Below are 110,862 nucleotides of genomic sequence, written 5' to 3'. Positions count from 1 at the left end.
CGTCGGCAGGCTGCTGCCCTCCACCGAGATGCGGATCCTGTCCCTCGACGACCCGGCGAAGGACGCGGCGCCGGGCGAGGAGGGCGAGGTCGCCATCCGGGGGCCGCAGGTCATGAAGGGGTATCTGGGCCGGCCCGACGCCACCGCCGCCATGATCGACGCCGACGGCTGGGTGCACACCGGCGACATCGGGCGGGTCGACGCCGACGGCTGGCTGTTCGTCGTCGACCGCGTCAAGGAACTCATCAAGTACAAGGGTTTCCAGGTCGCCCCCGCCGAACTGGAGGCGCTCCTCCTCACCCACGAGGGCGTCGCGGACGCCGCCGTCATCGGTGTCACCGACGCGGAGGGCACGGAGATCCCCAAGGCCTTCGTCGTACGCCAGGCCGCCGCGCCGGGCCTCACTGCCGAGGACGTGATGGCGCACGTCGCCGCCCGTGTCGCCCCGTACAAGAAGGTCCGCAGCGTCGAGTTCGTCGACACCGTGCCCCGGGCGGCCTCCGGGAAGATCCTCCGAAGGGAACTGAGGGACCGCGCATGACCACCACACTCGTGACATCGGCCGAGGACCAGGGCATCACCACCCTCACCCTGGACTCCCCCGCCACCCGCAACGCCCTCTCCGGGCCGCTCGTCGCCGAGCTCGCCGACGCGCTCACCGCCTGCGGCAAGGATCCGGCCGTCCGGGCGGTGGTGCTCACCCACACCGGCGGCACGTTCAGCGCGGGCGCCGACCTGAAGAGCCCGCCCAGCCCGTACGCCTTCGTCGACCTGCTCCGGCAGATCGTCGAACTGCCGAAGCCGGTCGTCGGCCACGTCGCCGGACGGGTGCGGGCCGGTGGCCTCGGGCTGCTCGGCGCCTGCGACATCGTCGTGGCGGCGGAGGCGTCGGACTTCGCCCTCACCGAGGTGCGGATCGGGGTCGCGCCCGCCGTCGTGTCCCTCACCCTGCTGCCGAAGCTGGAACCCCGGGCGGCGGCCCGCCACTATCTGACGGGCGAGCGGTTCGGGGTGCCGGAGGCGGTCGCCATGGGTCTCGTGACCGCCGGGGACGACGCCCTCCCGGGCATCCTCGACTCCTTCCGGGCGGCCTCCCCGCAGGGCCTGCGGGAGGCGAAGAGGCTGGTCACCGCTAGAGTCCTGGAGACCTTCGAACGAGACGCGGAGGACCTGGTGCAGAGGTCGGCCACGCTCTTCGCCTCCCCCGAGGCGCGCGAGGGGATGACGGCCTTCCTCGAACGACGGGACCCCGCATGGCGGCTGTGACCGCACCCAAGCAGGACAGGAGCCGCGCCACCCGGCAGCGGCTCCTGGAGGCGGCCGTGTCCTGCCTGGCCGAACACGGCTGGGCGGGTTCCACCGTCGCCGCCGTCGCGGAACGGGCCGGTGTCTCCCGGGGTGCCGCCCAGCACCACTTCCCCACCCGCGAGGACCTGTTCACGGCCGCCGTCGAGTACGTCGCCGAGGAGCGCTCCCAGGCGCTGCGGAACCTCCCGTCCCGCGACCGTCACGAGGCCGTCGCCGCGCTCGTCGACCTCTTCACCGGTCCTCTCTTCCGGGCCGCCCTCCACCTGTGGGTCGCCGCCTCCGGCGAGGACCAGCTCCGGGCGCGCGTGACCGAACTGGAGGCCCGGGTCGGCCGCGAGTCCCACCGGATCGCCGTCGAGGTCCTCGGTGCCGACGAGTCCCGCCCCGGAGTCCGCGAGACCGTCCAGGGCCTTCTGGACATGGCCCGCGGCCTGGGCCTCGCGACGCTCCTGACGGACGACCGCGCCCGCCGGGACCGAGTGGTCGCCCAGTGGGCGCGGCTGCTCGACGGGGCGCTGGCCTGAGCAGCGGGCCTCGGTCCTAGACCCCCGGGATCTCCCGGGCCCGGAAGGCGTCGCGTACGGCGTTCGCCGCCGACGTGCCGTACATCTTCTGCGCCGTCTCGACGGTCTTCCGGGCGGCGTCGCCGAAGCCGGTGCCGGGCGCGAAGCCGAACTGGGCGTTCACGATGATCCGGTCGGCCGTCCGCGCGCCGAGCGAGGTGCGGATGTCGAGGAGCGCGCGGGACCAGATCTCGCCGTCGGCGTGGACCTCGCCCTCAAGGTCGGCGTACGTCTTGGTGCCGTCGATCCGGCGGAGGCAGTGCGGGGCCGCGCTGTAGCCGGTGGAGTCCCAGTCGGCGACGCAGGCCGTGTCCGCCTTCATGGGCCAGCCGTACTTCTGGACGGCGTGGGTGCCGACCTGCACGGCCAGGTAGTCGCCGAAGGCCTCGCCGATCGCGCCGGCCTCGGGGCTCGTGCCGAAGCCGGGGACCTGTGCGTCGTGCACGGCGTGGCCGTACTCGTGCAGGATCACCTCGGCGTCCTCGGCGTCGTCCACCCCGCCCTTGCCGAAGCGGATCTCGTCCTTCTTGTCGGTGAAGAAGGAGTTGTCGGCGCCCCACTGGTTGAGCCGGACCGGCTGCACCCGGTCGTTGGCCCCGGGCAGCTCGGTGCCGAAGCCGAGTCCCTGCAGGTACTCCTGTGCCTCGTTGACCCAGAAGTACGCCATGACCTGCTCGAACTGGTCGTCGGAGCGGTTGTACGCGGCGGCGCCCGCGACGGTGGCGGGCTTGCCCGTCTCGGACCGGACCGCGGCCCAGCGGCCGGACAGGCCGCCGCTCGTGTCGAGGTTGCGCAGCGAGACGGTGGTGTACGCGGTGGCGGGGACGTCGCTCGCCGCGTCCTTGTGGTCGGTGAGGGACTGGTCGCCGGTGGCCTGGACCGGGTTCACCATGAAGACGCGGGCCTGGGGGAGCGGGGAGGCGGCCCGGGGGAGGGCGGAGGCGCCGGCGGCGGGCAGCAGCGCGACGGTGGCCGCCGTGGCGGCGGTGGCGACGGCTGCGGCGAGCAGGCCGCGGGACGGGCGGCGGGTCATGGACATCCTCCTGCGTAGGGATGCTGCGACGAGAAACTTGACGTGCGCGTGACACGCGTGGCGGCGATCTTCGCGTACCGCCGCCCTTTTGAACACCCCTGGGTCCCGGGCGCCGGGACGTGACCCGGACCACAGTCGATCCCTCGCTCCCGCAGTACTCTGGTCGCATGCCTACGCTCGTACGCCGTCGCCACGTGGACTTCGTCCGCGTCACGAGCATGAGCTGTCGCCGCTCCGCCTGACCCTCCCGGGCACCACCACCGCCCCCTCGGGTCCCTCGTTCAGAGCCCAAGCCGACCGGCACCCGTGGCCCCCGCCCCACCCCTGGCGGCCGCCCCGGGCACCCGTAGACCCCGCGGACGCACACATGACTCGCAGCTCGTACCCCTCGCAGCTCCCCATCGTCGACCTCTCCGCCGCAGACCGTGACCCCCAGGCCCGTCGTCTGCTCCACGCGCAGCTCCACTCGGCCGCCCACGACGTCGGCTTCTTCCAGCTCGTCGGGCACGGGGTGACCGAGGCCGAGACCCGGGCCCTGACGTCCGCGATGCACGCCTTCTTCGCCCTGCCCGAGGCCGACCGGCTCGCCCTCGACAACATCAACTCGCCGCACTTCCGCGGCTACACCCGCATCGGCGACGAGCGCACCGCCGGCGCCCGCGACTGGCGCGACCAGCTCGACATCGGCGCCGAGCGCGCCGCGCGGACGCCCGCGCCCTGGGAAGCCCCGTACTGGTGGCTCGAAGGCCCCAACCAGTGGCCGGCCGGGCTCCCCGAGCTGCGGACCGCGGCCCTGCACTGGATCGAGCGGCTCAGCGGGGTCGCCGAGCGCCTGCTGCGCGAGCTGCTCACCTCGATCGGCGCGCCCGCGGACTTCTACGACGACATCTTCGGCCCGCGTGCCCATCCGCACCTCAAGCTGGTGCGCTACCCGGGGAGCAGCGGCGAGGGCGACGACCAGGGTGTCGGCGCGCACAAGGACTACGGCTTCCTGACGCTGCTGCTCCAGGACCAGGTGGGCGGGCTCCAGGTGCAGCGTGAGGACGGGGACTTCCACGACGTGCCGCCGCTGCCGGGCGCGTTCGTGGTGAACCTCGGCGAGCTGCTCGAAGTGGCGACCGACGGCTATCTGCTCGCCACCAACCACCGGGTCGTGTCGCCGCCCGGGGCGACGGAGCGGTACTCCGTGCCGTTCTTCTACAACCCGCGGCTCGACGCCCGGATCAGTCCGCTGGTCTTCCCGTACGCGGAGACGGCGCCCGGCGTCACGGCCGACCCGGCGAACCCGCTGTTCGCCGAGTACGGCCGCAATGAGCTGAAGGGCAAGATGCGGGCGCACCCGCTGGTGGCGGCCCGCCACCACGCGGACCTGCTGCTGCACCCGGAGGCGCAGCCGGCCCTGTCGGCGTAGCCGCCACGACGCCGCGCGCGCGTGCGCCGGTGCGGCTTCCGCGCGCGCGGCGACGGCCCTGACTGTGCGGGTCGGGCCGTCGCCGTGGCGGGTCGTGGCGGGTCGCGGCGGGCGGGATCAGCCCGCGATGTCGGCGAAGCCCTCGATCTCGCGCGGGTTCCGCTGGCCGGGGCCCGTGTAGCGGGCGGACGGCCGGACCAGGCGACCGGTGCGCTTCTGCTCCAGGATGTGCGCCGACCAGCCGGCGGTACGGGCGCAGGTGAACATCGAGGTGAACATGTGCGCCGGGACCTCGGCGAAGTCCAGGACGATGGCCGCCCAGAACTCGACGTTGGTCGCCAGGACGCGGTCGGGGCGCCGGTTGTGCAGCTCCTCCAGCGCGGCCTTCTCCAGCGCGGCGGCCACCTCGTAACGCGGGGCGTCCAGCTCCTTGGCCGTCCGCCGCAGCACGCGGGCGCGGGGGTCCTCGGCACGGTAGACGCGGTGGCCGAAGCCCATGAGGCGCTCGCCCTTGTCGAGGGCCTGCTTCACGTACGCGGTGGCGTCGCCGGTCCGCTCGATCTCCTCGATCATGCCGAGGACGCGGGAGGGCGCGCCGCCGTGCAGGGGGCCCGACATGGCGCCGACGGCGCCGGAGAGGGAGGCGGCCACGTCGGCGCCGGTGGAGGCGATGACGCGCGCGGTGAACGTGGACGCGTTCATGCCGTGCTCGGCGGCCGAGGTCCAGTAGGCGTCGACGGCCTTGACGTGCTTCGGGTCGGGCTCGCCGCGCCAGCGGATCATGAAGCGCTCGACGACGGACTCGGCCTTGTCGATCTCGCTCTGCGGGACCATGGGGAGGCCCTGGCCGCGCGCGGACTGGGCGACGTAGGAGAGCGCCATGACGGCGGCGCGCGCGAGGTCGTCGCGGGCCTGCTCGGCGGAGATGTCGAGGAGCGGTTTGAGGCCCCAGACGGGTGCGAGCATCGCGAGCGCGGACTGGACGTCGACGCGGATGTCGCCGGAGTGCACCGGGATCGGGAAGGGTTCGGCGGCCGGCAGGCCGGGGTTGAAGGCGCCGTCGACCAGCAGCCCCCAGACGTTGCCGAACGAGACGTGACCGACCAGGTCCTCGATGTCGACGCCGCGGTACCGGAGGGCGCCGCCTTCCTTGTCGGGTTCGGCGATCTCCGTCTCGAACGCGACGACTCCCTCGAGCCCGGGTACGAAGTCGGACATCAGGCGGCTCCTCTATCGATGATCGATCAACGAGTGCTGGTCGATGGTGGGGATTCAACAGTCGTCCAGCCCCAGAGTCTGTACGGTTCCGATGATGCGGGGAAGCGTGACATCCGGCACACCGCGCCGATCCGGCGAGTCAGGATTGGCGGCACGCGGTGCCGGGCAAACTGAGGCGCTGCGGCAGGATGGCCCCGTGACCGATCCTGTGAACGACGCCCTGGATCCCGCCGACATGCGCGAGCAGTACCGCACCACGGAGCTCTCGGCGGCCGACCTCGCGCCCGAACCGATCGCGCAGTTCACCCGCTGGTTCAAGGAGACCGCCGAGAATCCGGCGATCCACGAGCCGAACGCGATGATCGTCTCCACGGCCGGGGCCGACGGCCGCCCGTCCTCCCGCACGGTGCTCCTGAAGCACTACGACCGGGCCGGCTTCGTCTTCTTCACCAACTACGACTCGCGCAAGGGCACGGACCTGGCGGACAACCCGTACGCCTCGCTGCTCTTCCCCTGGCATCCGCTGGCCCGCCAGGTCATCGTCAGCGGCCGCGCCGAGCGCGTCGGCCGCGACGAGACCGTCGCCTACTTCCGTACCCGCCCGCACGGCTCCCAGCTCGGCGCCTGGGCCAGCCGCCAGTCCTCGGTGATCGCCTCCCGCGCGGAGCTCCTCGCCCGTTACGCGGAGCTGGCCGCCCGCTATCCCGAGGACGCCCAGGTCCCGGTCCCGCCGGAGTGGGGCGGCATCCGGGTCGTCCCGGACGCGGTCGAGTTCTGGCAGGGCCACGAGAACCGCCTCCACGACCGTCTCCGCTATGTCCGCGGGGGCGTCGAGGGCGAGACGTGGCGGGTGGAGCGCCTGGCGCCCTGACCGGCCGGTCCCGCCCCTTCCCGCCCCGCCCCTGCCCCGCCTCGCACCCGTCCGCCCCCGTCCTGCTCGCGCGCGCCCCCCGCGCGCCGTACTGCGCCCCTCTCCGTCACCGAATGCGTTCCCGCGGTGCAACGATTTCGGTGAAGGTGATGTGCGCTGCGTCACGTTCCAGTTGAATGGCGACAGCATGGGGGGTGCCGGGATGAGTGCTTTCACGGGGTCCGCGAGCGAGACCGCCTCCGTTCCCGGGGCGGGGGCCGATCTACTGGCCGCGCTGCTCGACGGGATGGACGCGGCGCTCTGCGCCTTCGACGCCGACGGGACGATCACGCACTGGAACCGCGAGGCCGAGCGGATCCTCGGCTGGTCCGCGGTCGAGGCCGTCGGGAGACGCGGGTTCGAGGGATGGGCCGCGCGCAGCGCGGACGCCGAGGACACCCTGCAGCGCCTCATGGGGGCCATGAGGGGCCCGGGGCGGCAGGTCCACGAGCTGGCGCTGCTCCGCAAGGACGGCGGCCGGGTGCTCGTGCGGAGCCAGGCCGCCGGGGTGCGCGGGGCGGACGGCGCCCCCGCCGGGGTGTACTGCGCGTTCAGCGAGGTCCACGTCCAGCTGGATCTGGAGCGGTCGGTGGCCCTCAGCGAGGCCCTGTTCGAGGACGCCTCCTGGGGTGTCGTCCTCGTCGACGCCGATCTGCGCCCCGCCATGGTCAACGGCCACGCCGCCCGCGCCTTCGGAACCGGGCGTACGGCCCTGCTCGGGCGCCCGCTGGGAGACGTCGTCGTCCACGGCGCGGAGGAACTGGAGGGCGCGCTCCAGCACGTCCTCGCGGAGGGCACGCCGCCCGCGCCCGCGGAGGTGTGGGTGACGCTGCGGACCTCCACCGGGGAGCGCCGCCGGTGCTGGCGCAGCGGCTTCCTGCGGCTGTCCTCGCCGATGGCGGAGGAACCGGTGCCGCTGGGGGTCGCCTGGCTGTTCCAGGACGTCACGGAGGAGCGGCTCGCCGCGCGGGACGCGGACCGGCTGCGGTTCCGGTGGAGTCAGCTGCACCGGGCGGGCGCGGCGGCGGCGGAGTGCGAGGACCCGGCGGAGGCGGCGGCGGTCCTGCTCGACTTCGCGCTGGCGGGCTTCGCGGACCACGCCCTGGTCGACCGGGGCGTGGGCGAGCGGCGGCTGACGCGGACGCTGGCCACCCCTGCGGGTGCCCCGGGCCCCGCGTCGCCGGTCGTGGGCGGCGGCATCCCGCTGCGGTACGGGCCGAGGCATCCGGCGCTGCAGGCCCTGGACCGGGTGGGCACGGTGCGGGCGAGCGCGGGCCGGACGGCCGAGGTGTGGGCGGAGGCCCACCAGTGGCCGGGGGACGCGGCGCACGCGGTGTGCGTGGTGCTGCGCTCCCGGGGCCGGACGCTGGGCGTCCTGACCTTCCTGCGGGCCGCGTGCCGCAATCCGTTCGAGCGCGAGGACGTGGTGTTCGCGGAGGCGGTGGCGTCGCGGGTGGCGGCGGTGCTGGACCTCGGGACGGGCTGAGTCCGGCCGGTCGCGGAGGCGTGTACGGGCCGGTGGGCCGGGCGGCCCGCGAGCTGCTGGACCGGGGTGCCGCGAAGGAACGGAGGGCGGCGCCGACCGCACCGCCCCCGGCGCTCTGCCCCCGGCCGTCGCCGACGAGGACTAGTGGCGGTAGAAGATCCGGTCGCCGTACTCGGTCATCACGCGGCCGTTCCACTCGTGGCCGCCGTCGACGTTCCCGGAGCGGAGCAGCGGCGGCTCGATGCCGCGGCGGACGAGGTCCTCGGCGGCGGCGGCCAGGGTGGCCTGCATGAGGGCGCTGGTGACGACGGTGGAGGCGGGGGCGAAGGGGGCCTCGATGCCCTCGTGGGTGAGCTCGGCGTCGCCGACGGCGATCCGTGAGTCGAGGACGATGTCGCAGTGGTCCTTGAGGTACGTCCCCGAGACGTGCCGGGACTTCGTCTCGGTCGCGTACGCCACGGACGTGACGCCGATGACGGTGAGGCCGAGCGCGCGGGCGTTCATGGCCATCTCCACGGGCAGGGCGTTGCGCCCGGAGAGGGAGATGATGATCAGGACGTCCCCGGCCTTGGCGGGGGAGGAGTCGAGGACCGCCCCGGCGAGGCCGTCGACCCGTTCGAGGGCGGAGCCGAGCGTCGCCGGCATGACGTCGACGCCGACGACGCCGGGGACGACCAGCAGGTTCATCAGGGCGAGGCCGCCGGCGCGGTAGACGACGTCCTGGGCGGCGAGGGAGGAGTGGCCCGCGCCGAAGGCGAAGAGCCGGTTGCCGTTGGCGACGGCTTCGGCGATCGCGGCGCCGGCCTGGGCGATCTCGGCCGAGTCGCCGTCGCGGACCTGCTGGAGCAGGCCGATCGCGGCGTCGAAGAACTGTCCGGCCAGCTTGCTCTCGCCCGCGCTGTCGCCCATGTCCGGAAGCTCCTTCTCGTCGCCGTCGTGCCGTGGTCGTGCCCTGGTCGCCGATCACGGTGCGGTCTGGACCATTGCTCTGTCAATACCGCCTTCGGTCGGTGCGGCCCGGTTGTCGGCCTGATGCGTCAGAATTGGGGCAGGGCCAGCGCACGACTCATCGAGGGGCACGTATGTCCGGACTGATCGACACAACGGAGATGTATCTCCGCACCATCCTCGAGCTTGAGGAGGAAGGTGTGGTCCCCATGCGTGCCCGGATCGCCGAGCGGCTCGACCAGAGCGGCCCAACGGTGAGCCAGACGGTGGCCCGGATGGAGCGCGACGGTCTGGTGGCCGTCGCCAGCGACCGGCACCTGGAGCTCACGGACGAGGGCCGCCGCCTCGCCACCCGCGTGATGCGCAAGCACCGCCTGGCGGAGTGTCTGCTCGTCGACGTGATCGGCCTGGAGTGGGAGCAGGTGCACGCCGAGGCCTGCCGCTGGGAGCACGTGATGAGCGAGGCGGTGGAGCGGCGGGTCCTGGAGCTGCTGCGTCACCCGACGGAGTCGCCGTACGGAAACCCGATCCCGGGGCTGGAGGAGCTGGGGGAGAAGGCGGAGGCCGAGGCCTTCCTCGACGACTCGATGGTGTCGCTCGCCGAGCTGGACGCGAGCGAGGGCAAGACGGTGGTCGTCCGCCGGATCGGCGAGCCGATCCAGACGGACGCCCAGCTGATGTACACGCTGCGGCGTGCGGGCGTGCAGCCCGGTTCCGTGGTGTCGGTGACGGAGTCCGCGGGCGGCGTTCTGGTGGGCAGCAGCGGCGAGGCGGCCGAGCTGAACGCGGAGGTCGCGGCGCACGTGTTCGTCGCGAAGCGCTGACACCCGTCTTCTCGTGCGAGGGGCGCCCCGCGCGACCGGTTCTCGGTCGTGCGGGGCGCCCCTCGGCGTTCGGGGGCGCCGGGAGGCGCCCTCGGTGAGGACGGGGGAGGCGATGACCGGTCGGCCGGCGAGCAGGGGCTTCGGTTGTGCGGGAGTCGGACAGGGATGCGTGTCCCTTCCGGGCCAACGGCCTTTGTGCGCCCCGGTTTACGCCGGAATGGCCCCGCCCGCGCCCTCGGCGTGCCACGCTGGGGCGAGTGGTGCGATACCGGGGAGGGGTGGGGCCGTGCGGCGAGCGCTTGCGGTACGCCTGAAAGTGCCCGTCCCGGAGCCGGTGGGGGCGGTGCCGGGGGATCCGGTGGCGCCCGTCCCGGAGGCCGTACGAAGGTCTCCGCCCGCCGCGTCGCCCCACGTGTCCCGGATGACAGAGGACCCCGGCGCCCTGAGGCGCCGGGGCCTGTCCTCCCCTGTGCTGACCTGGAGCCCCGAGCTCTCAAGGTCAGTCCCTACGGACCGTCATCCCCGAGCGGTCCGCCTCCCGTTCAAGATCTCCCCTCGGCAGCGGCGGTCAATCCTTGAGCCCTGTCACTCGAACGAGGGGTGTTGCGCGGCAGGAGCGCATTTTCGAATGCGAGTTCGATAGTCTGGCGTGGTTCGACGGCAAGAAGAGGGGGTGCCAGGGATGGCGCGACGACTCGACGTCACCGGGGCCGACGGCGTACGGCTGGCGGCCTGGGACTTCACGCCCGGGTCCGCCCCGCAGACCGGTCCCGGGGTCTTACTTCTTCACGGCCTGATGGGTCACGCGGCCCACTGGGCCCCGGCGATCAGCCGTCTCACGGCGACGGCCGCCCGCCCCGGTGCCGATGCCCCCGGCGTCGGACCGTCCGGCCCCGGTGTCCCCGGCATCGGAGCCTTCGGCACCGGCGCCCTCGACACCGCGGTGCCCCGGCCCGGCCCGGTCGCCCCCGGCATCACCCTTCCCGCCCCCGAAGCCTTCTCCGCTCCCCGGCCCCACCCCCGCACCGTCGCCCTCGACCAGCGCGGCCACGGGCGCAGCGACAAGCCCGCCGCCGGCCTCTTCACCCGCGAGGCGTACGTGGCGGACGCGGCCGCCGTCGTCGAGCAGCTGGGCCTCGGCCCGGTCACCCTGATCGGGCATTCGATGGGCGCCCTCACCGCCTGGCAGCTCGCCGCAGAGCGCCCCGACCTCGTCCACGCCCTCGTCATCTGCGACATGCGCGCCTCGGCGCTCGGGGCGGCCTCGCAGCGCGAGTGGCGGGACTGGTTCCGCCGCTGGCCCGTCCCGTTCCCCTCGCTCGACGCCGCCCGCCGCTGGTTCGGGGACGAGGACCCGTGGGTCGAGCGGCCCAACCCCGCCCGGGGCGCCTTCTTCGCCGAGGTCATGGCCGAGCACCCCGACGGCTGGCGACCGGTCTTCGACCCGGAGCAGATGCTCACCTCCCGGGAGACCTGGGTCCACGACGCCCACTGGGAGTCGCTCGCCCAGGTCCGCTGCCCGACCCTGGTCGTCCGCGGCCTGGACGGCGAGCTGGGCCGGGCCGAGGCACAGGAGATGGTCCGGGTGCTGCCCCACGGGGCGTACGCGGAGATCCCCGACGCGGGTCACCTCCTCCACTACGAGCACCCGGACGCCTGGCGCGAGGCGGTCGGGCCCTTCCTGAACGGCGTCCTGACCTCGTAGGCGGCGGCCCGCGCGTGAGGCGGCGGCCCCCGGCCCACGGGCGAGGGGGCCCCGCCTGTCGGCGTGGGACGTGTGGCGAGATACGGTCCCTCTCGCGGCGCGTCCGAGGCCCACTCCGCGCCGCCTCAGGGAGGGAATGCATGCGCACTTCTATGCTGCGGCGCCTGGCCACGGTGGCCACGGCGCTGGGGCTCAGCTCCGCCGGGCTCCTCGGCGCGGGCGCGGCGCCGGCACAGGCCGTCGTCCAGGACTGCCCGCGGGGCTACTTCTGTGCCTGGAAGACGGACAACGCCACCGGCACCATGTTCAAGACGAAGGCGGACACGCCGACGCTGGGCGCCTGGGACAACGCGTTCCGCACGGTGGCCAACCGCACGGACAAGTTCCTCTGCACCTATGACGGCCCGAACTACGTGGACACCGCCGGAGCCGGCGTCCGCGAACCGGACCCGGAGCTCAGGTACTGGGGCGGACCGGGCAGCGACTCCGTCAGCTCGCTGAAGTTCGTCCCCACCGCGCGCGAGTGCGACCGGCCGGCGTACCCGGAGTGGCACGCCTACACCGCGCCCAAGGCCGCCGGCTTCGGCGACCTGAACGCCGACCGGAAGTCCGACGTCGTCGTCCGCGACAGGGCGGGCCGCCTCTGGTACCTGCCCGGCGACAAGACGGGCAAGCTGATCGGCACCGGCGGCTGGAACGCCATGAACGCCCTCACCCGCCACGGCGACTTCAGCCGCGACGGCCGCGAGGACGTCATCGCCCGCGAGGCGTCCACCGGCAAGCTGTGGCTCTACCCGGGCACGGGCACCGGCGCCCTCGGCACCCGCAAGCTCATCGGCTCCGGCGGCTGGAACAGCATGGACCGGATCACCGCCTTCGGTGACCTGTCCGGCGACGGCCGCGCGGACCTGATCGCCGTCGAGAAGGCCACCGGCAAGCTGTGGCTCTACCCCGGCACCACGACGGGCACCCTCGGCGCGCGCAAGCTCATCGGCAGCGGCGGCTGGAACACGATGAACACCCTGGTCGCACCCGGCGACACGAACGGCGACGGCCGGGCGGACCTCATCGCCCGCGAGGCCTCCACCGGCAAGCTGTGGCTGTACCCGGGCAAGACCGGGGCCGTCGGGTCGCGGGTCCTCATCGGCAGCGGCGGCTGGAACGTGATGGCGTCGTTCCTGGCCGTCGGCGACTTCGGCGCCGACGGCATCAACGACATCGCGACGGTCACCACCAGCGGTTACGTCGGTGAGGGCTGCCGTGGCGTGGGCTGCCTCGTCCTCTACAGCGGCACCGGCACGGGCACGCTCCGCGCGGGCATGCCGGAGATGTACGACTGGTCCGGCCTGAACGGCGCCTTCTGACGACCGAAGTCGCCGCCCGGTGAGTGAAGGTCTCCGTCCCACGTCCGGGGCGGAGACCTTCGTCATGACGCCGTCAGACGAGGGTGAGGAAGACGTCCCAGGCGGCGGGGGAGAGGGTGAGGGAGGGGAGGTCGGTGTCCTTGGAGTCCCGGACGTGGACGGCGTCGACGTGGGTAGCGACCTCGATGCAGTTGCCGCCTTGTTCGCTGCTGTAGCTGCTTTTGAACCAGATGAGGTCGGTGCTCATAGCGTTCGTGCCACCTGTTCGATGAGTTCGAAGGACTCTTCCGGGCTGAAGGCCTGCGCACGCAGGGTTCCGTAGCGGGCGAATGCGTCCCCCAGTTCGGGCTGTTCGGTCAGAAAATACCGGCCGCTCAGCCCTTCCACGTAGACGAGTTGACTGCTCCGCTCCGCTGTCTCCAGCAGGATGAACGGGCCGCTGAGCCCGGCGTGGATCTCGCGGTCCTCCGGCATGACCTGGATCTCGACGTTGCGCAGACGGCCGATGTCGAGGATGTGCAGCAGGTTCTTCCTCAGTACTTCGCGTCCACCGATGGGCCGGGTGAGCGCGACCTTCTCCAGGACGAACCTGACGAGCGGCAGGGGTCTGCGGTGGAACAGCTCGTGCCTGGCCATGCGGGCCGCGATCATCGCCTCCATCTCGTCGTCCTCCCACGGCGGGCTCGCGCAACCGAAGACCGCGCGCGCGTACTCCGGGGTCTGGAGCAACCCGGGAATGAGGTGGTTCTCGTACGAGTAGACGCCAGCGGCCTTGGCTTCCTCTTCCAGGTAGTCCTCGAACCAAGCGGCTACCGCGCTCGCGGTCACTTCCTGAGCCACCGCCAGAAGTGCACCTTGTGCACCGAGCATCGCGTCCGCGATCTCGACGAAGTTCCCCTTCGCCCGACGCTCGCCGCGCTCGATCATGGCCACCTGGGACTTGGAATATCCGGTCTCCCGGCCCAGCGCCTCCTGTGAGACGCTCGCCCGCTCGCGATAGAAGCGCAGCAGCGCACCGAAGGCCTTCGCGGCCCCAGGGCGTCTGTTCTTCTCGTTGTTCACACCCGACCTCCCCGAGTGCACAGTCCTGCACAAACGGACTGTGTCGCTGGTCACAGGACAGCACACCCTCCAAGCTGACCGCATGAATCTGCGCAAGTCGCTTGACGTCGTACCTTCTTGGGTTCCCGCCGCCGGTCACGCCCTCCGTCACGCGGGGGTGCACTTCGACGCCGTACGGCTCGGGGGCTTCCTTGGTGAGGACGTGGCGTACCACCTGATGGCGTTCACGGACTTCCAGGCGGGCCCGATCGTCAGGGAGGCCACGGGGGAGCGGAACTACTACTTCCTGCTGCCGCCGCAGACGGTCGGGGAGTACGCGTGGCCGGCGCCCGCGAGGGCGCTGAGCAGGAGCGGGAGGAGCGAGGCGTTCGTGGGGATTCCGGCGCTGCACGGGATGACGTGGCCGCTGGACTGGAGGTCGAGGCCGACGCTCGAAGATCCGTTCGTGGAGCCGGAGTTGTTGCATATGACGGTGAGCTGTGCGGTACGGTAACCGCGAAGTCACTCTCCGTAAAAGTGGAGCGGCCCCCGGTGGTGCGACAACACCAGTAACCCGGGGACCTTCACTCCTAGTGGTCTAGAGGCCCACCAGAAATGCTTACGCATGTTATCCCGCCGGTTCGTTGCTACGCCAAAGTCTCGAACAGTGTCGTGCGGCATCCGCGTCTGAACAGTGACGCGAAGATCCTCCTCATCCATGTCCAGGGCCTCCCCGAGGGCCAGCGGAACAAGCCGCTCGGGGAGCACGCCGGCGACTTGGGGATGAAGCCCCGCGCGTACAGCCGGGCGAGGGAGGCCCTGGCGGCCTGCGGGTTCCTTCACGAGTGGAAGGGCCAGGACGCGCGCGGGCATTGGGTCACCGATCAGCTCATGTCGAACGTCACCCTCACGCGTGAAGAGGCGGGGGCGGTCCGGGAGAGGGTTCCGGCCGTGTCTCCGAGTGCCGTCCGACCGACTCCCGGTTTTCCGAGGGGTCGGCGAGTCGGTGGCCAACTACCCAAGGAAGAAGACTGGGAGAAGACGTACTCCCACCCACCCACCAAAGCGCAGGAGCCGGAATCGGAGCCGGTCCCGGCGTCGGAGCCGGAGCCGGAGCCGACCCCGACGCCTGAGCCGGATCCCGCTCCCGAGACCGAAGCCGAGGCCCCGCCTCCGACCCCCGAAGCCGTCGCAGCCGAAAGCGTGTTGCTCTCCCTGCGGCACCACGACCGGGACCTGCTGCTCGGCGTCCGGGAGGCCCGGGGGCTGGCCGAGGTGGCGGCGGAGTGGCTCCGGAGAGGCGTGTCGGCGGCGGACCTGCGGCATGCGCTGACGGCCCATCTGCCGCGTAACGGCGTCCGTTCGGCGGTGGGGTTCCTCAGGCACCGCCTGACGGAGAAACTCCCGGTGGAGGAGGCCTTCCACCCGCCGGCCAGGGCCGGGAGCGGCGCCACGGGCGCAGTCGCCGCCCCGGCGGAGCTGGTCACCTGCGAGGGCCCGGGGAACACCCACGTGTTCCGGCCCACCGCCGACGAGACCCTCTGCGGCACCTGCCGCACGGACGAGGCCTGGAAGGCCCACGCCCGCCACTACGACGCCCGCCCCGAAAAACCCTCCGTCACCTGGCGGCAGCGCGTCGACGAGATCGCCCGGGACGAGGCCGCCGTCACCTGAGGGGGCGGTCGCCGGACCTGCTCGACGCGACCCTGCGCTTCCGCGCGGAGGGCGAGGTGCGCGCCTCCGCCGGCCCGCCCAAAGGGTTTGCCGCCGGTGGGTCCGGTCGGATAGACAGCTCGCATGCTGAGGGGTAGCAAGGTCGGGCTCAGGGCCCGCCACGACGAAGACATCCCGGTTCTGCGGACCGAGCTCTACGACGACGTGGTCGGCTCCGCACGGGCCGAAGGCAGGCCGTGGCGGCCGATCACGCCCGGGTCGAAGGACTCGCGGCTCGTGGTGGAGAACGAGGCGGAGGGGCACGTCCAGTTCTCCGTGGTCGAGCTGGAGGGCGGCACCCTGATCGGCACCGCGAACCTGTGGGGCATCGACACCCACAACCGGTGCGCGCACATCGGCCTCGGACTGCTGCCGGCGGCTCGCGGCAAGGGCTACGGCACCGACGTGGTGGCGACGCTGTGCCACTACGGCTTCGTCGTGCGCGGTCTGCACCGTCTGCAGATCGAGACGCTGGCGGACAACCACGCGATGCTGCGCTCCGCCGAGCGCAACGGCTTCACCCGCGAGGGCGTGCTGCGCTCCTCGGCCTGGGTGATGGGCGAGTTCCTGGACGAGGTCCTCCTCGGCCTCCTCGTCCAGGAGTGGAAGGGCGCCTGACCGGGTCAACCCGCCGAGCTGGTCAGGACGCAGTTCGGATAGTCGTTGTCCGGATCACCGACGGGGGCCCAGAGCTTCAGGGTCTTGCCCTGCCTCAAGGCGGCGTAGGGCTCGGTGGTCCGCCCCTTCACCTCGGGGTGATCGGCGTCGAAGGTCACACCGACGAAGCTCTGCTTCTTGCCGGAGCCCTTCTTCCAGGTGCCTGTTCCGGACCAGGCCAGACTGTCGTACCAGGCGACGGCGAGGCAGACCTTGTCGGCGAGGAACGTCCCGTCCTCCTTCAGCGTGAGGGTGCCGCCGTCGGCGTCGGTCCACGTGGTCGTGAGTTCGGCGGGCTTCAGGACGACCGGTTCGCCCTCGGGCGGCGGCATGACGGTGAGTCTGCCGCAGGCGGTCAGGGCGAGGGCCAGCGCCGGCAGGACCAGCGCGGTACGACGGGAACGCGACACACTTCACCCCTGGCGAGTTCCGCAGGCGCGTGCGCGACCGAGGGGATCAGGAACTCACGCCGTACCCTGGCACGGAGTTTGAACACGTTCAAGTCCTGGTCTTCGGCGGCCGCCCTTCACGGGGCGGTACGGCCGCCCCGCTGCCCCGCGTGACCCCGGACCGACGCCCGGCCCCCGGCCCGAGGAAGCTCAGGAAGCGTCGCCCCGGCCCCCCGCGTACTCCAGCGGCGGTGCGATCGCCTGGGCGTCCACACCCTCGCCCACCCACAGGCCGATCAGGAGCGCCGCCGTCGCCTCCAGCAGGGCCGCCCGGTCGAGCCCCCCACCGTCCACCGGTACACAGCCGAGGTCCCGGACCAGGAGCCGTACCGTCTCCAGCGCCTGCGCGTCGTCCCCGCAGAGCGGCACCGCGAGAGGACGCCCGCCGAAGACCGGCGGAGTCAGACGCCACACACTCTCGTGGCAGAGATTGAACGCCTTCACCACGGAAGCGCCGGGCGCCGCGGCCGCGATGCGCTCGGCCGCCGACGGCCCGCCCCGCGTCTCCAGGACGAAGCCCGGCGCCACCGGATTCGTGCAGTCGATCAGCGTCCGGCCCCGCACCGTGCCCGCCAGCTCCGACACCACACCCACCGCCGCCGCGTACGGCACGGCCAGCAGCACCGCGTCCCGGCCGTGCCGGGCCGCGTCCCGCGGAGTCCCCGCCCGTGCGCCGATCCGCTCGGCCAGCGCCGCCGCGCGTCCGGCGTCCCGCCCGCCCACCAGCACGTCATGGCCGGCCCTCGACCACTGCGCACCCAGCGCCCCCGCCATGTTCCCCGTACCGGCGATCCCGATCCTCATCGGCCCAGCCCCCTCGTCGTCGTCCCGTCCATCGGATTCGGCACGACACTAGGAGCCCGCTCGGGCACCATCTGGTAAGTGACCACTGATCAGGGCTTCGTCGCCGACTGCCGTGCCCGGCTCGCTTTCGATCTGCTCGCCAACACCTGGAACGCCGTCGTCCTGTGGACCCTGCGCGGGGGCCCCGCACGCCCCGGCGAACTCCGCGAACGCATCGGCGGGATCAGCCCCAAAGTCCTGACGGAGACGCTGCGCCGGCTCCGGTTCGACGGCCTGGTGGAGCGCCACGCTTACGCCGGATCGCCGCCACGCGTGGAGTACACCCTCACCGAGCTGGGACGGACACTGCTGGATCCGATCGAGGCCTTCGGTATCTGGGCCGACGAGCACAGCGACGACGTCATGGCCGCCCGGGACCGCGCCGAGGAATCCGGACACCGACGCGGGTGACGCCCGGGGCCCGCCCCCGTACCGGAAGAGGTGTTTTGATGACCCGCACCGCGCCGAGCGCGCCTCGCCGCATCGCGTAGCCGTCCCCGTCCGCCGTGGTGACACGGCGTACCGCCGGGACGGATCCCCGGTGCCTCATGTCTCCGCCCGTGACCCACTCCGGGCCTGGTGAGGCCGCTCGGCCTGCTCTTGCTGTCATCGCAGACCTCTCAGCAAGGAGCACCCGGGTGTCCAGCGACAACTCCCCCTCTTCCCGACGCACTCTCCCTCCGAGCACCTCCTTCGAGGCCCTCGACGCCGGCACGTTCACCTGCGTCGCCTGCGGGCTGGCCGTGTCCGGCCCCGCCGACGGCGAAGGCCGCAACCACTGCCCCTCCTGCCTGCACTCCCGGCACGTCCTCGACCGGAGCGAGGGCGGACCGTCCTCCTGCCGCGCCCGGATGAGCCCGATCTCCGTCGCGGTGCCGCGCACCGGCGAATGGATGCTCATCCACCGCTGCGTGCGCTGCGGCGAGCTCACCTCCGGCCCGGTGCGCACGGACGACAACCAGTTCGTCCTGATGCGCATGGCCGTGCGGCCACTGGCCGAACCTCCGTTCCCCCTTGAAGCGTTCGGCACGCTCTGAGCGCCGTCGGAAGAAGGAGAGGAGACAGCCATGCCCCGACGTACCCGGCCCGACAGCCCAGCCCGGCGCGGACGACGCCGACCGCAGCGCCTCAAGGACGTGCTGCACGGCAGCGGCGGCCACCGGTCCCACGACTTCAGATGCGTGGGCTGCCGGCTCGACGTGTCCCTCGTGGCGCCCGGGACCGCGCACCGCAACCACTGCCCGCACTGCCTGGTGAGCCTGCACGCCGACCGGCGCGTCCCGGGTGACCGCGACTCCGGCTGCCGGGGCCGGATGGAGGCACTGAGCCTGACCGTGCGGACGGACGGCGAGTGGATGATCATCCACCAGTGCCTGACCTGCGACGGGCTCAGCGCCAACCGCATCGCCGGCGACGACAATCCGCTCGCCCTGGTACGCCTGGCCCTGAGACCCCTCGGGGACCGCCGCTTCGTCGGCGGCGCGGTACGCGCGGCGGCGGCCCTGTGACGCGCCGGTCCTCGACGAAACCGGGCTCGCGGGAGAGGTGCATCCGTCCGTGGCCCGACCCGGGAAGTGAGGGTGGCGGGTGTCCCGAGCGGGGTGCCGGTCCGGTTCACGGGAAGTGGAGGTCGGTACGGTGATCACGGTGGAACGGAGCTTCGTCGTCGGGCTGTCGCTGGACGACCTCGTCACGTACCTGGAGGACTTCGGTCGCGCCGAGGAGTGGGACCCCGGGACCGTGCGCTGCGTACGTCTGGACGAGGGGCCCGTACGGCCCGGCACCCGGTGGCACAACACCTCGCGCTTTCGTGGCCGCACCACGGAACTCGAGTACCGGCTCGTGACGCGCGAGCCCGACCGGCTGGTGTTCGTCGGGGAGAACAAGACGGTGACGTCCACGGACGACCTCAGCTTCCGGGCCGAGTCCGCCACCCTCACCCGGCTGACCTACCGGGGGTCGCTGCGATTCAAGGGGCTGGCGCGGCTCGCCTCACCGTTCCTGAGGGCCGAGTTCGAGCGACTCGGCGACGAGGTCGCCGAACGCCTCCCGGTCGCCGCCACCCAGCACCGTCCCTGACCTACTGCGTGCGGAAGTCCACCACCGGGGGAATGACGTACCGGCTCGGGTCCGGGCGGGTGACGGTCGCGCGTACGGCGGAGATCGGCGCGGCGACGACCGCGACCCCGGCGACCAGGCCGAGCAGGGCGCTCACCCGGCCCGACACGACATCCAGGAGGACCGGGACCAGCGCGGCCAGGGCGATCCCCAGCCACAGCAGCATCCGGCCGTGGACGGCGGCCCGGAAGTACGGGCGGGGGCGCACCGGACGGGCCTTCACGCCGGGCGTGGTGACACGGAGGTGCACGGGGTTGGTCAGATAGCGGTCGGTGTAGTCGAGCGCCGCGTAGCCCCACATCATCTCGCCGTCGTCGGCGATGACCGCCACCGGATAGGCCGGGTGGCCACGCCGCCGCGCCACCGAGAGGACGGGCTCCCAGCGCTCCGGCCAGTAGACCCAGACGTGCTCGCCCCTGACCCGGGGACCGAAGACGGCGAGCTGCTTGCGGGCGTAGTCCGGCCCGAACACCGAGGGCAACAGCCCGTGAGTGCCGTACCAGTCGCCCTCGGCGTCCCGGAGCTTCAGATGCTGGGCGTGCTCCAGGGGCGGGTCGATGAGCTTGGTGCTGTTCTCGGGGACCAGCCGGATCCATTCGGCGCCCGTGGACTCGAAGCGCACGGCGAAGACCCGGCCCGCCAGGGCGTCCTGGGCGAGGAGCCGCTGCGGCTCGGGCAGCCGGCGGACGAGCAGGTTCTTGACCGTCAGGACGAGGACGATCGCCGCCCAGGGGATCAGCACCAGATGGCCCAGGACGACCATGGGGAGCATGATCTCCAGATAGGCGGCATGGCGGAACACGGCCCAGGGCGCGAACGCGACCAGCAGCATCCCGGTCGTCAGATACCAGTCCACCGGGTTGCGCGGCAGGACGGACGGCAGGTCCCGCATCGGCGGGGGAGAAGGCACCGGCGGGCCGGCCGGCGCCTCCTCCCGGGTGAGCAGGGCCCACGCGCCGATGCATATCGCGCCCACGAAGAGCGCGGCCAGAACGTCCCAACGGGCGCCGTCGGGACGGTCGTAGACGAAGCAGAGGACGACGGCGACGGCGGCACAGCCGAGCGAGACCGCGCGCAGGGATTCGGTGACGGTGTGTCTCACGTGAGTCCTGGGGTTCGGCCCGAGGGGACGGGCGGGAGAGCGGGGAGCGAGGGCCGGGCAGCGAGGACCCGTGGATCCACGGGTCCGCGGTATGCGGGTCTTCGAGGTCTCCGGGTCCGCGGAATGCGGGTCTGCGGGGTCTACGGGTCCGCGGTTCGCCGATCCGGGAGGCTGCGGATCCGCAGCCCCCACATCAGCTCAACGTACCCAGCCCGTCCCGGCGGCAGAAGCCCCCGGCAGGCCGCGTGCCGGTGACGGAAGCCCGTCGAACCCGGCCGGAGTCACCCCTCCCATCGGCTCCTCGGCAGGCACCACACCTGGTTCTCCCCGGTCTCGGCCGGAGCCAGCGCCTCGGCCGGGCGGCGCCCCTCCTTCGTGAAGCCGAGACGCGCGGGGACGGCGCCGCTGGCGGCGTTGGCCCGATCGTGGAGGATCTCGACGCGGTCGACACCGGGGAGACGGAACGCCTCGGCGACGAGGGCCCCGGCGGCCCGGGTGGCGATGCCGCGGCCGGTGACGGCAGGGTGCAGCCAGTAGCCGATCTCGCGGGTGCCCTCGGGGGAGTCCTCGAACCGGAGCAGCGTGCAGGAGCCGACGAGGGCGCCGTCCAGCACGATCGCGTAGCTGCACTGCTCGCCGCTCGCCCAGCACTCCGCGCGGCCGGCCAGGAAGTCGCCGGTGCGGGCGAGGCTGTGCTCGGCGACCCACGGCATCCACGGACGCAGATGCTCCAGCGACTCCTCGATGACCCGGAAGAGCTCCGGCAGGTCCTTCTCGGCGTCGAACGCGCGCAGCGTGAGGCCGTCGTCGAGGGTGATCCGGGGCGCGGGCGAGGGAAGGTCCATGCGGGGAGGATCGTACGCGGAGTCCCGCCGGAGCAAGGGGATTCGGCGTGGGCGGGGCCGGGAGACGCAGGTCACATCCGGCCGTGTCACATCCGGCAGGGGCCGCTCCGTCCTGTGGGTGTAGTCGACACCACCACGGAGGAACCCGCCATGAACGCTCGCCTGAACATGTTCGCCAGCCCCCTCGCCCTCAAGGCCTGGAAGCACGTCATCGCGGCCGGCAAGGTCGTCGAGGACGGTTCGACGGTGCCGGGCGCCACGCTGGAACTGGTCAAGATCCGCGCCAGCCAGATCAACGGGTGCGGCTACTGCCTCGACATGCACACCAAGGACGCCACCGCCGCCGGGGAGACACCGCTCCGCCTCCACCTCGTCGCCGCCTGGCGGGAGGCCACGGTCTTCACCGACGCCGAACGCGCGGCCCTCGAACTGGCCGAGCAGGGCACCCGCATCGCCGACGGGGCCGGCGGGGTCACCGACGAGGTCTGGGACAACGCCGCCAAGCACTACGACGACGACCAGCTCGCGGACCTGGTGTCCGTGATCTCGCTCATCAACGCCTTCAACCGCGGCAACGTCATCCTCCAGCAGCCCGCCGGCTCCTACCGGCCCGGCCAGCACGCCTGACAGCCGCAGCCCCTGGCAGTCCCCGCTCGCCCAGCCCAGCCCAGCCCCGCCCGCCGCCGCAGGCCTCGCCCCGCCCCGCCCCGCCCCCGAAAAGGAGACCCCGATGAACCTCGCGCTGTGGATCGTCACCGGACTGCTCGCCCTCGCCTACCTGGCCGGCGGGGCCTACAAGGTGGTCACCCCGAAGGAGAAGATCGCCGCCGCGGGCCCGAGCGGGCAGTGGGTCGAGGACTTCGGCGCGGGAGGCGTGAAGACCATCGGGGCACTGGAGGCCCTGGCGGCCGTCGGTCTGGTGCTGCCCGCCGTGCTCGACATCGCGCCGGCCCTGGTGCCACTGGCCGCCGTGGGACTGCTGATCATCATGGTGGGGGCGGCGATCGTCCGGATCCGGCGGAACGAGCTGAAGCTCGTCGGGGTGGACCTGGCCTACATCGTCCTGATCGCCTTCGTCGTGTGGGGCCGCTTCGGCCCGGAGTCCTTCACCGCCTGACCCGGCGCACACAGACCGATGGCCCGCTCGGACGATCCGAGCGGGCCATCGGCGTACGGCACACCGTCCGCCGAGCTACCCCTTGCTGACCGCGGCCAGGATCTCCGGCAGCCGCTTCGCCGTCCGCGGCGCCGCCACCTTCAGCCCCGCCCACACGAGGAACGCGCCGTAGAGCGTGCCGGCCGGGAGCAGGATCCAGAGCAGCGACTCCTGGTCCGAGACATGCAGGTAGATCGTCGTGCCGATCAGCGGGGCGCACAGCAGCGGGGCCGTGAGCATGCCGCCGAGGATCGAGATCCACGCCAGGGCGCCCTGCCCCGGAGCCACGTTCTTGTAGCCGCTGTCCTGCGGGATCGAGTACGGGAAGACGGCCGAGGCCACCGAACCCGTCGCCAGCATCGCGCCGAGCAGGCCGAGCGCCAGGCCGAGGGCGTCCGCGAGCCGCGACCATTCGCCGAGGACGGCGACGGTCAGGACCGTCACGAAGACGGCGTACGGGAGGGTGATCGCGAGCAGCGCCAGGGTCCGCGCCCGGAGCTCGGCGTACGCGTCGGCCGTCGTCGAGATGGTCTGGGCGACCATCCAGAACGCCGACGTGTCCTGCCCGAACTGGTTGTACATCAGCATGCCGAGCATGCCGGAGGCGAAGCACGCCCAGTAGATCGAGCCGGTGCCCTGGAGCGCGTTGACGAGCGGGACGATCAGACCGAGGGCCAGCGAGGTCACGGCCCCCGCCTTCGTCTTCGGGTCGCGCCACATGTAGCGCAGACTGCGCTCCATGACCGCACCCGTGCGCCCGTCCGGCAGAAGGCGGCCGAGCAGCCCCTTGCCGTCGGAGTCGTCACGCACGCCCGCGTCGGAGGCCGCGCCGATCGTGGAGCCGTCCGGCTCGACCATCAGCCGGACCAGGCTCCGCTGCCACCAGTACAGGAGCGCCGCCAGCGTCGCCGCGGTGAGCAGCAGCCGGACCGCCGCCACCACGTGGTCGCCCCGGCCGGCGGAGTCGACCGCGCCGATCGCGGCGGCCGGCGGCAGCCAGCCGACGACGGCCGTCGCCGGTTCGAGCGACTCCAGACCACCGGCCTGGCCCAGGCGCTGGGCGCCGAAGTTCACCACCTGGATGCCGACCGCGATGATCAGACCGCTGAGCAGCGCCAGGTCCCGGCCCTTGCGGGAGGTGAGCAGCCGGATGTTGGCGGCGGCCACCGCCCGGGACAGCGCCACGCACGTCACGGCGACCAGGGGGACGGCGAGGACGGCGACGACGATGCCGGCCGCGCCGTGTGCGACGGACAGGGCCGCGCCCAGGGCCAGGACGAGGGTGAGGACGGGGCCGACCCCCACGAGGGAGGCCACGAGCAGCGCCCGGACCAGCGGCCGCGGCCGCAGCGGAAGCATGACGAGCCGCGACGGGTCGAGGGTCTCGTCCCCGCTCGGGATGAACAGCGGCATCACCGCCCAGGAGAGCGCGAGCGCCCCCGTGAGGAGGATCGCGACACTGGCGGCGTCGGCGTTGCCCCGCATGAGGACGAAGGCCAGCAGCAGGCCCGCGGCGAGGAACGCGCCGAAGACGATGGACAGGATGTACGCGGCAGTCCGCCCGCCCGACTGCCGCAGCCCGTTGCGCAGCAGGCTCAGCTTGAGCCGCACGAAGACGGAGGTGAGGGAGGCGGCGGGGGCGGTCGGGCCCGTGGTGGTGGTCGTGGTCGTGAAGGCACTCATCGCTGTGCCCCGCCGCCCAGCCAGTCCAGCGAGTCCCCCGCCGCCTCGCGCCCGTTCGCGCCGACCAGTTCCAGGAACGCGGCCTGGAGCGAGGGCGCGTCGCCCCGCACCTCGGCGAGCGTGCCCTGCGCCCGGATCCGGCCCGCCGCCATCACGGCGACCCAGTCGCAGAGCGACTCGACCAGCTCCATGACGTGGCTGGAGAAGACGACGGTGGCGCCGGAGGCCGTGTACCGCTCCAGGACCCCGCGGATGGTCTGCGCGGAGACCGGGTCGACGCCCTCGAAGGGCTCGTCGAGGAAGAGCACCTCGGGGTTGTGCAGCAGCGCCGCCGCGAGCCCGATCTTCTTCCGCATACCGGTCGAGTAGTCCACGACCAGCTTGTTCTGCGAGCCGGTCAGGTCGAGGACGTCGAGGAGCTGCGCCGCCCGCTTGTCGACCTCGGCACCCGGCAGCCCCCGCAGCCGGCCGCTGTACGCGAGGAGTTCACGGCCCGAGAGCCGCTCGAAGAGCCGCAGGCCCTCCGGGAGGATGCCGATCCGGGCCTTCACCCGGGCGACCGACTCGGGGTCGGCCCACACGTCGTGCCCGGCGACCAGGATGCGGCCCTGGTCGGGCCGGAGCAGGCCGGTGATCATCGAGAGGGTGGTGGTCTTGCCGGCGCCGTTGGGTCCCACGAGGCCGATGAACCTGCCGGCGGGCAGGACCAGATCGATCCCGTTCACCGCGATCTGCTGGCCGAATCGCTTCCACAGGCCCTCGACACGCACGGCGGGCACCGCACCCTCCCCCGGTGCGGCGCCCGCCTTGTCGAATGCTCCGTCAAATGCCTGGTCAGGCATGCTCCGTCAACCCCTCGGTCGTCCCCGTGTGTACGCGCCCCACCCTACGGGCGGGACCTACGGGGGCCCAGGGTCACTGCGTACGGCTTCTCGCCTCCGCCGCTTCCCGGCCACACGCGTACGCGAGGGCGCTGATCAGCTCCTCCGCGTCGGGCAGCCAGCGGTTCGCCGGGGTGGGGCGGCGGGCCCACTGCACCGCGCCGCTGCCGCCGATCCGGGTGGGCGGGGCCGCCACGTAATGGCCCTCGCCGCGCGTGGTGAGATCGATGGCTGCCGGGACCCAGCCCAGCTTGCGGACGAGGTCGGGCACCTTGGTGGCGGCGCCCGGCAGGACGAAGAAGTACATCCGGCGGTCCGGGGTGCAGGTCACCGGGCCGAGCGTCAGCTCCATCCGCTCCATCCGGGCCAGCGCCAGGAAACCGGCCGACTCGGGCACCTCGATCGCGTCGAACGTGCGGCCCGTCGGCAGCAGGATCGACGCCTTCGGCTGCTTCGACCACATCCGCCGGGCCCCGACGCCGCTGCCGGTCGCCTGTGTCGACCAGTCGGGCCTGACCGCGTGGGCGCCGGGCACGGCACACGCGTCCGCGCCGCAGGAGCAGCGCTCCCTGCCCTCGACGGCCTCCAGCCAGGTCCCGGGAAACACGTCCCAGTGCCGCTCTTCCGCGTACCGCACGGCGCTGTCCAGCAGCTGCTCACCTCGCTGCTTGGGGATCTGTGCGGCTTCCGTGACTCCGATGGTCTCTTCCACGGTGAACACAACTTCCCCCGTCACCTGGGGTTACGGCCACGGCGCACAGCGGTGTGACGCATCGATCCTGCACGCGGGGCGCATCGGAGCACGGGCGGGGGCGCGCGGGGGCCCGGGGAGCGGGGGTGGGTACGCACAGATGGGGGCGCCGGTGGCGAAGCCGCGGCCGACGTGTCCGGTTTCGCGTGTTCACATCGGCATTGACCGGATATTCACCGGGCAGTGATCACTCCTCCAGTGATCACCGCACGGCCTCAGGGGGTACTCATGGCAGCCAGGCCACTCGTTCCGCGTCAGCTCAACGAACGGCTCCAGGCGCTCATCCAGGAGGCCGGCTGCTCCAACGCCGGCCTCGCCCGCAGGGTCAACATGGTCGGCGCGGAGCGCGGACTCGACCTGCGGTACGACAAGACGTCGGTGGCGCGCTGGCTGCGCGGGCAGCAGCCGCGCGGACGTGCGCCGGGAATCATCGCCGAGGCGCTGGGCCGCAAGCTCGCGCGTACGGTCACGATCGACGAGGTCGGCATGGCCAACGGCCGGAATCTCGCCGCCGGTGTCGGGCTCCAGTTCGCGCCGACCGTCCCCGGCGCGATCGAGCAGGTCTGCGAGCTGTGGCGCAGCGACGTGGGCCGCCGCGACTTCCTCTCCGGCTCCACGGTCGCGGCCTCCGCCCTCGTCGAGCCCAGCAGGGACTGGCTGATCACCGGTCCCGACCAGCACGTGGCCCGGACGGCCGGGGCCCGCGTCGGGGTCGCGGACGTGGCCGCCGTACGGGAGATGACGAGCGCGCTCGTCGACCTCGACCGGCGGTTCGGCAGCGGCCACGTCCGCCCGGTGGTCGTCCACTACCTCAACAGCGTGGTGTCGGGGATGCTGTCCGGCTCCTACCGGGAGGCGGTCGGCCGGCAGCTCTTCGCCGCGGTCGCCCGACTGACCGAACTCGCCGGGTACATGGCGGTGGACACCGGCGAACCGGGCCTCGCCCAGCGCTACTACATCCAGGCGCTGCGGCTCGCCCAGGCCGCCGGCGACCGGGGCTACGGCGGCTATGTGCTCGCCGCCTCCATGAGCCACCTCGCCGCCCAGCTCGGAAACCCCCGGGAGATCGCCCAGTTGGCGCGGGCCGCGCAGGAGGGGGCGCGCGGGAAGGTGCCGCCGCGGGCGGAGGCCATGTTCCTCGCGGCCGAGGCGCGCGGACACGCGCTCCTCGGGGACCTCAGCGCCTTCGAGACGGCCGCCGGCCGTGCCGTACGGGCCCTGGAACAGGCCGATCCGGAGGCGGGCGACGACCCGGCCTGGATCGCCCACTTCGACCACGCCTACCTCGCGGACGAACTGGCCCACTGCTACCGGGACCTGGGACAGGCGGAGGCGGCCGCGCGGGCCGCCGAGGAGTCGATCGCCGGTCACCCGGAGACACGGGCGCGGCGCCGCGCGATCGGCCTCGCGCTGCTCGCCACGGCTCAGGTCCAGCAGCGGGAGGTCGAGCAGGCCTGCCGGACGGGGACGCGCGCGCTCGAACTCCTCGGCACGCTGCGGTCGTCACGGGGCGCGGAGTACCTGGACGACCTGCGGGAGCGCCTGGAGCCGTACGCGGGGGAGGCGGTGGTGCGGGAGTTCGGGGCGCGGATGGAGCTGTACGCGGCGTAGTCCCCGGCCGGGACCGGGCCGTTCGAGAAGGTTGTGTAACCGGGCTCACACGTGTGTGCGGAGCCCCGCGCGCACCCGGTAGCGTGGGCCGACGATTCCGTAGGTCGGTCCATCAGTAGGAGTCCCGGTGACGCAGAACGGACAGGGTCCGGAGCCGCAGTACCCGGCGGTGCCCCCCGCGCAGGATGCCCAAGGGGGAGCACAGCCGTGGGGTGGCGCCTGGGGTCCCGCCGGTGGCCAGCCGGGCGGGCAGCCGCTGCCGCCCGCGCAGCCCCTGCCGCCGGAGGCCGCACCGGGCGCCGCCGCCGACACGCAGTCCACCCAGTACCTGGCGCCGATACCGGCCCAGGGCATGCCGCCGCAGCCCGGCTACGGCTACCCGGGCCCGGGCGCCCCGGGTCCCGGCGACATGCAGGCGACCCAGCACATCGCCCCGGTGCCGGGCGGGATGCCTCCCGTCTCCGGCCCGCAGCAGGGATACGGATACCCGCCGCCGGCCGCGGGCGGAATGCCGCCCGCCCAGGGCATGCAGGCCCAGGGGATGCAGCAGCAGGGGCAGGGCGGGATGCCGCAGGCGCCCGGTCCGCGGCCCGGCTACGGATACCCGCCGCCGGCCGCCGGTGACATGCAGGCCACCCAGCACATCGCGCCGGTGCCGCCGCAGCAGGGCGGGGGCCCGCAGACCCAGTTCCTGGGTACGGGACCGCTCCAGCAGCAGGGCCCCGGGCCCGCGGGAGCCTCGGACGCGACCCAGTACATCGCCCCCGTCCCGGCGCAGGAGCCCGGTGAGCGCCAGCCGCCCGCCGAGTTCGACAACCTCTTCCGTACGGAGGCGCCGCGGGCCCCGCAGGCCCCGCGGGCCCCTCAGCAGACGCAGGCGTACCAGCAGCCCGCCCCCGCCCCGTACCACCAGCAGCACCAGCCCCCGCCGCCCCCGCAGCAGTACGCCTACCAGGACGCCTACTACGACGACGGCGCCGAGCCCGCGCCCGCCCGCCGCAAGTCTCCGGTCGCCCTGATCGCCGCCGTCGTCGTCGGCTGCGCCGTCGTCGGCCTCGGCGCCGGCGCGCTCCTCAGCGGCGGTGACGAGGACAAGGACCCCAAGAAGGGCGGCCAGAACGTGGCGGCCAGCTCCGCCGCGCCGTCCGGCGAGGCGACGACGCCCGCGGAGAAGCCGGCCGACCCGGCGGAGCCGCAGGCGCAGGAGCTGAGCAAGCTGCTCGCGACCAGCAGCAGCAGCCGCGACACCGTGATCAGCTCGGTCGAGTCCATCAAGCAGTGCAAGAACCTGGACAAGGCGGCGACCGACCTGCGCGGCGCCGCCGAGCAGCGCCGGGGCCTGGTCACCAAGCTCCAGTCGCTGTCGGTCGACAAGATCCCGAACAGCCCCGCGCTGACCGCCGCGCTCACCAAGGCCTGGCAGGCCTCCGCCTCCGCGGACGACCACTACGCCGCCTGGGGCGACCAGATGAAGGCCAAGAAGGCCTGCAAGGGCGGCAAGGCCCGCTCGACCAGCCAGCTGGCCGAGGCGAACAAGAAGAGCGGCGAGGCCACCGCCGCCAAGAAGCAGGCGGCCTCGCTGTGGAACCCGACGGCCACGAAGTACGGCCTGGAGAAGCGCGCGTACAGCCAGCTGTAGCGGTCGCGCGGCCGCCCGGGGCGGCCCATGCCCCCGGCCCGGACGGGAAGGACGGCTCAGGGGGCGCTGAGGACGGTCTCGCCGACATCGACGAAGCCGGGCTTCTGCGCCACCAGCTGCCCCTTGCGGACCACCTGGAACGTCACCTCGTGGTTGACGATCCGGGGGAAGCCGGGGGCCCCGAGAAGGTCCTCGTACTTCCAGCGCAGGGTCGGGGTCAGACCGCCGGTGTCGATCCGCTCACCCTGGTCGAGGGCGTGGGCGATCGCGTCGGCCGTGATCGTGTCGTCGTCGAGGGCCTCGACGACGTCCTTGAGGACCGTGTACGCGATCCACGTCGTCTGCACGCCCGCGTCGGCCGGGTCGACCCGGTTGTCGGCGAAGGCGTGCTCCTTGATGACCTTGCGCATCGGCGCCCAGCTCTTGTCGGCCGCCTCCGGGTACCAGCCGGTGACGTACGCGCCCTCGAAGGGACTGTGGGCACCGCCGGTGCGGTCGATCACGGGCTGGCCGACACTGCCGAGGACGGACGAGATCCGCACGGAGTCCTTCTCCTCGCCGGAGCCGGACTTCCCGTCGGAGCCGGAGCCGCCGTCCGCACCACGGCCCGAGCCGCCGTCGCCGCCCTCCTGCCCCGGGAGCCGCCGGAACGAGTCGAAGAAGGTCTGGGTGCGCTCGCCGAGCACGGCGGTGACACAGCCCTCCTCCTCGCCGGCCTTCTCCCGGGCCCGGGAGGCCTGCGCGGTGTACTCGGCGGCGTCCTCCACCGCCGGAATGTCCACGGCGCTGCGGTGGCTCGCCTTGCGCAGGCCGGAGTTGAGGAGCTCGGGCAGCTTGTCTCCGGCGAGGGTGTCCGGCCGGACGAGGGAGACGGTGCGGCAGGAGCCGGCCAGCTGGATGCCGTGACCGGCGATGAGGGACGCCTGACCGCCGTTCACCGGGTAGGAGAGCGGGCTGGTGAACTCGTCCTCCGAGATGCCGTAGCCCCCGATGTACGGCACGCCCGCGGCCTCCAGCGGGGCCATGAAGGCGCGCCCGTTCTGGCTGTACGAACCCACGACCGCGACCGCGTTCTCGCGGACGGCCCGGCGCGCACAGGCGGCGGCGCCGGTGGTGCTGTTGTGCTCGTTGCAGGTGAGGACGCGCAGTTCGTGGCCGTCGATGCCGCCCTGGGAGTTCACCCACCGGGCGAACGCCTGCGCCATGGCGGGCATTCCGGGCATATTGGTCGCTCGGGTCTGGTCGGGAGCCCACGTCATCACCGTGACGGGCTCCCTGGAGCCCCCCGTGGCCCCAGGGAGCACACCACAACCGGTGAGCAATGAAGCTCCGGCCGCCGAGGTCGTGACGCATGCGAGGAGTGAGGTCAGTCGCCTACCGGTCATGGGCATGCACATTTCCGCCTCACGGGTAACGCGGGAGTGAGCACGGTTCAACGGTGGGTGACGTAAAGGTGAATTACGGGGGTGGCGAGGGGGCGACTCCGGTTACCGGACAAGGGAACGTACGATCGAAACGTGTCCAGTCCAGTCTCCGGTTCGGTTAACTCTTCCCGTCGCGGCCGTCGCTCCTCCACCATGGGCGGCATGCCGCTCAACGACATGCCCTGGTGGCGCTGGCGCATCAACGTGCGCTCCGCGCTGCACATGCTCTCCGACCCCGGGTTCCACGAGACGACCTGGCTGGCCGGCCAGGAGGGATACGGCGACGTCACCGACGCCGTCTACCGCCTGGTCGAGGACACCTGGCTCGACAACTGGTCCGCCGAGAAATACGTCGGCTCGATCTTCCGCGACACCGGCGAGGCCGCCCTCGTCGACCTCGCCGTCCTCCGGGTGCTCCGCATCATGCACCAGGTCGGACCCGACGCCCCCGTCTCCGCGTACCTCCAGCACCACGGCTGGCCCGAAGCCGTACGCGCCGCCCGCGAGGCCCACGTACGCCTCGCCCACGCCGACGGAGAAGACCCCGACACCCCTCCGCGCTCCCTCGACGTGCTCCACATCATGACGAGGTCCTGAAACGATCCCCCGCCGTTCCGCCTGCCGGACAGCGGGTCACCCGGCGTGCCCGGGTGTGGCAGGCTGACGGGATGACCGACCAGTACGTCCTCACCCTCTCCTGCCCCGACAAGCAGGGCATCGTGCACGCCGTGTCGAGCTACCTCTTCATCACCGGGTGCAACATCGAGGACAGCCAGCAGTTCGGAGACCGCGACAGCGGACTCTTCTTCATGCGGGTCCACTTCTCGGCGGAGACCCCCGTGAACGTCGACAAGCTGCGGGCCAGCTTCACCGCGGTCGGTGACTCCTACGAGATGGACTGGCAGATCAACCGCGCCGACCAGCGCATGCGGATCGTCCTCATGGTGTCCAAATTCGGCCACTGCCTGAACGACCTGCTGTTCCGCTCCCGGATCGGCGCGCTGCCCGTGGAGATCGTCGCCGTCGTCTCCAACCACACGGACTTCCAGGAACTCGTCGGCTCCTACGGGCTGCCCTTCCGGCACATCCCCGTCACCAAGGACACCAAGGCCGAAGCCGAGGCGGAACTCCTCGACCTCGTCCGCGAGCAGAACGTCGAGCTCGTCGTCCTCGCCCGCTACATGCAGGTCCTCTCCGACGACCTCTGCAAGCAGCTCTCCGGGCGGATCATCAACATCCACCACTCCTTCCTCCCCAGCTTCAAGGGCGCCAAGCCCTACCACCAGGCGCACACCCGCGGCGTCAAGCTCATCGGCGCGACCGCGCACTATGTGACGGCCGACCTCGACGAGGGCCCGATCATCGAGCAGGAAGTCGAACGCGTGGGGCACGAGGTGACCCCCGACCAGCTGGTGGCGGTCGGGCGGGACGTGGAGTGCCAGGCGCTGGCGCGTGCGGTGAAGTGGCACGCGGAGCACCGGATCCTCCTGAACGGCCGCCGCACGGTCGTCTTCGCGTAACCCCACGCCCCGCCACTGCCACCCCTCCGCCGCGGGCGTCGCCCTCCCCGTTGTGGGCAACTGTTCCGCTGGGGCGGAACGGGTGGGCACAACGGAACGGCGCCCTTGGCGGCGCCTCCGCCCCTTGCGCCCCCCGCACCCCTAGAGCGTCGCGCCCCACGGGGACGGCGCCCCCAGGTCCCTCCGGCGGGCCGGCAACGGGGTCCGGACGTCCTCGGGGTGCGGGTAGGTGCGGGGAGCCTGGGCCCGGCAAGGGGCGACGTCCGTTGTGCCCACCCGTCCCGCCCAGCGGGACGATTGCCCACAACGGGGGGGCGACGCCCGCAACGGGGGGCGACGCCCGCAGCGCGGGGGCGACGCCGACAACGCGGGCGATGCCGACAACGCGGGCGGCGCCCGCAGCGTGGGGGCGGCGCCCAACACGCGGGGCGGCGTTCGTGGTGGGGTGGTTACAGGCGGCTCAAGGACGCCGCTGCCGACAGGACGTCCTTGATCGCCTCGCGGTCGCCGTCCTGGCCCGCCGCCGCCTCCTCCGGGGAGATGTGGCCCGCCACCAGCTGGCAGAACTCGACGCCGTCCATCGCCACCTGCGCCACCGCCAGTTCCGGTGAGCCGACCGCCGCCGGTGAGTCCAGCGCGATGTACCAGTGGCCACCGCCCGCGCCCTCCACCTCCAGGTGCAGCGAGCGGCCCGGCGCGCCCGCGGCCACCAGCTGGCGGGCCGGGGCCGCGAGGCCGGTGCGGCGGCGGTTCGCGAGGGCCGCGGGGAGCAGACGGGCCGCCAGGTCGATCATGCCGTGGAGGTGCGCGCCGCTGGGCGGGGCGTACGGGTACGCCACCGCGTTCGCGATGTCGTCCGCGTGCACCCAGCATTCGAAGGCCCGCTCCAGGAGCGAGTCGCGGAGGGGGAGCGCGAAGTCCTTGTACGTGACGGTGAGGTCCGCCACGCCCCGGCCCGCGAACGAGACCGTGCGGATCAGGGTGTGGCTCTGCTCCCGCCAGGGGCCTCGGAGCATCCGGTTCGGCGGCCGGTCCAGGCCCGACCAGAACGCCTCCGTCCGCTCGGACGGCGACAGCTCCGGGGTCTGCGCGCCCAGCGGGTCGTCGAGGCCGAGCGCCGAGGACACCAGGCCGTCGACGGCGAGCAGATGGCCGATGACTCCCGCGACCGTCGCCTTGCGGCGGACGATCCGGTCGCCGTCGTACCACTTGAGCCGTACCGGCGCGTGCCATTCCGACTCGCCGATGTCCCGCAGCAGCGCGTCGAGCCGCGCGGTCTCCGCGTCGTAGGGCGTGACCCACTCGGGGACCGGGATGCGGGCCGGGCGCCGGCCGAGGCAGTTCTCCAGGACCCGGGACCGCAGCAGCGGGTCGAGGTCCAGGTCGCGGTCCTCGTGCAGCAGGGTCACCGCGTCCCGCAGCCGCAGGGCCTCGTCCGCGCACGGTGCGCAGGTCGTGAGGTGGTCCTCGACGGCCTTCGTCTCCCCGGCCGAGCAGGCCGACAGCGCCCATGCCCCGAGGAGGGACTTGAGCACGCCGTGGGTGAGGACCGGTACGTCCGGTTCGGGTTCCGCCCCGGGTGTCTCCTCCGCCTCGTCCCCGACCTCGGCCCTGTGCCCGTACGCCTCCGCCGTCAGGTCCGCGTGGTCGTCCGCCGCCCGGCGCGGCCCCGGTATCCACGGGGCGCGTGCGACATCGTCGCCGTCGTCGCCGTTCGCCCCGGTCACAGTGCGCGCCCGTAGCCGGGCGGGCCGCCGACGTCGGAGGGGCGGTTCGCCGAGGAGAGCAGTTGGAGGCCGAGGCGGAGGCGCCGTCGGGCCTCGTCCTCGGTGACGCCGAGGTCGGCGGCGGTCTGGCGGTAGTCCCGGCGCTGGAAGTACGCCAGTTCGAGTGCGGCCCGGAGCGGGGTCGGCATGGACGTGACGATGTAGTCGGCGCGGGCGGCGACGGAGGCGCGGCGCACCTTCTGCTCCAGCTCCTCCGCCGAGCCCCGGCCGGTCTCCGCGTACGCCGTCGCCTCGGCCTGCCGCAGCCGGTGCACGGCCTGCCGCTGGGTCAGCTTGGCGACCCACGAGCGCATGTTTCCCTGCTTGGGGTCGTACGCGTCGGGGTTCTCCCAGATGTAGCCGAAGACCTCGCGGGTGATCTGGTCGGCCGCGTCGTCGTCGTCGAGGACCCGGTGGGCGAGGCTGTGCACCAGCGCGGCGAACCGGTCGTACAGCTCGCCGAGCGCGGCGGCCTCGCCGCGCGCCAGCCGCTGCTGCATCCTGCGGTCCCAGCGCGGTGGTGTGTCCATCGCCATCCGACCCTCCGCCTTCCCGGCTCCCCGGTTCTCCTCCAAAGTAGTGCGCCGCCCCGACGACGTACGCCTGTTTGCCGCAAGTGCGCCCTTGACGCGGACGCGGATGGTAAGGAACGCGTCATCCCTGGGGGCGGGGGTTTCGCGCCGCTCCGGTGGGGCAGGCGCCGACCGTGACGACGATCGAGGTCGACGAGAACGAGTACGGCTCCTGGACGGTGTTCCGCGTCCGGGGGGAAATGGACTTGGTCACCTCCCCCCGGATACGCCGCCGCGTCCACGACGCCGTGGCGGGCGGCCGCCACGACGTGGTGATCGATCTGTCCTCCGTCCGCTTCTGCGACTCCAGCGGGGTGGGGGTGCTGATCGCGGCCCGTCGGCTGCTCCGTTCCTGCGGGGGTCGGCTGCGGCTGATCCTTCCCGAGGACAGGGAAGGTCATGTCGGCCGGGTGCTCGCCGCGCTGGGCGTCCGGCGGCTCTTCGAGGTGTACGTGGACGTGCCGACGGCGCTCACCGAGGCGGCGGCCGCCGTCGCCGTGGACGACGGCGCCCAGGGTGTCACCAGGGCGGATCTCACCGCGACGGACCGAATCGCTCCCTGAGCTGGTACTTCAGCACCTTCCGCAGCGTCTCGTTGCGGGGGAGCGCGTCCACCACCTCCAGCTGTTCGGGCAGCTTGTGGACCGACAGGCCCGCCTCCCGCAGGAAGGCCGTCACGGCCGGAAGGGTCAGCGGGGCGGCTCCCGCGGGCTGTTCGACGACGGCGCAGACGCGTTCGCCGCGCTCGGTGTCGGGGAGGCCTATGACGGCGGTGTCGCCGACGTCGGGGTGCCGGTGGAGGAGGTCCTCGATCTCCTTGGCGGAGATGTTCTCTCCCTTGCGGATGATGATGTCCTTGACGCGGCCGGTGAGGACGAGGTGCCCGCTCGGGGTCAGATGCCCGACGTCCCCGGTGATGAGGAAGCCGTCCTCGTCGAAGGCGGCCGCCGTCTGGGCCGGGTCCAGATAGCCCTGGCAGACGGCTTCGCCGCGCAGCAGGACCTCTCCGGAGCCGGTGATGCGGATCTCCATGCCGGCGGGCGGTCGGCCCTCGGTGGTCGCGAGGTTCTCGGGGGTGTCGTCGGGGTCGCCCATGGTGATCATGGGGACCTCCGTCATGCCGTATCCATGGGTGAGCCGGCAGCCCATCTCCTTGCGTACGGCGTGGTAGATCTCCGGCGGTTTCGGTGCCCCGCCGCCCGCGAGCAGCCGCAGGGTGGGGAGGACCGGCTCGTCCGGCTTCTTGCGCTGCTCGGTGAGGAACATCGCGTAGAAGGCGGTGGAGCCGCCGGCCACCGTGACGCCGTGCCGCCGGTACTCGTCCAGGGCTTCCGGCAGCGCGAACTGTTCGAACATCACGGCGGGGAATCCGTACATCAGCAGCATCACCGTGTAGTCGGGCCCGGCGATGTGGGCGTAGGGGAAGGCCATCGAGCCGATGTCCGCGTCGGTGAGCCGGAGTGCGTGGGCGAGGCAGGAGCCGCCCGCGAGGAGCGAGCGGTCGGTGTGCAGGACGCCCTTGGGGTCGGAGGTCGTGCCGGAGGTCCAGTAGATCCAGCGGACGTCGGTCCCCGACGCGGGCGGCGGGGGCAGCAGGGCCGGGTCGCCGTCGGGGAGGGATTCGGGGCCGTATGCCTCGAAGATGCCGTGGGCGCCGAGCCGGCGTGCCATCTCCGTATGGTCGAATCCGCGCCAGACTCCGGGGACGGCGAAGAACTCGGCCTTGGACTCGCGCAGGGCGAAGCCGACCTCCTTGTCCCGGTAGAAGGGGATCACGGGGGTCTGTACGGCTCCGAGGCGGGCGAGGGCGAAGGAGAGCACCGCGGTCTCGATGCGGGTGGGCAGCTGCCAGGCGACGACCGTGCCGGGGCGCACGCCCATGGCGTGGAGGCCGGCGGCGCAGCGTTCGGCGCGGGCGCGGAGGCCTTCGAAGGTGAGGACGCGGTCGCCCTGGAGGAGGACGGGCCGGTCGGGGGTGAGGGCGGCGCGGCGTTCGACGAGTTCCCAGAGCGTGCGGGACCCGCCCAGGGCGTGCGCGGTCTGATCCATGACCGTACTCCTCTCGGCCGTACTCCTCACGGCTGACGTTCCGTCAGATAGTGCGGTGAGCGTAGAGGCCGGGCGCTTGTCGGTCCAGGGGTGCGGGGCTAGCCTGATCCCGTCAGATCTGACGGTCCATCAGAAACATGGAGGGGTCATGACGGAACTGCCCCGCATCATCAGCGTCGACGACCACGTGATCGAACCCGCCCACCTCTTCGAGACCTGGCTCCCGAAGAAGTACCGCGACCGGGGACCGCAGCCCCTCACGGCCGGAATCGGCGAGCTCGCCTACGTCGCCGGCAAGTACCAGATCACGATGGACCCCGACGGCCCGCCCACCGACTGGTGGATCTACGAGGACCTCAAGTTCCCGTACAAGCGCAACATCGCCGCCGTCGGCTTCGACCGCGACGACATGACCCTCGAAGGCATCACCCGGGCCGAGATGCGACGCGGCTGCTGGGACCCCAAGGCCCGCCTCGCCGACATGGACCTCAACCACGTCGAGGCCTCCCTCTGCTTCCCCACCTTCCCCCGCTTCTGCGGCCAGACCTTCGCCGAGGCACACGACAAGGAGGTCGCCCTCGCCTGCGTCCGCGCCTACAACGACTGGATGGTCGAGGAGTGGTGCGGCGACAGCGGCGGCCGGCTGATCCCGCTCTGCGTCATCCCGCTCTGGGACATCGACCTCGCCGTCGCCGAGATCCGGCGCAACGCCGCCCGCGGCGTCAAGGCCGTCACCTTCTCCGAGATCCCCACCCACCTCGGACTGCCGTCGATCCACTCCGGCTACTGGGACCCCTTCTTCGCCGTCTGCCAGGACACGGGCACGGTGGTCAACATGCACATCGGCTCCAGCAGCCAGATGCCCGCCGCCTCCCCCGACGCCCCGCCCGCCGTCCAGGCCTCCCTCAGCTTCAACAACGCGATGGCCTCGATGATGGACTTCCTCTTCAGCGGGGTCCTGGTCAGGTTCCCGACCCTCAAGCTCGCCTACAGCGAGGGCCAGATGGGCTGGATCCCCTACGCCCTCGAACGCGCCGACGACGTCTGGGAGGAGCACCGCGCCTGGGGCGGCGTCCGCGACCTCGTCCCCGAGCCCCCGTCCACGTACTACTACCGGCAGATCTTCTGCTGCTTCTTCCGCGACAAGCACGGCATCGCCTCGCTCGACGTCGTCGGCCGCGACAACGCCACCTTCGAGACCGACTACCCGCACGTCGACTCGACCTTCCCGCACACCAAGGAGGTCGCCCTCGACCACGTGCGCGGCCTCGACGACGAGACGGTCTACAAGCTCATGCGGGGCAACGCCATCCGCATGCTCGACCTCGGCATCGTCTGATGGACCTCGGCTGCACCGCCGAGGAGGAGGAGTTCCGGGCCCGGCTCAGGGAATGGCTCACCGCCACCCTGCCCGGCCTCCCCGCGAAACCCGACCCGCTGGACTGGCCGGCCCGCCGCGCGTACGACTGCGGCTGGCAGCGCAGGCTGTACGAATCCGGATACGCCGACGTCCACTGGGACGCGTCCCCCACCCAGCGGCTGATCTTCCTGGAGGAGACCGAACTCGCCGGAGCGCCCTACGTCGGCGCCAACTTCGTCGGACTCCTCCACGCGGGCCCCACCATCGCCGCCGAGGGCACCACCGGGCAGCGCGCACGCTGGCTGCCGCCCGTCCTGCGCGGCGACGAGGTCTGGTGCCAGGGCTTCAGCGAACCCGGCGCCGGCTCCGACCTGGCCTCGCTCCGCACCCGAGCGGAACGGGACGGGGACGCGTACGTCGTCAGCGGCCAGAAGATCTGGACCTCGCACGCCGAGGTCGCCGACTGGTGCGAGCTGCTCGTACGGACGGACCCGGAGGCCCCGTCGAAGCACCGGGGCATCACCTGGCTCGCGATGCCCATGGACGCGCCCGGCGTCACCGTACGGCCGCTGCGCACCCTCGCGGGCTCCACGGAGTTCGCCGAGGTCTTCCTCGACGAGGTGCGGGTACCCGTCGAGAACCGGGTCGGCGAGGAGAACGACGGCTGGCGCGTCACCATGGTCACCCTCTCCTTCGAACGCGGCACCGCGTTCGTCGGCGAGGTCGTCGCCTGCCGCCGGCTCCTCGGCGAACTCGCCCGAACGGCCCGGAAGAACGGCACCTGGGACGACCCCGTCCTGCGCCGCCGTCTCGGCAGGCTCTCCGCCGAGTTCCGGGCGCTGTGGCGGATCGTCCAGGCCAACGTCAGCGAGGCCCAGGCGACCGGCGGAGTGCCCGGCGCGGGCGGCTCCGTCTTCAAACTGCACTACTCCCACGCCCGCCAGGAGCTCTACGAGGCCGCCGCCGCCGTCCTCGGCCCCGACGCGCTCGACCTCGGCCGCGACTGGACCCTGGACCGGCTGTCCTCCCTCTCGTACACGATCGCCGCCGGCACCTCCCAGATCCAGCGCAACATCGTCGCCGAGCGCATCCTCGGCCTGCCGAAGGGCCGGTGACCCCCGCCATGGACTTCCGACTCAGCGAGGACCAGCGGGCCCTGCGCCGGGGCGTACGGGACCTCCTCGACGGCCGCTTCGGCCGGGAGGCACTGCGGGCGGCCGTCGACTCCGGCGGCGCCCTGGACCGGGACCTGTGGCGGGAGCTCGGCGCGGCCGGGTTCTTCGCGCTGCGGGTCCCGGAGGAGGAGGGCGGTGTGGGGCTCGGCCTCCCGGAGGCGGTGCTCGTGTTCGAGGAGGCCGGGAGGGCGCTGCTGCCGGGGCCGTTGGTGGCCACCCACCTGGCCGCCGGGGCCGTCCCGGGGGCGGCGGAGGGGGATGTCGTCGTCACCGCCGCGGGCGAGGGGCTCGTGCCGTGGCTGGACGCGGCGGACGTGGTGCTGGGGGATGCCTCCGGCGCCGTACCCGTGCGGTCGGTCGACCCGTTGACACCCCTGCACCGGGTGCCCGGCGACGGGGGCGCGACCGGAGCCGACGAGGCCGTCCTCCTCATCGCCGCCGAGCAGGTCGGGAGCGCCGGGCGGACCACCGGGATGGCCGTCTCCTACGCCCGGGAGCGGGAGCAGTTCGGGCAGCCCGTCGGCGGGTTCCAGGCCGTCAAGCACCTCTGCGCCGGGATGCTCGTGCGGACCGAGCTCGCCCGCGCGGCCGTCCGCGCGGCCTCCCTCACCGTCGACCCCGTCGAGATCGCCGGGGCCAAGCTCCTCGCCGACGAGGCGGCGACCGCCAACGCCCGCGACTGTCTCCAGGTGTACGGAGGCATGGGCTTCACCTGGGAGGCGGACGTCCATCTGCATCTGAAGCGGGCCTGGGTGCGGGCCGAGCTGCGCCTGCCGGCCGCGCGCGCGGAGGAGGCGGTGGCCGCGGGGCTGTGAGCCGGCCGCCCTCCCGGGGAGCTGTCGCTCTGTGCGCCCGGCGGGTCACGGAATGTTGATATCCGGTTGTGTCCTTCGCCGGGGCCGTCACGGCCCGGAGTCGGCCTCCGGCTCCGGTACGCTCCGTGGGATGCGAGTGCTCGTTGGCCCGGATCGTCCCGGTGTCGCCCCTGCGGTGACTCCGGGCCCGGGAATGCGCGCCGCTCGCGCCCCAGGGAGGCGCCCCGCGCGCTCCTGTTCGACTCCCCGCAGCGCGCGTCGCACAGTATGGGCCACGCGTACTCCTTCGCGCTGGAATATGCCCGAAGCGCTTGTTGCGGTGACTGTACGTCAACCATGCTGTCTCGCAAGGAATTCACGTTCCGTAAGGGCGTCGATGGCTGTGAGGCGCGAGGCGATGTGTCCGCCGGTTCGGATGGTGTGAGCGGTGCAGGTGCTTCAGGTTCAGTTGAAGGTCGGGCCGGACCCGGCGGAGGTGGGGCGAGCCCGGAGGTGGGCCCGGTCACGGCTCGCCGGTTCGGGCATAGGGGACGACGAGCCGCTGGCCGAGACGCTGGTGCTGCTCATCTCCGAGCTCGTGACCAATGCCGTGGTGCACACCGGCTGTCCGGCCGTGCTGCGGATGCTGTTCGCGGCGGAGGGCGGGGTGCGGGTCGAGGTCGCCGACGCGAGCGACCGCCCGCCGGCTCCCCGGCACGCGGAGGGCGACGACACCAACGGGCGCGGCCTGGAGCTGGTGGACGGCCTCGCGGACCGGTGGGGCTGGCAGCCCGAGGGTGTCGGCAAGAGCATCTGGTGCGAGGTGGACCCGGCTCCCGCCGTGCGGCCGGGGCCGGTCGGCCCGGTGAATCCGGGGGCGTCGATGTCGCCCGGACGGGTGCGCTGTTGACGGTTCGTGGCGTTTTGCTCACCCTGGGGTGAGCGATTCGCGGCGAGGGGAGCCGAGGACCGTACGGCCCGGAGCCTGTCCGGGCCGATGGCCCTCGACGTGTGCGGGTCGCGGCCGGGTGGCGGCGGCCGTGCCGTGCTCGGGGCGCGCGCGAGCGCGCCGCCGCCCGTGAAGAGCCTGACGATCCGGCTCAGAGGACCGCGACCGGTGCCACCGGTGTGCCCGTGCCGCCCACGAAGGGTTCGGGCATCGCCGAGAGCAGGAACGCGTAGCGCCGCTCTTGTGCACAGGCTGTGGACAGAGATTCCAGATTCCAGTTCTGCCCCTGGAGCATCCCCATCTCGACCAGGTCGAGGGCGTGCACGGGCAGCCACAGGTCCTCGATCTCCGGCGGGAAGATCTCGAAGGTGAGGGTGTCGTTGGCGACGGCCGCGACGTCCCGGGCGTGGAACCACTCCGGCGTACGGACCGAGAGCCCGGGTGACGGGAAAGCGTATCCGTGCCGGTCGCCGGCCAGGTACGACCGCATCTGACCCGTCCGTACGAGCACGATGTCCCCGGACCGTACGGTCACCCCGCCGAAGTCGGCGGCCTCGTCGAGGTCCTCCGGGGTGACGGCGTGGTCGCCCGGCAGCCGGTCGAGGCCCTTGGCCGCCGCCACGTCGAGCAGGACCCCGCGGCTCACGAGGTGCCGGGCGGTGTGGATGCCGCTGAACTCGGAGCGGCCGTGCGGGGTGATGGTGGCGGCCGGACGGCCGTTGTAGATGCGGCCCGAGTGGGAGACGTGCGTCAGGGCGTCCCAGTGGGTGCCGGCCTGGAGGCCGAGGGTCACGGCGTCGTCGCTGGTGGCGACGGTGCCGGGGCCGAAGAGCTCCTGGTTGATCTGCACCATGACATGGAGCGGGTTGACCCGGCCGGGGATCATGCCGGTCTGGACGCCGTCCTGTCTGAGGTCGACGGCGAGGGGGACGCGGTGGCCGGTGCGGACGGTGGCGACGGCTTCCCGTACGACCTCGTCGGTGACGAGGTTGAGCGTGCCGATTTCGTCGTCCTGGCCCCAACGGCCCCAGTTGTTGACGCGCTTGGCGATCTCGTGGAATGCGGCGGGCAGAGACATCGGGGGCCTCCGGGGTCTTGTGGACCGGTATCTGACGGACCGTAGAATCCTGACGACGAACGAATCTAACGGACCGTCAGAAACTGTGGGAGGGGCCGGACGTGGGGAACTTCTTGGCTGGCAGGGTCGTCGCCGTCACGGGCGCGGGACGGGGCATCGGCCGCGCCGTCGCCCTCGCGTGCGCGGCGGAGGGCGCGAAGGTCGTCGTCAACGACTACGGCGTCTCGATCGAGGGCGGCGAACCGACCTCGGAGATCGCCCTCTCCGTCGTGAAGGAGATCGAGGCGGGCGGCGGCACGGCGGTCGCGGTCGCCGACGACATCTCGACGATGGCGGGCGGGCAGCGGGTCGTCGACGTCGCCCTCGCGGAGTACGGGCGCCTGGACGGGGTCGTGTGCGTGGCGGGCATCCTGCGCGAGCGGATGCTCTTCAACATGTCCGAGGAGGAGTGGGACCCGGTCGTCGCGACCCACCTGAAGGGCACGTTCACCGTCTTCCGGGCGGCGTCGGCGGTCATGCGACGCCAGGGCACCGGCACCCTGATCGGCTTCACCAGCGGCAACCACCAGGGATCCGTGGCACAGGCCAACTACTCCGCGGCCAAGGGCGGGATCATCTCGCTCGTACGGTCGGCGGCGCTCGGCCTCCACAAGTACGGGGTCACCGCGAACGCCGTGGCACCGGTCGCCCGGACGCGGATGTCGGCGAACGTCCCGATGGAACTCAAGGAGATCGGGGAGCCCGAGGACGTCGCGGCGCTCGTCGTCTACCTGCTGTCGGAACGGGCCCGCGAGGAGAAGATCACCGGCCAGGTCTACACGATCGCCGGTCCCAAGATCGCGGTCTGGGCCCAGCCCCGCGAACTCCGCGCCGGGTACGCGGAGGGCGGCGCGTGGACACCGGAACGCATCGCGGACTTCCTGCCGGGAACGGTGGGGACCGACCCGATGCCGATGCTCGCCCGGCTGGAGGAGATGGCACGGGCCGCGGCCGCGGGAGACCGTCCCAACACGAGCAAGGAGAACGGCTCATGAGGGGTGTGGTGTTCGACGGGAAGCAGGTCCGGGTCGTCGGCGACCTGGAAGTACGGGCGCCCGGGGCGGGGGAGGTGCAGGTGGGGATCGCGGCCGCCGGACTGTGCCACAGCGATCTGTCCGTCGTCGACGGGACGATCCCGTTCCCCACGCCGGTCGTCCTCGGCCACGAGGGCGCCGGCGTCGTCGAGGCCGTCGGGCCCGGCGTCACCCACGTCGCCCCCGGCGACCACGTCGCCCTGTCCACGCTCGCCAACTGCGGCGCCTGCCCCGACTGCGACCGCGGCCGGCCCACCATGTGCCGCAAGGCGATCGGCATGCCCGGGCAGCCGTTCTCCCAGGACGGCCGCCCCCTCTACCAGTTCGCCTCGAACTCGTCGTTCGCCGAGCGGACCGTCGTCAAGGCCGTCCAGGCCGTGAAGATCCCCCGGGACATCCCGCTCACCTCCGCCGCCCTCATGGGCTGCGGCGTCCTCACCGGCGTCGGCGCCGTCCTGAACCGGGCCGAGGTCGGGCGGGGAGAGACCGTCGTCGTCATCGGCACCGGCGGCATCGGGCTCAACGTCCTCCAGGGCGCCCGGATCGCGGGCGCGCTCACGATCGTGGCGGTGGACACCAACCCGGCCAAGGAGGAGGTCGCCCGGCGGTTCGGCGCGACCCACTTCCTCACCTCCGCCGACGGCGTGCGGGAGATCCTCCCCACCGGCGCCGACCACGTCTTCGAGTGCGTCGGCCACACCGGACTCGTCCGGACCGCCATCGACCTCCTCGACCGGCACGGCCAGGCGATCCTCCTCGGCATGACCGCCCCGAAGGCCGAGGCGGCCTTCCTGCCCGCCGCCATGTTCCTCGACAAATCGATCCTGGGCTGCCGCTACGGCTCGTCACGACCGCAGCGCGACATCCCGCTCTACGCCGAGCTCTACCGCTCGGGCCGCCTCCTCCTCGACGAACTCGTCACCACCACCTACCCGGTGGAGGAGTTCGCACGGGCGGTGGAGGACGCGGAGGCGGGCAAGGTAGCGCGGGGGGTGCTCACCTTCTGACCGCAGGGCGAAACCGGCTGGGCATCAGGGGCACACGGCCCCTACGGTCCTGAGCATGTCCTACCGCGAGCTCGCCACCCGCCCCGTCCTCGCCTGGTCGGCCGTCACCGTCGCCGGGCGGCTGCCCGTCGCCATGGCGCCGCTCGCGCTCGTGTTCCTCGTGCGGGAGCGGCCCGGCGGGTACTCCTTCGGGGCGGTGCTCGCCGCCGCGTACGTCATCGGGGAGATCGTCGCCGCGCCCGTCCTCGGCCTGCGGATGAACGCCCAGCGGGCCCGGCCCCAGCTCGTGGCCGGACTCGCCGTGGGGGCGGCCGGCTTCGCCGGACTCGGCCTGCTGCCCGGCGCCCCTCCGGCCGTCCTCGCCGCCCTGGCGCTCCTCGCGGGCGCCGGGCCCGCGGCCGTACCCGGCGGGCTGCGGGCCCTCCTCACCGGCATGGTCCCCGAGCGCGCGGTCACCCAGGCGATGAGCATGGAGTCGGTACTGACCTTCGCCATCTGGGCCGCCGCGCCCGCCCTCGCCACCGGTCTCGCACTCGGCGTCGACCCCGCCGTACCCCTGCTGCTCATGGGGACGCTGATGGCCGTGTCCGTCCCCGGCCTGTGGGCGCTGCCGCCCGGCTGGCGGCAGACGGCCGAGGAGGACGGCACCTCGCTGCGGCGGTCGCTGCTGCGGGCCTGGCCGGTGTACGTCCTGGGCGCCGCGAGCCTGACCCTGCTGGCGCTCGCCGAACTGATCCTGCCCGCACTCCTCGAACAGCGCGGGATCGGCATCGGCTGGGCCGGACCCCTGCTCGCCGGATTCTCGATCGGCTCGGCCGTCGGCGCGTTCGTGTACGGCCTGCGGGGGCACTGGCCGGGCCCGCTGGCCGTCCAGTCGCTCGTCCTCGTCCTCGCGGTGGCCTCGGGCGTCGCCCTGGTCGCCGTCCTGCCGTGGACGGCGGCGATCGCCGTGGCCCTGGTCGCCGCCGGGCTCCTCCAGGCCCCCGCCATGCTCACCAGGAACCTGGCCCTCAGAGAGCTGCTGCCGCCGTCCGCGCTCGCCGCCGGGTACTCCGTGATGTACGCGGCCGTCGGCGCCGGTTACGCGGCCAGCGGCACCCTCGCGGGCGGCCTCCTCAAGGTCGTGGCGCCGTCGACGGCCATCCTCTGCGGGGTCGGTCTGACCGTGCTGCTCACGGCCGTCGGCGCGGTGGGGGAGTGGCGGCTCCCCCGGGAGCGGCCGGAACCTCAGGAAGCGGCCTCCGCGGCCGCCGTCCGGAAGGTGCGCCGGTAGGCCGTCGGCGTCACGCCGATCGCGCTCATCAGATGAACCCGCAGCGACTGGGCCGTACCGAAGCCCGCCTCCTGGGCGATCCGGTCGACGGGCAGACCGGTGGACTCCAGGAGATGGCGGGCACGTTCGACACGCTGCTGGGTGAGCCACTGGCCGGGGCTGATGCCGACCTCGTCACGGAAGCGGCGGGTGAACGTCCGTACGCTCATCGCCTCCTTCTCGGCCAGGTCCCGCAGCTGGATCGGCTCGTGGAGACGGGCGAGCGCCCAGGCCCGCGCGGTCGTCGTGGTGTGGGTGCCGGCCTCCGGCAGGGGCCGCTCGATGTACTGGGCCTGGCCGCCGTCGCGGTGCGGCGGTACGACGGTCCTGCGGGCGACGTCGTTCGCGACGGCCGTGCCGTGGTCGCGGCGCACGATGTGCAGACACAGGTCGATCCCGGCGGCCACGCCCGCCGACGTGAGGACGTCGCCGTCGTCGACGAACAGGACGTCCGCGTCCACCCGTATCCGCGGGAAGAGACGCTGGAAGTGCTCCGCCGACGACCAGTGGGTGGTGGCCGGACGCCCGTCGAGGAACCCGGCGGCGGCGAGCACGTACCCGCCGGTGCAGATGGAGACGAGCCGGGTGCCGGGCCGGATGTGGGCGAGGGCGGCGGCCAGCTCCTCGGTGAGCCGGCCCTCGTCGTAGACCGGGCCGAGCTCGTACGAGGCGGGTACGACGACGGTGTCGGCGGTGGCGAGGGCCTCCGGACCGTGCTCGACGTGCACGGAGAAGTCGGCGTCGGTGCGGACGGGACCGGCGACCGGGGCGCACGTGACGATCTCGTACAGCAGCCGGCCCCCGGCGTCGCGGGCGCGGCCGAAGATGCGGTGCGGGATGCCCAGTTCGAAGGGGAGGAGACCGGGCAGCGCGAGCACGGCGACGCGGTGCGGGGACGGCACCGTCGGCGCGGGGGGCGCGGACGGCGACGGCACGGGCGGGTGCGGGCGCGGGCGCGACGGCCCGGCCGGCCGGGGTGACGCGGGTGTCGGCGGCACGGGCGGTGCTCCCTCCGGATCGGTCGAAAATCACTGGTGGTCCAGACCACGCGGGTGATAGGCCAGCTGTCCGTGACGGACAACACGTACAAGTCTGAGGCCGCCGAGCGGATTCCCGCCCCGGCCGAGCCGCCCGCACTGTGGAACCGTAACTTCCGGCTCTTCTTCGTCGCCCGGGGCGTCGCCGTCTTCGGCGAGGGCATGATGCCGGTCGCCTTCGCCGCCGGACTCCTCGGCGCCGGCCACTCCGGCGCCACCGTCGGCTACGCGCTCGGCGGCTGGACGGCCGCCTTCGCGCTCTTCGTCCTCTTCGGCGGCGTCCTCGCCGACCGGTTCACCGCCCGCCGCATGATGATCCTCGCCGATCTGCTGCGGCTGCCCGGAGCGGCCGTCCTCGCCGTCTCCTTCACCCTCGGCAGCCCGCCCCTGTGGGCGGTCTACTCCCTCTCCGTCCTCAGCGGCGTCGGCGCCGCCCTCTTCCAGCCGGGCGTCGCCTCCACCATCCCCCGCATAGCCCCCGACGTGCAGCGCGCCAACGCCGTCCTCCGGGTCGTCGAAGCCCTCATGATCATGGCCGGGCCGGCCGCGGCGGGTGTGCTCGTCGCGCTCTGGAACGCCGGGGCGGCCTTCGCCGTCAACGGCACGACCTTCGCCGTCAGCGCCCTCTGCCTCACCCTGATGCGGATCGCCCCGCTCCCCTCCGACTCCCTTCGGCGCGACTCTCTCGGCGCCGAACTCGCAGGCGGCTGGCGCGAGTTCAAGGCCCGCACCTGGCTCTGGGGAGTCATCTCCATCTGGACCGTGTACGGGCTGACCGTCGCCGGGCCCATGGTGCCGCTCACCGCGAGCCTGGTCACCGAGGACCACGGCTCGGCCACGTACGGCGTGCTCATGGCCGTCAACGGCGCGGGCAGCGCCGTCGGCGGCCTGCTCGCCCTCCGGCTCCGCCCCCGCCTGCCCCTCGCGGCGGGCGCGGTCGCCCTCCTCGGCCTCCCCGTCAACCTCACCCTCCTCGGCCTGGGCGCACCCGCGGCGCTGCTCGGCGCGGGCCAGTTCATCGGCGGCGCGGCCTTCGCCTTCTGGCTGGTGATGTGGTCCACGTCCGTCCAGACGCACGTACCGCAGGAGGCCCTGAACCGGATGCACGCCTACGACGTGGCCGGCTCGCTCCTGATGATGGGCGTCGGCCGCACCCTGTCGGGGCCGGTGGCGGCGGTGGTCGGCGCGCAGGAGGTACTGCTCACGGGGGCGGGCATCGCGGTGCTGGTGGTGGGCGCGTTGCTTGCGGTGCGCCCGATCAGGACGCTGCCGAGGCTGTAGCGACGGCGGACCGAGTTCCGGTCCGTGTCCCGGTCCGTGCCCTGGTCCGTGCCCTGGTCCGTGTCCCGGTCCGTTCCGTGTCCCGATCCGTTCGAAAGCTGTCGTTCGGGCCAATGGTCGGACCGGGGAGCGGACCGGGATGCTCAGTGGCATGGCCCAGACAACCGAGACGCCCGCCCGCACACCCGACGGACCGGCCCCCCACACCCCTCCCGCCCCCCGCTTCCACCGCGCCTGGTTCGTCGCGGCGGTCACCTTCGTCACGATCATCGGCGCGGCGGCCTTCGCCTCCCTCCCGGGCCTGCTGATCGAGCCGCTGCACGAGGAGTTCGACTGGTCGCGGGGCACGATCGGCTTCGCCGTCTCGGTGAACCTCGCGCTCTACGGCCTCACCGCCCCCTTCGCCGCCGCCCTCATGGACCGCTTCGGCATCCGCAGGGTCGTCGCCGTCGCCCTGACGATCATCTCCGTCGGCTCCCTCCTCACCGTGTGGATGACGGCCGCCTGGCAGCTCGTCCTCTTCTGGGGCGTCCTCGTCGGCCTCGGCAGCGGCTCCATGGCCCTCGCCTTCGCCGCGACCGTCACCAACCGCTGGTTCGTCGCCCGCCGGGGCCTGGTGACCGGCATCCTCACCGCCGCCGGCGCCTCCGGACAGCTCGTCTTCCTGCCCCTGCTCTCCTGGCTGGTGGAACACCACGGCTGGCGCCCGGCGGCCGTGACCGTGGCACTCGCCGCACTCGCGGTCGTCCCCTTCGTGTGGCTGCTGCTCCGCGACCACCCGGCGGACGTCGGAATCGCCCCGTACGGCGGTGTGTACGCGGAGAAGCCCGCCCCGGTCACGGGCGCGGCCCGCCGCGCGGTCACGGTCCTCTTCAAGGCCGCCCGCACCGGCCCCTTCTGGCTCCTCGCGGGCACCTTCGCGATCTGCGGCGCCTCCACTAACGGCCTGGTGAAGACCCACTTCGTACCGGCGGCCCACGACCACGGGATGCCGGTGACGGCGGCGGCCGGACTGCTCGCCGTCATCGGGGTCTTCGACGTGGTCGGCACGATCGCCTCGGGCTGGTTCACCGACCGCTTCGAGGCCCGCCGTCTCCTCGCGGTCTACTACGCGCTCCGCGGCGTCTCCCTGCTCTTCCTGCCGATGCTGCTCGCGCCGTCCGTGCACCCGCCGATGCTGTTCTTCATCGTCTTCTACGGCCTCGACTGGGTGGCCACGGTCCCGCCGACGATCGCCCTGTGCCGCGAGCACTACGGCGAGGACTCGGCGATCGTCTTCGGCTGGGTCCTGGCCTCCCACCAGGTCGGCGCGGCGGTCGTCGCCTTCGCGGGCGGTGTGGCCCGTGACGTCTTCGGCTCGTACGACGTCGTCTGGTACGCCTCGGGCGCGCTGTGCGCGGCGGCGGCCCTGATGGCGCTGGTGATCAGGAGGACCCGGACGGAGCCGCTGCCCCTCGCGGGAGCATGATGATCACCAGGGGGTGATCGTGATGAGCGGTCCTGCGGCAGGTCTCGCGGAGGTTCGCGGCGAGGGGCGCACGACCCTGCGGATGCTGTGGGCCTCGATGCTGGCGCTGACGCTGGAGGCGGCGCTGGCACTGCTCCTGCTCGCACTGTTCGGGGACCCGGGGCAGCCGGAGCCGGGGGAGGAGCGCGTCAGTGCGCTCACCCTCCTCGCGCTGCCGTTCCTCATGGCGTTGACACTGATCCCGGCCGCCGCGGTCTCCGCGTTCCTCGTGCTGCCGGTCGTGCTCCTCGGCGAGGGCCTGACCCGCCGGCTCGGAGGGCGGGCGACGGGCTGGCAGCTGCTCCTGTCGACCGCCGTCGGGGCCCTGGCGCGGCCGCTCTTCGGCGGCCCCGGCTGGCTCATGGGCACGGTGTGCCTGGCCGTGGCGGTCCTCGTCACCCGCCACGCGCGGCGGGGCTGCTCCGTGGGACTGCTGGTGTGGGGGACGGTCCTGCTGCTGACCGTGTACCTGCTCGGCCTGGCGGGCCTGTCCACGGGCGTCATCGCCCCCTGAGACACGCGCCTACCCGCTGAACCGCCCGAACCTCCCCCGGTGGAACAGCAGCGGATCCCCGTCCTCGGCCGCGCCGAGCGCCTCCACCCGGCCCACCACGATCAGATGGTCGCCCCCGGTGTGGACGGCGGTGATCGCGCAGTCCAGCCAGGCGGGTGCGGCGGGCAGCCGCGGGGAGCCCGTGGTCGGGGCCGGGACCCAGTCCACGCCCGCGAACTTGTCCGCGCCGCTCACCGCGAAGGACCGGCACAGCGGGCCCTGGTCGGCGCCGAGGATGTTGACGCAGAAGGAACCCGCGCCGGCGATCCGGGGCCAGGTCGTCGACGTACGGGCGACCATGAAGGCGACCAGGGGCGGGTCGAGGGAGAGCGAGGCGAAGGACTGGCAGGCGAACCCGGCCGGCCCTTCCGCGTCGAGGGCGGTCACGATCGTGACCCCGCTCGCGAAGTGGCCGAGGACGCGGCGGAATTCGGCCGGGTCGACGGGTGGTCGCTCGTCCTCCCCTACCGCGCGCAGCACCGGCCGGGGCAGTGGTTCCACGGCCGTCGGCGAACCGGCCGCTCTCAGGTGTCGGACGACGGTGGCCGCCATCCCCGCGTGTCCCATCACACCACCCATTGAAACTGACGATACGTCAGATAGGAAGCCCCCGGGACGACGGACCGGCCGCCGCCCTCCCCGCTTCCCCCGCTACCGCCCCTCGTACCGCGCCTCCCGCCGCTCCACGAAGCTCGCCACGCCCTCCCTCGCGTCCCGGGTCGTCATGTTGATCTCCTGGGCCGTCGCCTCCGCGGCGAACGCGGTCGCGCGGTCCGTGTCCAGGGACGCGTTCACCAGCTGCTTCGTCAGGGCCAGGGCGCGTGTCGGGCCCTGGGCGAGGCGTTCCGCCCACTCCCGGGCCGTCTTCTCCAGGTCCTCCGGCGGGACGACCCGGTTCACCAGACCCCACTCCCGCGCCTCCGCCGCCGACACCGCGTCCCCGAAGAACATCAGCTCCTTCGCCCGCTGCGGCCCGATCAGCCGGGGGAGGAGAAAGGCCCCGCCGCCGTCCGGGACGAGACCGCGCCGGACGAACACCTCGATGAACCGGGCCGATTCCGAGGCCAGGACCAGGTCGCACGCGAAGGCGAGGTGCGCGCCGATGCCCGCCGCCGTCCCGTTCACCGCCGCGATCACCGGCTTCTCGCAGTCCAGTACCGCTCCGACGAACCGCTGGGCCCCGCGCCGGATCGTGCGCGCCACGTCCCCGGGGATCCGCTCGCCCGGCGACGGCGCACCCCGCAGGTCCGCCCCCGCGCAGAAGCCCCGTCCGGTCGCCGTCACCACCACCGCCCGGACGTCCGGGTCGGCGGAGGCCTCGTCGAGGAGGGCGATGATCCGTTCCCGCTGGTCCCAGGTGACCGCGTTCATCGCCTCGGGCCGGTTGAGGGTGATCCACGAGACGCCGTTCTCGACGCTGTGCAGTACATCGGCCATGACCGGTCTCCTCGGGCGGATTCAGCGGCAGACCGCCAGCGCGTCCAGAGCCACCGCGCCCTGGCCGCGGGGCAGCACCATCAGGGGGTTGATGTCGAGTTCGGCGAGGTCGCCGTCGAGTTCGAGGGCCATCCGCTGCACCCGCAGCACGACCTCGACGAGCGCGTCCACGTCGGCCGGCGGGGCACCCCGTACGCCGTCGAGGAGGGCCCTGCCGCGCAGTTCGGCGAGCATCGAGCGGGCCTCGCGCTCCTCGAAGGGCGGGACGCGTACGGCCGTGTCGTTGAGAACCTCCACCAGGACCCCGCCGAGGCCGACCGTGACCGTCGGGCCGAACAGCTCGTCGCGGGTCACGCCCACCACCATCTCGACCCCCCGTCCGACCATCTGGCAGACCAGGATGCCGTCGAGGTCGACCGACTCGAAGCGGGCGATGTCGGTGAGTTCGCGGTACGCGTCCCGGACCTGGCTCGCGGAGGTCAGCCCGACCTTCACCAGGCCCAGTTCCGTCTTGTGGGCGAGCTGCGCGCCCGAGGCCTTCATCACCACCGGGTAGCCGACGAGCCCGGCGGCCCGGACGGCCGCCGCCGCGCTGGTGACGAGCTGCTCGCGCGGCACCCGTATCCCGTACGCCCGCAGGAGCTGCTTCGCCGCGTGCTCGCTGAGCCGCCGGCCGGGCCGCATGAGCGCCTGGGCCTTGCGGAAGGACGGGGAGGGGGTGCGGGGGGCCTCGTCGAAGGGGGAGCGGTAGCCGGTGGTGAAGCGGTGGTGGTCGAGGTAGGCCTTCACGGCCCCGATGCAGTTGGCGAAGGTGCGGAAGGTGGCGACGCGCGAGGAGCCGAGGAGGGTCGTGCGGTAGGCGTCCTCGGTGCCGAGCGGGGAGCCCCACACCACGCAGACCAGCTTGTCCGTCGCCTCGGCCGCCTCCACCAGGTCCTGGGCGAGCTTGTCGCTCATGGGAGGGAAGGGGCCGGTGATGGGACAGATGAGGACGCCGACGGAGGGGTCGGCGAGGATCGCGTCGATGATCTTCCGGCCGCGCCAGTCGCCGACCGGGTGCCCGCCGTTGTCGACGGGGTTGGAGACGCTCAGGTACTCGGGTATCCACTGGTGGAGTTCGTCCTGCTTGGCCCCCGGAAGGATGGGGAGGTCGAGTCCCGCGGCCGTGGCGAGGTCGGCGAAGTGGGCGCCCGTACCGCCGGAGATCGAGTAGACGACGACGCCGTCGGCGCGCGGGCGGCGGGCGCGGGCGAGCAGGGTCGCGGTGTCCTGGAGCTGGTCGAGCCCGTCGACCCGGATCACCCCGTACTGGCGCATGGCGGCGTCGACGACCTGGTCGGCGCCGGTGAGCTTGCCGGTGTGGGAGGCGGCGGTACGGGCCCCGGTCTCGGTGCGGCCGACCTTCACGGCGACGACGGGGACGCCGTGGCGGGCGGCCCGGTCGGCTGCCAGGAGGAAGGAGCGGCCGTCCTTGAGCCCTTCGACGTAACAGGCGATGGAGCCGACCTCGGGCCGTCCGGCGAAGTACGAGATGAAGTCGGAGGTCTCCAGGTCGGCCTCGTTGCCGGTGGGTGCCCAGTGGGAGAGGCGGACGCCGAGCTCCTGGAGGGTGAAGACGGGCCGTCCCTGGTGGCCGGACTGGGTGATGAGGGCGACGGCGGGTCCTTCGAGGTCCTCGCGGAAGCGCTCGAAGGCGTTGAGGTTGGTGTTGGGGCCGAGGAGGCGGATTCCGGAGCGGCGTACGGCGGCGGCGAGACGTTCCTGCGCGGCGGCACCGGCCTCGCCGGTCTCGGCGAATCCGGAGGCGAAGGCGACGGCGAACCTCACCTTGGTCTCGGCGAGCTCCTCGATGACGGGGAGCGGGTCGGCGACGAGGAGGACGGCGAGGTCGACGGGTTCGGTGAGCGCGCCGACGGAGGGCACGCAGTCGATCCCGAACACGCTGGTACGGGTGGGGTGGACGGGCACGAGCCGGGCGCCGACCCGCTCGGCCCAGGCGATCAGCTGCCGGGTGATCCCGGTGTTGGGCCGGCCCTCGGCGTCGGACGCACCGACGACGGCGACGGACTCGGGCCGGAAGAACCGGTCGAGGTCGGGGACGGGTGCGTGCAGCGGGCGCCCGCTGACGTCCAGGTCGCCGGGGGCGGCGGCGACGCCGTGCACGGCGGCCCGGGGCGACTCCCCGCAGGCGACCACGCGGGCGCGGAGATCGGTGGTGAAGGTGCCGTGAGTCGATCCAAGCATGTGTTCCGCCCGCCCTTCACCCATCCGTATACACCTGACGCTCAGTCAGATTACAGAACTGACGGCCAGTCAGGAATGGGTGTGCGCGGGGAAGCGGGATCGGGCCGTCCCGAGGGGTGCGGATCCGGCCGCCCCGGGGCCGGGGCCGGGGCGGGGCCGGGGCCGGGGCCGGGGTGGCCGGATCCCGGACCGAGTCGTCCTGGGGTCCGGACCGGGTTGCCTCGGGTCCGGACCGGGTTGCCCCGGACCCGGACCGAGTCGACCCGGGTCCGGACCGAGTCACCCCGGGTCCGGACCGAGTCCGGCGAGTCCGTACAACCATTCGGGTGCCCGCGCTGTCCCACTCCCTGGACGACACGAACGACCACGTCTGCCCGATCTGCCCAGGGGGCCCCTTGAACCGCACCACACACACCGCCCGCACCCTCGGCTCGCGCGGCCGCCGCCGCGCCCTCGGCACCGCCCTGGCCGTCCTCGCCTCCTCCGCCGCGCTCGCGGCGACCGGGGCGACCCCGGCCCAGGCCGCCGAGGCCGCGCCGAAGCCCCGTGTGGCCTTCACCGAGTACACGAACGTCGACGGCGTCCGCCACAGCGGTGTCGTCACGGTCAACGTCGACGGCAGCGACCGCCGCGTGCTGGTACCCACCGGCGAAGGCCTCCCCAAGGCCGAGATCACCGGCGTCTCGTACTCGCCCGACGGCCGGCGCGTGGCCTTCATCAGCAACGACGGCTACGCCGACATCTGGGTCGCGGACGCCGACGGCAGGAACGCCGTCCCGGTCCGCATGGATGTCGACGAGCCCGCCGGCTGGCTCAACGGCCTCGACTGGACGCCGGACGGCAAGCGGCTCTACCTGAGCTTCCGCGCCAGGCCGGGCCAGGACCACGTGCGCATCATGAAGATCAACGTCGACGGCACCGGCCTCGGCTTCCTCTTCGCCACCCCCGAGCAGACCTGGGACACCCAGGTCGACGTGGCCTGGGACGGGCGCATCACCTTCCTGCGCGGCAGCACCGTCCACATCTGGGACCCGCGCACCGGTGGCGCCCCCAAGCCCGTCACCCAGGGGCTGCACCCCACGTTCTCGCCGAACGGCGAGCGGATCGCCTTCGCCGGCTACTTCGACGGCTCGAACGACGTCCGCGCCCGGGTCCTGGCCAGTGGGGAGGAGTACTCGCTCACCAAGGGCCAGGGCGTCATGTTCCCCGAGTGGTCCCCCGACGGCGCCGACATCGCGTACATCTCCGGCGGTACGGAGCAGCTGGCCACCGTCAGCGGAGCCACGGCGCCCGGCGGCACCCCCAAGGTCCTCTCGGCCCCCGGCGCCACCGCCTCCGACATCTCCTGGGTCCCCCCGCGCGGCTGGAACCCCCACGGCACCTTCCGGCGCGACTACAGCGGCGACGGCCTCGCCGACGTCCTCGCCACGGACGGCGCGGGCAGGCAGTTCATCTACCGGGGCACCGGCGCGGGCGTCCTCGAACCCCGCCGGGAGATCGGCTGGGGCTGGAAGGGCTACCGCTTCACCGCCGTCGGCGACTTCAACAACGACGGCTGGCCCGATGTCATCGGCCAGGACCCCATCGGCGCCCTCTGGCGGCTCGACGGGAACGAGTACGGCCTCTCCAACTCCTACTACGCGGTGAAGATCGGCACCAGCGGGTGGAAGGACCTCAAGCTCACCGGCGTCGGCGACCTGACCGGCGACGGCTTCCCCGACGTCCTCGCCATCGACACCGCCGGCAACCTCTGGCAGTACGCCGGTGACGGCCGCGGCGGCCTCCAGGCCCGCCAGAAGGCCGGGTACGGCTACGGGGGCTACCGCCTGACGGGCGTCGGCCCGCTCACCGCGAACGGCTACCAGAACTACCTCGGCGTCGCCCCGAACGGCGACCTCTACCGCTACGAGCGCGGCGCCCGCCACAAGATCGGCTGGGGCTGGAAGGGGCTCACCCCGACCGGCGTGGGCGACCTGACCGGCGACGGCGTCCCCGACGTCCTCGCGAAGGACACCGCCGGTGTGCTGTGGCGGTACGACGGCGACGGCAAGGGCGGCTTGAAGGCCCGCGTCAAGGCCGGCTGGTCCTACCAGAACTTCACCCTGTTCTGACCCGCGCGCCGCGCGCCCCTGAAACGGTCCCGCACCCGGGATCGGCAGCTGCCCCGCCCCCAACCCCCTGGGGGCGGGGCACCGTCCTGCCGGACGCGGCGCGGGCGGTTCGGCGGGGAACCGTCATGCCGCATGCGACGCGGGCGGTTCGGCGGGGCACCGTCATGCCGCATGCGACGCGGGCGGTTAGGCCGGTGGGGCCGATGCTCCCGGCCCGCGCGCTCCTCCGCCGGATCAGCCCGCGCGCCCGCCGGACCGGGCGATCCGCCGCGCGATCTTCTCCGCGTCGATCGCCAGCTCCCGGAACATCCCGCTGATCGGGTTGGTGAACCCGGTGAAGTACAGGCCCGGCGCCTCGCGCGGGCAGCGCGCCCCGTGCACCACCGGACGTCCGCGCTCGTCGAGCACGTCCAGGTGTCCGACCAGCGGTTCCAGGGCGCGCCGGTAGCCGGTCGCCGCGATCACCGCGTCCGGGGCGATCCGGGTGCCGTCCGCGAGGACCACCTCGCCGCCCTCGAAGGCCTCCACGGCGGCGACGACCTCGACCTTCCCCGCCCGCACGGCCGCGATCAGGCCCACGTCCTGCACCGGTACCGCGCCCTCCCGCATGCGCGTCGCGAGGCCCGTGTCCGGCCGGGGCAGCCCGTACGCGGAGAGGTCCGGCGTCCCGACCCGGGCCATCACGGCGCCCATCCGGTCCACGAGGGCCCTGGGCAGCCGGCGGACCAGGATGCCGGTGCGCTGCGCGGGCCACCCCGCCGTCGTGCGCTTCACGATGTGCGGGACCGTCCGCACCGCGAGCCGCACCCGCTTCGCGCCGCCCTCGGCGAGGTCGGCGGCGATCTCGGCGCCGGTGTTGCCGACGCCCACGACGAGGACGTCCTTCCCGGTGTACGGCTCCGGGTTGCGGTAGGCCCGGGCGTGGCTCAGCTCGCCCTCGTACGCGTCGCGGCCGGGCCACTCGGGCAGCCGCGGGGTGTGGTTGAAGCCGGTGGCCACGACGACCGCCCGCCCGGTGAGACGCCGTCCGCCGGACGCGTGCAGGATCCACTCCGCGCCGGACCGCTCGATCCGGAAGACCTCGACGCCCGTGACGATCTCCAGTTCGAGCTTCTCTGCGTACTTCTCCAGGTAGCGGACCACGTCCGCGCGGGCGACCCAGCGTCCGAAGGAGCGGGGGATCTTCAGGCCGGGGAGGGCGGAGAGCCGCCGGGTGGTGTGCAGCCGCAGCCGGTCGTAGTGGGCGCGCCAGGAGGCGCCGACGGCGTCGGACTTCTCCAGGACGACGGCGCGGACGTCCCGCTCGCGCAGGGCGGCGGCGACCGCGAGTCCGCCGGGGCCGCCGCCGATGACGTACACGGGGTGGTCGATCTGTGGAGAGAGTGCGAGGGGGGTGGTGGCCATGAGTGCTGAGCGTAATGACGTGTACACGTAGTGGGTCTCGACCAAGCGGGATTTCGGTTGCGAATCGGTCACGTACGCCGGCCTCTTGCGCACCGGCCCGGCCTGCGCTGAACTGACGTACCGTCAGATTCAGCTTCTGCCCGTCGAAGGGGGCGCGCATGCAGACCGTCTGGCTCACCGGCGCCGAATGGCTCGCAGTCCTCCGCATCGGCCTCGGCCTGTGGTGGCTGGAGAGCTGGCGACACAAGGACAGGAAGGGCTGGTTCGAACGCGGCACCGGCATCGCCTGGGCCGCCGACGTCGCGGGCAAGCACAAGTGGCCGCCGGTCAGGAAGGGCTTCGACACGGTCGTCGCACCGCGCCCCAAGCTCATGGCGTACGTCGTGGTCTACGCCGAACTCGCCCTGGGTCTCGGCCTGGTCGTCGGCTTCCTGACCCCCGTCGCCCTGATCGGCGGCCTGCTCCTCAACCTTCTCTACCTCGTCCTCATGATCCACGACTGGGCCGAGCAGGGACAGAACGCGATGATGGCGCTCATCTCCCTCGTCGCCCTCTTCGCCATGTCCTGGCAGACCTGGTCCCTCGACCACGCGATCGGACTCTTCCTGTGACCGCCACGCCGACGACCCCGGCCACCGCCGCCACCCCCGATGTCGACGCCTTCACCCGCCCGTACTGGGACGCCGCGGCCGAGGGCAGGCTCCTCCTGCGCCGCTGCGTGGCCTGCGACCGCGTCCACCACTACCCGCGCGAGTTCTGCCCGCACTGCTGGAGCGAGGACGTCGTCTGGGAGCCGGCGAGCGGCCGGGCCACCCTCTACACCTGGTCGGTCGTCCACCGGAACGACCTCCCGCCCTTCGGCGGGCGCGTCCCGTACGTGGCGGCCGTCGTCGACCTCGCCGAGGGGCCGCGCATGATGACCCAGGTCGTGGGTGTGGGTGTGGACGGGGGTGAGGGCGGGGGCGACCTCCGGATCGGGATGGAGCTGGAGGTCGCCTTCCGGCGGGAGGGGGACGTGACGGTCCCGGTGTTCGGGCCGCCGTCCCCAGAGTCCCCGGAGGGGTCAGAGGGCTGAGATGTTCCGCCAGAGCTGGCTGGCGCCCGAACCGCAGGTGTAGGTCATCGCGAACGAGCCGGCCGTCAGGCACCGTCCGTCGCTCATGTTCTTGTAGGCCCGGCCGGAGGACGAGGACTCGACGACCTTCCAGGACTGAAGGCTCGCCCCGTTGCACGCGGCGGTCGTGACGGCGGTGTTGCCCCCGGGCTGGAGGCAGCGGCCGGAGCGCTTGTTGATCAGCCGGAAGGTGCCGTTCGCGTTGTTCGAATACGTCCAGGCGTACGCGTACGTGGTGTTGCCGTTGCCCTTGGAGCCGCACTCGGCGGACGTGACGATGTCGCCGAAGCCCGCGTTGTACTCCGCCAGGCAGTTGCCGCTGGACCCGTTCTCCAGCGAGTACGTCCCCGAGGGCGTCGAACCGCCGGTGGCCGGCGGCGGCGCGGGCTTCTTGGTCGTCTGCGTCGGCCGGGGGGTCGGGGGACGGGTCGTGGTGCCGCCCCCGGAGGGGGTGGTGGGACCGGAGCCGCCGCCGGACGGGTCGGAGCCACCGCCGGACGGATCGGAACCGCCCGAACCACTGCCCGAGCCGTCTCCGCCGCCGGGCTGCGTGCCGGTGCCGCCCACGTCACCGGCGCCGGCGGGCGGGGGCGGGAGAGGTGCGCCGGGCGAGGAGCCCGGCGGCTTGGACGAGGGGGTCTTGGAGCCGGGCGGCGTCTTGGCGGACGGCGACCCGGGCGACGCCGACGACGGCGGTACGTCCGCCGGCTGCGAGGCCACGACGGACGGCGACGAGGAGGTGTCCGGCGCGGCGCCGAGGCGGCCGATCTCGTACGGACCGAGGGCGACGGTCAGGGTGGTGCCCGTCGCCACGACGACCGGCACGGCCAGCATGAAGAACCGGTTGCGCCGCTTCTCGCGGCCCGGAGCGGTGGAGCCGGTGGCGGCGAGCGGATCGGGCGAGGCGGTCGCGGGCTCCTTCGAGCCCGCCTGCGGAGTGAGGGAGGCCGTGGCGACGTCCTCGGCGGGCTCGGTCTTCGCGAGCTCCGCCAGGTGCTCGGCGGTGGGCGGCTCGGCGGCGAAGGCGGCCCGCTCGGCTATGCGCTCACCGACGGCGGAGGGCCAGTGGGCGCCCGCGGCTCGCTCGGTGGTGCGCTCGACGAGCTCGGCGGCCGTCGGGCGGTCCGCCGGATCCTTGGCGAGGCAGGTGCGGATGAGTGCGGCGAGCTCGGGCTCGGTCTCGGCGAGCTTCCCGAACTCGGGCTCGGCGTGGACGACACGGTAGAGCAGGTCGGGGCCGGAGCCGTCGCCGAACGGCGGCCGGCCGTTCGCCGCGTAGAGGAGGAGGCTGCCGAGGGCGAAGACATCGGCGGCGCCGGTGAGCCCGCGGTCGGCCACGGCCTGCTCGGGGGCCATGTAGGCGGGGGTGCCGATGACCATGCCGGTCTTGGTGAGACGGCTCTGGTCGGCGGCGCGGGCCACGCCGAAGTCGATGAGGGAGAGGCCGGAGGAGGTGAGCATGACGTTGGAGGGCTTGAGGTCGCGGTGCACCATGTCGGCGCCGTGGACGACACCGAGCCCGGCGGCGGCCTCGCGCAGCAGCCTCCAGAGGGCGGCGCCGGGCAGCGGGCCGCCGTTCAGGCGGATGGCCTCGTTGAGGGTGATGCCCGGGATGTACTCGGTCGCGAACCACGGAGGCTTGGCGGTGCGGTCGCTCGCGAGGAGCTTGGTGTTGGCGCCGGCGGGCAGCCGGGCGAGGTTGTCGAGCTCGTGGCCGAAGTGGCTGAGGAAGTCCGCGTCCTCGGCGAGCAGGGGAAGGACCCGCTTCACCGCCGCGAACTTGCCCGGCACGGCGCCGAGATAGACCCGCCCCATGCCGCCGGACCCGAGGACACCGAGAAGCCTGAACGCGCCGATCTGCCGGGGGTCCCCCGGCTCCAGCGGCATGGCTCCGCTGCCGTCCAAACTGCCCAAATTAGAGCTATTTTCCAATTCCCCCTGCATGGGCCTCAGCGTAGCGGAGGCGCTTTGCGATCTGAATCGAGGCCAAGTGCTTGTTTCCGTACTGTGGTTGAACGGTGGGTGGGGTGGCCGGTTAAGGCGGGGCGGGTGGCGTGAACCGGCTTCAGAGGCGCGCGTGCGGCCGCCCTCTTTCCGAGTGCGGCGGAGGGGGGAGCCCCACGCGGACGGTTCGGGTGATGGCCGCTCGCCAATTGCGGCTCAGGCCCCGCTGGTCGCTGTCCGGGGGTGGTTGGTGGTGGCGAGAGTTTCGTGCAGTTTCTCGGGGCGAGGTGGGCTTTTTGTCCCCTTTGGGGTCATTCTCGGGCCTGCTTGCTTCGAGAAGTGCGGAGTTACTCCGTCCTCCACCCTTCAGGAGGGACTCTCGGAGGACGCCGACCGGCCGGGGCGTCTACGGCGCGACTCTCTGACGGCCTGTCTCCAGCGCAGTCACGATGTGGGGTGCCGCCTCCGCCAGGGTGGGGAAGTGGCGGTGGGCGTCGGGGTGCGCGGTCGGGGTGTTGACCGTCCAGACGGTCATCCCGGCGTCGAGCCCCGACCGCACCCCGGACGGCGCGTCCTCGATCACCAGACACTCCGCCGGGTCCGCCCCCAGCTTCTCGGCGGCGAGCAGGTACGGCGCCGGGGACGGCTTCCCCTCCGCCACCGAGGCCGCGTCCACGACCAGCCCCGGCAGGGGAAGCCCGGTCCGCTCGAAGCGGCCCCGCACCCGGTGCTCGTAGTTCGACGTGACGAGCGCCCACCGGTCCGCGGGGAGGCCGTTCAGCAGCTCTGCGGCCCCGTCGAAGGCCGCGTACGAGCCCGTACGGACGTCCTCGTCCTCCAGCGCGTGCAGGAGGGCCAGGCACTCGTCCGGGTCCCGGCCCGGAACCACGGCCGCGAACGTCTCGACCGGCCGCGTCCGCAGCGCGACGGCGTACACCTCGTCCCCGTCCACTCCGTGCCGCGCCGCCCACTCGTGCCAGACGCGGCGCTGATTGTCGACGGCGTCCACGAGGGTGCCGTCGACGTCGAAGAGAACGAACTCCTTGCTGGTCACGCGCCCGATGCTACGACCACGCCCCCGGCCCGGGCGGCCGGGGGCGGCGACGTCTCGCCGACCGTCAGAACGCGGTGTCGTACGGCCGGTCCAGGTGGACGGGCTCGGCGGTCCAGTGCTTCCCGGATGCCTTGTGGGTCAGGACGACCTGGATGTCCGCCGCTGCGTCGAACTCCCACACCAGCGTCGCGTCCTGCCCGCGCGAGAAGTCGACGACGGTGGGGATGGGGACGAGCGCGTGGTCCTTGACGCCGAGCTCGGTGGTCCCACCCGCCGTCGCCGCGGCGGGCACGGCCGTGAGGGTGCCCGGTTCGAAAGGTTGTACGTCGGTTTTCGAGCCGGTCGATCAGCTCGGGACGACCCGGACGACCCGGACGATCCGGCCGCCCGAGCCGGTCCGAGCCGGTCGACCGGGTCAGGAGACCGAGGTGAACTTCGTCCCCTCGGCCGCGTACAGGTTCGTCGCGGTTCGGGTGAAGGGTGCCGCCGTGTTCCCCGTACCGAGGTACGCCCACGTGCCGCCCGAGCCGTATCCGATCAGGTCGGTGCGGCCGTCGTTGTTCAGGTCGTCCGCGCCGACGAGCTGGGAGAAGGCGCCCCAGCCGCCGCCGACCCTGATGCGGGGCGCGAAGGTGCCGTCGCCCTTGCCGAGGAAGAGCCAGAGGACGCCGGAGGCTTCCAGGTCCGGGCCGATGCCGTTCTGCGGGACGGCGCGGAACGACCAGTCGTAGTGGCCGCTGTTGGCGAGCTTGCCCAGCTTCGAGGACCGGGCGATCTCCGCCCAGGTGAGACCGAAGGTCTGGTCGTCGTAGTAGTAGGCGCCGGCGGACTCGCGGTAGACGTGCATCGTGAGCGAGAAGGTCTCGCCGGTCCGGCCGTGGGTCAGCTTGAGGTGCACGTCGGCGTTGACCCGGGACATCCGCCACTTCAGGTGGATCTTGGAGGGGTCCTCGTCGAGGTCGAGGTGCGAGAACTGGGCCCCCAGGTAGGTCAGCCCGGTCGGCTGCCCGGTCGTGGCGACCAGCTCGGCGGCCGGCCTCCCGTCCGCGCCGGCCGCGATCCGGTAGAGGCCCTCGCCCTTCTCGACGGTGCCGCCGAACGCGAGCAGCGTGCCGTCGGGGGCCGGCACGGCGGTGGTCATGTGGTCGAGGAGCGGGATCGTTTCCTCGGAGGTCAGGGACCTGGCCGTGAAGGTCTGGAGCACACCGGCCGGGGGCGGTCCCGGTTGTCGTCGAGCCCCGTCGGAGTGGCGTACGTGACCCACGAGCCGACCAGGCCGACGTTCGTCCCCGACTCCTCCCGGCTGCCCACGGGACGCGTCGCACCGTCCCGGTGCCCAGGTCGGCGATCGCCAGCTTCACGGCGCGGTCCTCGGACTCGGGCCAGGCGGCGTGGGTGGCCGAGAGGGCGGAGGTGTCGCCGGTGTAGGCGCTGTCCATGACGTCGTAGGCCGGGCCCGTCACCGCCGCCGTCGCCAGGTCCACCGTGACCAGGTACCGCGCGACGTCGGTTCCGGAGCGCACGGCGAAGTTGACCAGCGCGGTCCCGGGGCGAGATGCGCGGACGGCGCCGGCGATCGCGTCGTCGGGCAGACCGGTCACCTTGCGGGCGGACTGCCCGTCACCGGTCGCGTCGAGCAGCAGCAGCTCCTTGGCGCCCCCCGCGCCCGTCCCCGCGGCGAGCAGGGTGGAGCCGACGAGCTCGCCGGCGCCGAGCGTGACGGCGAGGACGGAGGTGATCGCGACGGTGATGTGACGGCGCGACGTGCGTGTTGAGCTCAAGGAAATGCCCCCCATGGCAATCGAAACGGCGCGCGAGCATGCGCACGCCGTTCGAATAGGCCCATGACGGGGCCAAGGGGCTGTACGGGCTCACGAGGAAGGTGGGACCGGTGAGTTGACGCCCCGTGAAGGGGAGTCAGCCGCGCTCCACCGCACCCCGCACGTACGCCGCCTGACCCGCGTGCTGGAGGTCGTCCGCGATCACCGAGACCAGCCGGACGCCCAGGGTCACCGGCGGATCCCAGGCGGTGTCGACGACCCGGTCCAGGTCCGCGTCGGTCAGCGGCCCCACCAGATCGAGGCTCCGTCCGTGCACCGCGTCGTGGTAGCCGAGCAGCAGCTCCGCCGGGGCACGCACCGCGGCCACCTGGGCGCTCGTCTGGCCGTAGCCGGTCGCCGCTTCCGGGAAGGGCAGGCCGAAGCGGTCGCGCCAGCCGTCCGTCTCCCACAGCTGGCCCGTGTCGAAGGCGCCCGCGAGGTGATCGTCCTGGATCCGGGTGAGGTGCCAGACGAGCCAGGCGATCGAGTTGGCGTCCGGATCGATCCGTAGGGCGAGCTGGTCCTCCGTGAGGCCCTCCACGGCCTCGTGGACGACCTCGCGCACCCGGCCGAACGAGTCGACCAGCAGACCGGCGCTGTTCATGGGGGCTCCTTCCGGTCGCCGGGGCGGCCCCGGCGTGCCAGGGGTCAGGAACGCTCCGCCCGCCACCGCTCCACCGCGGCCTCGACGTCGAAGGGCTTCAGATGCAGCGGGGGTCCGGCCGGCGGACGGAGCAGGGCCTCGGCGATCCTGGTGTTGATCTCCCCGAGGATCCGGCGGACCTGGCTCTCCGAGACCGCCGCGGCCACCGCCGCCTCCGCGTCCTCGGCCGCCTTGCGCAGGGCCAGCGAGGGCGGCAGCACGGACCCACCCTCGCGGTGCATCTTCCCCTTGATCCACCACAGCTCGTCGTACGGGGCCGCGTCGTCGGCGAGCGGCTTGCCGAATCCCGGCAGGCTGCTGAACTCGCCTCGTTCCGACGCCTCGCGGATCTGCTTGTCCACGAACGACTCGAAGCTGACTCCGGGCGGTTTGCGTTCGGTCATGTGTCCAGACTACGTAAGCCCCGCGCTACGCGTGTGGTGCTCGGGGGCTACTGCGACACGCGATCTTCCGGCACGCTGTGGTCCGTTCAACGCGCGTCGACCCATGTTCCCTGGCCCCCACCCCACGTACCGGAGGACGCATGCGTGCCCGGATCACCCCCCTCGGCACCCTGCTCGCGCTCGTCGCGGGCCTGCTCACCGCGCTCGTCACCACCACGCCCGCCCAGGCCGCGCCCGTCTTCAAGGCGCCCTTCCCCTGCGGCCAGACCTGGACCTACAGCCACCACTCGGCCGAGGTCCGCGAGGCCCTCGACTTCGTCCGCTCCGACGGCGGCACGACGGCCGGCACCCCGGTCCTCGCCTCGGCGTCCGGCACCGCCTACCGCTACTCCCAGCCGTCCGGCGCGGGCAACTACATCGTGGTCGAGCACGGCGGCGGCTGGAAGACCTACTACTTCCACCTGAACGCCTACTCCGTGGCCAACGGCGCCCCGGTCGCGCAGGGTCAGCAGATCGGCACCACCGGCAGCACGGGCAACAGCTCCGGCGCCCACATCCACTACGAGCAGCTCTACAACGGTGTCGGCCAGTCGATCGTGATCAACGGCGCCTCCCTCGCCCCCTATCCGGGCTCCTACGGCTCCAAGTCTCTGACCAGCGACAACGGCTGCTCGGGCGGAGGAGGCGGAAAGTACTGGGTGGACACCTTCGCCAACGCCACCGGCTACGCCCAGGCGAACACCACCGCGGCACAGGGCGTCCTGAACAAGGGCACCAACTACGTCTACTGCAAGGTGTGGGGCCAGGAGATCCGGGACGCCTCCGGGAACTACAACCACTGGTGGCTGAAGACCGACCTCGACACCGTGTACGCCGGGAAGAACGGCTACGGAGCGTACGTCTCCGCCTACTACCTGTCCCGCTGGGGCAACGACGAGGCCCGCGACAACAACGGGACCGTGATCCCGAACTGCTGAGTGCCCGGAAAGGGCAGGAGCCCCGCTCGTGCCCGAGGGCACGGAGCGGGGCTCCTTGGGTACTGCTCTAGTCGTGCTTCGCCGACCCAGGCACCTTAGGCCGGGGAGACGTTCTCCGCCTGCGGGCCCTTCGGGCCCTGCGTGACGTCGAAGGTCACGAGCTGGTTCTCCTCGAGCGAACGGAAGCCGTTCGCGTTGATCGCGGAGTAGTGGACGAAGACATCCGGGCCGCCGCCGTCCTGGGCGATGAAGCCGAAGCCCTTTTCAGCGTTGAACCACTTCACGGTTCCGGTAGCCATGAGCCCTCCTATGGGCCAAAGGGTCGCCCTGCTCCAGAACCTGCAAACAAGTCTGAAAACTACAAAAGCCTGCGGGTCACATGCTCCGCAGGCTCTGTACTGCAAGGGAAACCAAACTGCAACTTGCGTTGAGCGTAGCACGCAGGGTGCTCGGGACGGTAGAGGGAAAGATCACTTCACTCGCATGTTTGATCTCGCTCCATGTGCTGACGCGCGTGCCCCGACGATGCCCACGGTACGAGACGGGTCTAGCCTCACGATGTGGACAAAGCAACCGACGACCAGCAGCGCAGCCGGCCCCGCGTCGGGCACATCCAGTTCCTGAACTGCCTCCCCCTCTACTGGGGCCTGGCCAGGACCGGAACGCTCCTCGACCTCGAGCTGACCAAGGACACTCCGGAGAAGCTCAGCGAGCGGCTCGTCCGGGGCGACCTGGACATCGGCCCCATCACCCTCGTCGAGTACCTCCGCAACGCGTCGGACCTGGTCGCGCTCCCCGACATCGCCGTCGGCTGCGACGGGCCCGTCATGTCCTGCGTGATCGTCTCCCAGCGGCCCCTGGAGGAGCTGGACGGCGCCCGCGTCGCGCTCGGCTCCACCTCCCGCACCTCCGTACGCCTCGCGCAGCTGCTGCTCAGCGAGCGGTACGGGGTGGCGCCCGACTACTACACCTGCCCCCCTGACCTGGGCCTGATGATGCAGGAGGCCGAGGCGGCCGTCCTCATCGGCGACGCCGCGCTCCGCGCCTCGCTGCACGACGCGCCCCGGCTGGGCCTCCAGGTCCACGACCTCGGGCTCATGTGGAAGGACTGGACGGGCCTCCCGTTCGTCTTCGCCGTGTGGGCCGCGCGCAAGGACTTCCTGGCGCGCGAGCCGGAGACCGTCCACGAGGTGCACCAGGCGTTCCTCGCCTCCCGGGACCTCTCCCTGGAGGAGGTCGCCAAGGTCGCCGAGCAGGCCGCCCGCTGGGAGACCTTCGACGCCGAGCTCCTGGAGCGGTACTTCCGCACGCTCGACTTCCGCTTCGGGCCCGAGCAGCTCGCCGGGGTCCGCGAGTTCGCCCGCCGCACCGGCCCCACGACGGGCTTCCCGGCGGACATCGCCGTCGAACTGCTTCCGCCCGAGCGGCATTAGGCGCGGCGCGTCTTCCGGGTTCCCCTTTCGGTTCCCCGCGGGTTCCCCCTCGGCTCCCTCCATGGCTTCCCGTCGGCTTCCCGTCGGCTTCCCGGAATTCGCCGTCGCGTCCCCGTTCGGCAATTCACCCCTTTATCCGTGTCCGGACCGCCCGTATTACCGCCGTACTCCCGCACGCCACCCGAAGGAAGCGGCGAGGAGTGCTGGCGTAGGCTGGTTCGGTCGACAGAACCCCTCCGAAAGGGACACACCCGGTGACCGAGAAGGCCGAACTCCAGTCTGTTCTCGACCGCGCTGCCGCGGGTGGCCGGATCACCCCCGAGGAGGCGCTCGACCTCTACCGCTCGGCGCCCCTGCACGCGCTCGGCTCCGCCGCCGACGCCGTGCGCCGCCGCCGGTACGCGGGGACCGAGCACATCGCGACGTACATCATCGAACGCAACATCAACTACACGAACGTCTGCGTCACGGCCTGCAAGTTCTGCGCCTTCTACGCCGCCCCCAAGGACACGAAGAAGGGCTGGACCCGCGACCTCGACGACATCCTGCGCCGCTGCGCGGAGACCGTGGAGCTCGGCGGCACCCAGATCATGTTCCAGGGCGGCCACCACCCGGACTACGGCGTCGAGTACTACGAGAAGCACTTCGCGGCCATCAAGGCCGCGTACCCGCAGCTGGTCATCCACTCCCTCGGCGCGTCCGAGGTCGAGCACATGGCCCGGATCAGCGGGGTCTCCGTCGAGGAGGCCATCACCCGCATCCACGCCGCCGGCCTCGACTCCTTCGCGGGCGCCGGCGCCGAGCTGCTCCCGGAGCGGCCGCGCAAGGCCATCGCCCCGCTCAAGGAGAGCGGCGAGCGCTGGCTGGAGATCATGGAGATCGCGCACGGCCTCGGGGTCGAGTCGACGTCCACCATGCTGATGGGCACCGGCGAGACCAACGCCGAGCGGATCGAGCACCTGCGGATGATCCGTGACGTGCAGGACCGGACGGGCGGCTTCCGGGCCTTCATCCCGTACACGTACCAGCCCGAGAACAACCACCTCAAGGGCCGCACGCAGGCCACGCTCCTCGAGTACCTGCGGATGATCGCCATCAGCCGGCTGTTCCTCGACAACGTCGCCCACATCCAGGGCTCGTGGCTCACCACGGGCAAGGAGATCGGCCAGCTGACCCTGCACTACGGCGCGGACGACCTCGGCTCGATCATGCTGGAGGAGAACGTCGTCTCCTCCGCGGGCGCCAAGCACCGCTCCAACCTGCGCGAGATGATCGAGATGATCCGCACGGCGGACCGCGTCCCGGCCCAGCGCACCACGACCTACGAGCACATCGTGGTCCACGACGACCCGGCGAACGACCCGGTCGACGAGCGCGTCGCCTCGCACATCTCGTCCACGGCGATCGAGGGCGGCACGGCGCACCCCGAGCTGAAGCTCCTCGACGCCAACTGACGCGGCCGTGCTGACGATCCACGTCGCCGAGGCGACGCCCGAGACCGCCGTCCTCGTCGACGGCGACCGCATCGCCGCGGTCGGCCCGTACGAGGACCTGGCCGCCGCCAGGCCCGAGGCGCGGGTGCGGCGGTGGTCCGGCATCCTCACGCCCGGCCTCCTCAACCCGTACGGCCCCGAGCTGCTCGAAGGCATGTACCACCCGGACCCCCGGGAGGCCCAGGGCTTCGGCACCGAGCCGATCCCCGGCGAGCGTGCGCAGCGGATCTTCCGGGCCGACCCCTCCCGCCGCGGTGCCTCCGCGCGCCGCGGCGTGCAGCGGCTCCTCGCCCACGGGACGGTCGCCGTCGCCGGCGAACTGCGGAGCCGGGCCGCGCTGGACGCCGTGCGCCGGGCCGGTCTGGTCGTCGGCCGCCGTCCCGAGAGCCTCCCCGACCGGCCGTCGTTCTCGCCGGCGCCGCTGGTGCTCCTGCCCGGCCTCGCGCCGGGAGGCCCCGCCCGCTTCGCCGTCTTCGACGTCCCCGACCGGGCCGCTCTGGTGCGGCTCGGGCCTTCGACCTGTGTCGCCACCGTCCTCGGCGGGAAGCTGGTCTACCGGGCCCGCTGAGCGCGCCCTGCCGGTCGGGGCGGGAGCGGCCCTGAGACAATGGACGCGCCCGCCCGTACCCGAGTCTGCGAGGCCGAAGCCAGTGACCCGCGCCACCCTGGACAAGCAGCCGCACGAAGTCGCCTCGATGTTCGACGACGTGGCGGCGAACTACGACCTCACCAACGACGTGCTCTCGCTGGGCCAGGACCGGCGCTGGCGCAGGGAGGTCGCCAAGGCGGTCGACGCGCGCCCCGCGCAGAAGATCCTGGACCTGGCGGCCGGTACGGCCACCTCCTCGCAGCCCTTCGCCCGCGCGGGCGCGTACGTCGTGCCCTGCGACTTCTCGCTGGGGATGCTCCGGGTCGGCAAGAAGAACCACCCGTGGATGCCGTTCACGGCGGGCGACGGCACGAAGCTGCCCTTCCGTGACGACGTCTTCGACGCCGTCACCATCTCCTTCGGGCTGCGGAACATCCAGGACACCGAGCAGGCGCTGCGCGAGCTGTACCGGGTGACGAAGCCCGGCGGCCGGGTCGTCATCAGCGAGTTCTCGCACGCCACCTGGGCGCCGTTCCGCACGGTGTACGAGGAGTACCTGATGCGCGCGCTGCCGCCGGTGGCCCGCGCGGTCTCCTCGAACCCGGACGCGTACGTGTACCTGGCGGAGTCCATCCGCTCGTGGCCGGACCAGCCGACCCTGGCGGGCATGCTGCAGAAGGCCGGCTGGTCGAAGGTGGCCTGGCGGAACCTGTCCGGTGGCATCGTCGCGCTCCACCGGGGCTTCAAGCCGTAACGGCCGGGCCCGGCGGCCGGACCCGGCCGCCGGACCGTGGCGGCTACTTGGCGTACATGCCGTAGCCGCCGATTCCCGCGTACACGGCGTCGGCCACGTGCCGGTGCACGTACACGCCGTTCACCCGGTCCGTCGGCGGGGTGCGCACCGTGGTGCCGGTCAGCAGGGTCGCCGAGCCGCCGCCGTCCAGGTTGAGCGCGTCGATCAGGCCGAGCTCCTCGGAGCCGAGGAGCTCGGCGAACGTGCGCAGGCTCGCGCCGTCCTCGTGGGTGGTCGTGTCGTCCGCCTGGACCTGCCCGGTCAGCGTGGCGAGCACCGGCCGGCCGCGGACGCTGGTGCCGAGGGCGACCCGTGAGTCGGTGCAGTTCTCGGTGCCGGGCTCCTTGCCCGGGCCGGACTGGTTGCAGGTGTCGGGCAGGGCGACCGGGACGTCTCCGTCGCGGAGGACCTGGTGGAAGGAGCCGACGACGTCGACCGACGGGTCCAGCGGGATCTCCCGTCCGAGGCGTGTGTCGAGGAGCTTCTGGCCGACCGTCAGGGTGCTGCCGGGAGTGGCGTGGGCGCGCAGCCACGCGGCGCCGGTGCCGACGCCCTGCAGGATGCGGCCGCCGGACGGCACCGTGACCTGTTGGGCGGCGGTCGCCCCGCCGCGGCCCTCGCGGGCGGTCTTCACCGTGTCCGCGGAGTCGAGGACGACCTCGAAGCCCGGGTCGTCCTCGGTGGTGACGGTGACGTCGAGGCCGGGCTTCGGCACGGGGAACCGGTAGTCGTCGGTGAACAGGACGATCTCGTCGGGGTCGGTGTAGACGCCCTTCTCCAGGGCGACGCCCTCGGGGCGGGGCCTGTCGTCGGGGGCGAGCCTGTCATCGGCGTCACGGGCACAGGCGCGGGCGCGGCCCGGGTCGCGGTCGATGTCGTCGAGGCGCTGGGTGGCCCCGTCGGAGGAGGCGAGTCCGAGTTCCGTGCGGAGCGTGGTGATGTACGGGACGCCGTACTGGATCACGGCGCCCGAGGTGCCCTTGCCGCCGTTCCAGCAGCTGGAGCTGTGCAGGACGCCGTCGGTGACCGAGACGCCGACGTGCTGGAGGGTGGTGGGCTCGGCGCCGGCGGGCAGGACGTGGGAGGGGTGCTTCCGCTCCGACTTGAACAGGCCGCCGTTGACACCGGCCACGGGGTGCCGGGCGGCCACCGAGCTGACTCCGGCGAGCTGTTCGGCGGCCGTCTCGGCCACGCCGTCGCCCGTGCCGACGGTGCTCTCCAGGCCGACGGGGGCGGTCGTGGGGTCGATCTCGACGATCTGGAGGACGCGGCCCCGGGTGCGGTTGTCGGGCACCTTCTCGGTCCAGGTGGTGCGGGTGACGCCGGGGACGGTCACGTCGACGTCCCCGAGCTGGGTCCAGTTCGCCATGAGCGGGCTCAACGGCTTCTCGACGGCGGGGGAGGCGGCGGCCGAGGTGGTCAGGGCGAGGGCCGCGACGAGCGCGGCGGCGACGGCGAGAGCCGGTCGCGGGGGCGTGGTCACTGGCACTCCGAGGTTCCGTCGACGAGTTCGTGGGAGCGGAAGACGCTCGGGAGGGAGGCGGGGACGGTGATGCTGTCGCCGCGGAGGACGACGTAGGCGCCGTACCGCTTGCCGCCCTCGGTCCAGGTGCCGGTGTAGTCGGGCTGGAGGTAGAAGCACAGGTGCTTGCCGGTCCGGTTCCACACGGAAGCGGGGGCGACCTCGGGGCCGTAGCTGTTGCCGTAGTTCCGGGTGGCGGCGTCGGTCGCCGGGACGTGGACGGTCATGGTGCCGCGTCCGTTGCGCTCGGCGAAGGTGCAGACGGCGCCGTTCTCGCAGCGCTCGTAGCCGGTGAAGCAGAGGGCGCGGGTGGGCACGAGCTTGTACGAGGCGACGACCCAGCGCTTGCCGTCGGTCACGTACTCGTCCTCGTTGCCCGGCTTGACGGTCTGGAGGCCGCCGCCGTACCGGCCGGCGGAGTAGACGCAGGCCCACATGCGGGTGTCGTTCTTCACGGAGAGGGCGGTGCCGGTGTACTGCTCGTCCTTGCCGCCCTCGGCGACGTCCAGGCGGGTGCCGGTGCCGCCGGAGCCGTCGTAGAGGCAGAACTTGCCCTGGTCGCAGCCCTCGAAGGGGACGGGCTCGGCGTTCGCGGGCAGGATGAGGAACGCCGAGCAGAGGAGGGCGAGGACGGCTGTGATCAGTGAGCCCCGCCGTGGGTCGGTACGAATGATGGTCACGATCGGTGATCATGACATCACCGCACGGATGTACGAATTCCGGTTTGGTCCCGTCTCACCGGGCGGGCCCCCGAAGGGCCTTCGGGAAGCCCTCCGCGCGGTCTTCGGGTAGCCCTCCGGTCGGTCCGCGACCCGCCCCCATAGACTGCCCCGGTACGTCCGTACCGCCCCTACCGTCGAGTCTTCGGGAGAATCCGCCGTGACCGAGCAGCCCCTCTCCGAGCACAGCGCAGATGTGATCGTCGTCGGGGCGGGCCCGGCCGGCTCGACCACCGCGTACTACCTCGCCAAGGCCGGACTCGACGTCCTCCTCCTGGAGAAGACCGCGTTCCCCCGCGAGAAGGTCTGCGGCGACGGCCTCACCCCCCGCGCCACCAAGCAGCTCGTCTCCATGGGCATCGACATCTCCGAAGAGGCCGGCTGGCTGCGGAACAAGGGCCTGCGGATCATCGGCGGCGGCGTCCGCCTGGAGCTCGACTGGCCGGAGCTCGCCTCGTACCCGGACTACGGACTCGTCCGCAAGCGCGACGACTTCGACGAGCAGCTGGCCCGCCAGGCGCAGAAGGCCGGCGCCCGCCTGTACGAGCGCTGCAACGTCGGCGCCCCGATCATCGACGACCGTACGGGCCGGATCACCGGCGTCCACGCCAAGCTCGGCGAGGAGAAGCGCGAGGTCACCTTCCACGCCCCGCTCGTCGTCGCCGCCGACGGCAACTCCACCCGGATCTCCCTCGCCATGGGCCTGCACCGGCGCGAGGACCGGCCGATGGGCGTCGCCGTCCGGACGTACTTCACCTCGCCCCGCCACGACGACGACTACCTGGAGTCCTGGCTGGAGCTGTGGGACCGGCGCGGCGCGCAGGACCGTCTCCTGCCCGGCTACGGCTGGGTCTTCGGCATGGGCGACGGCACCTCCAACGTCGGCCTCGGCATCCTCAACTCCTCGAAGGCCTTCCGCGAGCTGGACTGGCGCGAGGTCCTCAAGGCCTGGTGCGCCTCGATGCCCGAGGACTGGGGCTTCACCCCGGACAACATGACCACCCCGATCCGCGGCGCCGCCCTGCCGATGGCCTTCAACCGCCAGCCGCACTACACCAAGGGCCTGCTGCTCGTCGGTGACGCGGGCGGCCTGGTCAACCCGTTCAACGGCGAGGGCATCGCGTACGCCATGGAGTCCGGCCAGATCGCGGCCGACGTCATCGTCCAGGCGAACGCCCGCACCACCCCCGCCCAGCGCGAGCTGGCCCTGCGCAACTACCCGCAGATCCTCAAGGACACCTACGGCGGCTACTACACGCTGGGCCGCGCGTTCGTGAAGCTCATCGGCAACCCGAAGGTCATGAAGATCGCGACCCAGCGCGGCCTGACCCACCCGATGCTCATGAAGTTCACGCTGAAGATGCTGGCCAACCTCACCGACCCGACGGGCGGCGACGCCATGGACCGCATCATCAACGGCCTCTCGAAGGTGGCCCCGAAGGCCTGAACGCCTGCCGGTACCCCGACGGGGACACCCCGACGGCCCGGGTGAAGTGGCGGCGCAGATTGGCCGCCGAGCCCAGCCCGCTGTGGTCGCCGACATGCTCCACGGGCAGGTCGGTCGACTCCAGCAGGGTCTGGGCGCGCGCCACCCGCTGCTGCAGCAGCCACTGCAGCGGGGTGGTCCCGTACTCCTCCCGTATCCGCCGGTGGAAGGTGCGCGGGCTCATCCGGGCCCGCCGCGCCAGCTCCTCCACGGTCAGCGGCTCCGACAGGTGCTCGGTCGCCCACTGCAGGACCGGCCCCAGGCTGTCGTCGTCGCTCGGCGGGAGCGGCGCCTCGATGAACTGGGCCTGGCCGCCGGGACGGTGGGCCGGGACGACCAGACGCCGGGCGAGCTGCCCCGCGATCGTCGCCCCGAGGTCGGTGCGCACCAGATGCAGACAGAGGTCGAGGGCGGCGGTGGCCCCGGCGCTGGTCAGGACGGATCCCTCGTCCGTGTAGAGCACCGAGTCGTCCACGATCACCTCGGGGTGGCGGGCTGCCAGCTGCGCGGTGTGCTGCCAGTGCGCGGTGGCCCGGCGGCCGTCGAGGAGCCCGGCGGCGGCGAGCGCGAAGGCGCCGGTGCACAGCGAGACCATCCGGGCGCCGGACGCGGCGGCCGCGCGCAGCGCCTCGACGAGTTCGGCCGGCACCTCCTCGCCGTCCTCCACGACCGCGTCGGGCACGGACGGCACGATGACGGTGTCCGCGTCGACGAGCCCGTCGAGACCGTGGTCGGTCCGCAGCGAGAAGACCCCGGTGTCGCCGGAGTCCCCGCACAGCCGCAGCCGGTACCAGGGGTCGGCCAGATCGGGGTGGGGGATGCCGAAGACCCCGCAGGCGAGGGAGAGTTCGTACAGCTCCCACAGCGACGTGCCGATCCGCCGGTCCGGTACGACGGCGATGGCGACGACCCCAGCGTTCATGCCGTCGACCGTACGGCAGGAATCGTGCGACGGGCGTCGGTCCTGCCACTGTCGGCCGGATTCCGCCGCTGCGAGCGTGGAGTCCATGAACGCACAGAGCATCACGGTCATCGGTCTCGGCCAGATGGGCGCCGCCCTCGCCGACGCCTTCCTCACCGCCGGCCACCGCACCACCGTCTGGAACCGCACCCCCGAGAAGGCCGACGCCCTCGTCGAGCGGGGCGCCCTCCGCGCCGCCGGAGTCGCGGAGGCCGTCACCGCGAGCGAGCTCGTCGTGGTCTGCGTGCTCGACTACGCCGCCGTCCGCGAAGTCCTCGCCCCCGTGGCCGGGTCGCTGCGGGGCCGCGTCCTGGTCAATCTCACCACCGGATCGCCCGAGCAGGCCCGCGCGGAGGCGGAGTGGGCGGCGGAACACGGCATCGGTTATCTCGACGGCGCCGTCATGACGACCCCGCCGGGGGTCGGCGACAGCGCCAACATGATCCTGTACGCGGGCGGGCCCGCGCTCCTCGCCGAGCACCGGGCGGCGCTCGCCGTCCTCGGCGACCCGGTGGACCTGGGCGCGGACGCGGGGAGCGCCTCGCTCTACGACGCGGGGCTGCTCGGCCTCATGTGGTCCGTCTTCGGCGGCTGGCTGCACGCGACCGCCCTCACGGGCGCGGACGGGGTGTCCGCCCGGGACTTCACCGCGGTGGCCACCCGCTGGCTGAAGACGGTCTCCTGGTTCATGACCGGGTACGCCGAGCAGATCGACGCGGGGGAGTACCCGGGGGAGGACGCCACGATCGACGTCCAGACGGCCGCCATCGGCCACCTCCTGCACGCGGCGGAGGCGCGCGGAATCGACAACCGGCTGCCCGAGCTTCATCTGGAGCTGATGCGCGCCGCGGTCGAGGCGGGCCACGGCGGGGACAGCTACGCGCGGATCATCGACGCCTTCCGCAAGTAGGACGTTCCGGGCACATCCGTACAGCATGGGAAAAGCCGTCACTCCCCCGAGGAGTGACGGCTTTTCGAGTGCCGCGAGGTGCGGGTCGATCAGAGGATGCGGACCGCGCCCGAGGGGGTGTCCCAGTCCAGGGAGCGCTCGACGACGCCGGTCGCGGAGTTCTGCGCGCCGACGTACTTGCCGCCGCCCACGTAGATGGCGACGTGGTACGAGCCGCTGCGGCTGCCCCAGTACAGGATGTCGCCCGGCTGGAGGTTGCTCAGGGAGACGGAGCTGCCCATGCTCGACTGGTCGTACGAGACGCGGGGCAGGTCGATGCCGGCCTGGCGGTAGGCGGCCTGGACGAGGCCGGAGCAGTCCCAGGAGTTGGGGCCGGTGCCGCCGGTGACGTACGAGTCGCCGATCTGGGCGCGGGCGAAGGCCACGATCGCGGCGGCGGAGCCGGAGGGGGCCTGCGTCTCGCTGTCGCTGCTGCCGGTGGAGGAGCCGCTGTCCGAGGAGCCGGAGCCCGAGGAGCTGTCGTTGCCCGAGGAGGTGGTGGAGAGCTGGGTGCGCGCACTGTCGCGGGAGGCGCGCTCCTCGGCTTCCTTGCGCTCCTGCTCGGCCTTGAGGCGGGCCTTCTCGGCGCGCTCGGCCGCGGCCTTGCGGTCGGCCTCGGACTTGGCCTTCTTGGCTTCCTTGGCGGCCTTCTGCAGGGCCGCGTTCTCCTGCGTCTGGAGGCTCTGGTCGAGCGCCTCCTGCTGGGAGGCCTGTGCGGAGGCGGCGACGGCGCTGGCGAGACCGGTGCCGGCCTCGAGGGAGCCCAGGGTGGGCATTTCGATGGTCTCGGTCACCGGCTCGGCATTGGCCGGCCCGGCAGCACCGGCCACCGCGATGGTGCCGAGGACGCCACCGGCAACTCCGGCTCGCAGCGCGAGCTTCGAGGCGCTGCGGCGGGGCTTCCGGTGGCTGGGTATGTGAGCGGTGTGGGACATGAGGACAACCGCTATCAGGGCTTCACGGTTCCCTTCAAGAAACGTGGGTTGCGCCACAGTTACGTTCGGAACCTTCTAATCCGGTTATGTGGCGCCCTTATTGACGCCGTAACGGGCAAAACGGGCACGGCCCATCTGGCCCTTGATCACGGGTTTTCAATGAAACGCCCGAATTGCCCGACGCCTACCACCTCTTGACGCCGGTGGCCAAGCCCCGTTTTTTCGGAACCTTCACAACGTGACGCAGGTCACAGAGTCGTCTCACGAACGCTCGTGAAAGCGCGCACGCGTCCACCGGTGTACGCCGGACCCCCCGACCGGACGACGGCCCGGTTCTTTATCACCCGGACGCGTCCATCGCCAATTTGCCTGTAGTGACCAACGCTTGATAGTGCGACACCCCCTCCGATCAGCGATTTCCGGTCCGGATGTCACATCTGGTGATCACCTGGGCGCTTCGCGCAACAAGATCACCGCTCATCCGACTTCATGATCCTTCGTCAGGTGGTGGAGATCACAAAGTCGTTGCTGCACCCCGTGTCGCAGATCACAGAGGGGCGGGCATAGGATGCGGGGCAGCCGGGCTTGTGAACTGCCTCACATGGGGGCGATCTTTCACGGTCCGGTGGTGCGATCCAACGGTCAAGGACGACTGGAAGGAGCGAGGAGCGTGAATGCGTACGCGCCCGTCCTCGTGCTCGGTGCCCTGGGTGCGGGGTTTGCGATCTTCTCCGTGGTCATGGCCACGCTTATCGGGCCAAAGCGGTACAACAGGGCAAAGCTTGAGGCGTACGAGTGCGGCATCGAGCCGACGCCCACTCCCGCCGGAGGCGGCCGCTTCCCGATCAAGTACTACCTGACGGCGATGCTCTTCATCGTCTTCGACATCGAGATCGTCTTCCTCTACCCCTGGGCGGTCACCTTCGACGCCCTGGGGCTTTTCGGGCTCGTGGAGATGCTGCTCTTCGTGCTCACCGTCTTCGTCGCCTACGCGTACGTGTGGCGTCGCGGCGGCCTGGAATGGGACTGAAGGGCTGAGGGGCACCTATGGGACTCGAAGAGAAACTCCCGAGCGGCTTTCTGCTGACGACGGTCGAACAGGCCGCGGGCTGGGTGCGCAAGGCGTCCGTGTTCCCCGCGACGTTCGGCCTCGCCTGCTGCGCCATCGAGATGATGACCACCGGAGCCGGCCGGTACGACCTGGCCCGCTTCGGCATGGAGGTCTTCCGCGGCTCACCGCGCCAGGCCGACCTGATGATCGTCGCCGGCCGGGTCAGCCAGAAGATGGCACCCGTCCTGAGGCAGGTCTACGACCAGATGCCCAACCCCAAGTGGGTCATCTCGATGGGCGTCTGCGCCTCCTCGGGCGGCATGTTCAACAACTACGCGATCGTCCAGGGCGTCGACCACATCGTGCCGGTCGACATCTACCTGCCCGGCTGCCCGCCGCGCCCGGAGATGCTGCTCGACGCGATCCTCAAGCTCCACCAGAAGATCCAGACCTCCAAGCTCGGCGTGAACGCCGAGGAGGCGGCCCGGGAGGCGGAGGAGGCGGCGCTCAAGGCGCTGCCGACGATTGAACTGAAGGGTCTGCTCCGGTGAGCGACGAGACACCAAATCCCGAGAAGGACCTCAGCGCGCAGAACCTGCCGGGGCAGCGCGGGGAGCACGGCGAGGAGGTCCGCGTCCAGCGCGGCATGTTCGGCGCCGACAACGGCGGCGACACCTCCGGCTACGGCGGACTCGTCCGCTCGATCCGGCTCCCCGGACCGGCCTCCCGCCCCTACGGCGGCTGGTTCGACGAGGTCGCCGACGAACTCGAGGGCGCACTGGAGGAGCAGGGCCTGCTCCCCGGGAACGCCATCGAGAAGACGGTCGTCGACCGTGACGAGCTCACCTTCCACATCGAGCGTGAGCACCTCGTCCGCGTCGCCCGCACCCTCCGCGACGACCCGGCGCTCCGCTTCGAGCTCTGCACCGGCGTCTCCGGCGTCCACTACCCCGGGGACAAGGGCCGCGAGCTGCACGCCGTCTACCACCTGCGCTCGCTCACCCACGGCCGGCTGCTCCGGCTGGAGGTCTCGGCCCCCGACGCCGACCCGCGGATCCCGTCGCTCGTCGCGGTCTACCCGACGAACGACTGGCACGAGCGCGAGACGTACGACTTCTTCGGCATCGTCTTCGACGGCCACCCCGCCCTCACCCGGATCATGATGCCGGACGACTGGCAGGGCCACCCGCAGCGCAAGGACTACCCCCTCGGTGGCATCGCCATCGAGTACAAGGGCGCCCAGATCCCGGCTCCGGACCAGCGGAGGTCGTACTCGTGAGCACTTCCCACGCGTCTCCCCGCGAGACGACAGAAGGCGCCGTCTACACGGTGACCGGCGGCGACTGGGAAGAGGTCGTCCAGTCCGCCGCCAAGGCCGACGACGAGCGCATCATCGTCAACATGGGCCCCCAGCACCCGTCCACCCACGGCGTGCTCCGGCTCATCCTGGAGATCGACGGCGAGACCGTCACCGAGGCCCGCTGCGGTATCGGCTACCTCCACACCGGCATCGAGAAGAACCTCGAATACCGGACCTGGACGCAGGGCACCACCTTCGTCACGCGCATGGACTACCTCACCTCGTTCTACAACGAGACGGCGTACTGCCTGGGCGTGGAGAAGCTGCTCGGCATCACCGACCAGATCCCGGACCGGGCCAGCGTCATCCGCGTCCTGCTGATGGAGCTCAACCGGCTCTCCTCCCACCTGGTGTGCATCGCCACCGGCGGCATGGAGCTCGGCGCCACCACGATCATGATCTACGGCTTCCGGGACCGCGAGATGATCCTGGACCTGTACGAGCTGATCACCGGCCTGCGCATGAACCACGCGTTCATCCGCCCCGGCGGCCTCGCCCAGGACCTCCCGCCCGGCGCCGTCGACGCCGTCCGCGAGTTCGTGAAGACCATGAGGAAGAACCTGCCGGAGTACGACAAGCTCGCCACCGGCAACCCCATCTTCAAGGCCCGCATGCAGGACGTCGGCTACCTCGACCTCAGCGGCTGCATGGCGCTCGGCGCCACCGGACCGATCCTGCGCGCGGCGGGCCTCCCGCACGACCTGCGCAAGACCGACCCCTACTGCGGCTACGAGAACTACGACTTCGAGGTCCCGACCGCCGACACCTGCGACTCCTACGGACGCTTCCTCGTCCGCCTGGAGGAGATGCGGCAGTCCCTCCGGATCGTCGAGCAGTGCCTCGACCGCCTGGCACCGGGCGACGTCATGGTCGGCGACAAGAAGATCGCCTGGCCCGCGCAGCTCGCCCTCGGCGCCGACGGCCTCGGCAACTCCATGGACCACATCAAGAAGATCATGGGCACGTCCATGGAAGCCCTGATCCACCACTTCAAGCTGGTCACCGAAGGCTTCCGGGTACCGGCCGGACAGGCCTACGCGGCCGTGGAGTCCCCCAAGGGCGAACTCGGCGTGCACGTCGTCTCCGACGGAGGCACCCGCCCCTTCCGGGTCCACTTCCGCGACCCGTCCTTCACCAACCTCCAGGCCATGGCCGCGATGTGCGAAGGCGGCCAGCTCGCCGACGTCATCGTCGCCGTCGCCTCCATCGACCCCGTGATGGGAGGCGTCGACCGATGACCGACCAGATCAGTCTGGGCATGCCCCAGCTCCCCGCCCCGGCGTACCCGGCGGAGGTCCGCGCCCGCCTCGCGGAGGACGCGCAGGCGATCGTCGACCGCTACCCGGACTCCCGCTCCGCGCTCCTGCCGATGCTGCACCTCGTGCAGTCGGAGGAGGGGCATGTGACCCGTACCGGCATGGCGTTCTGCGCCGAGTTCCTCGGACTGACCACCGCCGAGGTCACCGCCGTCGCCACCTTCTACACGATGTACCGGCGCAAGCCCTCCGGCGACTACCAGGTCGGGGTCTGCACGAACACGCTCTGCGCGGTCATGGGCGGCGACGCCATCTTCGAGGAGCTCAAGCAGCACCTCGCCGTCGGGAACAACGAGACGACCGACGACGGCAAGATCACCCTCGAACACATCGAGTGCAACGCGGCCTGCGACTTCGCCCCCGTGGTGATGGTCAACTGGGAGTTCTTCGACAACCAGACCCCCGAGTCCGCCAAGGCGATGGTGGACGACCTGCGGGCCGGCCGGACCGTCGAACCCACCCGCGGCGCCCCGCTCTGCACCTTCAAGGAGACCGCCCGCATCCTCGCCGGCTTCCCGGACGAGCGCCCCGGCGCCGTCGAGGCCACCGGCGGCGCGGGCCCCGCCTCCCTCGTCGGGCTCCGTCTCGCCAAGGGCGAGCAGCCGTCGCACCACCGAATCGTCCACCCGCGCGGTGAGACCTCCGGTCAGGAGGGGAAGTGATGACCTTGGCCGCCGAGATCAACAACAGCAGCCCCGAGAAGCTCCTGTCCCCCGTCCTCTCGGCCTTCTGGGACCAGCCCGACTCCTGGACCCTGGAGACCTACGAGCGGCACGAGGGATATCAGGGACTCAAGCGGGCCCTCGCGATGAGCCCCGACGCGCTCATCGCGTACGTCAAGGAATCCGGCCTCCGCGGACGCGGCGGCGCGGGCTTCCCCACCGGCATGAAGTGGCAGTTCATCCCGCAGGGCGACGGCAAGCCGCACTACCTCGTCGTCAACGCCGACGAGTCCGAGCCCGGCACCTGCAAGGACATCCCCCTCCTCTTCGCCAACCCGCACTCCCTCATCGAGGGAATGATCATCGCCTGCTACGCGATCCGCTCCGAGCACGCGTTCATCTATCTGCGCGGCGAGGTCGTGCCCGTCCTGCGCCGCCTGCACGAGGCGGTGCGCGAGGCGTACGCCGCCGGCTACCTCGGCCGGAACGTCCTCGGCAGCGGACTCAACCTCGACATCACCGTGCACGCCGGCGCCGGCGCGTACATCTGCGGCGAGGAGACCGCGCTCCTCGACTCCCTCGAAGGCCGCCGCGGCCAGCCCCGGCTCCGGCCGCCCTTCCCCGCGGTCGCCGGCCTCTACGCCTGCCCCACCGTGGTGAACAACGTCGAGTCCATCGCGTCCGTTCCCGCGATCCTCAACAAGGGCAAGGACTGGTTCACCTCGATGGGCAGCGAGAAGTCCCCGGGCTTCACGCTGTACTCGCTCTCCGGGCACGTCACCTCGCCCGGCCAGTACGAGGCGCCCCTCGGCATCACCCTGCGCCAGCTCCTCGACATGAGCGGCGGCATGCGCCCCGGCCACCGGCTCAAGTTCTGGACCCCCGGCGGCTCCTCCACCCCCATGTTCACCGACGAGCACCTCGACGTGCCCCTCGACTACGAGGGCGTCGGCGCCGCCGGATCGATGCTCGGCACCAAGGCACTCCAGTGCTTCGACGAGACCACCTGCGTCGTCCGGGCCGTCACCCGCTGGACCGAGTTCTACGCCCACGAGTCCTGCGGCAAGTGCACGCCCTGCCGCGAAGGCACGTACTGGCTCGTCCAGTTGCTCCGCGACATCGAGGCCGGCAAGGGCAAGCTCTCCGACCTCGACAAGCTCAACGACATCGCCGACAACATCAACGGCAAGTCGTTCTGCGCCCTCGGCGACGGCGCCGCCTCGCCGATCTTCTCCTCGCTGAAGTACTTCCGCGAGGAGTACGAGCAGCACATCACCGGCCGGGGCTGCCCCTTCGACCCCGCCAAGTCGACCGCCTGGGCGGACAACCACAAGGAGGTGACCGCATGACCGTCACCACGGCCGGCCCGGCCGGCGGCGGCTCCCCTGCTGTTCCGCCCGAGGACCTCGTCACGCTGACCATCGACGGCATCGAGATCTCCGTCCCCAAGGGGACCCTGGTCATCCGCGCCGCCGAACAGCTCGGCATCGAGATCCCGCGCTTCTGCGACCACCCGCTCCTCGACCCCGCGGGCGCCTGCCGCCAGTGCATCGTCGAGGTCGAGGGCCAGCGCAAGCCCATGGCCTCCTGCACCATCACCTGCACCGACGGCATGGTGGTGAAGTCACAGCTGACCAGCCCCGTCGCCGAGAAGGCCCAGCACGGTGTGATGGAGCTGCTGCTCGTCAACCACCCGCTGGACTGCCCCGTCTGCGACAAGGGCGGCGAGTGCCCCCTGCAGAACCAGGCCATGTCCCACGGACAGGCCGAGTCCCGCTTCGAAGGCGTCAAGCGCACCTACGAGAAGCCCGTACCGATCTCCACCCAGGTGCTCCTCGACCGCGAGCGCTGTGTGCTCTGCGCCCGCTGCACCCGCTTCTCCAACCAGGTCGCCGGCGACCCGATGATCGAACTGATCGAGCGCGGCGCCCTCCAGCAGGTCGGCACCGGCGAGGGCGACCCCTTCGAGTCGTACTTCTCCGGCAACACCATCCAGATCTGCCCGGTCGGCGCCCTCACCTCGGCCGCCTACCGCTTCCGCTCCCGCCCCTTCGACCTGGTCTCCTCGCCGTCCGTGTGCGAGCAGTGCGCGGGCGGCTGCGCCACCCGCACCGACCACCGGCGCGGCAAGGTCATGCGGCGGCTCGCCGCCGACGACCCCGAGGTCAACGAGGAGTGGATCTGCGACAAGGGCCGCTTCGGCTTCCGGTACGCGCAGCAGCGCGACCGGCTCACCACGCCGCTCGTCCGGAACCCCCTGACCGGTGACCTGGAGCCCGCCTCCTGGCCCGAGGCCCTGGAGGCGGCCGCCCGCGGTCTCGTCCGCGGCCGCACCGGCGTCCTCGCCGGCGGCAGGCTGACCGTCGAGGACTCCTACGCGTACGCCAAGTTCGCCCGGGTCGCCCTCGACACCAACGACATCGACTTCCGGGCCCGGATCCACTCCGGCGAGGAGGCCGACTTCCTCGCCTCCGCCGTCGCCGGACACGGCCGCGACCTCGACGGCACGGGTGTCACGTACACCTCGCTCGAAGCCGCCCCGGCCGTCCTCCTCGTCGGCATCGAGTCCGAGGAGGAGGCCCCCGGCGTCTTCCTGAGGCTCCGCAAGGCCTGGCGCAAGCACGGGCAGAAGACCTACGCGGTCGCCGCCTTCGCCACCCGCGGTCTGGAGAAGTCGGGCGGCACCCTGCTGCCCGCCGCCCCCGGCACCGAGACCGAGTGGCTCGACGCGCTCACCTCCCGGGTCGGCCTCGAAGGCGACGGACTCGCCGCCGCCGAGGCCCTCCGCGGGGACGGCGCCGTCCTCGTCGTCGGCGAGCGTCTCGCCGGCGTCCCCGGCGCCCTGACCGCCGCCCTGCGCGCCTCGGCCGCCACCGGCGCCCGGCTCGTGTGGATCCCGCGCCGCTCCGGCGAACGCGGAGCCGTCGAGGCCGGAGCGCTCCCCGCGCTGCTGCCCGGCGGCCGGCCCGCGACCCACCCCCGCGCGCGTGAGGAGGTCGCCGCCGTCTGGGGCGTCCGCGAACTCCCGCAGGGCTACGGCCGCGACACCGGCCAGATCGTCGAGGCCGCCGCCACCGGCGAACTCGGCGCCCTGCTCGTCGGCGGCGTCGAGGTCTCCGACCTCCCGGACCCGGCACGCGCGCGTGAAGCCCTCGACGCGGCCTTCGTGGTCTCCCTGGAGCTGCGGCCGAGCGAGGTCACCCAGCGGGCCGACGTCGTCCTCCCGGTCGCCGCCGTCGCCGAGAAGCCCGGCACCTTCCTCAACTGGGAAGGCAGGGCGCGGATGTTCCAGGCCGCGCTCAAGCCCGAGCAGATGACCCGGCCCCTGGCGCCCTCGGACGCGCGCGTGCTGCACATGCTCGCCGACGCCCTCGACGCCCACCTGGCACTGCCCGACCTCAGGTCCGTACGCCGGGAGCTCGACCGGCTCGGCGGCTGGACCGCCGAGCGGGCCTCCGAGCCCGTCGAGCCCGGCCGGCCCGCGCCCCGGCCCGGCGACGGCGAGGCCGTCCTCGCCGGACACCGTCTCCTGCTCGACCTCGGCCGGCTCCAGGAGGGCGACACCGCCCTGGCCGGCACCCGGCACGCCGCGGTCGCCCGGCTCTCCGCCGCCACCGCCGCCGACACCGGGGTCAAGGACGGCGACACGCTCGAAGTCACCGGTCCCGCGGGCTCCGTCGCCTTCCCGCTCCAGGTCACGGAGATGCCCGACCGGGTCGTCTGGCTCCCGCTGAACTCGGCCGGCCGCGGCGTCCTCTCCGACACCGGCGCCCACCCCGGCGACCTGGTCCGCATCGGCCCGGCGACCCCGAGCCCCGTCGATGTCACGGAGGTGCAGGCATGACCACGCCGCTCGCCGCCGAAGACCTGTCCATGTTCGGCACGGACCCCTGGTGGCTCGTCCTGATCAAGGCCGTCTTCTGCTTCGCGTTCCTGATGATCACCGTGCTCTTCTCCATCGTGTGGGAGCGCAAGGTCGTCGCCTGGATGCAGCTGCGCGTCGGCCCCAACCGGCACGGCCCCTGGGGCCTCCTCCAGTCCCTCGCGGACGGCATCAAGCTGATGCTCAAGGAGGACGTGATCGTCAAGAAGGCCGACAAGGTCGTCTACGTCCTCGCCCCGATCATCGCCGCCGTCCCGGCGTTCATGGCGATCGCCGTGATCCCCTTCGGGCCGGCCGGCAACGAGGTCTCGATCTTCGGCCACCGCACCTCGATGCAGCTCACCGACCTGCCGATCGCGATGCTGTACGTCCTCGCGATCGCCTCCGTCGGCATCTACGGCATCGTCCTCGCGGGCTGGTCCTCCGGCTCCACGTACCCGCTCCTCGGCGGGCTCCGCTCCTGCGCGCAGATGATCTCGTACGAGATCGCCATGGGCGCGGCCTTCGCCTCCGTCTTCCTCTACTCCGGGTCGATGTCGACCTCGGCGATCGTCGAGGCGCAGGCGGACCGCTGGTTCGTGATCCTGCTGCCGGTCTCGTTCATCATCTACATCATCACGATGGTCGGCGAGACCAACCGCGCCCCCTTCGACATGCCGGAGTCCGAGGGCGACCTCGTCGGCGGCTTCAACACCGAGTACTCGTCCATCAAGTTCGCGATGTTCATGCTCGCCGAGTACGTGAACATGGTGACGGTCTCGGCCGTGTCGGTGACCCTCTTCCTGGGCGGCTGGCGGGCCCCGTACCCGATCTCCACTTTCTGGGAGGGCGCGAACCACGGCTGGTGGCCGATGCTCTGGTTCGTCATCAAGGTGCAGCTGCTGCTGTTCTTCTTCATCTGGCTCCGCGGCACCCTGCCCCGCGTCCGCTACGACCAGCTGATGAAGCTCGGCTGGAAGGTCCTCATCCCGGTCTCCGTGGTCTGGCTGATGCTGGTCGCCACCGTCCGGGCGCTGCGGAACGAGAACATCGCCTTCACCAACATCGTCCTGTACGTGGCGGGAGCCGTCCTCGGTCTGCTGCTGCTCTCCTTCGTGGTCGATCTGTTCCGCGACCGCAAGGCGAAGGCCGAGGCCGCCGGGCCCGCCGACGAGCGCTCCTTCGACCCGATGGCCGGAGGCTTCCCCGTACCGCCCAAGCCCGGACAGACCCTGCCGCCCGTACCCCGGCGCAGGCCGAGGCGCGACCGGGACCTCGTTGCCAGCGGCGCATCCGAAACTGCTCCTGCGAGTGAGGGAAAGGAGACGGACGGTGTCTGATTTCCAGAATCCGGTGGCCGGCTTCGGCGTGACCTTCAAGGCCATGTTCAAGAAGCGGCTGACCGAGCAGTACCCGGAGCAGCAGAAGACGACGGCGCCCCGCTTCCACGGCCGGCACCAGCTCAACCGTCACCCCGACGGCCTGGAGAAGTGCGTCGGCTGCGAGCTGTGCGCCTGGGCCTGTCCCGCCGACGCCATCTACGTCGAGGGCGCGGACAACACGGACGAGGAGCGCTACTCGCCCGGCGAGCGCTACGGCCGCGTCTACCAGATCAACTACGCCCGCTGCATCCTCTGCGGACTCTGCATCGAGGCCTGCCCCACCCGGGCGCTGACGATGACCAACGAGTTCGAACTGGCCGACTCCTCCCGCGAGAACCTGATCTACACCAAGGAGCAGCTCCTCGCGGGCCTGGAGGAGACCATGGTCGACAGCCCGCACGCGATCTTCCCCGGCATGACCGAGCAGGACTACTACCTGGGTCTGGTCGAAGGGGCCGCACCCGGGACCGTCCGCCAGGTCGCCACGTCCAAGGGGGAGAACGGCACATCGGAAGAGGTGGACGCATGAGCGCCAACCTCGCGGCCTACGCCACCTCTTCGGGCGAGGCCTTCCAGTTCTGGGTCCTCGGCACCGTCGCCGTCGTCGGCGCCCTGTGCACGGTCCTGATGAGGAAGGCCGTCCACTCGGCGCTCTGCCTCGCCGGAACCATGATCATCCTCGCGGTCTTCTACCTGGCCAACGGGGCGTACTTCCTCGGCATCGTCCAGATCGTCGTCTACACCGGCGCGATCATGATGCTCTTCCTCTTCGTCGTCATGCTGGTCGGTGTCACGGCCGCGGACTCGCTGAAGGAGACCATCAAGGGCCAGCGCTGGTGGGCCGTCGTCTGCGGCCTCGGCTTCGGCATCCTGCTCGCCGCCGGCATCGGCAACGCCTCGCTGACCGAGTTCGCCGGCCTCGGCGCCGCCAACAGCGCCCACGGCGGCAACGTCGAGGGCCTCGCCGCCCTCATCTTCACCAAGTACGTCTTCGCCTTCGAGATCACCGGCGCGCTCCTCATCACCGCCGCCGTCGGCGCGATGGTGCTCACCCACCGCGAGCGCACCGAGCGGGCCGCCACCCAGCGCGAGCTCTCCGAGCAGCGCGTACGGGAAGGCAAGCACCTCCCGCCGCTCCCGGCGCCCGGTGTCTACGCCCGGCACAACGCCGTGGACATCGCCGGTCTGCTGCCCGACGGCACCCCGTCGGAGCTCACCGTCATGCAGACCCTGCGCAAGCGGGGCCAGATCCGGGACGTGTCCACCGAGGCACTGGCCGACCTCAAGGCCCTGGAGCAGCGCTCCGAGGAGCGGCTCGGCCGCGACCGGGACGAAGAGGAGGCCAACCGGTGAATCCCGTCAACTACCTGTATCTCGCCGCCCTGCTGTTCACCATCGGTGCGGTCGGGGTGCTGATCCGGCGCAACGCGATCGTGGTCTTCATGTGCGTCGAGCTCATGCTCAACGCCTGCAACCTCGCGTTCGTCACCTTCTCCCGTATGCACGGAAACCTCGACGGCCAGATCATCGCCTTCTTCACGATGGTCGTCGCCGCCGCGGAGGTCGTCGTCGGGCTCGCGATCATCGTGTCCGTCTTCCGTGCCCGCCACTCGGCCTCGGTCGACGACGCCAGCCTGATGAAGCTGTGAGGGGCTGACCGTGGAAAATCTCATTGCGCTGCTCATCGGGGCACCCCTGCTCGGCGCCGCCGTCCTGCTCTGCGGGGGGCGCCGGCTCGACAAGGTCGGCCATTGGATCGGCACGCTCCTCGCGGGCGTCTCCTTCGCCATCGGCCTGGCGCTCTTCGCCGACATGCTCGGCAGGAGCGCCGACGACCGGGCCCTGTACCAGCGGCTCTTCACCTGGATCCCCGTCGAGGGCTTCCAGGCGGACTTCGCCTTCCAGCTCGACCAGCTGTCGATGACCTTCGTCCTGCTGATCAGCGGGGTCGGCACGCTCATCCACGTCTACTCCATCGGATACATGGAGCACGACGAGCGCCGCCGCCGCTTCTTCGGCTACCTCAACCTGTTCGTCGCGGCGATGCTCCTGCTCGTCCTCGCCGACAACTACCTGCTCCTGTACTTCGGCTGGGAGGGCGTCGGCCTCGCCTCGTACCTCCTGATCGGCTTCTGGCAGCACAAGCCCAGCGCGGCCACCGCCGCCAAGAAGGCCTTCCTGGTCAACCGGGTCGGCGACATGGGCCTGTCGATCGCCATCATGCTCATGTTCACCACCTTCGGCACCTTCGCCTTCGGGCCGGTGTTCGAGGCGACCGGTGAGGCCAGTGAGGGCAAGCTGACCGCGATCGGTCTCATGCTGCTCCTCGCCGCCTGCGGCAAGTCGGCCCAGGTGCCGCTGCAGTCCTGGCTCGGGGACGCGATGGAGGGCCCGACCCCGGTCTCGGCCCTCATCCACGCAGCCACGATGGTGACCGCCGGTGTCTATCTGATCGTCCGCTCCGCCGACATCTTCAACGCCGCCCCGGACGCCCAGCTCGTGGTCGTCGTGGTCGGCGCGGTCACGCTCCTCTTCGGTGCGATCGTCGGTTGCGCGAAGGACGACATCAAGAAGGCCCTCGCCGGTTCGACGATGTCGCAGATCGGCTACATGATCCTGGCGGCCGGCCTCGGCCCCATCGGCTACGTCTTCGCGATCATGCACCTGGTGACCCACGGCTTCTTCAAGGCCGGGCTCTTCCTCGGTGCCGGTTCGGTCATGCACGGCATGAACGACGAGGTCGACATGCGGAAGTACGGCGGCCTGCGGAAGTACATGCCGATCACCTTCGCGACCTTCGGCCTCGGCTACCTCGCGATCATCGGCTTCCCCGGCCTGTCCGGCTTCTTCTCCAAGGACAAGATCATCGAGGCGGCCTTCGCCAAGGGCGGCACCGAGGGCTGGATCCTCGGCTCGGTCACCCTGCTCGGCGCGGCCATCACCGCGTACTACATGACCCGCGTGATGCTCATGACCTTCTTCGGCGAGAAGCGCTGGCAGCCGGACGCCGAGGGCCACGAGCCGCACCCGCACGAGTCGCCCAGATCCATGACCGTCCCGATGATCCTGCTGGCCTTCGGATCGGTCTTCGCGGGCGGGATCTTCGGCATCGGCGACCGGTTCGTGAAGTGGCTGGAGCCCGTCACCAGCTTCGAGCACGGCCACCCGCCGATCAGCGCCGGGGCGATCACCTCCGCCACCGTCGCCGTCATGGTGGTCGGCGTCGGCCTCGCCTACCTCCAGTACGGGCGCAGGCCCGTCCCGGTCGTCGCCCCGCGCGGCTCGCTGCTCACCCGGGCCGCCCGCCGCGATCTCCTCCAGGACGACTTCAACCACGCCGTCTTCGTCCGCGGCGGCACCCACCTGACCCGCTCGCTCGTCTACGTCGACCACAGCCTGGTCGACGGCGTGGTCAACGGCACCGCGGCCTCGGTCGGCGGACTCTCCGGCCGGCTGCGCAAGCTCCAGAACGGCTACGTCCGCTCGTACGCGGTCTCCATGTTCGGAGGTACGGCGGTGCTGATCGCCGCGACCCTGCTGATGAGGGCGGTGTAACTTCCATGTCCTTCCCGCTCCTTACGGTGACGGCAGCGGTTCCGGCGGTCGGTGCGATCCTCACCGCCGCCGTCCCCGCCGCCCGCCGCACCGCCGCCAAGTGGCTGGCGCTGCTGGTCTCGCTCGCCACGCTCGTGCTCGCCGCCGTCGTCTTCGTACGGTTCGAGCCCGGCGGCGAGCGGTACCAGCTGACCGAGTCGCACTCCTGGATCAAGGACTTCGGCGTCCGCTACGAGCTCGGGGTCGACGGCATCGGAGTGGCGCTCATCGCGCTCACCGCGCTGCTGATCCCCTTCATCGTGCTCGCCGGCTGGCACGACGCCGACCCCCTGGAGACCTCCTCCAAGCGGTGGCGGCCCACCCAGGGCTTCTTCGCCCTGATCCTCATGGTGGAGGCGATGGTGATCCTCTCCTTCGAGGCCACCGACGTCTTCCTCTTCTACATCCTCTTCGAAGCCATGCTCATCCCGATGTACTTCCTCATCGGCGGCTTCGGCGACCGCGCCCACGCGGGCTCCGACGAGAACGCGGCGGCCCAGCGCTCCTACGCGGCGGTCAAGTTCCTCCTCTACAACCTGGTCGGCGGCCTGATCATGCTGGCCGCCGTCATCGGGCTCTACGTGGTCGCGGGGAACTTCTCGCTCACCGAGATCGCCGAGGCGCGCGCCAACGGCTCGCTGGAGATGGCGACCAGCACGGAGCGCTGGCTGTTCCTCGGCTTCTTCTTCGCCTTCGCGGTGAAGGCGCCGCTCTGGCCGCTGCACACCTGGCTGCCGAACGCGATGGGGGAGGCGACCGCCCCGGTCGCCGTCCTCATCACCGCCGTCGTCGACAAGGTCGGCACCTTCGCGATGCTCCGCTTCTGCCTCGGGCTCTTCCCCGAGGCCTCGAAGTGGGCCACCCCCGCGATCGTCGTCCTCGCCCTCATCAGCATCGTCTACGGGGCGCTGCTCGCCGTCGGCCAGCGGGACATCAAGCGCCTGGTCGCCTACGCGTCGATCTCGCACTTCGGCTTCATCGTCCTGGGCATCTTCGCGATGACCACCCAGGGCCAGTCGGGCGCGACGCTCTACATGGTCAACCACGGCATCTCGACGGCCGCCCTGATGCTCGTCGCCGGCTTCCTGATCTCCCGGCGCGGCTCGCGGCTCATCGCGGACTACGGCGGTGTCCAGAAGGTCGCCCCGGTGCTTGCCGGCACCTTCCTGATCGGCGGCCTCGCGACCCTGTCGCTGCCCGGACTCGCCCCGTTCGTCAGCGAGTTCCTGGTCCTGGTCGGTACGTACGCGCGGTACCCGGTGGCCGGTGTCATCGCCACCACCGGCATCGTCCTCGCCGCGCTCTACACCCTCGTCCTGTACCAGCGGACGATGACCGGGCCGGTGAAGGAGGAGGTGCGGGAGCTGCCCGACCTCCGCGTCCGTGAACTGGCGGTGGTCGTCCCGCTGATCGCCCTCCTGATCTTCCTCGGGGTCTTCCCGAAGCCGCTGACGGACGTCGTCAACCCGGCCGTGCAGCACACCATGTCCGACGTCCAGCAGAAGGACCCCCAGCCAGAAGTGGAGGCGGCCAAGTGAGCACATCCGCCGTCGCATCCTCTGTCCACAGCCTGTGGACGACTGCTGCCGAGCCGCTGGACAAGATCCCGGCACCCCACATCGAGTACGTCCAGCTCTCGCCCGTACTCATCGTGCTCGGCGCCGCGCTCGTCAGCGTCCTCGTCGAGGCCTTCGTGCCCCGCAAGGCCCGCTACCACAGCCAGGTGTTCCTCAGCGTGGTGGCGCTCGTCGCCGCCTTCGCCGCCATCGTCGGCCTGGCGGCCGGCGGTTACGGCTCCACCAAGGCCCACATCGCGGCCATGGGCGCCATCGCCGTCGACGGACCCGCCCTCTTCCTCCAGGGCACCATTCTCCTCGCCTCCGTCGTGGCGATCTTCACCTTCGCCGAGCGCAGGCTCGACCCGGCCGACCACGGCCACAAGGTCGACTCCTTCGCCGCCGAGGCCGCCGCCGTCCCCGGCAGCGACCACGAGAAGGCCGCGATCAAGGCCGGTTTCACCACCACCGAGGTCTTCCCGCTGGCGCTCTTCGCCATCGCCGGCATGCTGGTCTTCCCGGCCGCCAACGACCTCCTGACGCTCTTCGTCGCCCTGGAGGTCTTCTCCCTCCCGCTGTACCTGCTCTGCGCCGTCGCCCGCCGCAAGCGGCTGATGTCGCAGGAGGCGGCCGTCAAGTACTTCCTGCTCGGCGCCTTCTCCTCGGCCTTCCTGCTCTTCGGGATCGCCCTGCTCTACGGCTACGCGGGCTCCGTCTCGTACGCCACCATCGCCAAGGTCGTCGACGGCTCGATCTCCACCGTCAACCCGGCGCTCGCCGACACCATGGGCAACGACGCGCTGCTGCTCATCGGCTTCGCCATGATCCTGACCGGGCTCCTCTTCAAGGTCGGCGCCGTGCCGTTCCACATGTGGACCCCGGACGTCTACCAGGGCGCCCCGACCCCGGTCACCGGCTTCATGGCCGCCGCGACCAAGGTCGCCGCGTTCGGCGCCCTGCTCCGTCTGCTCTACGTGGTGCTCCCGGGCCTCACCTGGGACTGGCGGCCGGTCATGTGGGGCGTCGCCATCGTCACCATGCTGGGCGGTGCGATCGTCGCCATCACCCAGACCGACATCAAGCGGCTCCTCGCGTACTCCTCGATCGCGCACGCGGGCTTCCTGCTCGCGGGTGTCATCGCGGCCACCCCGAGCGGGATCTCGTCCGTCCTCTTCTACCTGGGCGCCTACTCCTTCGTGACCATCGGCGCCTTCGCCGTCGTCACACTGGTCAGGGACGCGGGCGGCGAGGCCACCCACCTCTCCAAGTGGGCCGGTCTCGGGCGCCGTTCGCCGCTCGTCGCGGCGGTCTTCGCGGTCTTCCTGCTGGCCTTCGCCGGCATCCCGCTGACCTCCGGATTCTCCGGGAAGTTCGCGGTCTTCAAGGCGGCGGCGGAGGGCGGCGCGGGGGCCCTCGTGGTGGTCGGTGTGATCTCCTCGGCGATCGCCGCGTTCTTCTACATCCGGGTGATCGTGCTCATGTTCTTCAGCGAGCCGAAGGCGGACGGCCCCACGGTCGCCGTGCCCTCGGCGCTGACGACCATCACCATCACGGCGGGTGTGGCCGTCACGCTGGTACTCGGCCTCGCGCCGCAGTACTTCCTGGACCTGGCGAACCAGGCGAGCGTGTTCGTCCGGTAGTCACGGCGCACACGCGAGGGGCCCGGCTCGGGGGCGAGCCGGGCCCTTCGGCGTACCCGGGGTCCTGCGGGGGTGCCGGACGCGGGGGTGACCCGCGGGAGGTGTCCGTGCCATCGTGTGAGCCGTCCCAATGGTCTGTACCAGTCAGGAGGGAGAAGCGGCACGATGAGCGACACCACCGCCTTACCGGGGACTCCCTGCGCCACCCCGAGACCCGGCGACCCGCCCATGCACCGCCTGGAGGTCCGGCTCCCCGACCAGGTGCCCTTCGCCGCCGGCACCTTCGACACCATCGGCCCCATGGCCCGGGCCGCCTTCCCGCACCGGCACACCTTCTACGAGATCGTCCACGTCACCGCCGGCACCGGCACCCATGTCGTGGACCTCGCCCGCTGGGAGCTCCGCCCGCCCCATCTGGGCCTGATCCTGCCCGGGCAGCTGCACCACTGGGAGGACGCCCGCGGCCTCGACGGCAGCGTCGTCCTCTTCACCGAGGCCTTCCTCCTCGACCACCCCGGCGACCGGGACCTCCTGCGCCGGCTCGGCGAACACCCCTGGCTCACCCTCGACGGGCCCACCCACGCGCGCACCGGCCGGCTGATGGCCGAACTCGTCGAGGAGTACGGGCACGGAGCCGACGGCTTCGCGACCGTGCTGCGCTCCCTGCTGCACGTCCTCCTGGTCCGTACGGCGAGGCTGGGCGGCCCCGGCACCCCGGCACCCCCGCCGGGCAGGCCGGCGGCCGTCGCGGAGGAGTTCGACCGGCTGCTCGCCCGCACCGGGACGGACGGCCGTTCCGTCCGCGCCTGCGCCGAGCTCATCGGCGTCACCCCCGGCTATCTCACCGAGGCCGTCCGGGCCGCGACGGGCCGGACCCCCGGCAGTCTGCTCCGCGAGGCCCGGACGCGGGAGGCGCAACGACTCCTGGCCCGAACCGAACTGTCGGTACGGCAGATCGCGGCCCGGACCGGGTTCAGCGACCCGGCGTACTTCTGCCGCTTCTTCCGCAGGGAGACGGGCACGAGCCCCGGCGACTTCCGGAAGCGCCACGAACGGCGGCCCGGCGAACCGAACCACCTCGAACCGAACCGCCACGAACGGAAACACCACGACCGCCGTGCTCCGTCCATCGAAGCCGGAGGCCCGCCCGCCTAGGTTCGTTGCCGATCCCCCAGCCCCCCGCACGAGGAGCAGGCATGGACAACGAGACCACTACCGGACACGTCACCCGCAAGGCGGTGCTGCGGGCCGCGATCGCGGCCGGCATCGCGGCGCCCGCGGTCCTCATGGGCGTACCCGCGCTCGCCCGTACCCTCACCACGGGTGAGGTGGCGCCCGCGCTCACCCCGGAGTGCGACGACGGCGACGACCCCACCCCGCCGCAGACCGAAGGACCCTACTTCAAGCCCAACTCGCCTCTGCGGACCAGCCTGTTGGAGTCCGGCACGGCCGGCGTCCGGCTGACCGTCAGCGGCTACGTCTTCGGGCTCGCCTGCCGGCCGATAGCGGGCGTCCTGCTCGACTTCTGGCAGGCCGACACCAACGGCGCCTATGACAACACCGGCTTCCGCTTCCGCGGTCATCAGTTCACCGACGCACAGGGAGCCTTCAGGCTCACCACGATCGTGCCCGGCCTCTACCCCGGCCGCACCCGGCACATCCACGTCAAACTGCAGGCCCCCGGGCGCCCGGTGCTCACCACCCAGCTGTACTTCCCGAACGAGCCCCGCAACAACACCGACAGCATCTTCGACCCCCGGCTCCTCATGACCGTGCGGGACGCCGGCGGTGCCAGGGAGGCGGCCTTCGACTTCGTCCTCAACGTGCCGCAGAACCCCGGCCCGAGCCCCACGCCGACCCCGACGGCCACCGCGACCACCCAGCCGCCCGGCGGGAGCTGGGCGGCGGGGACCGCCTACCGGGCGGGGGACAGGGTCACCTACGGCGGCCTGGCCTATGTGTGCCTCCAGGCGCACACGGGCCAGACCGGCTGGGAGCCGCCCAACGTCCCCGCCCTCTGGCGCGTCGGCTGAGCGGCCCCGCCGCCCACCTCAGGCCGAGGGAGCGATCCGGCCCCGGACCTCGCCGAGACCCACCCGCGTGCCGTCCGGGCCCGGAGCCCAGGCCGTCAGGACGACCTCGTCGCCGTCCTCCAGGAACGTCCGCTTGCCACCGGAGAGTTCGATGGCGTCCCGGCCGTTCCAGGTGAGTTCGAGGAGCGAACCGCGCTGGTTCACCTCCGGCCCGGAGACCGTCCCGGAGCCGTACAGGTCACCCGTGCGCAGCGAGGCGCCGTTCACCGTCATGTGGGCGAGCTGCTGGGCCGCCGTCCAGTACATGGTCGAGAACGGCGGCTCGGCCACCACCTCGCCGTTGATCTCCACCGTGATCCGCACGTCGAAGCCGCCCGGCTCCTCGTCCCCCGCGTCGTCCAGGTACGGAAGGAGCGGGAAGTCCCGCGCGGGCGGGGCGGTCCGGGCGGCGTCCAGCGCCTCCAGCGGCGTCACCCAGGCCGACACCGAGGTCTGGAACGACTTGCCGAGGAACGGGCCGAGCGGCACGTACTCCCAGGCCTGCACGTCCCGCGCCGACCAGTCGTTGAGCAGCGACAGACCGAAGACATGCTCCCGGAAGTCGGCCAGCGCGACCGGCGTGCCCAGCTCCGAGGGGGTGCCGACCAGGAAGCCGACCTCCGCCTCGATGTCCAGCTTCACCGAGGGGCCGAAGACGGGCGCCGCGTCGGCCGGTGCCTTGCGCTGCCCGCAGGGGCGGACGACATCGGTGCCGGAGACGACGACCGTGCCGGCGCGACCGTGGTAACCGATCGGCAGGTGCTTCCAGTTGGGGGTGAGCGCGTCGCCGTCGGGGCGGAAGATCCGGCCGACGTTCGTCGCGTGGTGCTCGCTCGCGTAGAAGTCGACGTAGTCGGCGACCTCGTACGGCAGATGCAGGGTCACCGCGTCGAGCGGGTGCAGGAGCGGCTCGATGTCCGCCCGGTGCCCGGGCACCGAGACCCAGGCGGTGAGCGCCCGGCGGACGTCGCGCCAGGCGGTCCGCCCGGCCGCGAGCAGCGGGTTGAGGCTCGGCCGGTCGAGCAGCGCCGCGTACGGGGAGCCGAGCGCGTGCGCCGCGGCACCCGCGTCCAGGACGTACCCGCCGATCCGGACGCCGACCCGGCGCCGCTCGGGCTCGTCGGCGGTCGAGAAGACGCCGTACGGGAGGTTGTGCGGGCCGAAGGGATCGCCCTCGGCCAGGTCGAGCGGGCTGTGCTCGGACATCGGTGCTTGCCTCGCTTTCCACGTGTGTGGGGGACACGTTACGGGGCGCGCCGCCGGGCGCGGATGACATGGATCACACAGAAAGTGAGGCCTCCGTGGGCAACTGTCCGGCTTCGCGGATTTTGTGTGGCGGGCGGGTGCCGGGCCCCGTTCCGAGCCGCGAATCCGGGACTCCCGAAGGGCTGTTCCTGGTCATACGATCACAGCGGTATCGCGCCGCGTGAACGTGCCGCAGGCGCGCGCCCCGCATGTCTCTCACCCTTCCCTGACCAGGAAAAGGTCCCGCACTGTGAAGTTCCGTCGCATTCTCGCGACCGCCGTGGCCGCCGCTGTGACCACCCCGGTCGTGTTCCTCTCGGCCGCCCCCGCGTTCGCCGACACGAAGCCGTCGCCCGCGTCGACGCAGAAGCCCGCACAGGGCGAGGACGACGAGGGCGACAAGGACGACATGCCGACGCTCGAAGAGCTGAAGGCCGCCGTCGCCCTGGCGCAGAAGGAGTACGACGAGGCCGTCGTCGATCTCGCCGAGGCGAAGGCCGCCGTGGACGCCCTGTCGAAGCAGGACCACGTTCTCGTCGTGGCCGCCGCCGATGCCACGAAGGCCGCCGGCGAGGCCGCCACCGCGAAGACCGCCGCCGACGAGGCGCTCGCCAAGGCCCAGAAGGCCCTCGCGGAGCTGCCCGCCGAGGCCACCGAGGGGCAGAAGGCGGCCGCTACCGCGGCCGTCACGGCGGCGCAGCAGACCGCCGACGCCGCCACCGCCGCCAAGACCGCCGCCGACGCGCGGCTGACGAAGGCGAGCAAGGAGCTCCTCGACGCCAATCTGGCCGCCTCCAAGGTCTTCGGGCTCGCCGAGAAGGTGAAGAAGGCCGCCGCCGAGACGCTCGCCGCGGCCGAGGAGGAGCTGGAGTTCTTCGAGGAGATCGGCGGGAACTGCGCGGAGGACGAGGCCGTCGACGTCGCGCTGAGCGGCCCGAAGACGGTCACCGCCGGCAAGAGCGCCGTGTTCTCCCTGCGCGTCACCAACACCTCCGACCGGCCCCTGGACGCGGTCGACGCCTTCACCAACGCCGCCGCGCTCCCGGACGGTAGGGAGCCGATCGACGAGGACGGCTACTTCAAGCAGTACATCACCGTCGAGTGGTCCTCCGACGATGTCCTGGAATGGACGCCGATCTCCGAGGAGTTCGATTCGGTCGAGGTCGGCAAGCTCGTCAAGGGCGGCAGCGCCGATGTGAAGCTGCGCCTCACGGTCGACCCCGAGGCCCCGGTCGGCCCCGGCGTCCTCTGGGCCGTCGGCGAGTACGAGAACAACGACGGGACCTGCGGCATCGGCCAGGAGTTCGGCCGCGCCGACTTCGACATCCTCGCGGCCCAGGACGAGAAGCCCGAGCCGAAGCCGACGCCGTCGGCGACCACCGCGACGCCGACCCCGGCGCCCACCCACGGCGGCAACAGCAACACGACCCGGCAGGGCGGTTCGTCGAACACCACCGTGAACGGCACCCTCGCCGCCACCGGTGCGAACGAGAACCTGACCCGGCTCGGCTTCGCCGCCGCCGCGACCGTCGCCCTCGGAGCCGGCGCGATGGTCGCCGCCCGTCGCCGCAAGGCCGGCGCGAGCCTCTGATCCGACGCGAAGGCGCCCGTACCGGACCCCGGTACGGGCGCCTTCCGCGTCCTCAGCCCGCCGTGCGGGGAATCCGCTTCTCCCACGTCCGGTGGAAGACGACCTCCCCGCCCTCCTTGCACACCACCTCGTTCGTGGTGAAGAAGGCGTCCGCGTCGCAGGTGATCTCCGAGCGGGTGTCCACCGTGACGTCCCAGGCCAGCTCCGGGCGGTGGAGCCGGATCGCCCACTCCGAGCGGGTCCGGGCGGAGAGCGGGCCGCTCTCGTCGATCGTGTACGTCTCCACGGCGTCCTCGGAGAACTCCAGGCCGTCGGGGTACACGCGCGTGCCGCCGTACTTCGGGTCGACCTCCAGCGTCCATTCGCCCTTCGCCACGTCCCTGACCACCACCCGCTCCGGGCGCGGTTCCTCCAGGGTGCGCGGGAAGACCACGCCGAGCGGCTCCGACTGCTCCGGCTCCGCCCAGTCGACGGCGTCCTGCGTGGGACGGCGGACCGGCAGGGTCAGTGAGGAGCCCGCCGGGTCGAGGGTGAAGCCGGCCGCGTCCGGCTGCGGCCAGATCCACGGCCAGTACGTGGAGGAGACCGCGAGGCGCACCCGGTGGCCGGGTGCGAAGGAGTGGCCGATGCCGTTCAGCTCGAAGACGAAGCTCTCCGTCTCGCCGATCTGGGCCTCCACGGCCCGGTCGCGGCCGTAGCGGGCGGAGAAGTTGAGCGCGCCGCGGGTGACGAGGGTGGAGGAGCCGTCGGGAGCGATGTCGCAGAGCCGGGCGACGACCTGCCCGGTGGGCGCGGCCGTGCGCAGGGCGAGGCTCACCGACGGCCGGCCGAGGATCTCGACGGGACCGCCGTCCTCGGGGACGGGGAAGTCGAAGCAGGCCGAGTGGGCGTCCTCCTCGCGCTGGTCGGGCGGCAGGTCGGCGTCGTTGCCGAAGGGGAAGAAGCGGCCCGCGTCGAGCCCGGTCTGCTGCGGGGAGTCGACCACGACCGGGTCGCCCTGGAAGGCGTATCGGACGGGGGTGACGTGCGGGGAGGGCCAGGAGGGGTCGGTGACCCAGCGGCCGGGCAGCTCCTCGTACACGGTGGCCGGGAGGTGGGAGTCGCTGATCCAGGAGCGGAGCACCGGTTCGGCCATCACGTCGTTGTCGACGTCCTTGAGGTGGTGGTCCCACCAGCGCAGCGTCTCCTGGAGGAAGCCGATGGCGGGTCCGGGCGGCAGACCCCGGTCCGGGTACTGGTGCGACCAGGGGCCGATGATGCCGCGCACCCGGTCCTGGGGGAGGTGCTGGGCGAGCCGCAGGACGGTGTCGCGGTACGGGTCGTGCCAGCCGCCGACGGCGAGGACGGCGGCCCTGATCGCGCCGTAGTCCTCGCAGACGCTGCCGTGCCTCCAGTAGGCGTCGCGGGTCTGGTGGGAGAGCCAGGTGTGGACGAAGGGCTCCACGGCCTCCAGGCGCTTCAGCCACATCGTGCGCCACTCCTCGCCCACGTACTCGGGGTCGGGCGGGCGGCAGACGAAGGCGAGCATGGTGGCGGCCCAGGCGTGCATGTCGACGCCGAGGACGGAGCCGCCCATGTAGTGGACGTCGTTGTCGTAGCGGTCGTCGGTGGAGCAGACGGTGACGATCGCCTTGAGCGGTTCGGGGGCGAGGGCGGCGATCTGGAGCGAGTTGAAGCCGCCCCAGGAGATGCCGAACATGCCGACCCTGCCGGTGCACCAGGGTTGCTCGGCGAGCCAGTTCACGACGGCGACCCCGTCGGCGAGTTCGACCGGGTCGTACTCGTCGCCGGGCAGGCCGTCGCTGTTGCCGTGGCCGCGGACGTCGACCCGTACGGAGGCGTAGCCGTGGCCCGCGTACCAGGGGTGGCGCTGCCAGTCGCGGGGCGCGGTCCAGTCGGTGAGGCGGTACGGCAGGTACTCCAGGAGTGCCGGTACGGGCTCGTCGGTGAGCGGCCGCCACACGCGCGCGTACAGCCTGGTTCCGTCCGGCAGGGGGATCCGGACGTCCTCGTGCCGGGTCTCGTACGGGAAGTCGGTACGGATCTTCATCTCGGCTCCCTAGTGGACGGGGTGCATGGTGCGGCGCAGCCAGGGCGCCAGGGCGATCACGACGAGGCCGACGGCGACGGCGACGGCGCCGTTCACGCCGAAGTAGACGGGCTTGGAGACGTCGTCGTAGAGCTTCACGGTCTGGGCCTGGATGCCGTTGGCGAGGGCCAGGGAGAGGAACCAGAGCGACATCGTCTGGCTGGAGAAGGCCTTCGGGGCGAGCTTGCTGGTGGCGGACATCCCGGAGGTCTCCAGGAGCACGTCGCCGAGGCCGAGGAGGAGGTACGAGCCGACGATCCACCAGGCGGCCATCTGGTACGTGTCGTCGGCGTGCCCGGAGGTGGGCAGGACCATCAGGAGGAACGACAGGCCGCCGAGGATCACACCGAAGGCGATCTTGTTGGAGGCGTGCGGCTGCCGGGGCCCCATCCGGGCCCAGACGGCGGCCACGACGGGCGCGAGGGCCACCTCGAAGGCGCCGAGCGCGGAGGCGTACCAGCTGGCCGGGAAGTCGAAGCCGAGGATGGTCGTCCGGGCGTTGGTGGAGGCCAGCAGGATCATCGTCGAGTACGCCTGGAAGAGGATGAAGTTGAAGACGACCGAGGCCAGGAACAGCACGATGTACGGCTTCAGGCGGCCGCGCTCCTCGGCCGTGACCCGGGGGCTGGTGAACATCACCCGGAAGTAGACGACCGGGGCGATCACCGAGATCACCGTCAGCACGTCCACGAACCGGTCCATGGTGAGCCAGCCGGCGAGCGCGAGGCCCGTGGCGGCCACGGCCACGACGACCGCTCCGACGGTCATCAGCCGGACCGCCCGGCGCATGGCCTCGGGGGCCAGCGCGGATTCGGCGGAGTGCTTGCGCCCGGCCAGGTGACGTCGGCCCGCGACGTACTGGATCAGGCCGAGGGTCATGCCGAGCGCGGCGGCCGAGAAGCCCCAGTGGTAGCCCTTGTGGTCGGCGAGCCAGCCGGTGATCAGCGGTCCGGCGAAGGCTCCGATGTTGATCGCCATGTAGTAGAGCGCGAAACCGGCGTCCCGGCGGTCGTCGTCCGTGCGGTAGAGCTTGCCGACCATGGTCGCCACGTTCGGCTTCAGCAGTCCGGTGCCCGCGCTGATCAGTCCGAGGCCCACCCACGTCATGGCGGCGGTCGGCACGGCCATCGCGTAGTGGCCGCAGGCGATCAGGATGCCGCCCCAGAGGACCGCGCGGTAGGAGCCGAGGATGCGGTCGGCGAGCCAGCCGCCGGCCACCGAGACCAGATAGACGAGCGTGCCGTAGGCGGCGGAGACCGAGGCGGCGGTGCCGGACGCCATGCCGAGGCCGCCGTCGGAGACGGACGCCGCGAAGTAGAGGACGAGGATGGCCTGCATGCCGAGGAACGAGAACCGCTCCCAGACCTCCAGGCCGGAGAGGGTCAGCAGGCCCCGGGGATGCCCGAGGAAGGCGTGGTCGTCCTCGGGGGGAGGCTGCTCGCCGTTCGGGTCGGTGTCGATCATTGTTCGGGACAAAAGGCCTACTCCTGGTCGTATCAGCTGATCCCGAACATACCGGGGGCGACGGGAAGGCGCCCACGGTGATCGAAAGGTGACCGGATACGCTGGCGTGAGTGAATCGGGCGACTCATCGACAATCCATGTGATCGTCGGTAATCCGTGTGAACGATTCGTGGGAACGTCAGCAGGCGTCAGCAGACAGGAGACCCCCTCGTGACCGTCGTCGGGCCGTTCGGTCTTAGCGTGCGGGACCAGGCTCTTGAGGCCGATGTGCAGACCGGGTTGGCGGGTGTGGAGGCGGGCCTCCTGGCCGCCACCAAGAGCGATGTCCCCTTCATCACGGAGGCCGCGCAGCACCTCGTCCTGGCCGGCGGCAAGCGGTTCCGCCCGCTGCTCGTGATGCTCGCCGCGCAGTTCGGCGACCCCTACGCGCCGGGCGTCGTGCCCTCCGCCGTCGTCGTCGAGCTCACCCACCTGGCCACGCTGTACCACGACGACGTCATGGACGAGGCCGACGTACGGCGCGGGGTCGACAGCGCCAACACGCGCTGGGGCAACTCGATCGCCGTCCTCACGGGTGACTTCCTCTTCGCCCGCGCCTCGCACACGCTCGCGGACCTCGGCCCCGAGGCCGTACGGATCCAGTCCGAGGCGTTCGAACGCCTCGTCACCGGCCAGATCCTGGAGACCGCCGGTCCCAGCGACGGCCGCGACCCCGTCGACCACTACCTCGACGTCCTCGGCGGCAAGACCGGCTCGCTCGTCGCCGTCTCCTGCCGCTTCGGCGCCATGATGGCCGGCGCCGACCAGAGCATCGTCGACACCCTCACCCAGTACGGCGAGCGGCTCGGCGTCGCCTTCCAGCTCGCCGACGACGTCCTCGACATCGCCTCCGACTCCCACGAGTCCGGCAAGACCCCCGGCACCGACCTGCGCGAGGGCATCCCGACCCTGCCCGTCCTGCACCTGAGGGCCGCCGCGGCGGCCCAGGGACACCCCGAGGACCTCGAACTCGTCGCGCTGATCGACGGCGACCTCACCGACGACGACCGGCACGCCGAGGTCCTGCGCCGGCTGCGCGCCCACCCGGCCCTGGAGCAGGCCCGACGGGACACCGTGCGGTACGCGGAGGAGGCGCGGGCCATGCTGGCGCCGCTGCCCGACGGCTACGCGAAGGCGGCGCTGGCGGAGATGTGCGACGCGGTGGTCCACCGGGCGGGCTAGCCGGTCTCAGGGTCGGGTCATCCCGAAGCAGTACGTGAGGTTGATCCCCGGGGCTGACGCCTCCGCCCCTCCTCTTTGGTGAGATGGAGACATCGACCAAAGAGGGCCCGCTCAGGGCACGGAGCTAGGGGAGACCATGGCAGAGACCCGTAAGGCGAGCCGGTTCATCGTCCCGGTCGCGGTGGCAGGAGTGGCCGCGGCGACCATCGGACTGGTCCCGGCGCTGGCGGCGTCCGGCGACCCCGACCTGCCGGCGATCACGGCCCAGCAGCTCATCGAGAAGATCGCCGCCTCGGACACCCAGACCCTCTCCGGCACCTTCAGGGTCTCCACCGACCTGGGCCTGCCCCTCGGCGGCCTGACGTCCGCCATCGGCGGCGCCGGCGGCGGCTCGTCGGCCGACCCCTCGGAGAAGCTCACGGAGCTCGTCTCCGGCAGCCACACCCTGCGGATCGCGGCGGACGGCCCCGAGCGCCAGAAGCTGACCCTGCTCGACGGCTCCGACGAGTACAGCCTGATCCACAACGGCGACGACGTCTGGGCGTACGACAGCAAGTCCAACGAGGTCTTCCACGAGAAGGCCCCCGCCGACGCCGGCGCCGCGGAGCGCGCGCCGCAGGACAAGGAACTGCCGGGCACGCCCAAGCAGCTCGCGGACGAGGTCCTGAAGGCGGCCGGCGACACCACGTCGATCACCGTCGACGGCACGGCCAAGGTGGCCGGCCGGGACGCGTACCAGCTGGTGATCAAGCCGAAGCAGGCCGGTTCGACGGTCGAGTCGGTGAAGATCGCGGTGGACTCGGCGACCGGCACCCCGCTGAAGTTCACGCTCTCGTCCGTCGAGGGCGGCAAGCCCGTCGTCGACGCGGGCTTCACGAAGGTCGACTTCTCGAAGCCGGCGGCCTCCGACTTCGCCTTCAAGGCGCCGCAGGGCGCGAAGGTGACCGAGGGCGCGGCGGAGAAGGCGGCCGAGGAGGCCGGCGGCGCGAAGGAGAGCCCGTTCGGCGACGAGCTGCCCGGCGGTCTCGGGGACGCCTTCGGCCTCGGCGCGGGCGCCGGCAAGGACGGCGTGAACGTCATCGGTGAGGGCTGGACCACGATCGCGAAGCTCGACACCGGCGCCCCGGCGCCCAGCACCGACGAGGCGCCGAAGGAGGTCCAGGGGCTCCTGGACTCCCTCGGCGACAAGGTCACCGGGAAGTTCGGCTCGGGCACGGTCTTCAAGACGAAGATCGTGAACGCGCTCCTCACCGACGACGGCAGGGTCTACGTCGGCGCGGTGACGAAGGACGCGCTGGTGAACGCGGCGAACGCCGACAAGTAGCCGGACGGGCGGGAGCGGTTGGGACCCCGGGCGGGTCGGGTGCGATGGTCACCGACCCGCCCGGGCGTTCTGCGGTGTGGAGCTACGGGAACGTCAGCTTGAAGCTGTTGATGTAACCCGTGTCGGCCGAGGCCTTGTCCTGGACGCGGAGCTTCCAGGCACCGTTGGCGACCTCGGAGGAGGCGTTCACGGTGAAGGTCTGGACGATGTTGTCGGCGCTGCCGCCGGACCGGTTGGACAGGCTGTAGACCGATCCGTCGGGGGCGACGAGGTCGACGACGAGGTCACCCCGGTAGGTGTGGACGATGTTCACGTCCACCTTGAGGGTGGAGGGCGCGTTGCCGGTGACACCGGTGACGTTGACCGTGGAGGTCACCGCGGCACCGTTGTCCGGGACGGCGACGTCGGCGGTGTTCTCGAAGACCGTGCCGGTGGGCGGCGTGGTCGTGCCGGAGGACAGCGTCCAGATCGCGTGCGCGATCGCGTCGCTGTTGCGGTCGAGAGCGGTGTCGTTGATGTTCGCCGTCGTGTCGCAGGACGAGTGGTAGCAGCGGTCGAAGGCCTGGCCGGCGGTGCCGCCCCACTTCTGCGCCTGCGCCGACGTCTTGGTGTAGTCGGCGCCGGTGAAGAGGCCGCCGACCGGGATGCCCACGTTCTTGAACGGGGCGTGGTCGGAGCGGCCGTCGCCCTCGGTCTCGATCTCCGTCGCGATGCCGAGACCCGCGAAGTAGTCCTTGAACGTCGTCTCGATGGTCGGGTCGTCGTCGTAGACGAAGTAGCCCGGGTTGGGCGAGCCGATCATGTCGAAGTTCAGGTAGCCCTTGACCTTCGCGCGCTCGGCGGTCGGCAGGTTGTTGACGTAGTACTTCGAGCCGATCAGCCCGAGCTCCTCCGCGCCCCACCAGCCGAACCGCAGGTGCTTGGAGGGCTGGTAGCCGGTGCGGGCCACGGTGAGGGCGGTCTCCAGGACCGCCGCGGAGCCGGAGCCGTTGTCGTTGATGCCGGGGCCCGAGGTCACCGAGTCGAGGTGCGAGCCGGCCATCAGGACCTGGTTCGGGTCGCCGCCGGGCCAGTCGGCTATCAGGTTGTAGCCCGTCGCGCCGCTGGAGGTGAACGTCTGGAGGGTGGTGGTGTAGCCGGCGGCGTCCAGCTTGGCCTTCACGAAGTCGATCGACGCCTTGTAGCCGGTGCGGCCGTGGGCGCGGTTGCCGCCGTTGGCGGTGGCTATCGACTGGAGGTCCGTCAAGTGCTGCTTGACGTTGGCGAGCGGGATGTCGGGCGCGGCGGCGGCAGCCGTCGGGCTGGCGGAGGCGGTGGTACCGGTGAGTCCGCCGAGGGCGAGCGCCGCGAGAGCGGCGGCCGCGGTGACGCGTCTGGGCACGGAGATGTTCATCTGTGGGGGCTCCGGATTCCGAACGGGGATGGGACGGAACGTGCGAGACGCCTCGGGCTTGGGTGCCACGAGGCGCTGGAGCTGTACGAGTGCTTGTGCGGTGTTCAGGTGTTCTGGTGTGCGTGCTGAATGTTCAGCGAGATTTTGACTCCGCGTCAAGAGCGGAAACCGGTCACGCCCGTTCGCTCACCGGACAAGCGCGTCGGCCACCGCCTCCCGCACCCCCGGATCGGCATCGTCCTCCAACTCCCTTAGGAGCGCGGCGACTCCGGGCGTCGACCAGTACGCGACCGCTTCGACCAGCGCGATCCGTACGGCGGGATCGGCATGCCCGGCGAGACCGGCGAGCCGCGACAGCGGCCCGCGCCGCCGCATCCCGAACCAGTACAGCGCCTCGCGCAACGCCGCCGAGTCGCCCCCGGCCTCCGCGGCCTCCACCCGGGCGAGCAGCACCCGCGGCGCGGGCGCCGGGCCGTCCAGCGGATGCGGCCGCCGCTCCCCGAGCCGGCGCGAGCCGTAGCCGCCGCGCTCCCGGCACCCGAAGCAGAGGCAGGGCGGTGTGCCATGGGCGTCCGGCCGGTACCGCCAGCCGTTGACCTGCCGTACGGGACGGATGTGCCGCACCTCGGTGCGTGTGACGGAACGGGCGAGGAACACCTCCCAGCCCCGGCAGTTCGCCGCCTCGGCCACCCGGCGCACGGCCTGCGCCGCCGTCACGCGGGCCGGTTCGCGGTCGCTGTACCGCCCGACGGTCACCGCCTCGTCGTCGGGCAGGCGTACGTGCACGGCGACGAGCGGGCGCGGCCCCGGGCGCCGCGCCAGCTCGCGCAGCCACTGGTGGGTGAGGGTGTACGAGGGGAGCACGGGGAAGAGGAACACGCCACGACGCTCCCCGTGTCCGGAGGCCCGCAGCCCCGACCGGCGGACACCGGCGGCGTGGGCGGCGGGGGTGAGGTGCACGAAGGTCGCCATGGGCATGATCGTAGGACCGGGACCGGGACCGGGACCGGGACCGGGGGCGGGGGCGGGGGCGGGGGTGCGGCCGGGGGCGCCGGGGTGCCGCCGGCGGACGTTTCCGGTGCCGCTCGCGCACCCCCGGCCCCCGGCACCCACCCCGGGTCCGACCTGCGACTTCCCTTGTCCGACGCCCGTGTTAGCGTCCGCCGGTCGGTACATAGCAGGGGGGAAATCTTGCGCGAATTTCTGAGGGCCGGTGTCGCGGCCGTGCTGCTCGCCACCGGTGGCATCGTGGGAGCGGGGACGGCCGTGGCGGCCGGAGACCCCACGTTCTTCTTCGATCCGGTCGACGACCTCGTCCTGATGCCGGGGGAGGGCTGGGGCGAGCTGCGGCCGCTCGGCACCGGCGGACAGAACGACGGCCGGCCCGACGGCACGTACGTCTACGCTCTGAGCAAGAAGCCGCTCACGGACGCCACCTGGTCCGGCGGCGGACTGCCGGCCGGGCTCAAGGTGGACTCGGCGGACGGCTGCAAGCCGAAGGCCGGGATCGCCGGCGTCTATCTGTGCGACGTGAAGGACTGGGGCAACCCGGGGCCCGTCCTCTCGGCCACGAGCACCGCGGCGAACGGCACGACGGCCTACTACAGCCTCGTCTACGTGCCCCGCGGCGCCGGCCTCGACGCGGGCGTCAAGGAGGCGCAGACCGCCGGCTCCAAGGCCGTCGGCCCGCGCCGGGCGCACGCGACGGTCACGGCCAAAACCAGGGCCCAGGTCGCCAAGAACACCATCACGCTGTCGACGCCGACGCTGTCGGCCGGTGGCACGGTCAAGCACACGGTGAAGCTGCACGCTGCCGACAAGGGCCGCCTCGTGATGAGCCTCGGTGCGGCGCCCGGCTTCCGGCGCTGGGACGAGGGCGAGCTGAAGGTGTCTGTCGACGGTGTCGACGCGGGCGGTGCCGCCGGTGCCGAGTGCGACCACTCGCTCGGCGAGATCGGCTGGGGCGGCGAGGTCCGCTGCGACATCGGTCAGCCCGGCGACCACACGGTCACCTACGGCCTCAAGGCGGGGGCGACCGCGCCCGCGTGGCGCCTGCGGAACTTCGTCGTCTACGAGGTGTACAGCTTCGGCACGGGCAACCCGGAGAAGGTCTCCGACTTCGCGGTCGGCAGCCCGGTCCCGGTGATCGAGCGCTACCAGCTCGTGGGACGGAACACGCACGGCGACCTGTACTCGTACAACGGAACGGGCAAGTCCACCCGCCCCTTCGCCGAGGCCTCGCTCGTCGGCTCCAGCCTGGACTGGAACCAGTACTCGGCGATCACCCGGCTCGGCCCGGTGACCGTCCAGAGCACCGGTCCCGGCGGGGTCGCCCGGGACAGGAACGGCGTGCTGTGGTTCTACCGGATGTCCGGCGACGGCGGCATCTTCAAGGACCGGCTCCGGGTCGGCGGCGGCTGGAACATCTACAACCTGCTGACCGGCGCCTCGGACCTGACCGGCGACAAGAGGGCCGACCTGCTCGCGCGGGACACCGCGGGCACGCTGTGGCTGTACCCGGGCACGGGCGACACCACGACCCCGTTCGGCGCACGCGTGCGCGTCGGCGGCGGCTGGAGCGTCTACAACTCGCTGGTCGGCGGCACCGACGTCACCGGTGACGGCAGGGCCGATCTGGTCGCGCGCGACGCGGCGGGCAAGCAGTGGCTCTACCAGGGCACGGGCGTGTCGACCCGGCCGTTCGGCGGCCGGACGCAGATCGGCACCGGCTGGCAGGTCTACAACTCCACGGTGGCGCCGGGCGACCTGAACTCGGACGGCAAGGCGGACCTCGTGGCCCGCGACGCCTCCGGCGCGCTCTGGTACTACCAGGGCACGGGCGTGGCGACGAAGCCGTACGCCACGCGCGCGAAGATCGGCGGCGGCTGGCAGACGTACAACCTGCTGTTCTAGGCGCACGGCCCGCTCTCCGGCAGAGCGGGCACCGAGCGGCCTCCGTCCCTCCGCGGGCGGGGGCCGCTCCGTGTTCCCGGCTTCCGCCGGGAGCATCCGGCGGGCGCCGGGCGGGCGCGGGCGCCAACGCGCCCGCGGGAACGGCGTGATGGCCGCGATCGAACCGGTCCCGGCCCCTCGGCGCGGGAGCACCCCCGCCGGTCGTCGAAGATCATCACGGGTGCAGAATGACCCGTATGCCTCAGTCGAACACCCCGAAAACGGCAGCAATCGACGACGCCCCGATGGTCGGCGGCGTCCTGGCCCGCGCCTTCGGCGACGACCCGATGATGCGCTGGTTCTTCCCCGACGACGCCTCGCGCGAAGCGGGTCTCGGCCGCTACTTCACCACCCTCTTCACCCGGCAGTACGGCCTGCACGGCGTGTGCGAGCGCACCGACGCGGCCGCCGCCTTCTGGGTGGCACCGGAAGGCCAGGAGAAGGCCGTTCCGGACGCGGAGACCGTCCAGGAGCTCGTGGAGATCCTCGGAGACCGGGCCGGACTGTTCCGCCGGGCCGTCGAGGCGGCGGCCGAGCACACCCCGCCGGAGCCCCACTGGTACCTGGCGGTGATCGGCGCCGATCCGGCCGCCCGGGGCCGGGGCCACGGGTCCGCGCTGCTGCGCTCCGGCCTGGCCAAGGCCGACGCGGCGGGCATGCCCGTCTACCTGGAGTCCTCCAAGCCGGACAACCTCCCCGTGTACGAGCACTTCGGCTTCACCGTGCTCGGCGAGGCGGGCCTCCCGGGCGGCGGCCCGACGCTGTGGGCGATGCGGCGCCCGCCCCGGGACCCGTCCGGCGTCTGACGGAGGAAGCCCCGCTCCTGAGGACGCGGGGGCGACGGGGGAGGAGACCGCGGGAGAGCATCGGGAAACCGCGGGACGCTTCGGAGCGGCGGGCCCGCGCCGGGCGGCGTAGGGTCGGCCTCCCGGACCGCCGTCTCCCCCGAAGGAGCGCACGCACACATGAAGATCGCCGTGTTGGGAACGGGCGAGGTCGGCCGCAGGCTCGCCACCGCGCTCGTCTCCCTGGGGCACCAGGTCACGATGGGCTCCCGTACCGCCGACAACGCCGAGGCCGTGAAGTGGGCCGAGGAGTACGGCGGCGGGCACGGCACCTTCGCGGACGCCGCCGCCCCCGCCGAGCTCGTGGTGAACGCGACCGGCGGTCTCGTCTCGCTCGCCGTCCTGCGGTCCGTCGGCGCCGACGGACTGCGCGGCAAGGTCCTCGTCGACGTGTCCAACGCGCTCGACTTCTCGGAGGGCTTCCCGCCGAGGGTCGTCACGCCGGACGGCGGAAGCATCGCCGAGCAGCTCCAGAAGGCGTTCCCCGAGGCGCGGGTCGTCAAGACGCTCAACACCATGACCAACACGGTCATGGTCGAGCCCGGCCGGGTCCCGGGACACCACAACGTCTTCCTCAGCGGTGACGACGAGGACGCCAAGGCCGTGGTCGCGGAACTGCTCGGCTCCTTCGGCTGGGCGGCCGACCGGATCGTCGACCTCGGCGACCTGTCGAGCGCCCGGGCCACCGAACAGCTCATCCAGCTGTGGCTGAGGCTCTACGGGGTGCTGGGCACCGGCGACTTCAACTTCTCGGTCGTCACGGCACCCTCCGCCTGAACGCGCAGGTGGTCCAGCAGCCCCACGGGTTCGGGGTAGGGATCCTCGCGGGGGAGCAGCCGGCGGGCGGCGTCCGGGTCACCGGCCCGGACGAGGTCGCGGACCCGGTGGGCGAGCGGGGTCACGTCGCGGACGGACACCGTCCACTCGTCCGCGTACCGGCGGGAGGCCTCCCCCGACAGGCCGAGCTGGAGCGAGCGGTACGGGAGCCGCTGGAGGTGCGGGTCGCGCTCCGGGTCCCACTGGACCCGCGCCGGCGCCTCCCTCGACTGCCGCTGCCAGGAGGGCCGGTCGGCGTGGACCCCGGGCTCGTAGTGGGAGAGGCAGGCGTGCCGCAGGGCCCACTCGAAGCCCTCGCGGGTGATCTCCACGGCGAGGACGGTCTCCTGGCCCTCCTTCGTCCCCCAGCCGGAGCGGTACATCATCCACAGGAACGAGGGCTTGATCCACGTCATCCGCTCCCGCTTCCAGGCGGTCGGAAAGCGTCCGTCCCGGGCCGCGGGCAGGCCGATCGCGGGCGGGTACGCCTGGTAGACGGTGACCGTACGGTCGGTGTGGAGCGCGCGGATCCGGTACATCGGTTCTTCGGCGGACGGTTCTTCCATGGGCCTCAGGGTGGCCGAAGCCCCGGGGAAGGGCCACCGGATTCTGCGACCAAGGTCACGGCCCGGACGTCCCCGTACGCACCTAATGTGGAGGGATGAACGATTCGCCCGGCTGCCCGCTGATCGATGTCGCCGCCACGTACATGCCCCGTCTCTCGGAGATCCCCTCCGAGCCGGGGCTTTCGGCCGCCCTCGACCAGCACGCCGCCGCCGTGTGCGACGCCCTGATCCCCGCCCAGCGGGGCGCCGGGGGCCGGACCGTCCGGCGCGAGGAGCTCGCCGACTACGTCCTCGGGTTCACCGACTGGCTCAGCCGGGTCGACTGGACCGAGCCCGCCGGCCACGACTTCGCGACCCTGCGCCTGACGGCGGTCTGCTGGCTGATCCGGGAGCACGACCTCCTGGACGCCTGAGGCGGGGGGCGGGCCCTGTGGGGGCCGGCGTCAGCGGCCCGTAGGGGCGGGCGGCGCGGAAACCGGGGTCTCCTCGACCGATGCCGATGCCGATGCCGATGCCGCCACCTCGACCGCCACCTGCGCCGCCACCTCGTCCGAAGCGGCCGTCCACTTCGCCGCCTCGACCGCCGCCCGGCTCCGGCGGGCCGTGCGCAGGGCGTCCCAGGTGAGGATCGTCAGGGCCAGCCAGACGAGGGCGAAGCCCGCCCAGCGCTCCGGCGGCATCGCCTCGTGGAAGTAGAGGATCCCGAGCAGGAACTGGAAGGTCGGCGCGAGGTACTGGAGGAGGCCGAGCGTCGACAGGGGGACGCGGATCGCCGCCGCCCCGAAGCAGACGAGCGGGACCGCGGTGACGATGCCGGTGGCGGCGAGCAGGGCCGTGTGGCCGGCGCCGTGGGAGCCGAAGGCGAGGTCGTCCCGGGTGCCGAGCCAGACGAGGTAGCCGAGGGCGGGCAGGAACTGGACGGCGGTCTCGGCGGCCAGCGACTCCAGGCCGCCGATGTTGACCTTCTTCTTCACCAGGCCGTAGACCGCGAAGGAGAAGGCGAGGGTGAGCGAGATCCAGGGCGGCTGCCCGTACCCGATCGCGAGGACCAGGACGGCGGCGAAGCCGACGCCGACCGCCGCCCACTGCGCGGGCCGCAGTCGTTCCTTGAGG

The 110,862-nt window shown here is 72.0% G+C and carries 106 protein-coding genes (2 of these 106 running past the window's edge); 66 read left to right on the top strand and 40 right to left on the bottom strand.

Annotated features, from left to right (window positions below; all coding sequences use genetic code 11):
• The 3 genes in view from ACH4MY_RS25450 to ACH4MY_RS25440 are tightly spaced (each overlapping or abutting the next) and all read left to right on the top strand, a layout consistent with a single transcriptional unit that may run on beyond the window.
• On the top strand, window positions 1–541 hold the 3' portion of the coding sequence (locus tag ACH4MY_RS25450) for an AMP-binding protein (protein WP_398006014.1). The gene continues 1,046 nt to the left of window position 1, outside the view; 541 of the gene's 1,587 nt are visible here — the last part of the coding sequence; the start codon falls outside the window, past its left edge; its stop codon occupies window positions 539–541.
• The gene (locus tag ACH4MY_RS25445) at window positions 538–1,266 is read left to right on the top strand and encodes an enoyl-CoA hydratase family protein (protein ID WP_398006013.1); all 729 of its coding nucleotides are present in this window, start codon (window positions 538–540) and stop codon (window positions 1,264–1,266) included. Before ACH4MY_RS25450 ends, ACH4MY_RS25445 begins: the two co-directional genes overlap by 4 nt.
• The gene (locus tag ACH4MY_RS25440) at window positions 1,254–1,832 is read left to right on the top strand and encodes a TetR/AcrR family transcriptional regulator (RefSeq protein ID WP_398006012.1); all 579 of its coding nucleotides are present in this window, start codon (window positions 1,254–1,256) and stop codon (window positions 1,830–1,832) included. Before ACH4MY_RS25445 ends, ACH4MY_RS25440 begins: the two co-directional genes overlap by 13 nt.
• A gap of 16 nt (window positions 1,833–1,848) precedes the next feature.
• On the opposite strand, the gene ACH4MY_RS25435 is transcribed toward ACH4MY_RS25440, so the two are convergent.
• On the bottom strand, window positions 1,849–2,904 hold the full coding sequence (locus tag ACH4MY_RS25435) for a M4 family metallopeptidase (protein WP_398006011.1): 1,056 nt from the start codon (window positions 2,902–2,904) through the stop codon (window positions 1,849–1,851).
• A gap of 367 nt (window positions 2,905–3,271) precedes the next feature.
• On the opposite strand from ACH4MY_RS25435, the gene ACH4MY_RS25430 reads away from it, so the two are divergent.
• Window positions 3,272–4,315 (top strand): isopenicillin N synthase family dioxygenase, encoded by a 1,044-nt coding sequence (locus ACH4MY_RS25430; RefSeq protein WP_398006010.1) that lies wholly within the window; start codon window positions 3,272–3,274, stop codon window positions 4,313–4,315.
• A 117-nt stretch (window positions 4,316–4,432) separates the two neighbouring features.
• Here the strand turns inward: ACH4MY_RS25430 and ACH4MY_RS25425 are convergent, their stop codons facing one another.
• A complete protein-coding gene (locus ACH4MY_RS25425; RefSeq protein ID WP_398006009.1) occupies window positions 4,433–5,533 on the bottom strand; it encodes a citrate synthase 2 in 1,101 nt (366 codons plus the stop codon).
• Window positions 5,534–5,768: 235 nt separating this feature from the next.
• Here ACH4MY_RS25425 and pdxH point away from each other — a divergent pair, with 235 nt between their 5' ends.
• Window positions 5,769–6,404: a pyridoxamine 5'-phosphate oxidase gene (gene pdxH, locus ACH4MY_RS25420; RefSeq protein ID WP_398006091.1), complete on the top strand. Its 636-nt coding sequence runs from the start codon at window positions 5,769–5,771 to the stop codon at window positions 6,402–6,404.
• Window positions 6,405–6,606: 202 nt separating this feature from the next.
• A complete protein-coding gene (locus tag ACH4MY_RS25415) occupies window positions 6,607–7,929 on the top strand; it encodes a PAS domain-containing protein (protein WP_398006008.1) in 1,323 nt (440 codons plus the stop codon).
• Window positions 7,930–8,070: 141 nt separating this feature from the next.
• Here ACH4MY_RS25415 and ACH4MY_RS25410 read toward each other — a convergent pair whose 3' ends face one another.
• Window positions 8,071–8,838, bottom strand: coding sequence for an SIS domain-containing protein (locus tag ACH4MY_RS25410; protein ID WP_398006007.1), 768 nt, complete (start codon window positions 8,836–8,838; stop codon window positions 8,071–8,073).
• A 173-nt stretch (window positions 8,839–9,011) separates the two neighbouring features.
• On the opposite strand from ACH4MY_RS25410, the gene ACH4MY_RS25405 reads away from it, so the two are divergent.
• The 3 genes from ACH4MY_RS25405 to ACH4MY_RS25395 all read left to right on the top strand — a co-directional run bounded on the left by ACH4MY_RS25405 (window position 9,012) and on the right by ACH4MY_RS25395 (window position 12,770).
• Window positions 9,012–9,701: a metal-dependent transcriptional regulator gene (locus ACH4MY_RS25405; RefSeq protein WP_327163586.1), complete on the top strand. Its 690-nt coding sequence runs from the start codon at window positions 9,012–9,014 to the stop codon at window positions 9,699–9,701.
• A 682-nt stretch (window positions 9,702–10,383) separates the two neighbouring features.
• Window positions 10,384–11,406, top strand: coding sequence for an alpha/beta fold hydrolase (locus ACH4MY_RS25400; RefSeq protein WP_398006006.1), 1,023 nt, complete (start codon window positions 10,384–10,386; stop codon window positions 11,404–11,406).
• 140 nt (window positions 11,407–11,546) lie between these two features.
• Window positions 11,547–12,770: an FG-GAP-like repeat-containing protein gene (locus ACH4MY_RS25395; RefSeq protein ID WP_398006005.1), complete on the top strand. Its 1,224-nt coding sequence runs from the start codon at window positions 11,547–11,549 to the stop codon at window positions 12,768–12,770.
• Between the two features lie 73 nt (window positions 12,771–12,843).
• Here the strand turns inward: ACH4MY_RS25395 and ACH4MY_RS25390 are convergent, their stop codons facing one another.
• Together ACH4MY_RS25390 and ACH4MY_RS25385 are read right to left on the bottom strand one after the other, a co-directional pair.
• The gene (locus ACH4MY_RS25390; RefSeq protein WP_398006004.1) at window positions 12,844–13,017 is read right to left on the bottom strand and encodes a DUF397 domain-containing protein; all 174 of its coding nucleotides are present in this window, start codon (window positions 13,015–13,017) and stop codon (window positions 12,844–12,846) included.
• Complete coding sequence (locus ACH4MY_RS25385; protein WP_398006003.1) at window positions 13,014–13,832, bottom strand: helix-turn-helix domain-containing protein; 819 nt, start codon at window positions 13,830–13,832, stop codon at window positions 13,014–13,016. Before ACH4MY_RS25385 ends, ACH4MY_RS25390 begins: the two co-directional genes overlap by 4 nt.
• Window positions 13,833–13,914: 82 nt before the next feature.
• Here ACH4MY_RS25385 and ACH4MY_RS25380 point away from each other — a divergent pair, with 82 nt between their 5' ends.
• The 3 genes from ACH4MY_RS25380 (at window position 13,915) to ACH4MY_RS25370 (ending at window position 16,142) form a co-directional block, all read left to right on the top strand.
• Window positions 13,915–14,325 (top strand): hypothetical protein, encoded by a 411-nt coding sequence (locus ACH4MY_RS25380; RefSeq protein WP_398006002.1) that lies wholly within the window; start codon window positions 13,915–13,917, stop codon window positions 14,323–14,325.
• A gap of 689 nt (window positions 14,326–15,014) precedes the next feature.
• Window positions 15,015–15,485, top strand: a complete 471-nt coding sequence (locus ACH4MY_RS25375; protein ID WP_398006001.1) for a hypothetical protein — start codon at window positions 15,015–15,017, stop codon at window positions 15,483–15,485.
• Between the two features lie 123 nt (window positions 15,486–15,608).
• Window positions 15,609–16,142 carry a GNAT family N-acetyltransferase gene (locus tag ACH4MY_RS25370; RefSeq protein ID WP_398006000.1) on the top strand — a complete coding sequence of 178 codons (534 nt, stop codon included), beginning with the start codon at window positions 15,609–15,611 and terminating at the stop codon, window positions 16,140–16,142.
• A 5-nt stretch (window positions 16,143–16,147) separates the two neighbouring features.
• On the opposite strand, the gene ACH4MY_RS25365 is transcribed toward ACH4MY_RS25370, so the two are convergent.
• The gene (locus tag ACH4MY_RS25365; RefSeq protein WP_398005999.1) at window positions 16,148–16,591 is read right to left on the bottom strand and encodes a hypothetical protein; all 444 of its coding nucleotides are present in this window, start codon (window positions 16,589–16,591) and stop codon (window positions 16,148–16,150) included.
• A 189-nt stretch (window positions 16,592–16,780) separates the two neighbouring features.
• Window positions 16,781–17,434 carry an NADPH-dependent F420 reductase gene (locus tag ACH4MY_RS25360; RefSeq protein ID WP_398005998.1) on the bottom strand — a complete coding sequence of 218 codons (654 nt, stop codon included), beginning with the start codon at window positions 17,432–17,434 and terminating at the stop codon, window positions 16,781–16,783.
• Between the two features lie 78 nt (window positions 17,435–17,512).
• On the opposite strand from ACH4MY_RS25360, the gene ACH4MY_RS25355 reads away from it, so the two are divergent.
• The 4 genes from ACH4MY_RS25355 (at window position 17,513) to ACH4MY_RS25340 (ending at window position 19,552) form a co-directional block, all read left to right on the top strand.
• The gene (locus tag ACH4MY_RS25355) at window positions 17,513–17,884 is read left to right on the top strand and encodes a winged helix-turn-helix transcriptional regulator (RefSeq protein ID WP_398005997.1); all 372 of its coding nucleotides are present in this window, start codon (window positions 17,513–17,515) and stop codon (window positions 17,882–17,884) included.
• 227 nt (window positions 17,885–18,111) lie between these two features.
• Window positions 18,112–18,510: an RNHCP domain-containing protein gene (locus tag ACH4MY_RS25350; protein WP_398005996.1), complete on the top strand. Its 399-nt coding sequence runs from the start codon at window positions 18,112–18,114 to the stop codon at window positions 18,508–18,510.
• Window positions 18,511–18,540: 30 nt separating this feature from the next.
• Window positions 18,541–18,981, top strand: coding sequence for an RNHCP domain-containing protein (locus ACH4MY_RS25345; protein ID WP_398005995.1), 441 nt, complete (start codon window positions 18,541–18,543; stop codon window positions 18,979–18,981).
• Window positions 18,982–19,111: 130 nt separating this feature from the next.
• Window positions 19,112–19,552 carry an SRPBCC family protein gene (locus ACH4MY_RS25340; RefSeq protein ID WP_398005994.1) on the top strand — a complete coding sequence of 147 codons (441 nt, stop codon included), beginning with the start codon at window positions 19,112–19,114 and terminating at the stop codon, window positions 19,550–19,552.
• Between the two features lies 1 nt (window position 19,553).
• On the opposite strand, the gene ACH4MY_RS25335 is transcribed toward ACH4MY_RS25340, so the two are convergent.
• A complete protein-coding gene (locus ACH4MY_RS25335; protein ID WP_398005993.1) occupies window positions 19,554–20,693 on the bottom strand; it encodes a hypothetical protein in 1,140 nt (379 codons plus the stop codon).
• Between the two features lie 281 nt (window positions 20,694–20,974).
• Window positions 20,975–21,538, bottom strand: coding sequence for a GNAT family N-acetyltransferase (locus ACH4MY_RS25330; protein WP_398005992.1), 564 nt, complete (start codon window positions 21,536–21,538; stop codon window positions 20,975–20,977).
• A 150-nt stretch (window positions 21,539–21,688) separates the two neighbouring features.
• Between ACH4MY_RS25330 and ACH4MY_RS25325 the strand changes: the two genes are divergently transcribed.
• Entirely contained in the window at window positions 21,689–22,165 is a 477-nt protein-coding gene (locus ACH4MY_RS25325) for a carboxymuconolactone decarboxylase family protein (RefSeq protein WP_398005991.1), read from the top strand.
• 103 nt (window positions 22,166–22,268) lie between these two features.
• On the top strand, window positions 22,269–22,655 hold the full coding sequence (locus tag ACH4MY_RS25320) for a DoxX family protein (protein ID WP_398005990.1): 387 nt from the start codon (window positions 22,269–22,271) through the stop codon (window positions 22,653–22,655).
• A 75-nt stretch (window positions 22,656–22,730) separates the two neighbouring features.
• On the opposite strand, the gene ACH4MY_RS25315 is transcribed toward ACH4MY_RS25320, so the two are convergent.
• The 3 genes from ACH4MY_RS25315 to ACH4MY_RS25305 form a co-directional block, all read right to left on the bottom strand.
• Entirely contained in the window at window positions 22,731–24,377 is a 1,647-nt protein-coding gene (locus tag ACH4MY_RS25315) for a transporter (RefSeq protein ID WP_398005989.1), read from the bottom strand.
• Window positions 24,374–25,219: an ABC transporter ATP-binding protein gene (locus tag ACH4MY_RS25310; RefSeq protein ID WP_398005988.1), complete on the bottom strand. Its 846-nt coding sequence runs from the start codon at window positions 25,217–25,219 to the stop codon at window positions 24,374–24,376. The genes ACH4MY_RS25315 and ACH4MY_RS25310 overlap by 4 nt, the downstream gene beginning before the upstream one ends.
• A 73-nt stretch (window positions 25,220–25,292) precedes the next feature.
• Window positions 25,293–25,979 carry a bifunctional DNA primase/polymerase gene (locus tag ACH4MY_RS25305; protein ID WP_398005987.1) on the bottom strand — a complete coding sequence of 229 codons (687 nt, stop codon included), beginning with the start codon at window positions 25,977–25,979 and terminating at the stop codon, window positions 25,293–25,295.
• A gap of 258 nt (window positions 25,980–26,237) precedes the next feature.
• On the opposite strand from ACH4MY_RS25305, the gene ACH4MY_RS25300 reads away from it, so the two are divergent.
• Both ACH4MY_RS25300 and ACH4MY_RS25295 read left to right on the top strand, forming a co-directional pair.
• Window positions 26,238–27,620 carry a transcriptional regulator gene (locus tag ACH4MY_RS25300; RefSeq protein ID WP_398005986.1) on the top strand — a complete coding sequence of 461 codons (1,383 nt, stop codon included), beginning with the start codon at window positions 26,238–26,240 and terminating at the stop codon, window positions 27,618–27,620.
• Window positions 27,621–27,747: 127 nt separating this feature from the next.
• Window positions 27,748–29,259, top strand: coding sequence for a hypothetical protein (locus ACH4MY_RS25295; protein WP_398005985.1), 1,512 nt, complete (start codon window positions 27,748–27,750; stop codon window positions 29,257–29,259).
• Between the two features lie 56 nt (window positions 29,260–29,315).
• Here the strand turns inward: ACH4MY_RS25295 and ACH4MY_RS25290 are convergent, their stop codons facing one another.
• Window positions 29,316–30,656, bottom strand: coding sequence for an ABC transporter substrate-binding protein (locus tag ACH4MY_RS25290; protein ID WP_398005984.1), 1,341 nt, complete (start codon window positions 30,654–30,656; stop codon window positions 29,316–29,318).
• Window positions 30,657–30,836: 180 nt separating this feature from the next.
• On the opposite strand from ACH4MY_RS25290, the gene ACH4MY_RS25285 reads away from it, so the two are divergent.
• Both ACH4MY_RS25285 and purU read left to right on the top strand, forming a co-directional pair.
• Window positions 30,837–31,280 (top strand): hypothetical protein, encoded by a 444-nt coding sequence (locus ACH4MY_RS25285; RefSeq protein ID WP_398005983.1) that lies wholly within the window; start codon window positions 30,837–30,839, stop codon window positions 31,278–31,280.
• A gap of 71 nt (window positions 31,281–31,351) precedes the next feature.
• Entirely contained in the window at window positions 31,352–32,203 is an 852-nt protein-coding gene (gene purU, locus ACH4MY_RS25280) for a formyltetrahydrofolate deformylase (RefSeq protein ID WP_398005982.1), read from the top strand.
• A 449-nt stretch (window positions 32,204–32,652) separates the two neighbouring features.
• Here purU and ACH4MY_RS25275 read toward each other — a convergent pair whose 3' ends face one another.
• The gene (locus tag ACH4MY_RS25275) at window positions 32,653–33,930 is read right to left on the bottom strand and encodes a maleylpyruvate isomerase N-terminal domain-containing protein (RefSeq protein WP_398005981.1); all 1,278 of its coding nucleotides are present in this window, start codon (window positions 33,928–33,930) and stop codon (window positions 32,653–32,655) included.
• Window positions 33,927–34,505: a sigma-70 family RNA polymerase sigma factor gene (locus ACH4MY_RS25270; RefSeq protein ID WP_398005980.1), complete on the bottom strand. Its 579-nt coding sequence runs from the start codon at window positions 34,503–34,505 to the stop codon at window positions 33,927–33,929. Before ACH4MY_RS25270 ends, ACH4MY_RS25275 begins: the two co-directional genes overlap by 4 nt.
• Window positions 34,506–34,675: 170 nt before the next feature.
• Between ACH4MY_RS25270 and ACH4MY_RS25265 the strand changes: the two genes are divergently transcribed.
• The gene (locus ACH4MY_RS25265) at window positions 34,676–35,104 is read left to right on the top strand and encodes an STAS domain-containing protein (RefSeq protein WP_398005979.1); all 429 of its coding nucleotides are present in this window, start codon (window positions 34,676–34,678) and stop codon (window positions 35,102–35,104) included.
• On the opposite strand, the gene ACH4MY_RS25260 is transcribed toward ACH4MY_RS25265, so the two are convergent.
• Window positions 35,076–36,590: a class I adenylate-forming enzyme family protein gene (locus ACH4MY_RS25260; protein ID WP_398005978.1), complete on the bottom strand. Its 1,515-nt coding sequence runs from the start codon at window positions 36,588–36,590 to the stop codon at window positions 35,076–35,078. The genes ACH4MY_RS25265 and ACH4MY_RS25260 overlap by 29 nt on opposite strands.
• Window positions 36,591–36,738: 148 nt before the next feature.
• Between ACH4MY_RS25260 and ACH4MY_RS25255 the strand changes: the two genes are divergently transcribed.
• From ACH4MY_RS25255 to ACH4MY_RS25240, 4 genes are all read left to right on the top strand, one after another.
• Complete coding sequence (locus ACH4MY_RS25255) at window positions 36,739–37,929, top strand: amidohydrolase family protein (protein WP_398005977.1); 1,191 nt, start codon at window positions 36,739–36,741, stop codon at window positions 37,927–37,929.
• Window positions 37,929–39,065, top strand: a complete 1,137-nt coding sequence (locus tag ACH4MY_RS25250) for an acyl-CoA dehydrogenase family protein (protein ID WP_398005976.1) — start codon at window positions 37,929–37,931, stop codon at window positions 39,063–39,065. The genes ACH4MY_RS25255 and ACH4MY_RS25250 overlap by 1 nt, the downstream gene beginning before the upstream one ends.
• 8 nt (window positions 39,066–39,073) lie before the next feature.
• Complete coding sequence (locus ACH4MY_RS25245; RefSeq protein ID WP_398005975.1) at window positions 39,074–39,940, top strand: acyl-CoA dehydrogenase family protein; 867 nt, start codon at window positions 39,074–39,076, stop codon at window positions 39,938–39,940.
• Between the two features lie 427 nt (window positions 39,941–40,367).
• Window positions 40,368–40,829 (top strand): ATP-binding protein, encoded by a 462-nt coding sequence (locus ACH4MY_RS25240; RefSeq protein ID WP_398005974.1) that lies wholly within the window; start codon window positions 40,368–40,370, stop codon window positions 40,827–40,829.
• Between the two features lie 190 nt (window positions 40,830–41,019).
• Here the strand turns inward: ACH4MY_RS25240 and ACH4MY_RS25235 are convergent, their stop codons facing one another.
• Window positions 41,020–41,946, bottom strand: coding sequence for a cyclase family protein (locus ACH4MY_RS25235; RefSeq protein WP_398005973.1), 927 nt, complete (start codon window positions 41,944–41,946; stop codon window positions 41,020–41,022).
• A 101-nt stretch (window positions 41,947–42,047) separates the two neighbouring features.
• Between ACH4MY_RS25235 and ACH4MY_RS25230 the strand changes: the two genes are divergently transcribed.
• From ACH4MY_RS25230 to ACH4MY_RS25220, 3 genes are read left to right on the top strand one after another with little or no spacing between them, the layout of a single operon-like run.
• Complete coding sequence (locus ACH4MY_RS25230) at window positions 42,048–42,980, top strand: SDR family oxidoreductase (protein WP_398005972.1); 933 nt, start codon at window positions 42,048–42,050, stop codon at window positions 42,978–42,980.
• The gene (locus tag ACH4MY_RS25225) at window positions 42,977–44,026 is read left to right on the top strand and encodes a Zn-dependent alcohol dehydrogenase (RefSeq protein ID WP_398005971.1); all 1,050 of its coding nucleotides are present in this window, start codon (window positions 42,977–42,979) and stop codon (window positions 44,024–44,026) included. The genes ACH4MY_RS25230 and ACH4MY_RS25225 overlap by 4 nt, the downstream gene beginning before the upstream one ends.
• Before the next feature lie 55 nt (window positions 44,027–44,081).
• Complete coding sequence (locus tag ACH4MY_RS25220; RefSeq protein ID WP_398005970.1) at window positions 44,082–45,299, top strand: MFS transporter; 1,218 nt, start codon at window positions 44,082–44,084, stop codon at window positions 45,297–45,299.
• On the opposite strand, the gene ACH4MY_RS25215 is transcribed toward ACH4MY_RS25220, so the two are convergent.
• Entirely contained in the window at window positions 45,254–46,273 is a 1,020-nt protein-coding gene (locus ACH4MY_RS25215) for a GlxA family transcriptional regulator (RefSeq protein WP_398006090.1), read from the bottom strand. The genes ACH4MY_RS25220 and ACH4MY_RS25215 overlap by 46 nt on opposite strands.
• A 129-nt stretch (window positions 46,274–46,402) precedes the next feature.
• Between ACH4MY_RS25215 and ACH4MY_RS25210 the strand changes: the two genes are divergently transcribed.
• The 3 genes from ACH4MY_RS25210 to ACH4MY_RS25200 all read left to right on the top strand — a co-directional run bounded on the left by ACH4MY_RS25210 (window position 46,403) and on the right by ACH4MY_RS25200 (window position 49,677).
• Entirely contained in the window at window positions 46,403–47,656 is a 1,254-nt protein-coding gene (locus ACH4MY_RS25210; RefSeq protein ID WP_398006089.1) for an MFS transporter, read from the top strand.
• Window positions 47,657–47,807: 151 nt separating this feature from the next.
• Window positions 47,808–49,124, top strand: a complete 1,317-nt coding sequence (locus ACH4MY_RS25205) for an MFS transporter (RefSeq protein WP_398005969.1) — start codon at window positions 47,808–47,810, stop codon at window positions 49,122–49,124.
• 22 nt (window positions 49,125–49,146) lie between these two features.
• Window positions 49,147–49,677: a hypothetical protein gene (locus tag ACH4MY_RS25200; protein ID WP_398005968.1), complete on the top strand. Its 531-nt coding sequence runs from the start codon at window positions 49,147–49,149 to the stop codon at window positions 49,675–49,677.
• 9 nt (window positions 49,678–49,686) lie between these two features.
• On the opposite strand, the gene ACH4MY_RS25195 is transcribed toward ACH4MY_RS25200, so the two are convergent.
• The 3 genes from ACH4MY_RS25195 to ACH4MY_RS25185 all read right to left on the bottom strand — a co-directional run bounded on the left by ACH4MY_RS25195 (window position 49,687) and on the right by ACH4MY_RS25185 (window position 53,397).
• Window positions 49,687–50,295 (bottom strand): flavin reductase family protein, encoded by a 609-nt coding sequence (locus ACH4MY_RS25195; RefSeq protein WP_398005967.1) that lies wholly within the window; start codon window positions 50,293–50,295, stop codon window positions 49,687–49,689.
• Between the two features lie 72 nt (window positions 50,296–50,367).
• Window positions 50,368–51,153, bottom strand: coding sequence for an enoyl-CoA hydratase/isomerase family protein (locus tag ACH4MY_RS25190; protein ID WP_398005966.1), 786 nt, complete (start codon window positions 51,151–51,153; stop codon window positions 50,368–50,370).
• A gap of 21 nt (window positions 51,154–51,174) precedes the next feature.
• Window positions 51,175–53,397 carry an acetate--CoA ligase family protein gene (locus tag ACH4MY_RS25185; protein WP_398005965.1) on the bottom strand — a complete coding sequence of 741 codons (2,223 nt, stop codon included), beginning with the start codon at window positions 53,395–53,397 and terminating at the stop codon, window positions 51,175–51,177.
• Window positions 53,398–53,792: 395 nt separating this feature from the next.
• Between ACH4MY_RS25185 and ACH4MY_RS25180 the strand changes: the two genes are divergently transcribed.
• Entirely contained in the window at window positions 53,793–55,508 is a 1,716-nt protein-coding gene (locus ACH4MY_RS25180; RefSeq protein WP_398005964.1) for an FG-GAP-like repeat-containing protein, read from the top strand.
• Window positions 55,509–55,742: 234 nt separating this feature from the next.
• Here ACH4MY_RS25180 and ACH4MY_RS25175 read toward each other — a convergent pair whose 3' ends face one another.
• The gene (locus ACH4MY_RS25175; protein ID WP_398005963.1) at window positions 55,743–56,912 is read right to left on the bottom strand and encodes a flavin-containing monooxygenase; all 1,170 of its coding nucleotides are present in this window, start codon (window positions 56,910–56,912) and stop codon (window positions 55,743–55,745) included.
• Window positions 56,913–57,070: 158 nt separating this feature from the next.
• Here ACH4MY_RS25175 and ACH4MY_RS25170 point away from each other — a divergent pair, with 158 nt between their 5' ends.
• Complete coding sequence (locus ACH4MY_RS25170) at window positions 57,071–57,523, top strand: DoxX family membrane protein (protein WP_398005962.1); 453 nt, start codon at window positions 57,071–57,073, stop codon at window positions 57,521–57,523.
• Window positions 57,520–57,987 carry a Zn-ribbon domain-containing OB-fold protein gene (locus tag ACH4MY_RS25165; RefSeq protein WP_398005961.1) on the top strand — a complete coding sequence of 156 codons (468 nt, stop codon included), beginning with the start codon at window positions 57,520–57,522 and terminating at the stop codon, window positions 57,985–57,987. The genes ACH4MY_RS25170 and ACH4MY_RS25165 overlap by 4 nt, the downstream gene beginning before the upstream one ends.
• Here the strand turns inward: ACH4MY_RS25165 and ACH4MY_RS25160 are convergent.
• The 6 genes from ACH4MY_RS25160 to ACH4MY_RS25135 all read right to left on the bottom strand — a co-directional run bounded on the left by ACH4MY_RS25160 (window position 57,976) and on the right by ACH4MY_RS25135 (window position 63,891).
• Window positions 57,976–59,970: a protein kinase gene (locus ACH4MY_RS25160; protein ID WP_398005960.1), complete on the bottom strand. Its 1,995-nt coding sequence runs from the start codon at window positions 59,968–59,970 to the stop codon at window positions 57,976–57,978. The genes ACH4MY_RS25165 and ACH4MY_RS25160 overlap by 12 nt on opposite strands.
• 406 nt (window positions 59,971–60,376) lie before the next feature.
• Window positions 60,377–61,024: an HAD family hydrolase gene (locus tag ACH4MY_RS25155; protein ID WP_398005959.1), complete on the bottom strand. Its 648-nt coding sequence runs from the start codon at window positions 61,022–61,024 to the stop codon at window positions 60,377–60,379.
• Between the two features lie 64 nt (window positions 61,025–61,088).
• Window positions 61,089–61,316, bottom strand: a complete 228-nt coding sequence (locus ACH4MY_RS25150) for a hypothetical protein (RefSeq protein WP_398005958.1) — start codon at window positions 61,314–61,316, stop codon at window positions 61,089–61,091.
• A gap of 123 nt (window positions 61,317–61,439) precedes the next feature.
• Window positions 61,440–62,228, bottom strand: coding sequence for an FG-GAP repeat domain-containing protein (locus tag ACH4MY_RS25145; protein ID WP_398005957.1), 789 nt, complete (start codon window positions 62,226–62,228; stop codon window positions 61,440–61,442).
• A gap of 713 nt (window positions 62,229–62,941) precedes the next feature.
• The gene (locus ACH4MY_RS25140; protein WP_398005956.1) at window positions 62,942–63,448 is read right to left on the bottom strand and encodes a DUF664 domain-containing protein; all 507 of its coding nucleotides are present in this window, start codon (window positions 63,446–63,448) and stop codon (window positions 62,942–62,944) included.
• Between the two features lie 44 nt (window positions 63,449–63,492).
• On the bottom strand, window positions 63,493–63,891 hold the full coding sequence (locus tag ACH4MY_RS25135; RefSeq protein ID WP_398005955.1) for a DUF1992 domain-containing protein: 399 nt from the start codon (window positions 63,889–63,891) through the stop codon (window positions 63,493–63,495).
• Between the two features lie 140 nt (window positions 63,892–64,031).
• Between ACH4MY_RS25135 and ACH4MY_RS25130 the strand changes: the two genes are divergently transcribed.
• Window positions 64,032–64,868, top strand: a complete 837-nt coding sequence (locus tag ACH4MY_RS25130) for a M23 family metallopeptidase (RefSeq protein WP_398005954.1) — start codon at window positions 64,032–64,034, stop codon at window positions 64,866–64,868.
• Window positions 64,869–64,963: 95 nt separating this feature from the next.
• On the opposite strand, the gene ACH4MY_RS25125 is transcribed toward ACH4MY_RS25130, so the two are convergent.
• Window positions 64,964–65,167, bottom strand: coding sequence for a cold-shock protein (locus tag ACH4MY_RS25125; protein ID WP_015035453.1), 204 nt, complete (start codon window positions 65,165–65,167; stop codon window positions 64,964–64,966).
• A 261-nt stretch (window positions 65,168–65,428) separates the two neighbouring features.
• Between ACH4MY_RS25125 and ACH4MY_RS25120 the strand changes: the two genes are divergently transcribed.
• The 4 genes from ACH4MY_RS25120 (at window position 65,429) to ACH4MY_RS25105 (ending at window position 69,137) form a co-directional block, all read left to right on the top strand.
• Window positions 65,429–66,301 (top strand): menaquinone biosynthetic enzyme MqnA/MqnD family protein, encoded by an 873-nt coding sequence (locus ACH4MY_RS25120; protein WP_398005953.1) that lies wholly within the window; start codon window positions 65,429–65,431, stop codon window positions 66,299–66,301.
• Between the two features lie 254 nt (window positions 66,302–66,555).
• A complete protein-coding gene (mqnC, locus tag ACH4MY_RS25115) occupies window positions 66,556–67,755 on the top strand; it encodes a cyclic dehypoxanthinyl futalosine synthase (protein WP_398005952.1) in 1,200 nt (399 codons plus the stop codon).
• A 7-nt stretch (window positions 67,756–67,762) separates the two neighbouring features.
• Window positions 67,763–68,362, top strand: a complete 600-nt coding sequence (locus tag ACH4MY_RS25110) for an imidazolonepropionase-like domain-containing protein (RefSeq protein WP_398005951.1) — start codon at window positions 67,763–67,765, stop codon at window positions 68,360–68,362.
• 82 nt (window positions 68,363–68,444) lie between these two features.
• A complete protein-coding gene (locus tag ACH4MY_RS25105) occupies window positions 68,445–69,137 on the top strand; it encodes a demethylmenaquinone methyltransferase (protein WP_398005950.1) in 693 nt (230 codons plus the stop codon).
• 43 nt (window positions 69,138–69,180) lie between these two features.
• On the opposite strand, the gene ACH4MY_RS25100 is transcribed toward ACH4MY_RS25105, so the two are convergent.
• Window positions 69,181–70,659: a phosphodiester glycosidase family protein gene (locus ACH4MY_RS25100; RefSeq protein ID WP_398005949.1), complete on the bottom strand. Its 1,479-nt coding sequence runs from the start codon at window positions 70,657–70,659 to the stop codon at window positions 69,181–69,183.
• Complete coding sequence (locus ACH4MY_RS25095; protein ID WP_398005948.1) at window positions 70,656–71,378, bottom strand: peptidase inhibitor family I36 protein; 723 nt, start codon at window positions 71,376–71,378, stop codon at window positions 70,656–70,658. Before ACH4MY_RS25095 ends, ACH4MY_RS25100 begins: the two co-directional genes overlap by 4 nt.
• Window positions 71,379–71,577: 199 nt before the next feature.
• Here ACH4MY_RS25095 and ACH4MY_RS25090 point away from each other — a divergent pair, with 199 nt between their 5' ends.
• Window positions 71,578–72,864 (top strand): geranylgeranyl reductase family protein, encoded by a 1,287-nt coding sequence (locus tag ACH4MY_RS25090; RefSeq protein ID WP_398005947.1) that lies wholly within the window; start codon window positions 71,578–71,580, stop codon window positions 72,862–72,864.
• On the opposite strand, the gene ACH4MY_RS25085 is transcribed toward ACH4MY_RS25090, so the two are convergent.
• Window positions 72,830–73,825 carry a helix-turn-helix domain-containing protein gene (locus tag ACH4MY_RS25085; protein WP_398005946.1) on the bottom strand — a complete coding sequence of 332 codons (996 nt, stop codon included), beginning with the start codon at window positions 73,823–73,825 and terminating at the stop codon, window positions 72,830–72,832. The two genes, ACH4MY_RS25090 and ACH4MY_RS25085, sit on opposite strands and share 35 nt — an antisense overlap.
• On the opposite strand from ACH4MY_RS25085, the gene ACH4MY_RS25080 reads away from it, so the two are divergent.
• Window positions 73,722–74,774: an NAD(P)-dependent oxidoreductase gene (locus ACH4MY_RS25080; RefSeq protein WP_398005945.1), complete on the top strand. Its 1,053-nt coding sequence runs from the start codon at window positions 73,722–73,724 to the stop codon at window positions 74,772–74,774. The genes ACH4MY_RS25085 and ACH4MY_RS25080 overlap by 104 nt on opposite strands.
• Before the next feature lie 89 nt (window positions 74,775–74,863).
• Here the strand turns inward: ACH4MY_RS25080 and ACH4MY_RS25075 are convergent, their stop codons facing one another.
• Window positions 74,864–75,748, bottom strand: coding sequence for a C40 family peptidase (locus tag ACH4MY_RS25075; protein ID WP_398005944.1), 885 nt, complete (start codon window positions 75,746–75,748; stop codon window positions 74,864–74,866).
• A 670-nt stretch (window positions 75,749–76,418) separates the two neighbouring features.
• Between ACH4MY_RS25075 and ACH4MY_RS25070 the strand changes: the two genes are divergently transcribed.
• From ACH4MY_RS25070 to ACH4MY_RS24995, 16 genes are all read left to right on the top strand, one after another.
• Window positions 76,419–76,778, top strand: coding sequence for an NADH-quinone oxidoreductase subunit A (locus tag ACH4MY_RS25070; protein WP_019888619.1), 360 nt, complete (start codon window positions 76,419–76,421; stop codon window positions 76,776–76,778).
• A 17-nt stretch (window positions 76,779–76,795) separates the two neighbouring features.
• On the top strand, window positions 76,796–77,350 hold the full coding sequence (locus ACH4MY_RS25065; protein WP_024756031.1) for an NADH-quinone oxidoreductase subunit B family protein: 555 nt from the start codon (window positions 76,796–76,798) through the stop codon (window positions 77,348–77,350).
• Window positions 77,347–78,078 carry an NADH-quinone oxidoreductase subunit C gene (locus tag ACH4MY_RS25060; protein WP_398005943.1) on the top strand — a complete coding sequence of 244 codons (732 nt, stop codon included), beginning with the start codon at window positions 77,347–77,349 and terminating at the stop codon, window positions 78,076–78,078. The genes ACH4MY_RS25065 and ACH4MY_RS25060 overlap by 4 nt, the downstream gene beginning before the upstream one ends.
• Window positions 78,075–79,397, top strand: coding sequence for an NADH-quinone oxidoreductase subunit D (locus tag ACH4MY_RS25055; protein WP_398005942.1), 1,323 nt, complete (start codon window positions 78,075–78,077; stop codon window positions 79,395–79,397). The genes ACH4MY_RS25060 and ACH4MY_RS25055 overlap by 4 nt, the downstream gene beginning before the upstream one ends.
• A complete protein-coding gene (gene nuoE / locus ACH4MY_RS25050; protein ID WP_398005941.1) occupies window positions 79,394–80,137 on the top strand; it encodes an NADH-quinone oxidoreductase subunit NuoE in 744 nt (247 codons plus the stop codon). The genes ACH4MY_RS25055 and nuoE overlap by 4 nt, the downstream gene beginning before the upstream one ends.
• Window positions 80,134–81,486 carry an NADH-quinone oxidoreductase subunit NuoF gene (gene nuoF, locus ACH4MY_RS25045; protein WP_398005940.1) on the top strand — a complete coding sequence of 451 codons (1,353 nt, stop codon included), beginning with the start codon at window positions 80,134–80,136 and terminating at the stop codon, window positions 81,484–81,486. Before nuoE ends, nuoF begins: the two co-directional genes overlap by 4 nt.
• Window positions 81,483–83,981 (top strand): NADH-quinone oxidoreductase subunit G, encoded by a 2,499-nt coding sequence (locus tag ACH4MY_RS25040; protein WP_398005939.1) that lies wholly within the window; start codon window positions 81,483–81,485, stop codon window positions 83,979–83,981. The genes nuoF and ACH4MY_RS25040 overlap by 4 nt, the downstream gene beginning before the upstream one ends.
• Window positions 83,978–85,339 carry an NADH-quinone oxidoreductase subunit NuoH gene (nuoH, locus tag ACH4MY_RS25035; protein WP_398005938.1) on the top strand — a complete coding sequence of 454 codons (1,362 nt, stop codon included), beginning with the start codon at window positions 83,978–83,980 and terminating at the stop codon, window positions 85,337–85,339. Before ACH4MY_RS25040 ends, nuoH begins: the two co-directional genes overlap by 4 nt.
• Window positions 85,332–85,910 carry an NADH-quinone oxidoreductase subunit NuoI gene (gene nuoI, locus ACH4MY_RS25030; RefSeq protein ID WP_398005937.1) on the top strand — a complete coding sequence of 193 codons (579 nt, stop codon included), beginning with the start codon at window positions 85,332–85,334 and terminating at the stop codon, window positions 85,908–85,910. The genes nuoH and nuoI overlap by 8 nt, the downstream gene beginning before the upstream one ends.
• The gene (locus ACH4MY_RS25025) at window positions 85,907–86,734 is read left to right on the top strand and encodes an NADH-quinone oxidoreductase subunit J (RefSeq protein WP_398005936.1); all 828 of its coding nucleotides are present in this window, start codon (window positions 85,907–85,909) and stop codon (window positions 86,732–86,734) included. The genes nuoI and ACH4MY_RS25025 overlap by 4 nt, the downstream gene beginning before the upstream one ends.
• Complete coding sequence (gene nuoK, locus ACH4MY_RS25020; RefSeq protein WP_189800457.1) at window positions 86,731–87,030, top strand: NADH-quinone oxidoreductase subunit NuoK; 300 nt, start codon at window positions 86,731–86,733, stop codon at window positions 87,028–87,030. Before ACH4MY_RS25025 ends, nuoK begins: the two co-directional genes overlap by 4 nt.
• A 10-nt stretch (window positions 87,031–87,040) precedes the next feature.
• The gene (nuoL, locus tag ACH4MY_RS25015; protein WP_398005935.1) at window positions 87,041–88,936 is read left to right on the top strand and encodes an NADH-quinone oxidoreductase subunit L; all 1,896 of its coding nucleotides are present in this window, start codon (window positions 87,041–87,043) and stop codon (window positions 88,934–88,936) included.
• Between the two features lie 5 nt (window positions 88,937–88,941).
• Complete coding sequence (locus ACH4MY_RS25010) at window positions 88,942–90,513, top strand: NADH-quinone oxidoreductase subunit M (protein WP_386556183.1); 1,572 nt, start codon at window positions 88,942–88,944, stop codon at window positions 90,511–90,513.
• On the top strand, window positions 90,510–92,171 hold the full coding sequence (gene nuoN, locus ACH4MY_RS25005; RefSeq protein WP_398005934.1) for an NADH-quinone oxidoreductase subunit NuoN: 1,662 nt from the start codon (window positions 90,510–90,512) through the stop codon (window positions 92,169–92,171). The genes ACH4MY_RS25010 and nuoN overlap by 4 nt, the downstream gene beginning before the upstream one ends.
• 165 nt (window positions 92,172–92,336) lie before the next feature.
• A complete protein-coding gene (locus ACH4MY_RS25000; RefSeq protein ID WP_398005933.1) occupies window positions 92,337–93,326 on the top strand; it encodes an AraC family transcriptional regulator in 990 nt (329 codons plus the stop codon).
• 41 nt (window positions 93,327–93,367) lie between these two features.
• On the top strand, window positions 93,368–94,204 hold the full coding sequence (locus ACH4MY_RS24995; RefSeq protein WP_398005932.1) for a carbohydrate-binding protein: 837 nt from the start codon (window positions 93,368–93,370) through the stop codon (window positions 94,202–94,204).
• An 18-nt stretch (window positions 94,205–94,222) separates the two neighbouring features.
• On the opposite strand, the gene fahA is transcribed toward ACH4MY_RS24995, so the two are convergent.
• Complete coding sequence (fahA, locus tag ACH4MY_RS24990) at window positions 94,223–95,449, bottom strand: fumarylacetoacetase (protein WP_398005931.1); 1,227 nt, start codon at window positions 95,447–95,449, stop codon at window positions 94,223–94,225.
• Between the two features lie 289 nt (window positions 95,450–95,738).
• On the opposite strand from fahA, the gene ACH4MY_RS24985 reads away from it, so the two are divergent.
• Window positions 95,739–97,079: a peptidase gene (locus tag ACH4MY_RS24985; RefSeq protein WP_398005930.1), complete on the top strand. Its 1,341-nt coding sequence runs from the start codon at window positions 95,739–95,741 to the stop codon at window positions 97,077–97,079.
• 52 nt (window positions 97,080–97,131) lie between these two features.
• On the opposite strand, the gene ACH4MY_RS24980 is transcribed toward ACH4MY_RS24985, so the two are convergent.
• The gene (locus ACH4MY_RS24980; RefSeq protein WP_398005929.1) at window positions 97,132–99,129 is read right to left on the bottom strand and encodes a CocE/NonD family hydrolase; all 1,998 of its coding nucleotides are present in this window, start codon (window positions 99,127–99,129) and stop codon (window positions 97,132–97,134) included.
• Between the two features lie 9 nt (window positions 99,130–99,138).
• Entirely contained in the window at window positions 99,139–100,632 is a 1,494-nt protein-coding gene (locus ACH4MY_RS24975) for a peptide MFS transporter (RefSeq protein WP_398006088.1), read from the bottom strand.
• 210 nt (window positions 100,633–100,842) lie between these two features.
• Between ACH4MY_RS24975 and ACH4MY_RS24970 the strand changes: the two genes are divergently transcribed.
• Both ACH4MY_RS24970 and ACH4MY_RS24965 read left to right on the top strand, forming a co-directional pair.
• Window positions 100,843–101,853, top strand: coding sequence for a polyprenyl synthetase family protein (locus ACH4MY_RS24970; protein ID WP_398005928.1), 1,011 nt, complete (start codon window positions 100,843–100,845; stop codon window positions 101,851–101,853).
• 136 nt (window positions 101,854–101,989) lie between these two features.
• Window positions 101,990–103,177, top strand: coding sequence for an outer membrane lipoprotein carrier protein LolA (locus tag ACH4MY_RS24965; RefSeq protein WP_398005927.1), 1,188 nt, complete (start codon window positions 101,990–101,992; stop codon window positions 103,175–103,177).
• Between the two features lie 82 nt (window positions 103,178–103,259).
• Here the strand turns inward: ACH4MY_RS24965 and ACH4MY_RS24960 are convergent, their stop codons facing one another.
• Together ACH4MY_RS24960 and ACH4MY_RS24955 are read right to left on the bottom strand one after the other, a co-directional pair.
• On the bottom strand, window positions 103,260–104,570 hold the full coding sequence (locus tag ACH4MY_RS24960; protein ID WP_398005926.1) for a M28 family metallopeptidase: 1,311 nt from the start codon (window positions 104,568–104,570) through the stop codon (window positions 103,260–103,262).
• A gap of 186 nt (window positions 104,571–104,756) precedes the next feature.
• Entirely contained in the window at window positions 104,757–105,542 is a 786-nt protein-coding gene (locus tag ACH4MY_RS24955) for a HEAT repeat domain-containing protein (protein WP_398005925.1), read from the bottom strand.
• Window positions 105,543–105,761: 219 nt separating this feature from the next.
• On the opposite strand from ACH4MY_RS24955, the gene ACH4MY_RS24950 reads away from it, so the two are divergent.
• From ACH4MY_RS24950 to ACH4MY_RS24940, 3 genes are all read left to right on the top strand, one after another.
• Entirely contained in the window at window positions 105,762–107,483 is a 1,722-nt protein-coding gene (locus ACH4MY_RS24950; RefSeq protein ID WP_398005924.1) for an FG-GAP repeat domain-containing protein, read from the top strand.
• A gap of 227 nt (window positions 107,484–107,710) precedes the next feature.
• Window positions 107,711–108,328 carry a GNAT family N-acetyltransferase gene (locus ACH4MY_RS24945; protein WP_398005923.1) on the top strand — a complete coding sequence of 206 codons (618 nt, stop codon included), beginning with the start codon at window positions 107,711–107,713 and terminating at the stop codon, window positions 108,326–108,328.
• Between the two features lie 159 nt (window positions 108,329–108,487).
• Entirely contained in the window at window positions 108,488–109,144 is a 657-nt protein-coding gene (locus ACH4MY_RS24940; protein WP_398005922.1) for an NADPH-dependent F420 reductase, read from the top strand.
• On the opposite strand, the gene ACH4MY_RS24935 is transcribed toward ACH4MY_RS24940, so the two are convergent.
• On the bottom strand, window positions 109,084–109,749 hold the full coding sequence (locus tag ACH4MY_RS24935; protein ID WP_398005921.1) for a DUF4291 domain-containing protein: 666 nt from the start codon (window positions 109,747–109,749) through the stop codon (window positions 109,084–109,086). The genes ACH4MY_RS24940 and ACH4MY_RS24935 overlap by 61 nt on opposite strands.
• Window positions 109,750–109,844: 95 nt before the next feature.
• On the opposite strand from ACH4MY_RS24935, the gene ACH4MY_RS24930 reads away from it, so the two are divergent.
• Window positions 109,845–110,162 carry a DUF6401 family natural product biosynthesis protein gene (locus tag ACH4MY_RS24930; protein WP_398005920.1) on the top strand — a complete coding sequence of 106 codons (318 nt, stop codon included), beginning with the start codon at window positions 109,845–109,847 and terminating at the stop codon, window positions 110,160–110,162.
• Between the two features lie 30 nt (window positions 110,163–110,192).
• Here the strand turns inward: ACH4MY_RS24930 and rarD are convergent, their stop codons facing one another.
• A protein-coding gene (gene rarD, locus ACH4MY_RS24925) for an EamA family transporter RarD (RefSeq protein WP_398005919.1) crosses the window boundary here: on the bottom strand, window positions 110,193–110,862 show its 3' portion. It continues 362 nt past the right edge of the window; only the last 670 of its 1,032 coding nucleotides appear in the window; the start codon falls outside the window, past its right edge; its stop codon occupies window positions 110,193–110,195.

The sequence above is a fragment of the Streptomyces sp. NPDC017246 genome, from assembly GCF_044331325.1.
In the GTDB taxonomy this organism is placed as follows: Bacteria; Actinomycetota; Actinomycetes; order Streptomycetales; family Streptomycetaceae; genus Streptomyces.
Note: the sequence above shows the minus strand (reverse complement) of the source record. Positions and strands in the feature narration are given on the sequence as shown.

What these genes read in the sequence shown, in the direction of transcription:
- ACH4MY_RS25160 (WP_398005960.1), bottom strand. Translation starts at nt 59,970, where the DNA reads ATGCAGGGGGAATTGGAAAATAGCTCTAATTTGGGCAGTTTGGACGGC.
- ACH4MY_RS24945 (WP_398005923.1), top strand. Translation starts at nt 107,711, where the DNA reads ATGACCCGTATGCCTCAGTCGAACACCCCGAAAACGGCAGCAATCGAC.
- ACH4MY_RS25395 (WP_398006005.1), top strand. Translation starts at nt 11,547, where the DNA reads ATGCGCACTTCTATGCTGCGGCGCCTGGCCACGGTGGCCACGGCGCTG.
- ACH4MY_RS25195 (WP_398005967.1), bottom strand. Translation starts at nt 50,295, where the DNA reads ATGGGTGGTGTGATGGGACACGCGGGGATGGCGGCCACCGTCGTCCGA.
- fahA (WP_398005931.1), bottom strand. Translation starts at nt 95,449, where the DNA reads ATGTCCGAGCACAGCCCGCTCGACCTGGCCGAGGGCGATCCCTTCGGC.
- ACH4MY_RS25185 (WP_398005965.1), bottom strand. Translation starts at nt 53,397, where the DNA reads ATGCTTGGATCGACTCACGGCACCTTCACCACCGATCTCCGCGCCCGC.
- ACH4MY_RS25285 (WP_398005983.1), top strand. Translation starts at nt 30,837, where the DNA reads ATGGGCGGCATGCCGCTCAACGACATGCCCTGGTGGCGCTGGCGCATC.
- ACH4MY_RS25325 (WP_398005991.1), top strand. Translation starts at nt 21,689, where the DNA reads ATGAACGCTCGCCTGAACATGTTCGCCAGCCCCCTCGCCCTCAAGGCC.
- ACH4MY_RS25405 (WP_327163586.1), top strand. Translation starts at nt 9,012, where the DNA reads ATGTCCGGACTGATCGACACAACGGAGATGTATCTCCGCACCATCCTC.
- ACH4MY_RS25320 (WP_398005990.1), top strand. Translation starts at nt 22,269, where the DNA reads ATGAACCTCGCGCTGTGGATCGTCACCGGACTGCTCGCCCTCGCCTAC.
- ACH4MY_RS25380 (WP_398006002.1), top strand. Translation starts at nt 13,915, where the DNA reads ATGAATCTGCGCAAGTCGCTTGACGTCGTACCTTCTTGGGTTCCCGCC.
- ACH4MY_RS25220 (WP_398005970.1), top strand. Translation starts at nt 44,082, where the DNA reads ATGTCCTACCGCGAGCTCGCCACCCGCCCCGTCCTCGCCTGGTCGGCC.
- ACH4MY_RS25245 (WP_398005975.1), top strand. Translation starts at nt 39,074, where the DNA reads ATGGACTTCCGACTCAGCGAGGACCAGCGGGCCCTGCGCCGGGGCGTA.
- ACH4MY_RS24995 (WP_398005932.1), top strand. Translation starts at nt 93,368, where the DNA reads ATGGACAACGAGACCACTACCGGACACGTCACCCGCAAGGCGGTGCTG.
- ACH4MY_RS25140 (WP_398005956.1), bottom strand. Translation starts at nt 63,448, where the DNA reads ATGAACAGCGCCGGTCTGCTGGTCGACTCGTTCGGCCGGGTGCGCGAG.
- ACH4MY_RS25025 (WP_398005936.1), top strand. Translation starts at nt 85,907, where the DNA reads ATGAGCGCCAACCTCGCGGCCTACGCCACCTCTTCGGGCGAGGCCTTC.
- nuoH (WP_398005938.1), top strand. Translation starts at nt 83,978, where the DNA reads ATGACCACGCCGCTCGCCGCCGAAGACCTGTCCATGTTCGGCACGGAC.
- ACH4MY_RS25310 (WP_398005988.1), bottom strand. Translation starts at nt 25,219, where the DNA reads ATGCCTGACCAGGCATTTGACGGAGCATTCGACAAGGCGGGCGCCGCA.
- ACH4MY_RS25445 (WP_398006013.1), top strand. Translation starts at nt 538, where the DNA reads ATGACCACCACACTCGTGACATCGGCCGAGGACCAGGGCATCACCACC.
- ACH4MY_RS24975 (WP_398006088.1), bottom strand. Translation starts at nt 100,632, where the DNA reads ATGATCGACACCGACCCGAACGGCGAGCAGCCTCCCCCCGAGGACGAC.
- ACH4MY_RS24980 (WP_398005929.1), bottom strand. Translation starts at nt 99,129, where the DNA reads ATGAAGATCCGTACCGACTTCCCGTACGAGACCCGGCACGAGGACGTC.
- ACH4MY_RS25190 (WP_398005966.1), bottom strand. Translation starts at nt 51,153, where the DNA reads ATGGCCGATGTACTGCACAGCGTCGAGAACGGCGTCTCGTGGATCACC.
- pdxH (WP_398006091.1), top strand. Translation starts at nt 5,769, where the DNA reads ATGCGCGAGCAGTACCGCACCACGGAGCTCTCGGCGGCCGACCTCGCG.
- ACH4MY_RS25360 (WP_398005998.1), bottom strand. Translation starts at nt 17,434, where the DNA reads ATGAGGATCGGGATCGCCGGTACGGGGAACATGGCGGGGGCGCTGGGT.
- ACH4MY_RS25315 (WP_398005989.1), bottom strand. Translation starts at nt 24,377, where the DNA reads ATGAGTGCCTTCACGACCACGACCACCACCACGGGCCCGACCGCCCCC.
- ACH4MY_RS25000 (WP_398005933.1), top strand. Translation starts at nt 92,337, where the DNA reads ATGAGCGACACCACCGCCTTACCGGGGACTCCCTGCGCCACCCCGAGA.
- ACH4MY_RS25255 (WP_398005977.1), top strand. Translation starts at nt 36,739, where the DNA reads ATGACGGAACTGCCCCGCATCATCAGCGTCGACGACCACGTGATCGAA.
- ACH4MY_RS25390 (WP_398006004.1), bottom strand. Translation starts at nt 13,017, where the DNA reads ATGAGCACCGACCTCATCTGGTTCAAAAGCAGCTACAGCAGCGAACAA.
- ACH4MY_RS25010 (WP_386556183.1), top strand. Translation starts at nt 88,942, where the DNA reads ATGTCCTTCCCGCTCCTTACGGTGACGGCAGCGGTTCCGGCGGTCGGT.
- ACH4MY_RS25040 (WP_398005939.1), top strand. Translation starts at nt 81,483, where the DNA reads ATGACCGTCACCACGGCCGGCCCGGCCGGCGGCGGCTCCCCTGCTGTT.
- ACH4MY_RS25290 (WP_398005984.1), bottom strand. Translation starts at nt 30,656, where the DNA reads ATGTGCATGCCCATGACCGGTAGGCGACTGACCTCACTCCTCGCATGC.
- ACH4MY_RS25330 (WP_398005992.1), bottom strand. Translation starts at nt 21,538, where the DNA reads ATGGACCTTCCCTCGCCCGCGCCCCGGATCACCCTCGACGACGGCCTC.
- ACH4MY_RS25430 (WP_398006010.1), top strand. Translation starts at nt 3,272, where the DNA reads ATGACTCGCAGCTCGTACCCCTCGCAGCTCCCCATCGTCGACCTCTCC.
- ACH4MY_RS25415 (WP_398006008.1), top strand. Translation starts at nt 6,607, where the DNA reads ATGAGTGCTTTCACGGGGTCCGCGAGCGAGACCGCCTCCGTTCCCGGG.
- ACH4MY_RS25225 (WP_398005971.1), top strand. Translation starts at nt 42,977, where the DNA reads ATGAGGGGTGTGGTGTTCGACGGGAAGCAGGTCCGGGTCGTCGGCGAC.
- ACH4MY_RS25435 (WP_398006011.1), bottom strand. Translation starts at nt 2,904, where the DNA reads ATGACCCGCCGCCCGTCCCGCGGCCTGCTCGCCGCAGCCGTCGCCACC.
- ACH4MY_RS25170 (WP_398005962.1), top strand. Translation starts at nt 57,071, where the DNA reads ATGCAGACCGTCTGGCTCACCGGCGCCGAATGGCTCGCAGTCCTCCGC.
- ACH4MY_RS24965 (WP_398005927.1), top strand. Translation starts at nt 101,990, where the DNA reads ATGGCAGAGACCCGTAAGGCGAGCCGGTTCATCGTCCCGGTCGCGGTG.
- ACH4MY_RS25260 (WP_398005978.1), bottom strand. Translation starts at nt 36,590, where the DNA reads ATGGATCAGACCGCGCACGCCCTGGGCGGGTCCCGCACGCTCTGGGAA.
- ACH4MY_RS25125 (WP_015035453.1), bottom strand. Translation starts at nt 65,167, where the DNA reads ATGGCTACCGGAACCGTGAAGTGGTTCAACGCTGAAAAGGGCTTCGGC.
- ACH4MY_RS25085 (WP_398005946.1), bottom strand. Translation starts at nt 73,825, where the DNA reads ATGAACGCTGGGGTCGTCGCCATCGCCGTCGTACCGGACCGGCGGATC.
- ACH4MY_RS24930 (WP_398005920.1), top strand. Translation starts at nt 109,845, where the DNA reads ATGAACGATTCGCCCGGCTGCCCGCTGATCGATGTCGCCGCCACGTAC.
- ACH4MY_RS25410 (WP_398006007.1), bottom strand. Translation starts at nt 8,838, where the DNA reads ATGGGCGACAGCGCGGGCGAGAGCAAGCTGGCCGGACAGTTCTTCGAC.
- ACH4MY_RS25300 (WP_398005986.1), top strand. Translation starts at nt 26,238, where the DNA reads ATGGCAGCCAGGCCACTCGTTCCGCGTCAGCTCAACGAACGGCTCCAG.
- ACH4MY_RS25370 (WP_398006000.1), top strand. Translation starts at nt 15,609, where the DNA reads ATGCTGAGGGGTAGCAAGGTCGGGCTCAGGGCCCGCCACGACGAAGAC.
- ACH4MY_RS25440 (WP_398006012.1), top strand. Translation starts at nt 1,254, where the DNA reads ATGGCGGCTGTGACCGCACCCAAGCAGGACAGGAGCCGCGCCACCCGG.
- ACH4MY_RS24940 (WP_398005922.1), top strand. Translation starts at nt 108,488, where the DNA reads ATGAAGATCGCCGTGTTGGGAACGGGCGAGGTCGGCCGCAGGCTCGCC.
- ACH4MY_RS25345 (WP_398005995.1), top strand. Translation starts at nt 18,541, where the DNA reads ATGCCCCGACGTACCCGGCCCGACAGCCCAGCCCGGCGCGGACGACGC.
- ACH4MY_RS25400 (WP_398006006.1), top strand. Translation starts at nt 10,384, where the DNA reads ATGGCGCGACGACTCGACGTCACCGGGGCCGACGGCGTACGGCTGGCG.
- nuoE (WP_398005941.1), top strand. Translation starts at nt 79,394, where the DNA reads ATGACCGACCAGATCAGTCTGGGCATGCCCCAGCTCCCCGCCCCGGCG.
- ACH4MY_RS25235 (WP_398005973.1), bottom strand. Translation starts at nt 41,946, where the DNA reads ATGTCTCTGCCCGCCGCATTCCACGAGATCGCCAAGCGCGTCAACAAC.
- ACH4MY_RS25065 (WP_024756031.1), top strand. Translation starts at nt 76,796, where the DNA reads ATGGGACTCGAAGAGAAACTCCCGAGCGGCTTTCTGCTGACGACGGTC.
- ACH4MY_RS25250 (WP_398005976.1), top strand. Translation starts at nt 37,929, where the DNA reads ATGGACCTCGGCTGCACCGCCGAGGAGGAGGAGTTCCGGGCCCGGCTC.
- ACH4MY_RS25175 (WP_398005963.1), bottom strand. Translation starts at nt 56,912, where the DNA reads ATGGCCACCACCCCCCTCGCACTCTCTCCACAGATCGACCACCCCGTG.
- ACH4MY_RS24960 (WP_398005926.1), bottom strand. Translation starts at nt 104,570, where the DNA reads ATGAACATCTCCGTGCCCAGACGCGTCACCGCGGCCGCCGCTCTCGCG.
- purU (WP_398005982.1), top strand. Translation starts at nt 31,352, where the DNA reads ATGACCGACCAGTACGTCCTCACCCTCTCCTGCCCCGACAAGCAGGGC.
- ACH4MY_RS25425 (WP_398006009.1), bottom strand. Translation starts at nt 5,533, where the DNA reads ATGTCCGACTTCGTACCCGGGCTCGAGGGAGTCGTCGCGTTCGAGACG.
- ACH4MY_RS25205 (WP_398005969.1), top strand. Translation starts at nt 47,808, where the DNA reads ATGGCCCAGACAACCGAGACGCCCGCCCGCACACCCGACGGACCGGCC.
- ACH4MY_RS25075 (WP_398005944.1), bottom strand. Translation starts at nt 75,748, where the DNA reads ATGTCCCACACCGCTCACATACCCAGCCACCGGAAGCCCCGCCGCAGC.
- ACH4MY_RS25270 (WP_398005980.1), bottom strand. Translation starts at nt 34,505, where the DNA reads ATGGCGATGGACACACCACCGCGCTGGGACCGCAGGATGCAGCAGCGG.
- ACH4MY_RS24935 (WP_398005921.1), bottom strand. Translation starts at nt 109,749, where the DNA reads ATGGAAGAACCGTCCGCCGAAGAACCGATGTACCGGATCCGCGCGCTC.
- ACH4MY_RS25200 (WP_398005968.1), top strand. Translation starts at nt 49,147, where the DNA reads ATGAGCGGTCCTGCGGCAGGTCTCGCGGAGGTTCGCGGCGAGGGGCGC.
- ACH4MY_RS24955 (WP_398005925.1), bottom strand. Translation starts at nt 105,542, where the DNA reads ATGGCGACCTTCGTGCACCTCACCCCCGCCGCCCACGCCGCCGGTGTC.
- ACH4MY_RS25135 (WP_398005955.1), bottom strand. Translation starts at nt 63,891, where the DNA reads ATGACCGAACGCAAACCGCCCGGAGTCAGCTTCGAGTCGTTCGTGGAC.
- ACH4MY_RS25080 (WP_398005945.1), top strand. Translation starts at nt 73,722, where the DNA reads ATGCCGAAGACCCCGCAGGCGAGGGAGAGTTCGTACAGCTCCCACAGC.
- ACH4MY_RS25130 (WP_398005954.1), top strand. Translation starts at nt 64,032, where the DNA reads ATGCGTGCCCGGATCACCCCCCTCGGCACCCTGCTCGCGCTCGTCGCG.